Source organism: Pseudoalteromonas sp. CNAT2-18.1, assembly GCF_022347865.1.
GTDB lineage: Bacteria > Pseudomonadota > Gammaproteobacteria > Enterobacterales > Alteromonadaceae > Pseudoalteromonas > Pseudoalteromonas ruthenica.
Map to the genome: position 1 here is coordinate 230,687 of NZ_JAKRFR010000006.1, position 115,343 is coordinate 346,029.

At 47.1% G+C, this 115,343-nt stretch carries 116 protein-coding genes (2 of these 116 running past the window's edge); 45 read left to right on the plus strand and 71 right to left on the minus strand.

The genetic code is table 11. The features are described from left to right. The 3 genes from MHM94_RS14755 to ilvY all read right to left on the minus strand — a co-directional run. Positions 1-124, minus strand: the beginning of a protein-coding gene (locus MHM94_RS14755) for a DUF3019 domain-containing protein (RefSeq protein ID WP_053910318.1). The gene continues 257 nt to the left of window position 1, outside the view; 124 of the gene's 381 nt are visible here — the first part of the coding sequence; it begins with the start codon at positions 122-124; its stop codon lies off the left edge, out of view. A 1-nt stretch (position 125) separates the two neighbouring features. Then, complete coding sequence (locus MHM94_RS14760) at positions 126-959, minus strand: MipA/OmpV family protein (protein WP_235419717.1); 834 nt, start codon at positions 957-959, stop codon at positions 126-128. 131 nt (positions 960-1,090) lie between these two features. Then, a complete protein-coding gene (gene ilvY / locus MHM94_RS14765) occupies positions 1,091-1,975 on the minus strand; it encodes an HTH-type transcriptional activator IlvY (protein ID WP_235419718.1) in 885 nt (294 codons plus the stop codon). A 132-nt stretch (positions 1,976-2,107) separates the two neighbouring features. Between ilvY and ilvC the strand changes: the two genes are divergently transcribed. The 4 genes from ilvC (at position 2,108) to MHM94_RS14785 (ending at position 7,743) form a co-directional block, all read left to right on the plus strand. Then, complete coding sequence (ilvC, locus tag MHM94_RS14770; RefSeq protein ID WP_130147365.1) at positions 2,108-3,580, plus strand: ketol-acid reductoisomerase; 1,473 nt, start codon at positions 2,108-2,110, stop codon at positions 3,578-3,580. 103 nt (positions 3,581-3,683) lie between these two features. Further along, positions 3,684-5,597 (plus strand): methyl-accepting chemotaxis protein, encoded by a 1,914-nt coding sequence (locus MHM94_RS14775; protein ID WP_235419719.1) that lies wholly within the window; start codon positions 3,684-3,686, stop codon positions 5,595-5,597. Between the two features lie 104 nt (positions 5,598-5,701). Beyond that, a complete protein-coding gene (locus MHM94_RS14780) occupies positions 5,702-6,871 on the plus strand; it encodes a tetratricopeptide repeat protein (RefSeq protein ID WP_235419720.1) in 1,170 nt (389 codons plus the stop codon). Next, positions 6,868-7,743 (plus strand): M28 family peptidase, encoded by an 876-nt coding sequence (locus MHM94_RS14785; RefSeq protein WP_235419721.1) that lies wholly within the window; start codon positions 6,868-6,870, stop codon positions 7,741-7,743. Before MHM94_RS14780 ends, MHM94_RS14785 begins: the two co-directional genes overlap by 4 nt. Here the strand turns inward: MHM94_RS14785 and MHM94_RS14790 are convergent. Beyond that, positions 7,712-8,059 (minus strand): GIY-YIG nuclease family protein, encoded by a 348-nt coding sequence (locus MHM94_RS14790; protein WP_235419722.1) that lies wholly within the window; start codon positions 8,057-8,059, stop codon positions 7,712-7,714. The two genes, MHM94_RS14785 and MHM94_RS14790, sit on opposite strands and share 32 nt — an antisense overlap. Before the next feature lie 69 nt (positions 8,060-8,128). Between MHM94_RS14790 and bamE the strand changes: the two genes are divergently transcribed. After that, positions 8,129-8,491, plus strand: a complete 363-nt coding sequence (gene bamE / locus MHM94_RS14795) for an outer membrane protein assembly factor BamE (RefSeq protein ID WP_022945736.1) — start codon at positions 8,129-8,131, stop codon at positions 8,489-8,491. 77 nt (positions 8,492-8,568) lie between these two features. On the opposite strand, the gene MHM94_RS14800 is transcribed toward bamE, so the two are convergent. Genes MHM94_RS14800 through MHM94_RS14810 form a run of 3 tightly spaced genes read right to left on the minus strand, consistent with a single transcriptional unit; the run spans position 8,569 to position 9,870 of the window. Next, the gene (locus tag MHM94_RS14800) at positions 8,569-9,129 is read right to left on the minus strand and encodes a YdcF family protein (RefSeq protein ID WP_235419723.1); all 561 of its coding nucleotides are present in this window, start codon (positions 9,127-9,129) and stop codon (positions 8,569-8,571) included. Beyond that, entirely contained in the window at positions 9,110-9,430 is a 321-nt protein-coding gene (locus tag MHM94_RS14805; RefSeq protein ID WP_022945738.1) for an RnfH family protein, read from the minus strand. The genes MHM94_RS14800 and MHM94_RS14805 overlap by 20 nt, the downstream gene beginning before the upstream one ends. After that, a complete protein-coding gene (locus MHM94_RS14810) occupies positions 9,427-9,870 on the minus strand; it encodes a type II toxin-antitoxin system RatA family toxin (RefSeq protein WP_022945739.1) in 444 nt (147 codons plus the stop codon). The genes MHM94_RS14805 and MHM94_RS14810 overlap by 4 nt, the downstream gene beginning before the upstream one ends. Positions 9,871-10,017: 147 nt before the next feature. Here MHM94_RS14810 and smpB point away from each other — a divergent pair, with 147 nt between their 5' ends. Beyond that, positions 10,018-10,500, plus strand: a complete 483-nt coding sequence (gene smpB, locus MHM94_RS14815; RefSeq protein ID WP_022945740.1) for an SsrA-binding protein SmpB — start codon at positions 10,018-10,020, stop codon at positions 10,498-10,500. Between the two features lie 400 nt (positions 10,501-10,900). Further along, entirely contained in the window at positions 10,901-13,501 is a 2,601-nt protein-coding gene (locus tag MHM94_RS14820) for a TonB-dependent receptor (RefSeq protein ID WP_235419724.1), read from the plus strand. Between the two features lie 55 nt (positions 13,502-13,556). Here the strand turns inward: MHM94_RS14820 and MHM94_RS14825 are convergent, their stop codons facing one another. The 6 genes from MHM94_RS14825 to prmB form a co-directional block, all read right to left on the minus strand. Beyond that, complete coding sequence (locus MHM94_RS14825; RefSeq protein WP_045978180.1) at positions 13,557-15,113, minus strand: AbgT family transporter; 1,557 nt, start codon at positions 15,111-15,113, stop codon at positions 13,557-13,559. A 143-nt stretch (positions 15,114-15,256) separates the two neighbouring features. Then, complete coding sequence (locus MHM94_RS14830; protein ID WP_022945743.1) at positions 15,257-15,535, minus strand: YfcL family protein; 279 nt, start codon at positions 15,533-15,535, stop codon at positions 15,257-15,259. A 2-nt stretch (positions 15,536-15,537) separates the two neighbouring features. Next, a complete protein-coding gene (locus tag MHM94_RS14835; protein WP_045978181.1) occupies positions 15,538-16,665 on the minus strand; it encodes an ATP-NAD kinase family protein in 1,128 nt (375 codons plus the stop codon). Then, positions 16,655-17,209: an elongation factor P hydroxylase gene (locus MHM94_RS14840; RefSeq protein WP_138588741.1), complete on the minus strand. Its 555-nt coding sequence runs from the start codon at positions 17,207-17,209 to the stop codon at positions 16,655-16,657. The genes MHM94_RS14835 and MHM94_RS14840 overlap by 11 nt, the downstream gene beginning before the upstream one ends. 88 nt (positions 17,210-17,297) lie before the next feature. Beyond that, complete coding sequence (aroC, locus tag MHM94_RS14845) at positions 17,298-18,395, minus strand: chorismate synthase (protein WP_022945746.1); 1,098 nt, start codon at positions 18,393-18,395, stop codon at positions 17,298-17,300. A 42-nt stretch (positions 18,396-18,437) separates the two neighbouring features. Beyond that, positions 18,438-19,373, minus strand: coding sequence for a 50S ribosomal protein L3 N(5)-glutamine methyltransferase (gene prmB / locus MHM94_RS14850; RefSeq protein ID WP_022945747.1), 936 nt, complete (start codon positions 19,371-19,373; stop codon positions 18,438-18,440). Positions 19,374-19,461: 88 nt separating this feature from the next. On the opposite strand from prmB, the gene smrB reads away from it, so the two are divergent. Beyond that, a complete protein-coding gene (gene smrB / locus MHM94_RS14855) occupies positions 19,462-20,025 on the plus strand; it encodes an endonuclease SmrB (protein ID WP_235419725.1) in 564 nt (187 codons plus the stop codon). Here smrB and MHM94_RS14860 read toward each other — a convergent pair. Then, entirely contained in the window at positions 20,022-20,447 is a 426-nt protein-coding gene (locus tag MHM94_RS14860) for a GNAT family N-acetyltransferase (protein ID WP_045978184.1), read from the minus strand. The two genes, smrB and MHM94_RS14860, sit on opposite strands and share 4 nt — an antisense overlap. Then, positions 20,444-23,443 carry an EAL domain-containing protein gene (locus MHM94_RS14865; protein WP_235419726.1) on the minus strand — a complete coding sequence of 1,000 codons (3,000 nt, stop codon included), beginning with the start codon at positions 23,441-23,443 and terminating at the stop codon, positions 20,444-20,446. The genes MHM94_RS14860 and MHM94_RS14865 overlap by 4 nt, the downstream gene beginning before the upstream one ends. Positions 23,444-23,878: 435 nt before the next feature. Here MHM94_RS14865 and MHM94_RS14870 point away from each other — a divergent pair, with 435 nt between their 5' ends. After that, positions 23,879-25,036: a chorismate mutase gene (locus tag MHM94_RS14870; RefSeq protein ID WP_138588746.1), complete on the plus strand. Its 1,158-nt coding sequence runs from the start codon at positions 23,879-23,881 to the stop codon at positions 25,034-25,036. Between the two features lie 69 nt (positions 25,037-25,105). On the opposite strand, the gene tyrA is transcribed toward MHM94_RS14870, so the two are convergent. The 8 genes from tyrA to ffh form a co-directional block, all read right to left on the minus strand. Continuing rightward, positions 25,106-26,245 (minus strand): bifunctional chorismate mutase/prephenate dehydrogenase, encoded by a 1,140-nt coding sequence (tyrA, locus tag MHM94_RS14875; RefSeq protein ID WP_235419727.1) that lies wholly within the window; start codon positions 26,243-26,245, stop codon positions 25,106-25,108. A 216-nt stretch (positions 26,246-26,461) separates the two neighbouring features. After that, on the minus strand, positions 26,462-26,821 hold the full coding sequence (gene rplS, locus MHM94_RS14880; protein ID WP_022945752.1) for a 50S ribosomal protein L19: 360 nt from the start codon (positions 26,819-26,821) through the stop codon (positions 26,462-26,464). Positions 26,822-26,865: 44 nt separating this feature from the next. Then, positions 26,866-27,618 carry a tRNA (guanosine(37)-N1)-methyltransferase TrmD gene (gene trmD / locus MHM94_RS14885; protein WP_022945753.1) on the minus strand — a complete coding sequence of 251 codons (753 nt, stop codon included), beginning with the start codon at positions 27,616-27,618 and terminating at the stop codon, positions 26,866-26,868. Continuing rightward, positions 27,618-28,154, minus strand: coding sequence for a ribosome maturation factor RimM (gene rimM / locus MHM94_RS14890; protein ID WP_022945754.1), 537 nt, complete (start codon positions 28,152-28,154; stop codon positions 27,618-27,620). Before rimM ends, trmD begins: the two co-directional genes overlap by 1 nt. 17 nt (positions 28,155-28,171) lie before the next feature. Further along, positions 28,172-28,420 (minus strand): 30S ribosomal protein S16, encoded by a 249-nt coding sequence (gene rpsP, locus MHM94_RS14895; protein WP_045978188.1) that lies wholly within the window; start codon positions 28,418-28,420, stop codon positions 28,172-28,174. 177 nt (positions 28,421-28,597) lie between these two features. Beyond that, on the minus strand, positions 28,598-29,101 hold the full coding sequence (locus tag MHM94_RS14900) for a GNAT family protein (protein WP_235419728.1): 504 nt from the start codon (positions 29,099-29,101) through the stop codon (positions 28,598-28,600). After that, positions 29,091-29,615 carry a DUF3750 domain-containing protein gene (locus MHM94_RS14905; protein ID WP_235419729.1) on the minus strand — a complete coding sequence of 175 codons (525 nt, stop codon included), beginning with the start codon at positions 29,613-29,615 and terminating at the stop codon, positions 29,091-29,093. The genes MHM94_RS14900 and MHM94_RS14905 overlap by 11 nt, the downstream gene beginning before the upstream one ends. A gap of 114 nt (positions 29,616-29,729) precedes the next feature. Beyond that, positions 29,730-31,112 (minus strand): signal recognition particle protein, encoded by a 1,383-nt coding sequence (ffh, locus tag MHM94_RS14910; RefSeq protein ID WP_022945758.1) that lies wholly within the window; start codon positions 31,110-31,112, stop codon positions 29,730-29,732. A 167-nt stretch (positions 31,113-31,279) separates the two neighbouring features. Here ffh and ccsA point away from each other — a divergent pair, with 167 nt between their 5' ends. The 4 genes from ccsA (at position 31,280) to MHM94_RS14930 (ending at position 34,586) form a co-directional block, all read left to right on the plus strand. Then, the gene (gene ccsA, locus MHM94_RS14915) at positions 31,280-32,086 is read left to right on the plus strand and encodes a cytochrome c biogenesis protein CcsA (protein WP_022945759.1); all 807 of its coding nucleotides are present in this window, start codon (positions 31,280-31,282) and stop codon (positions 32,084-32,086) included. Positions 32,087-32,176: 90 nt separating this feature from the next. Continuing rightward, the gene (locus MHM94_RS14920) at positions 32,177-33,460 is read left to right on the plus strand and encodes an HlyC/CorC family transporter (RefSeq protein ID WP_235419730.1); all 1,284 of its coding nucleotides are present in this window, start codon (positions 32,177-32,179) and stop codon (positions 33,458-33,460) included. Positions 33,461-33,760: 300 nt separating this feature from the next. Further along, on the plus strand, positions 33,761-34,210 hold the full coding sequence (locus tag MHM94_RS14925; protein WP_235419731.1) for a GyrI-like domain-containing protein: 450 nt from the start codon (positions 33,761-33,763) through the stop codon (positions 34,208-34,210). 130 nt (positions 34,211-34,340) lie between these two features. Continuing rightward, entirely contained in the window at positions 34,341-34,586 is a 246-nt protein-coding gene (locus tag MHM94_RS14930; protein WP_343224284.1) for an acyltransferase family protein, read from the plus strand. 100 nt (positions 34,587-34,686) lie between these two features. Here MHM94_RS14930 and MHM94_RS14935 read toward each other — a convergent pair whose 3' ends face one another. Then, entirely contained in the window at positions 34,687-36,447 is a 1,761-nt protein-coding gene (locus tag MHM94_RS14935; protein WP_235419732.1) for a hypothetical protein, read from the minus strand. 390 nt (positions 36,448-36,837) lie between these two features. Further along, positions 36,838-37,548: a hypothetical protein gene (locus MHM94_RS14940; protein ID WP_152440460.1), complete on the minus strand. Its 711-nt coding sequence runs from the start codon at positions 37,546-37,548 to the stop codon at positions 36,838-36,840. A 108-nt stretch (positions 37,549-37,656) separates the two neighbouring features. Between MHM94_RS14940 and MHM94_RS14945 the strand changes: the two genes are divergently transcribed. The 5 genes from MHM94_RS14945 (at position 37,657) to MHM94_RS14965 (ending at position 41,290) form a co-directional block, all read left to right on the plus strand. Beyond that, positions 37,657-37,881 (plus strand): SDR family NAD(P)-dependent oxidoreductase, encoded by a 225-nt coding sequence (locus MHM94_RS14945; protein WP_171036759.1) that lies wholly within the window; start codon positions 37,657-37,659, stop codon positions 37,879-37,881. A 158-nt stretch (positions 37,882-38,039) separates the two neighbouring features. Continuing rightward, the gene (locus MHM94_RS14950; RefSeq protein WP_138547813.1) at positions 38,040-38,828 is read left to right on the plus strand and encodes a trypsin-like serine protease; all 789 of its coding nucleotides are present in this window, start codon (positions 38,040-38,042) and stop codon (positions 38,826-38,828) included. Positions 38,829-38,929: 101 nt separating this feature from the next. Beyond that, a complete protein-coding gene (locus MHM94_RS14955) occupies positions 38,930-39,967 on the plus strand; it encodes an acyltransferase (RefSeq protein WP_045978192.1) in 1,038 nt (345 codons plus the stop codon). A gap of 25 nt (positions 39,968-39,992) precedes the next feature. Further along, positions 39,993-40,817 (plus strand): alpha/beta hydrolase-fold protein, encoded by an 825-nt coding sequence (locus tag MHM94_RS14960; protein WP_235419733.1) that lies wholly within the window; start codon positions 39,993-39,995, stop codon positions 40,815-40,817. 59 nt (positions 40,818-40,876) lie between these two features. Then, a complete protein-coding gene (locus tag MHM94_RS14965; RefSeq protein ID WP_045978193.1) occupies positions 40,877-41,290 on the plus strand; it encodes a GFA family protein in 414 nt (137 codons plus the stop codon). On the opposite strand, the gene MHM94_RS14970 is transcribed toward MHM94_RS14965, so the two are convergent. The 6 genes from MHM94_RS14970 to rluD form a co-directional block, all read right to left on the minus strand. Further along, on the minus strand, positions 41,279-41,887 hold the full coding sequence (locus MHM94_RS14970) for a transglycosylase SLT domain-containing protein (RefSeq protein ID WP_045978194.1): 609 nt from the start codon (positions 41,885-41,887) through the stop codon (positions 41,279-41,281). The two genes, MHM94_RS14965 and MHM94_RS14970, sit on opposite strands and share 12 nt — an antisense overlap. A gap of 109 nt (positions 41,888-41,996) precedes the next feature. After that, complete coding sequence (gshA, locus tag MHM94_RS14975) at positions 41,997-43,586, minus strand: glutamate--cysteine ligase (protein WP_045978195.1); 1,590 nt, start codon at positions 43,584-43,586, stop codon at positions 41,997-41,999. Between the two features lie 60 nt (positions 43,587-43,646). Then, on the minus strand, positions 43,647-44,588 hold the full coding sequence (locus MHM94_RS14980; protein WP_052698101.1) for an NADP-dependent oxidoreductase: 942 nt from the start codon (positions 44,586-44,588) through the stop codon (positions 43,647-43,649). 116 nt (positions 44,589-44,704) lie between these two features. Beyond that, the gene (gene clpB / locus MHM94_RS14985; RefSeq protein ID WP_045978196.1) at positions 44,705-47,281 is read right to left on the minus strand and encodes an ATP-dependent chaperone ClpB; all 2,577 of its coding nucleotides are present in this window, start codon (positions 47,279-47,281) and stop codon (positions 44,705-44,707) included. Positions 47,282-47,367: 86 nt separating this feature from the next. Beyond that, positions 47,368-48,108, minus strand: coding sequence for a peptidoglycan editing factor PgeF (gene pgeF, locus MHM94_RS14990; RefSeq protein ID WP_045978197.1), 741 nt, complete (start codon positions 48,106-48,108; stop codon positions 47,368-47,370). Then, positions 48,098-49,075: a 23S rRNA pseudouridine(1911/1915/1917) synthase RluD gene (rluD, locus tag MHM94_RS14995; RefSeq protein WP_053910294.1), complete on the minus strand. Its 978-nt coding sequence runs from the start codon at positions 49,073-49,075 to the stop codon at positions 48,098-48,100. Before rluD ends, pgeF begins: the two co-directional genes overlap by 11 nt. 123 nt (positions 49,076-49,198) lie before the next feature. Here rluD and MHM94_RS15000 point away from each other — a divergent pair, with 123 nt between their 5' ends. After that, entirely contained in the window at positions 49,199-49,957 is a 759-nt protein-coding gene (locus MHM94_RS15000; RefSeq protein WP_045978199.1) for an outer membrane protein assembly factor BamD, read from the plus strand. A 62-nt stretch (positions 49,958-50,019) separates the two neighbouring features. On the opposite strand, the gene MHM94_RS15005 is transcribed toward MHM94_RS15000, so the two are convergent. Next, positions 50,020-50,358, minus strand: a complete 339-nt coding sequence (locus tag MHM94_RS15005) for a P-II family nitrogen regulator (protein WP_022945250.1) — start codon at positions 50,356-50,358, stop codon at positions 50,020-50,022. A gap of 129 nt (positions 50,359-50,487) precedes the next feature. On the opposite strand from MHM94_RS15005, the gene MHM94_RS15010 reads away from it, so the two are divergent. Then, entirely contained in the window at positions 50,488-51,042 is a 555-nt protein-coding gene (locus MHM94_RS15010; RefSeq protein WP_235419734.1) for a GspH/FimT family pseudopilin, read from the plus strand. 48 nt (positions 51,043-51,090) lie between these two features. Continuing rightward, positions 51,091-51,630: a GspH/FimT family protein gene (locus MHM94_RS15015; protein ID WP_235419735.1), complete on the plus strand. Its 540-nt coding sequence runs from the start codon at positions 51,091-51,093 to the stop codon at positions 51,628-51,630. Between the two features lie 3 nt (positions 51,631-51,633). On the opposite strand, the gene MHM94_RS15020 is transcribed toward MHM94_RS15015, so the two are convergent. The 6 genes from MHM94_RS15020 to pilV (MHM94_RS15045) are packed head-to-tail and all read right to left on the minus strand — an operon-like array spanning position 51,634 to position 58,060. Then, positions 51,634-51,942, minus strand: coding sequence for a TapY2 family type IVa secretion system protein (locus MHM94_RS15020; RefSeq protein WP_022945253.1), 309 nt, complete (start codon positions 51,940-51,942; stop codon positions 51,634-51,636). A gap of 5 nt (positions 51,943-51,947) precedes the next feature. Then, positions 51,948-52,352: a type IV pilin protein gene (locus MHM94_RS15025; protein ID WP_235419736.1), complete on the minus strand. Its 405-nt coding sequence runs from the start codon at positions 52,350-52,352 to the stop codon at positions 51,948-51,950. Then, complete coding sequence (locus MHM94_RS15030) at positions 52,352-56,014, minus strand: PilC/PilY family type IV pilus protein (RefSeq protein WP_235419737.1); 3,663 nt, start codon at positions 56,012-56,014, stop codon at positions 52,352-52,354. The genes MHM94_RS15025 and MHM94_RS15030 overlap by 1 nt, the downstream gene beginning before the upstream one ends. Before the next feature lie 18 nt (positions 56,015-56,032). Continuing rightward, positions 56,033-56,521: a pilus assembly protein PilX gene (locus MHM94_RS15035; RefSeq protein ID WP_151173022.1), complete on the minus strand. Its 489-nt coding sequence runs from the start codon at positions 56,519-56,521 to the stop codon at positions 56,033-56,035. Beyond that, positions 56,515-57,531, minus strand: coding sequence for a PilW family protein (locus tag MHM94_RS15040; RefSeq protein WP_045978206.1), 1,017 nt, complete (start codon positions 57,529-57,531; stop codon positions 56,515-56,517). The genes MHM94_RS15035 and MHM94_RS15040 overlap by 7 nt, the downstream gene beginning before the upstream one ends. Next, complete coding sequence (gene pilV / locus MHM94_RS15045; RefSeq protein WP_022945258.1) at positions 57,521-58,060, minus strand: type IV pilus modification protein PilV; 540 nt, start codon at positions 58,058-58,060, stop codon at positions 57,521-57,523. Before pilV (MHM94_RS15045) ends, MHM94_RS15040 begins: the two co-directional genes overlap by 11 nt. A 375-nt stretch (positions 58,061-58,435) precedes the next feature. On the opposite strand from pilV (MHM94_RS15045), the gene MHM94_RS15050 reads away from it, so the two are divergent. After that, a complete protein-coding gene (locus MHM94_RS15050; protein ID WP_235419738.1) occupies positions 58,436-58,963 on the plus strand; it encodes a GspH/FimT family pseudopilin in 528 nt (175 codons plus the stop codon). A gap of 47 nt (positions 58,964-59,010) precedes the next feature. Here MHM94_RS15050 and MHM94_RS15055 read toward each other — a convergent pair whose 3' ends face one another. From MHM94_RS15055 to murJ, 13 genes are all read right to left on the minus strand, one after another. Continuing rightward, positions 59,011-59,424, minus strand: a complete 414-nt coding sequence (locus tag MHM94_RS15055) for a type IV pilin protein (RefSeq protein ID WP_235419739.1) — start codon at positions 59,422-59,424, stop codon at positions 59,011-59,013. After that, complete coding sequence (locus MHM94_RS18520) at positions 59,414-62,449, minus strand: PilC/PilY family type IV pilus protein (RefSeq protein ID WP_235419740.1); 3,036 nt, start codon at positions 62,447-62,449, stop codon at positions 59,414-59,416. Before MHM94_RS18520 ends, MHM94_RS15055 begins: the two co-directional genes overlap by 11 nt. Before the next feature lie 18 nt (positions 62,450-62,467). Beyond that, positions 62,468-62,947, minus strand: a complete 480-nt coding sequence (locus MHM94_RS15065; protein WP_328283397.1) for a pilus assembly protein PilX — start codon at positions 62,945-62,947, stop codon at positions 62,468-62,470. Continuing rightward, a complete protein-coding gene (locus tag MHM94_RS15070; protein WP_235419741.1) occupies positions 62,935-63,942 on the minus strand; it encodes a PilW family protein in 1,008 nt (335 codons plus the stop codon). The genes MHM94_RS15065 and MHM94_RS15070 overlap by 13 nt, the downstream gene beginning before the upstream one ends. Before the next feature lie 2 nt (positions 63,943-63,944). Next, positions 63,945-64,502, minus strand: coding sequence for a type IV pilus modification protein PilV (gene pilV / locus MHM94_RS15075; protein WP_235419742.1), 558 nt, complete (start codon positions 64,500-64,502; stop codon positions 63,945-63,947). A 107-nt stretch (positions 64,503-64,609) separates the two neighbouring features. Next, positions 64,610-65,326, minus strand: a complete 717-nt coding sequence (locus MHM94_RS15080) for a LytTR family DNA-binding domain-containing protein (protein ID WP_022945265.1) — start codon at positions 65,324-65,326, stop codon at positions 64,610-64,612. Then, positions 65,307-66,356, minus strand: a complete 1,050-nt coding sequence (locus MHM94_RS18525) for a histidine kinase (protein WP_022945266.1) — start codon at positions 66,354-66,356, stop codon at positions 65,307-65,309. The genes MHM94_RS15080 and MHM94_RS18525 overlap by 20 nt, the downstream gene beginning before the upstream one ends. Before the next feature lie 17 nt (positions 66,357-66,373). Next, positions 66,374-67,303, minus strand: coding sequence for a 4-hydroxy-3-methylbut-2-enyl diphosphate reductase (gene ispH / locus MHM94_RS15090; protein ID WP_235419743.1), 930 nt, complete (start codon positions 67,301-67,303; stop codon positions 66,374-66,376). After that, positions 67,300-67,743: an FKBP-type peptidyl-prolyl cis-trans isomerase gene (gene fkpB, locus MHM94_RS15095; protein ID WP_045978213.1), complete on the minus strand. Its 444-nt coding sequence runs from the start codon at positions 67,741-67,743 to the stop codon at positions 67,300-67,302. The genes ispH and fkpB overlap by 4 nt, the downstream gene beginning before the upstream one ends. Then, positions 67,736-68,233 (minus strand): signal peptidase II, encoded by a 498-nt coding sequence (gene lspA / locus MHM94_RS15100; protein ID WP_022945269.1) that lies wholly within the window; start codon positions 68,231-68,233, stop codon positions 67,736-67,738. The genes fkpB and lspA overlap by 8 nt, the downstream gene beginning before the upstream one ends. Positions 68,234-68,253: 20 nt before the next feature. Further along, positions 68,254-71,076 (minus strand): isoleucine--tRNA ligase, encoded by a 2,823-nt coding sequence (ileS, locus tag MHM94_RS15105; RefSeq protein ID WP_235419744.1) that lies wholly within the window; start codon positions 71,074-71,076, stop codon positions 68,254-68,256. 21 nt (positions 71,077-71,097) lie between these two features. Further along, complete coding sequence (gene ribF, locus MHM94_RS15110) at positions 71,098-72,051, minus strand: bifunctional riboflavin kinase/FAD synthetase (RefSeq protein WP_235419745.1); 954 nt, start codon at positions 72,049-72,051, stop codon at positions 71,098-71,100. Positions 72,052-72,112: 61 nt separating this feature from the next. Further along, positions 72,113-73,693, minus strand: a complete 1,581-nt coding sequence (gene murJ, locus MHM94_RS15115) for a murein biosynthesis integral membrane protein MurJ (RefSeq protein WP_328283404.1) — start codon at positions 73,691-73,693, stop codon at positions 72,113-72,115. 325 nt (positions 73,694-74,018) lie between these two features. On the opposite strand from murJ, the gene rpsT reads away from it, so the two are divergent. Then, on the plus strand, positions 74,019-74,279 hold the full coding sequence (rpsT, locus tag MHM94_RS15120) for a 30S ribosomal protein S20 (protein ID WP_022945273.1): 261 nt from the start codon (positions 74,019-74,021) through the stop codon (positions 74,277-74,279). A 65-nt stretch (positions 74,280-74,344) separates the two neighbouring features. On the opposite strand, the gene MHM94_RS15125 is transcribed toward rpsT, so the two are convergent. Next, positions 74,345-74,728: a response regulator gene (locus tag MHM94_RS15125; protein WP_022945274.1), complete on the minus strand. Its 384-nt coding sequence runs from the start codon at positions 74,726-74,728 to the stop codon at positions 74,345-74,347. A gap of 165 nt (positions 74,729-74,893) precedes the next feature. On the opposite strand from MHM94_RS15125, the gene MHM94_RS15130 reads away from it, so the two are divergent. From MHM94_RS15130 to smrA, 3 genes are all read left to right on the plus strand, one after another. Continuing rightward, positions 74,894-75,319, plus strand: coding sequence for a hypothetical protein (locus MHM94_RS15130; protein ID WP_239348340.1), 426 nt, complete (start codon positions 74,894-74,896; stop codon positions 75,317-75,319). A gap of 115 nt (positions 75,320-75,434) precedes the next feature. Continuing rightward, entirely contained in the window at positions 75,435-75,659 is a 225-nt protein-coding gene (locus MHM94_RS15135; RefSeq protein ID WP_235419747.1) for a hypothetical protein, read from the plus strand. A gap of 113 nt (positions 75,660-75,772) precedes the next feature. Continuing rightward, on the plus strand, positions 75,773-76,366 hold the full coding sequence (smrA, locus tag MHM94_RS15140) for a DNA endonuclease SmrA (protein ID WP_053910275.1): 594 nt from the start codon (positions 75,773-75,775) through the stop codon (positions 76,364-76,366). 319 nt (positions 76,367-76,685) lie between these two features. Here the strand turns inward: smrA and MHM94_RS15145 are convergent, their stop codons facing one another. Continuing rightward, positions 76,686-77,609 (minus strand): glyoxylate/hydroxypyruvate reductase A, encoded by a 924-nt coding sequence (locus MHM94_RS15145; RefSeq protein WP_235419748.1) that lies wholly within the window; start codon positions 77,607-77,609, stop codon positions 76,686-76,688. 136 nt (positions 77,610-77,745) lie between these two features. On the opposite strand from MHM94_RS15145, the gene MHM94_RS15150 reads away from it, so the two are divergent. Then, a complete protein-coding gene (locus MHM94_RS15150) occupies positions 77,746-79,488 on the plus strand; it encodes a lysophospholipid acyltransferase family protein (protein WP_045978221.1) in 1,743 nt (580 codons plus the stop codon). Positions 79,489-79,545: 57 nt separating this feature from the next. Here the strand turns inward: MHM94_RS15150 and dapE are convergent, their stop codons facing one another. After that, positions 79,546-80,715, minus strand: coding sequence for a succinyl-diaminopimelate desuccinylase (dapE, locus tag MHM94_RS15155; RefSeq protein WP_235419749.1), 1,170 nt, complete (start codon positions 80,713-80,715; stop codon positions 79,546-79,548). A 246-nt stretch (positions 80,716-80,961) separates the two neighbouring features. Here dapE and MHM94_RS15160 point away from each other — a divergent pair, with 246 nt between their 5' ends. Further along, positions 80,962-81,615, plus strand: a complete 654-nt coding sequence (locus tag MHM94_RS15160; protein WP_138508767.1) for an OmpW family outer membrane protein — start codon at positions 80,962-80,964, stop codon at positions 81,613-81,615. 45 nt (positions 81,616-81,660) lie between these two features. Here the strand turns inward: MHM94_RS15160 and MHM94_RS15165 are convergent, their stop codons facing one another. Beyond that, positions 81,661-82,194 carry a thioesterase family protein gene (locus MHM94_RS15165; protein ID WP_022945283.1) on the minus strand — a complete coding sequence of 178 codons (534 nt, stop codon included), beginning with the start codon at positions 82,192-82,194 and terminating at the stop codon, positions 81,661-81,663. Between the two features lie 145 nt (positions 82,195-82,339). Between MHM94_RS15165 and MHM94_RS15170 the strand changes: the two genes are divergently transcribed. Further along, a complete protein-coding gene (locus MHM94_RS15170) occupies positions 82,340-82,825 on the plus strand; it encodes a hypothetical protein (protein ID WP_151173032.1) in 486 nt (161 codons plus the stop codon). A gap of 18 nt (positions 82,826-82,843) precedes the next feature. On the opposite strand, the gene tyrR is transcribed toward MHM94_RS15170, so the two are convergent. Continuing rightward, positions 82,844-84,400, minus strand: a complete 1,557-nt coding sequence (gene tyrR / locus MHM94_RS15175; protein WP_022945285.1) for a transcriptional regulator TyrR — start codon at positions 84,398-84,400, stop codon at positions 82,844-82,846. Positions 84,401-84,931: 531 nt separating this feature from the next. Here tyrR and MHM94_RS15180 point away from each other — a divergent pair. The 5 genes from MHM94_RS15180 to MHM94_RS15200 all read left to right on the plus strand — a co-directional run bounded on the left by MHM94_RS15180 (position 84,932) and on the right by MHM94_RS15200 (position 90,831). Next, complete coding sequence (locus MHM94_RS15180; protein ID WP_022945287.1) at positions 84,932-86,398, plus strand: peptide MFS transporter; 1,467 nt, start codon at positions 84,932-84,934, stop codon at positions 86,396-86,398. Positions 86,399-86,693: 295 nt separating this feature from the next. Further along, positions 86,694-87,740, plus strand: a complete 1,047-nt coding sequence (gene hppD, locus MHM94_RS15185; RefSeq protein WP_130147455.1) for a 4-hydroxyphenylpyruvate dioxygenase — start codon at positions 86,694-86,696, stop codon at positions 87,738-87,740. A 129-nt stretch (positions 87,741-87,869) separates the two neighbouring features. Then, a complete protein-coding gene (gene fahA, locus MHM94_RS15190) occupies positions 87,870-89,177 on the plus strand; it encodes a fumarylacetoacetase (protein WP_022945289.1) in 1,308 nt (435 codons plus the stop codon). A 156-nt stretch (positions 89,178-89,333) separates the two neighbouring features. Then, complete coding sequence (locus MHM94_RS15195) at positions 89,334-90,437, plus strand: M23 family metallopeptidase (protein ID WP_235419750.1); 1,104 nt, start codon at positions 89,334-89,336, stop codon at positions 90,435-90,437. After that, positions 90,406-90,831 (plus strand): polymer-forming cytoskeletal protein, encoded by a 426-nt coding sequence (locus MHM94_RS15200; RefSeq protein WP_022945290.1) that lies wholly within the window; start codon positions 90,406-90,408, stop codon positions 90,829-90,831. Before MHM94_RS15195 ends, MHM94_RS15200 begins: the two co-directional genes overlap by 32 nt. 2 nt (positions 90,832-90,833) lie before the next feature. Here MHM94_RS15200 and MHM94_RS15205 read toward each other — a convergent pair whose 3' ends face one another. Next, positions 90,834-91,307 carry a hotdog fold domain-containing protein gene (locus tag MHM94_RS15205; protein WP_235419751.1) on the minus strand — a complete coding sequence of 158 codons (474 nt, stop codon included), beginning with the start codon at positions 91,305-91,307 and terminating at the stop codon, positions 90,834-90,836. A 149-nt stretch (positions 91,308-91,456) separates the two neighbouring features. Here MHM94_RS15205 and MHM94_RS15210 point away from each other — a divergent pair, with 149 nt between their 5' ends. The 4 genes from MHM94_RS15210 (at position 91,457) to MHM94_RS15225 (ending at position 95,950) form a co-directional block, all read left to right on the plus strand. Continuing rightward, positions 91,457-92,641: a multidrug effflux MFS transporter gene (locus MHM94_RS15210; protein ID WP_235419752.1), complete on the plus strand. Its 1,185-nt coding sequence runs from the start codon at positions 91,457-91,459 to the stop codon at positions 92,639-92,641. Positions 92,642-92,892: 251 nt separating this feature from the next. Beyond that, positions 92,893-94,719, plus strand: coding sequence for a S8 family serine peptidase (locus MHM94_RS15215; protein WP_235045742.1), 1,827 nt, complete (start codon positions 92,893-92,895; stop codon positions 94,717-94,719). Between the two features lie 99 nt (positions 94,720-94,818). Next, positions 94,819-95,451: a LysE family translocator gene (locus tag MHM94_RS15220; RefSeq protein ID WP_235419753.1), complete on the plus strand. Its 633-nt coding sequence runs from the start codon at positions 94,819-94,821 to the stop codon at positions 95,449-95,451. Between the two features lie 31 nt (positions 95,452-95,482). Continuing rightward, entirely contained in the window at positions 95,483-95,950 is a 468-nt protein-coding gene (locus MHM94_RS15225) for a methylglyoxal synthase (protein ID WP_045978231.1), read from the plus strand. Between the two features lie 29 nt (positions 95,951-95,979). Here MHM94_RS15225 and MHM94_RS15230 read toward each other — a convergent pair whose 3' ends face one another. From MHM94_RS15230 to MHM94_RS15250, 5 genes are all read right to left on the minus strand, one after another. Further along, positions 95,980-96,804: a DNA ligase gene (locus MHM94_RS15230; RefSeq protein WP_022945296.1), complete on the minus strand. Its 825-nt coding sequence runs from the start codon at positions 96,802-96,804 to the stop codon at positions 95,980-95,982. 42 nt (positions 96,805-96,846) lie between these two features. Then, a complete protein-coding gene (locus MHM94_RS15235; protein WP_235419754.1) occupies positions 96,847-97,503 on the minus strand; it encodes an HAD family phosphatase in 657 nt (218 codons plus the stop codon). 84 nt (positions 97,504-97,587) lie between these two features. Next, the gene (locus MHM94_RS15240) at positions 97,588-97,884 is read right to left on the minus strand and encodes a hypothetical protein (protein ID WP_022945298.1); all 297 of its coding nucleotides are present in this window, start codon (positions 97,882-97,884) and stop codon (positions 97,588-97,590) included. 123 nt (positions 97,885-98,007) lie between these two features. Then, the gene (locus tag MHM94_RS15245; RefSeq protein ID WP_235419755.1) at positions 98,008-100,275 is read right to left on the minus strand and encodes a TonB-dependent receptor; all 2,268 of its coding nucleotides are present in this window, start codon (positions 100,273-100,275) and stop codon (positions 98,008-98,010) included. Between the two features lie 338 nt (positions 100,276-100,613). Further along, entirely contained in the window at positions 100,614-102,263 is a 1,650-nt protein-coding gene (locus MHM94_RS15250; RefSeq protein ID WP_235419756.1) for a mechanosensitive ion channel family protein, read from the minus strand. A gap of 215 nt (positions 102,264-102,478) precedes the next feature. On the opposite strand from MHM94_RS15250, the gene MHM94_RS15255 reads away from it, so the two are divergent. Beyond that, entirely contained in the window at positions 102,479-103,030 is a 552-nt protein-coding gene (locus MHM94_RS15255; protein ID WP_022945301.1) for a DUF308 domain-containing protein, read from the plus strand. Between the two features lie 24 nt (positions 103,031-103,054). Here MHM94_RS15255 and MHM94_RS15260 read toward each other — a convergent pair whose 3' ends face one another. The 3 genes from MHM94_RS15260 to MHM94_RS15270 are packed head-to-tail and all read right to left on the minus strand — an operon-like array spanning position 103,055 to position 104,849. Then, entirely contained in the window at positions 103,055-103,627 is a 573-nt protein-coding gene (locus MHM94_RS15260; protein WP_053910374.1) for a tRNA-(ms[2]io[6]A)-hydroxylase, read from the minus strand. 58 nt (positions 103,628-103,685) lie between these two features. Continuing rightward, on the minus strand, positions 103,686-104,327 hold the full coding sequence (locus tag MHM94_RS15265) for a sulfotransferase family protein (protein ID WP_235419757.1): 642 nt from the start codon (positions 104,325-104,327) through the stop codon (positions 103,686-103,688). Positions 104,328-104,372: 45 nt separating this feature from the next. Then, positions 104,373-104,849, minus strand: a complete 477-nt coding sequence (locus tag MHM94_RS15270) for a DUF2383 domain-containing protein (RefSeq protein ID WP_022945304.1) — start codon at positions 104,847-104,849, stop codon at positions 104,373-104,375. 163 nt (positions 104,850-105,012) lie between these two features. On the opposite strand from MHM94_RS15270, the gene MHM94_RS15275 reads away from it, so the two are divergent. Further along, positions 105,013-106,353: a sigma-54 dependent transcriptional regulator gene (locus MHM94_RS15275; protein WP_235419758.1), complete on the plus strand. Its 1,341-nt coding sequence runs from the start codon at positions 105,013-105,015 to the stop codon at positions 106,351-106,353. A 38-nt stretch (positions 106,354-106,391) separates the two neighbouring features. Here the strand turns inward: MHM94_RS15275 and MHM94_RS15280 are convergent, their stop codons facing one another. Then, positions 106,392-107,087, minus strand: a complete 696-nt coding sequence (locus tag MHM94_RS15280) for a LiaF domain-containing protein (RefSeq protein ID WP_053910256.1) — start codon at positions 107,085-107,087, stop codon at positions 106,392-106,394. A gap of 234 nt (positions 107,088-107,321) precedes the next feature. Between MHM94_RS15280 and MHM94_RS15285 the strand changes: the two genes are divergently transcribed. Together MHM94_RS15285 and MHM94_RS15290 are read left to right on the plus strand one after the other, a co-directional pair. Continuing rightward, positions 107,322-108,491, plus strand: coding sequence for a GGDEF domain-containing protein (locus MHM94_RS15285; RefSeq protein ID WP_235419759.1), 1,170 nt, complete (start codon positions 107,322-107,324; stop codon positions 108,489-108,491). Positions 108,492-108,566: 75 nt separating this feature from the next. Continuing rightward, a complete protein-coding gene (locus MHM94_RS15290; RefSeq protein ID WP_045978237.1) occupies positions 108,567-108,953 on the plus strand; it encodes a hypothetical protein in 387 nt (128 codons plus the stop codon). Between the two features lie 17 nt (positions 108,954-108,970). On the opposite strand, the gene MHM94_RS15295 is transcribed toward MHM94_RS15290, so the two are convergent. After that, a complete protein-coding gene (locus MHM94_RS15295) occupies positions 108,971-109,324 on the minus strand; it encodes a hypothetical protein (protein WP_022945309.1) in 354 nt (117 codons plus the stop codon). Positions 109,325-109,413: 89 nt separating this feature from the next. Next, positions 109,414-109,764: a hypothetical protein gene (locus tag MHM94_RS15300; protein WP_053910254.1), complete on the minus strand. Its 351-nt coding sequence runs from the start codon at positions 109,762-109,764 to the stop codon at positions 109,414-109,416. Positions 109,765-109,909: 145 nt separating this feature from the next. On the opposite strand from MHM94_RS15300, the gene MHM94_RS15305 reads away from it, so the two are divergent. Next, a complete protein-coding gene (locus MHM94_RS15305) occupies positions 109,910-111,409 on the plus strand; it encodes an amidase family protein (protein ID WP_235419760.1) in 1,500 nt (499 codons plus the stop codon). On the opposite strand, the gene MHM94_RS15310 is transcribed toward MHM94_RS15305, so the two are convergent. Next, entirely contained in the window at positions 111,399-111,989 is a 591-nt protein-coding gene (locus MHM94_RS15310) for a VTT domain-containing protein (protein ID WP_022945313.1), read from the minus strand. The genes MHM94_RS15305 and MHM94_RS15310 overlap by 11 nt on opposite strands. Positions 111,990-112,196: 207 nt before the next feature. On the opposite strand from MHM94_RS15310, the gene MHM94_RS15315 reads away from it, so the two are divergent. Continuing rightward, positions 112,197-112,622 carry a CBS domain-containing protein gene (locus tag MHM94_RS15315; protein WP_045978239.1) on the plus strand — a complete coding sequence of 142 codons (426 nt, stop codon included), beginning with the start codon at positions 112,197-112,199 and terminating at the stop codon, positions 112,620-112,622. A gap of 7 nt (positions 112,623-112,629) precedes the next feature. On the opposite strand, the gene MHM94_RS15320 is transcribed toward MHM94_RS15315, so the two are convergent. After that, positions 112,630-113,013, minus strand: a complete 384-nt coding sequence (locus MHM94_RS15320) for an MmcQ/YjbR family DNA-binding protein (protein ID WP_235419761.1) — start codon at positions 113,011-113,013, stop codon at positions 112,630-112,632. Between the two features lie 208 nt (positions 113,014-113,221). On the opposite strand from MHM94_RS15320, the gene MHM94_RS15325 reads away from it, so the two are divergent. Next, complete coding sequence (locus MHM94_RS15325; RefSeq protein ID WP_235419762.1) at positions 113,222-115,261, plus strand: S9 family peptidase; 2,040 nt, start codon at positions 113,222-113,224, stop codon at positions 115,259-115,261. A gap of 38 nt (positions 115,262-115,299) precedes the next feature. Here the strand turns inward: MHM94_RS15325 and MHM94_RS15330 are convergent, their stop codons facing one another. Beyond that, on the minus strand, positions 115,300-115,343 hold the 3' portion of the coding sequence (locus MHM94_RS15330) for an erythromycin esterase family protein (protein ID WP_235419763.1). It continues 1,174 nt past the right edge of the window; only the last 44 of its 1,218 coding nucleotides appear in the window; its start codon lies beyond the right edge, outside the window; the stop codon is at positions 115,300-115,302.

Consider the following 115,343-nt stretch of genomic DNA (forward strand, 5'->3'; position numbering starts at 1 on the left):
CCTGCCCCTTTTCGGCAACCACACAGTATTGCGGAGCAATCACCAATGCCGCATCACTTAGCGTAAGCGTACTGCTAAGTTGCATGGCATTAACTAAGGTCGCTGCAAAAACGGCGCTGATCATATTAAAACACGTGCTTGAGGCCAATAAAGGCCGTTACTGCGCTCGACTCCTCAAACAAGGGACTATCATTGGCTAGGCTATGGTAGTCAATATAACCCACATGAAAGCGCAGCGCATTGCGCTTATTCAATATAAAGCTGACATCAATGTTGGCGTAGGGCTGTAAAGTGCTGCCTAGGCTCAACGCATCTAGCCCGGTCACCTCTTGCTGTTGTAAGCCATAAAAGTAGGTATTCATTTCTGCATTAGCGTACTTGATACCCACCGTCGGTTCGACGATCCACCGCTGCATACGATAACTGTTACGCCAACTAATATCCGCGCGCCAACCATTATAGACACTGGTGGTATCCGCCAGCGCATTAACGGTGACTTGCCCGGCGCTGGAAAAGTAATGGTACTCCAAGCCTACATCTAATGCCCACTGACGCTTTCGTACATCGTGAATATCAACGACCCGTGGGCCATCCATCTCCATACTAGCGAAAGAATTCCCTTGTAAAGCGAAGACGCGGCTCGGGTGCCAATCAACAAAAAAACGGGTTTCAGGGTTAAATTCAGTGACGACACTAAGCACATGTTCGGAGTGTTCAACAAAGGTGTAGCCTAGTTGCGCATTGTCAAAGTACCAAGACTCGCCATAGTATGCGATATCGGGGATAAGTATTAATGGCAGGTTATCACCACCATGAAGTGGATTGGCCATGTTGCCGTAGCCGAGGTTAGCGCCGACATGCCACTGATTTAGCGTGACTTCCTCACCTTGTGCCAACGGCGCGCAAAACACCGCAGCGATCAGAAACATAGCCAATTGTCGACTGTGCGTGCCAAGCATAGATCACCCCTAAGTTAAACATCTCGACATGCTAGCAACACCCTTTTAACAGATCAGCAATAATTACAATCATTCACAAATTGCGCCCTTTTGATCACGCTTATAGAACCGATAGTGAATGCACTTAGGCATTATTTCAGTTGCGCCGCCAATTGCCAACATGCACCGAGTACTGATTCACTTAAACGGCGCTGTTGTGCGACTAAACCTATTTCAAAGGGCGGTGGCGCATCGTCCACATTTAAGATCTGCACGCTCTGTGCAAATGGGCTATTTTCTAACACCACCTGAGGAATTAGCGCAACACCCAACCCCAAGGATACCATAGAGACCAACGCCTCGTGACCGCTGACTTGCGCATAAATAGGCGGTTGTATACGCCGCTTTCGCCACCAGCTGATTAGTCGGGTACGGTTCTCTCCTCGCTCAGGAATAATAAAAGGCAGTTGCTGCCAAGGAATGGAAGGTGAGTTAGCCACTTGACGACTGATATCGCACGGTGTTTTAGGAGCAATAAATACTAATTGCGACCACCCTAGGCGGCGAAAGGCAATTTGCGCGGGTAACTTCGCCGGTTTAGCGGCGATAGCCACATCTTCATGGTGATCCAACACACGTTCTAGCGCATAGGCAGGGTCTCCGGTATGCAGCTTTACTTCGACGCCGCAATAACGTTCGCGCACAGCACTTAATAACGGGTGTAAAAAACTATACGCGGCACTGACCGAGCAATAAATACTCAGCGCTCCTTGAAGCTCCTTCGCACCATGTAAACTAGCCTTTAGCTGTTGCCACTGCATCAACGTATTTTTCGCGTAGGTGATGAAATGCTCACCGGCATCGCTCAGCGCCACTTGACGATTGTCTCTGATAAACAACTTGGCACCTAACAGCTGCTCTAACTGCTTTATATTACGACTCAGCGTCGGTGCACTGATATAGCAGCGTTCACTGGCACGGCCAAAATGCAAGGTCTCCGCCAAGGCTAAAAAATATTCCAACTGTTTATGATGCATAACACTTTCCAGCATTTCATATTATGAAACACAGTAATACAAATATATCATTTTACGCAATATAAAAAGTGGCCTACATTCTCTAGCAATGACTTTTCAAAGTGCAGCAATTTTTTATTCAAGGATTTAACCATGGCAAACTATTTCAATACCCTGTCTCTGCGAGAGCAATTGGCTCAATTAGGTCAATGCGAATTTATGGACAGCAGTGAGTTCAGCGACGGTGTCGATGCATTAGTAGGTAAGAAGCTCGTGATTGTAGGTTGTGGTGCGCAGGGACTCAACCAAGGCCTTAATCTCCGTGACTCAGGTTTGAACGTAAGCTATGCACTGCGTGATTCTGCTATTGAACAACAGCGTCAATCATTTTTAAATGCCAGTGAAAACGGCTTTATCGTCGGGACTTACGAGGAACTGATCCCAGACGCTGATTTAGTGCTTAACCTAACGCCAGATAAGCAACATAGCAACGTCGTGGAGAAGGTCATGCCACTGATGAAACAAGGCGCAACTTTGGCCTATTCTCATGGCTTTAATATCGTTGAGGAAGGTCAACAAATTCGCGATGACATCACCGTGATTATGGTGGCACCGAAATGCCCAGGCTCTGAGGTACGAGAGGAATACAAACGTGGTTTTGGTGTACCTACACTCATTGCTGTGCACCCAGAAAATGACCCTGAAGGGAAAGGTTTAACACAAGCGAAGGCCTATGCGGCAGGCACCGGAGGCGATCGCGCTGGGGTGCTGCTTTCTTCTTTTGTCGCTGAGGTAAAATCCGATTTGATGGGCGAGCAAACTATTTTGTGTGGCATGTTACAAACCGGTTCACTATTGTGCTTTGATAAAATGGTCGAAAAAGGCATTGACGCTGGTTACGCATCCAAGCTCATCCAATATGGCTGGGAAGTGATCACTGAAGCCCTTAAACATGGTGGCGTTACCAACATGCTCGACCGCTTAAGTAACCCTGCCAAGCTGAAAGCCTTTGCTCTAAGCGAGGAGCTAAAAACGATTATGCGCCCGCTTTATAACAAGCACATGGATGACATTATCAGCGGCGAATTTTCCAAAGGCATGATGGCCGATTGGGCCGAAGACGACACTAAATTACTTAATTGGCGCGAGCAAACAGCGCAATCCGCCTTTGAAAAACAACAAAATAGTGACGTGGAAATAGCTGAACAAGAGTTTTTCGACAACGGGATCTTAATGGTCGCCATGGTGAAAGCCGGCGTTGAGCTGGCGTTCGAAACGATGACTGCAGCGGGTATCAAAGCAGAGTCTGCGTATTATGAGTCACTGCATGAAACACCATTGATAGCCAACACCATCGCACGGAAGAAGCTCTACGAAATGAACCGCACTATCTCTGATACGGCAGAGTATGGCTGCTACCTATACAACCATGCTTGCTTGCCATTACTGCAACCCTTTATGGCGAATATTGACACCGACGTCATCGGTCGAGGCCTAGATAGCCAAGATTTAGGCGTTGATAACCAAGCGCTGATCCAAGTCAATGATGCACTGCGCGCTCACCCGGTCGAGCAAGTTGGTGGTGTACTGCGAGGCTATATGTCGGCCATGAAGAAAATTGTATAACCCTTTCGCTTGTTAGAAGCCAAGCCCAGCTGCTTTGCACTGGGCTTTTTTTATTGCAGCGGGTAGAATTATCTGAACCTACTTATTGTTGCCCTAAAGTTGTATGAAGCTAGCTCAACTCACAATTCGCCAAAAAGTCACGCTACTGGCCTCGTTTATTGCCATCGTAGTGGCGGCCATTATTGGCTCCATTTCACTGTATAGTGCTAAACAGGCTATTGCCGAGCGCATGCTCCACTCCGAGTTACCCGCTAAAGTAGAAGCCATTAATAACCATATCAGTAACGAGATTAACACCCTGCTCAATGCCAGTGAGCAGCTAGCTAGCAGCGCTATGGTGGCGCGTTGGGCGCAAACCCAAGGACGCGCCGATGACGCCCTGCTGATTCAGCAGTTGCAACAAGTCGCACAACAATATGATTTAGCCACAGCCTCTTGGGCTAACCGCAATAGCGGCGAATACTGGAATCAAGACGGCTTTTTACGCGTCCTCACTGCTGAGCAAGACGGTTGGTTTTTTGCTTTTAAAGACAGCGCACAGCCCCGCTCCATCAGCATTTATCAAGAAGCCCCAGGGGATGTGAAAATGTTCGTCAATTACCAGCAAGTGGGCGGACTTGGACTGTCAGGCCTGGCGAAAAGTATTGATGACATGCAGCAGATGCTCGAGCGCTTCACAATCGAAAAGTCTGGCTTTGTGTATGTAGTTAACAGCCAAGGCTTAGTACAGTTGCACCCTGACGCAGCACTGGTCGCCAAAGCCACACTAGAAGATATTTATCAACAACCGGTAAGCACAGCGCTACTGGGCAATGAGTTTGCGATCACTGAACTCAACCTGCACCAAAGTGACTACTTTGTTGCCGCCAGCCCTATCACTAATACCGATTTGTACGTTATTGCCCAAGTCCCTACAGATGAAGTCTTTGCCAGTGTCAATGCGCTAATGTGGCAGATTGTTATGATTTCCATCGTCGTTGCAGCGTTAATGTGTGTGGCTGGGTTTGTATTAGCAACGAATATTACTGCCCCCATTAAAGACATCGCTCGACGCTTTATTGAGCTTGGGCAAGGGCAAGCACGCTTAGATCATCGTTTTGATGCCCTGCGTCAACCCGAGCTGCGCGAGCTCACCAGCGGATTTAATGAGTTTTTATCGAAAATAGACAATGCGATTAAAGCGGTCGCACAGCAAAGCCAACAGGTCGGCCACAGCGCTAGCGAGTTGCGCCAGCAAGCCGGTGCTCAAGCCAGTTCGCTAGAGGAACAAAAGCAGCAAACGATCAGTGTAGCAACGGCTGCAAACCAAATGGAAGCCACGGTTGCAGAGATAGCCAACAACGCCGCTAGTGCAGCCTCGCTCACTGCCGAAGGGCAACAGCATAATGAGTTTAATCGTACCCAGGTAGCTGATGCACTGGCACAAATAAACAGTCTCGCCCAAGGCGTAGAGCAAATGAGCGAAGAGCTGCAAGAGTTAGTCGCCAAAACCTCAGAAATATCCGATGTGGTCAGTGCCATAACGGGAATATCCGAGCAAACTAACTTACTGGCGCTAAACGCAGCGATTGAGTCTGCCCGCGCTGGTGAACACGGCCGAGGCTTTGCCGTTGTCGCTGACGAAGTGCGCGCGTTAGCAAGTAGAACGTCTAGCTCCACGGCACAGATTCAACGGACTATCGATAGCCTTAACGATTCTGCCAACAATATGGTGGCGCGTATGGAGCAAGCCCGTTCAGGCGCGCTGCGCAGTGTTGAAATTATGGAGCAAAGCAGCGCCCTGCTAAATGATAACGCCAAAGCTAGCGAACAAATTAACGACATTACCACGATTATTGCCACCGCGACGGAAGAGCAAAGCTCGGTAATGAGCGATGTGAGCCGACAAGTTGAACTGATCAGCAGTGCCAGTGACGCCATCGCCATGCAAAGTGCCGATGTGAAAGCCACAGTCACGACCTTGCATGAATGTGCGGAGCAGCTTGATGCGTTAGTGGCAAGCTTTGATAAGCGCTAACACTCATCATTTGTAACAATTTAGCGCCCTAATGCTTGCCTCTCGGTCTATAATTAATCAATATGTTGTTGATTGTAGACCGAGGTTTTCGGTAGGAGGTAACAATGCGGTGCTTATCTTTGCTGGCCTTTACATTGTTGTTGGCAGGCTGTAGCAGTACTGAGCAATCACACCTGCCACCGCCGCCAGTGAATTTGACCTACCATCCCGAGCTTCAAGCCTTGCCTGTTGAAAGCATGGACGATATTTTCAACCTCAACAGCGATATGAAAGCACAACTCAATCAAGCCTTCGCTTCGCGTTTTGGTGATTTAAGTGCAACCAAGCGCTTAATTATGTTCCTACTCAATAATGGCGATAAGAGTTTGCGTTATCAAAGTGGTGCTACGCTGACTGCTCAGCAAACCTATAACCAGCTCAACGCTAATTGCTTATCCTTGTCTATTTTGGCCTTCAGTATGGCCGAGCATTTAGGCTTAGAAGGTGAGTTTCAACGCGTCCATATCCCCGAATATTGGGCCCTCGACAAAGGCTACAACCTGCTCACCGGCCATATCAATTTAAAATTACGCATGCCGAAAGTGCGCCGCAGCGATGTCATTAACCTTTATGACAACCAAGGCGCTATGCTGGTTGACTTTGCGCCAGATATCTCTGGTGACAACTTCAAAACCACAACCATCAGCAAAGAGCGTGTAGCAGCAATGTTTTATAACAATAAAGGGGCGGCGGCGTTGGTGAATAACAAGCGTAACGAGGCGTTCAGTTATTTCCTGGCGGCTACACAGATGGACCCAAGCTACTCTGGCGGGTGGGGTAATCTCGGTATCTTATTTCGGGTGATCGAGGATTATCAGCGCGCCGAGCAAGCGTATGACTATGCCTTATTAGCCGATGCGAACAATAATACAGCAGCGGGTAATTTAGCCATCTTGTATCAACTTACTGGGCGTCAGCAACAGGCTCAAGAAATTGAAACCGCGTTGGCAAATAAACGCAAAACTAACCCTTATTACCAAGTGGCCCTTGGCAATGAAGACATTGTGAAGAAACAATATAGCCAAGCTTTAGCGCATTTCCGCAAGGCCCGTGAGTTAGACGGGCGCATGCATGAGAGCTACTTTGGACTGGCGCGTACCTATTACCTTATGGGCGATATCAAGGCCGCACGCAAGCACCTCACAATGGCACATCAGCGCGCGCAGTTTAAGTATGATAAAGAACGCTATCGCGGTAAGCTGGCAGCGCTGAATTTAGTTGCCAGTAATCGATGAGCAAATACGGATGGCTTATTTTGATGTTGTCGCTGAGCTCTGGCGCTTCAGCGACAAACTGGCAAGATGATATCGCCTATTTATCTAGCCCGGCATTGGCGGGACGAAAAACAGGCTCAGCGCCGAGTAAGCTCGCTCAACAGTATATTGTTCAGCGTCTGACCGAGCTAGGTTATCGCACTGAACGCGCTGGTTTCTCTTTTACAAGTGGTTTTTTTGCCAACACTCAAGGCATTAACATCTTTACCAGCGAATGCCAAACCCGCTGTTTAGTGATCAGTGCTCATTATGATCATCTCGGCCGCCATGGTCAGCGCTACTATCCAGGAGCCAACGATAATGCCTCAGGAGTCGCTGCCCTGCTGTACTTAGCGCAGCAACTGCAAGCCATGAAAGAGCAAATTATTTTTGTCGCCTTTGATGGCGAAGAGCAAGGCCTGCATGGGGCCAAGCATTTTGTCGAAACTCAGCCTGCGCAGCGCCTGTATACAAACTTAAACCTCGACATGCTGAATTTAACCAACGCTCGCAGCAGATTGTTCGTATACGCGCCACATAAAATGTGTGCAGCGGCAAAGCAAAGCTTAATCAACAGCCCAGTAAAACTCAGTGTAGTGCGCTCGGGAAGAAGCATTAATCGTCGCTTGGGGAAAAACATCACCGATTGGCGCCGGGCCAGTGATCACTATGCCTTTTTGCGCCGAGGGATTGCGGCAATATTTATAACCGCAGCAGAAGATAAGCATTACCACAGCCCTGAAGATACCTTCGAGCATATCAACAAAGCGCGTTATCAAGCTACGCTGCCCATGCTAGCGCAATTTAGTCGCGCTCTACTCACTAAGCAGTGTCAGGCTGTAGCGCATCCATAATAGCCGCCGCATAATTATCGGTAGTGGCGATAAAGTGGGCTTTCGTTGCGCGACGCATTTTTTTTACTTGCCATTCCAGCTTACAGGCGTCACTGCGTGAGCCAACTGGAGTCGCAAAAATGAGCGATAACGGTCCTTTACCACGTAAATTCTTAGCTCCTTTACCCTGCTGATGAGCCTCAAAGCGCTTTACAACGTCGTTACTCACGCCTGTGTACCAATGGTTATGACGTGTCTGTACGATATATAACCACCACCACTGATGACTTTCACTTTCTATAAAACTATTTGCCTTCGCGGCGGTCTGATTTAGCATTTGACGCTTTACCTTCAGTGCACAATAGGTATCATGCTAACAATAATTAATAAGGACTGATAAACGAACATGCAGTGGTTAAAACCGTATTCGCTGGCCGTAGCCGTAGTTTTGTCATGCAGTATTCTAAGCGCATGCTCTAGTTGGGTCTACCGCATTAACATTCCCCAAGGGAACTTTTTAGAGCAATCTGACGTGGATCAGCTTCGCGTTAATATGACCCGTGAGCAAGTGTTGTTCGTGTTGGGTAAACCAGTTGCCGAAGATGCGTTCGACGACGACACTTGGCACTATCTATATGTATTTAACTTGGGCCGTAAAAACGAACAACGCAAGCAGCTTACGCTTGAGTTTGAAGACCAAAAACTCGCCCGAGTTATCTCTGACGACTACGAGCAACCAGAACAATTTAACACTCCTTTGGAGCAATAAACGCTCATAGGTGATACGTAATAGGCTGACAACTTGGACTCTTACGTTGTAAAAACGCGGCTTTCATGCCGCGTTTTTTAATTCCCTGCTCGCCAAGCGGCAATGTTACGCAGCTCCCGAGCCATAACCTTTCGTTCATGAACCAGCAATGCCTGATATTGGCTCGCACTCACAGGCGTTTTGCAACCATGGTAAGTTCGTCTGTACTGGCTATATAAAGCGTCAAAAATGCTCGCCACTCGTGCTAGATGAAAACCAGAAGTAACGATGTGTAAGCGAGCCTTTGCATGGCCTGCCAACACTGGCTGACTAAGCAGTGCATCCTCAAAGGTAAAGCGGCTCATCGTTGGCGCAAGCAGTGCCTTGCGCTCGACGCCCTGGGTTATTAAATACTGCTGTTGAAGCGCACTATGAGGCCAGGGTGATTGATTAAAGTGCTCCCCAAAGCCACCCGTGCACAGCACATGCGTCTGACCTTGGCTACTTAAACGATGATAGAGCTTAGCCGCATACTCTCCCCGGGCTCGAGCGATGTCACTCAGTTGCCCAAAGCGGTCATTCGGTGCTCCGAGCACAACCACCACGGCGTAAGAAAGCCCGCCATCAGCGCTTTGCGCGCTATTCTTTGACTTTACCACCGGTCACTTTATTGGCGCGCCCCTCTTCTTTGGCTTTCTCCGCACGACGACGGCGAGCCTCTTTGGGGTCAGCAATAAGTGGGCGATAGATTTCTACCCGGTCACCTTGTTTGAGCTCAGTATCAAGCTTGCAGGTGCGGTTCCACACCCCTAAAGTTAAGTTCGCCATGTCAATCTCAGGGCACTTGTCAACGATGCCTGACTTCAGCACGGCTTCTTCTGCGGTACTGCCCTTAGGGATCTCCACCCGTAAGGTGGTGGCTTTGTCCGGCAGTGCAAACACGACCTCGACTTCAATCATGCCCGCTCCCCATAAACGACCTTGGCCCGTTGGGTAAACGCTTTTACCATATTTTTAGCTACATCATTGAAAATACGACCAAAGGCCATTTCTACTAGCTTGCTCGCGAACTCAAACTCCAATTTCAGGCTGACCTTGCAAGCATGCTCATCAAGAGGCTTAAAATGCCAATGACCATGTAAGTGCTTAAAAGGGCCATCCACCAGCTGTAAGGCAATGGTATATGCTTGCTCATCGAGCTTGTTTTCTGTGGTAAACCACTTTTTTAAACCGGCCTTGGAAATCTCCAGTCCGGCACGCATGGTATTGTCTCCCTGAGCAAAGACTTTGGAGTCGCTACAATGGGGCAAAAACTGCGGGTACGCGTCGACATCATTCACTAAGTCGAACATTTCTTGGCTGCTGTACATGACCAGCGCTGACTTTTCTATCTGGGGCATAACCTCTCCTCACAATAGCCGCAATTCTAGCAAGCTTTCTTAAGCGCCCCAAGTACCCTGTGCAAAACCAGAAAACTCCCTTTATTCATTGAGCGCTAAGCAAAAAAATGATGTAAATACACAGACAATCAGTATAATGGCGACGTTATGGCAAAGAAAAAAACCGCAAAATCGACCTCAAATACCATCGCGCTAAATAAAAAAGCGCGCCATGAGTATTTTTTACACGATAAATTCGAAGCTGGCGTTGAACTACAAGGCTGGGAAGTAAAGAGTATCCGTGCCGGTAAGGTCAATATCTCGGAAACGTATATTCATATTAAAAACGGTGAAGCGTTTTTATTGGGGAGTCAGATTCAGCCCCTTAATAGTGCTTCGACACACACAGTGTGTGATCCGATGCGCTATCGCAAGCTGCTATTGAATAAGCGTGAAATTGACCGTCTTATTGGCGCAACCGAACGCGAAGGGTACTCGCTTGTTGCCACCGCTATGTATTGGAAAAAATGCTGGGTGAAACTGGAGTTCCACCTCGCCAAAGGTAAGAAAATGCACGATAAACGTGCTGATACCAAAGATAAAGATTGGGCTCGAGAAAAAGAGCGCACAATGAAACATAAAGTCAGATAAAAGCGAGCTCTAGCTCGCTTTTTTATTACTCAAGAAATCCCTCTTAAATTCAACACCTTACTTATCACCTTCAGTTGGCATTCAGCTAAATCACTGGTCAATAACAAATTTTATTACAAATTACCCCTAATAGGTCATTGCCAAATTCTTGTAAAGAATGTTAATCCTATGTTGTTTGCTTGATTCACGACAGTCACCCTAACTGATTGTTAATCAACGACGTGTAGACATACTCCATCCCCGTAAGTCGGGAAGCTAAAAGGATTCTCTTGGCGACTCCTCACGCATTGACTGAGTATGCAGCCGTTTGCCCACGCCGATTGGCTTAGGTGTCTCTAGCAAATGTATTTAAGACAACTAAAAGTTTCCCTTTAGGAAACATAACAACAAGGATTTCAGGATGAGAAAGTTTACTCCGTGCACTGTGCGCACTGCCCTAAGCCTCGCTTTAGGCTCTGCTGCGTTATCCCTCCCCTCTGTTGCCAGCGCTAACGAAACCGGTGGTGAAGGTGTAGAACGAATAGAAGTCACTGGCTCGCGTATTAAGCGCACCGATATGGAAGGGCCATCTCCTGTACAAAGTATAGGTAAAGAAGACATTGCCAATATGGGCTACGACAACTTGCAACAATTGCTAGAACGTATGCCTGTAGCTGGTAACGGCACCTTCTCTACTCGCGGCAACAACCAAGACTCAACCGCAAACGGCGGCGCCGCTGTTAGCTTACGGGGGCTAGGACCGGATGCCACTTTGGTGCTTATTAATGGCCGCCGAGTCGCCATCAGCGCCTTCGCCGAGAGCATCACCAATTCTTTTGTCGATATCAACTCGATTCCAGTATCAGCCATTGAACGTATCGATATCCTTAAGGACGGCGCCTCGGCCATTTATGGCTCAGACGCTGTTGCTGGGGTAGTGAACGTAATTTTGAAAAAAGACATTGAAGGGATTGAAATCAACCTTGGCTACGGAGAAACGACCGGCCCCGATTATGATGAAACCACTGCGAGTTTAGTATGGGGCACAACCAGTGATAAAGGCAGTGCGTCGGTGATTCTGGACTACTTTAAGAATACCGGTTTAGAGTCTGCAGAAATGGGTAAACTGGGTACCGCAAACCAAGCGCCTTATGGTGGCATGGATTTTCGTTCATCACGTGGTTTCCCTGGCTACTTTTACGTCAATGGTGAAAAGACTATCGACCCGAACTGTCCACCCGAGAGTGCCACCGCCAGTGGCAGCTGTTTGTTTGACTATGGTCCGTACGGTTTTATCACGCCTCCTGCAGAGCGCGTAGGCGCCATTGCTCAGTTTGATTACAACTTCGATAACGATATCACTGCGTTTTTGGAAATTGCAGCGCAGCACAACACCTCTGAAGCCGGTGGTGCACCAACACCACTTGATGAAGACGCAGGCCTTACCGTTCCGGGCTCCCACCCTAACAACCCGTTCGGACAAGACATTGAAATTGGTCGTTATCGTACTGTTGATGCGGGTCCTCGTCGTTGGGATATCGAGTCTGATACACTGCGCTTTGTAGCTGGCTTGCGCGGTGTTATCAACGACTGGGACTGGGAAGTGGCCGCGCAAAAAGGCCGCTCTAAGTCAGAGCAAACAGGCGATCGCTCTATGGGTTGGGTCCGTGTTGACTTCCTACAGCAGGAGATTGATGCCGGTAACTATAATCCCTTCGGCGGTGTCCAAAACGATCCGGCGGTGATTGACCGCATTACCACCAGCTTAGTGCGCCGTGGTGAGTCGCATATGACTTCTTTTGATGCCAGTATCAGTGGTGAAGCGTTCGAATTTAACGATGCCATGGTGATGATGGCTGCAGGCCTTGAGTACCGTGAAGAAGATGTCAGCGATGTGCCTGACGATCAGTTCCAGCGCGGCCTTATCTTTGGTACTGAGTCCGTCTCTGCCGCTGCAGAGCGTGACCAGTGGGCGGCTTATGTGGAGTTCTCCATTCCTCTGCGCGATGACTTAGAGTTGCAATTAGCCGGTCGTCACGATGACTACAGTGATTTTGGCTCTACCACTAACCCTAAGGTTGCCTTGAAATGGGCGCCTAGTGATGAGTTTTCCCTGCGTGGTTCATGGGCACAAGGCTTCCGCGCGCCGTCTTTGGCGCAGATCGGCCTAGGCCCATCAGAAGAAAGCCAATTCTTCGTCGATACCTATCGCTGTCAAGCCACCGGACAAGATTGCGATCTACTTGATTACAATATCGAGTTTGCTGGTAACCCAGACTTAGAAGCTGAAGAGTCTGAGTCTTGGAACGTTGGTGCTATTTGGGCACCCACCACCGATTTAGGTATCTCTGTTGATGTGTGGAGCATTGAACAGGATAACAAAATCGACGAGCAAGACTTCGGTATGATTTACAACACGCACTGTAACGATCAAAACAGCACCGTGTGTGTACGCTTGCCACCGGCCAATGGCGAGGCGCTAGGTGTTATTCAAACCGTCAATAGCACCTTTGAGAACGTCTCGTCACAAGAAGCGTCAGGGGTTGATTTATCAACCAACTACAGCATGGACCTTGCCGACATGGGACTATTGAAGTTCAACCTTGAATGGTCTTACATGCATGAGTTCAACAAAGATGACCGTGAATACATTGGCGAGTACGAGTATCCCAAACACCGTGGCTTGTTTAGCACGAACTGGGAATTCAACGACTTCAACGTCAATATGAATATCAGCTATATCGGTTCATTCGAGGACACGCCGGATATCGACTTCGATGGTAACCTGGATTTCGACACCGAGATTTCTCGTGATGTTGCCTCGCAAACCCTCGTCGATATTCAAGGTGCTTATCACATCAATGATGCAGTACGCGTATCTGTGGGTGTGAATAACCTCTTTGACGACGAGCCGCCATTTGCCATTGGCGATGGTGATTCTGACCTTTACGGTTATGTATCGTCTATCCATAACCCCCGTGGACGCTACGTATACACCAACTTAACGTGGCGTTTTAACTAAGCCACTCACACAAAAAAGGCCGCGAATATCGCGGCCTTTTTGCTGGGTTCAACCCTTAACCATAGGTATACGAAGATTGAATACCCAATGGAATATCTAAGCCCCAATAGGCTAGCAAGAAGATGCTCCAGCCAATCAAAAAGGCGATAGAGTAAGGCAACATCATCGCTATCAGCGTACCTATACCGGTATTTTTCACATACTTTTGGCAATACACCACCACCAGCGGGAAGTAAGGCATCAATGGCGTAATAATGTTTGAGCTTGAATCACCAACACGATAAGCAGCCTGAGTTAAATCAGGAGAGATATTAAGCTGCATTAACATTGGTACAAAGATAGGCCCAAGTAGTGCCCATTTCGCCGAGCTTGAGCCGACAAACAAGTTTACAAAGCCAGTTAAAAAGATAATACCGACAATAGTCACGCCACTTGGCAAGGACAAGGCTTTCAAGACTGCTGCGCCCTCAATCGCCAGTAATGCACCCAGATTAGACTGTGCGAATGCGGCAATAAATAGCGCACAGAAGAACGCCATCACCACATAATAAGCCATCCCTTCCATGGCTTTGGTCATCGCCATCACCATGTCTTTTGAGGATTGGAAAGTACCGGCAACAAAGCCATACACCGCCCCTGGGATCCAGAACAATAAGAAAATAAGCGGTACGATGGATTGCATGATTGGTGCGCTAAAATCAGCCAGCTTGCCATTTTCGGCGCGCAGTGGTGAGTCACCTAAACTAGCTACATACGCTAACAGCGCCAAGCCAGCGAGCATCACTGCAGTGGCAATAAAGAAGGCTTTCTTTTCTTTCGAGGTCGCCGTTTCAAAAGCCGGCAATTCATCGGTATTACCATCAACCGGAGAGTTCTTTAACCGTGGCTCAATAATCTTGTCGGTGATATACCACCCCACCAAGACAATGAAGATACTCGACATTGAGGTAAAGTAGTAATTGTTAAGCGGGTTGATTTCCATTGTTGGGTTAATGATCTGCGCCGCACTTTGGGTAAAGCTTTGTAATAGCGGGTCGATACCTGAGGGAATAAAGTTAGCACTAAAGCCACCGCTCACACCGGCAAATGCCGCTGCGATACCCGCCAATGGGTGACGCCCCATGGCGTAGAAAATAACCCCGGCAAGTGGGATCACTAATACATAGCCGGCGTCTGTCGCGGTATGCGATACAATACCGACCAAAATAATCATCGGTGTAAGTAAGGCTTGCGGAGTGCGTTTAAGCATCAGCTTAATGCCGGTATTGATATAGCCACTGTGTTCAGCAACGCCAACACCAAGCATCGCCACCAGCACCACACCTAGTGGCGCAAAGCCGGTGAAGGTCTTCACCATCGAGGCGAGAAAGCCCGCTAACGCATCACCGGTGAGGAGGTTATTAACCACAATAGGCGCATTGGTGCGCGGGTCAATGACATCAAAGGTAACGCCTGAGAATACCCAGGAAAGCACCCAGATCAGTAACATAGAGAACAAGAAAATCATTGCCGGATCGGGCAACTTGTTCCCCACATGCTCAATAGTATTTAAAAAGCGCGCGATAGCGCCAGTTGGTGCAGCTCCTTGCTGGCCACCGTTATTATTATTCATTATCACTCCTTAGCTAAAGCGAGTGCGTGAACATCCGCCACGCAATTTCCACTGTGCAGACTACTGCAAAATGCCCATAAAGGCTATATAGACAAAAACACCAGCTAGCTGGTGTTTTTAGGTATTCGTGTAACGCAATGGGGCTAGTTGGCAAGCGCCTTAACTTGCTCCCAAATCACCACCACATGATCTCGGTCGGTGTCATCCAGCTCACCATTTTGATAGGCCTTCACCAAGCTTTCTTCCACCTGTTGGTTGAGCTCATCTGGGGTTAACGGCAAGTTCTCTACCTGCGCATAACCGACAGCCAAATCAAAGTGGCCGCGCAGATAACCGCCCGCGAAGAGCTGGTCGTCATCGGCATTATCAACCAAATCATCAAAAAACTGCTGTGCCGCATCGACATACTGTGTGTAAGGCATTACTACTCCTCAAAGTGGCCCACGGCATAGAGCACATGGTCATTAAAGCCTGTGGTTATTTGTATATAACCGGATAATTCGTCGTCTAGTTCGCTGTCGCCGGTATCGCAAACCAATGGCCGCCCTTGCAGCGCTTGCAGTTTGCTTTTCGTAGCAACAACGATGATATTGTCTTTTCCTATAGCGCGAATAAGCGCTGGGCTCAGTTGCTGGTTGCCTCGACCGAATAAATGCCCTTGGCCACCAATGAGGGTAATAACCAGTTTGGTTGGCGCCTGCTCGACAGCACTGAGCAACTGCTGCGCGGTCATGTCCTGCCCTATCAACGCTTGATCTTGAACTAAATCCACCCCTAGCAAGGTGTTCTCTAGGCCCATTTCTTCCATGACTGCTGCAACCGTAGAACCGGAGCCCATAATATACTGGTATTGTTCATCCATCTCACTGACAACAAAGGCTGCGATGTCAGCAAGCACTAACTCATCGACTTCTTTACCGCCGGCATTTTTCACTGCTTGCACATAGCGTAACTCGCTGGGAACGCGCAGCTCGCCGTAGCGTTTGGCGCGCACTGCACCTTGGCGAAAAGCCTGCTCATCAATGTCCATAACATCACTTTCGCTAAGGGTCACCAGCTCGCCTTTAACCAGCATTTCAACCACCCTACCCGCCGCTTTTGGGGTAATGGCATACACGCCTGAGTGAATTTTACAGCCCGCAGGAATGCCCAGCGCCGGCAACGCATCATCAATGGCATGACAGATATTTCTAGCGGTGCCATCGCCTCCGGCAAACAATAATAGATCCACACCTATAGCCTGCAGCGCTTTTGCCGCCAGCTCAGTGTCTTGAGCCGTGGTTGAGCGCTCACTGTGATACACCACTTCAACGTCAAAGCCGAGCTCTTTGGCGACTTGTTCACCCATGGAATCATTGACAGTGTAAATACACAGTTGCTCGCGATAAGCGAGAAGCTGCTCTAGGGCCGCACGGGTACGTAGGTTCGCTTTCGGCTCGGCGCCAAGGGCGATGGCTTTGGCTGCCGTTTGCGCACCATCACTGCCTTTAAGCGCAACGGACCCCCCAAGCCCAGCCAAGGGATTAACAATTAAACCTAGTTTAAAGCGCATCGCGTTGCTCCTGTATACCCCGCCACTGCACCCGCTCTGGCGTCAGTGGGTAAGGTTGCTGATAATGCTGACTCAAGGCTTGCAATAGGCGCTCAGTGCGAGCATTAAAGCCCTGCTCAATAAGCCTGACTAGCTTGTCGTACACTCGTTGCTGAAAACGGAATCGGCAGGTTTGCTCACCACCGAGATTATCCGCTGACACATTAAAGGGAAAACCCGCCGCCAGAGACAACGCCCATTCAATTGCTTGTGGATGCACTTCCACCTGCTCAAATGCCTGCTGTTGCTCTTTACTGCGCCCATCAGGGCAGTACCAGTAACCGTAGTCTTCACGAGTTCTGCGCTCAGCACCGGCAACAAGCCAATGAGCAATCTCATGCAGAGCACTTGCGAAAAATCCATGGGCAAAGACAATCCGGTGATAACCGCAATGTTCGTCTGCAGGCAAGTAAATGGGCTCGTCCTCACCGCGCACCAAGCGGGTGGTGTAATCCGCATAAAACGTGCGCTCAAATAGCGCGATTAATTCATCAACGTGGTGCATAACAAAATTGAAAACAAAAACACCGCAGGATTGTACGGATTTTGCGAGGCAAAGTAAAAACGCAGCCCTGTTGGCTGCGTCACTTTATTTATTTTTGCCCTGGGATAGGCCCAAACTCATGGGCCACATGAGGGTTTTGCGCCCGTTGACGCAATAGGTGGTCCATCAAGGTAATGGCCATCATCGCCTCAGCAATAGGCACCGCACGAATACCTACGCAAGGGTCATGACGGCCTTTAGTGATCATTTCTACCGCCTCATTGCGAGTGTTAATACTCTGCCCCACCACGGTAATGCTTGACGTGGGCTTGAGGGCGATGCTGGCAACGATATCTTGGCCAGTAGAGATGCCCGCTAACACACCGCCAGCATGATTGGAGGTAAAGCCTTGTGGAGTGAGCTCATCGCGACCTTGAGAGCCTTTTTGCTCGACCACGGCAAAGCCATCACCAATCTCCACCCCTTTAACCGCGTTGATGCTCATCAATGAGTGCGCCAGTTCTGCATCAAGACGGTCAAACACAGGCTCGCCCAAACCTACCGGCACACTTTTAGCCACGACCGTGACCTTTGCGCCGATGGAGTCGCCCTGCTTTTTTAAATCTCGCATATACTCATCAAGGGCATCAATTTGACTGGCATCAGGGAAGAAAAAAGCATTGTTATGCACTTCATTCCAATCATACTGCTGCGCTTTAATAGGCCCTAGTTGCGATAAGCACCCTTGCACCTCGATACCGTGAAATTGTTTCAGGTACTTTTTCGCTATTGCCCCCGCAGCGACGCGAATAGCAGTTTCTCTAGCTGAAGAGCGCCCCCCACCACGGTAATCACGCACACCATATTTATGCCAATAGCTGTAATCACCATGGCCTGGGCGAAACACATCTTTAATTTTGCTGTAGTCTTTGGAGCGTTGATCGGTGTTTTCAATCACCAGGCCAATACTGGTGCCGGTAGTTTTGCCTTCAAACACCCCAGAGAGAATTTTCACCTCATCCGCCTCTCGGCGCGCCGTAGTGTAGCGGCTTTGCCCCGGTTTGCGCCGGTCTAAGTCGTGTTGTAAGTCAGCCTCATTAAGCTCCAGCCCAGGTGGGCAGCCATCGACCACCCCCCCTAGCGCTGGCCCGTGGCTTTCGCCAAAGGTAGAGAGCTTAAATAGCTGCCCTATACTGTTACCTGCCATGTTCTTTCCTCATTCCAAAAATGGCGTTACCTAGTCGCCAACCTAGCTGCCAAAGTGGGCATCTAAATCGGCTTTTGAAATCATAAACACCCCTAAACCACCCTGCTCAAACTCAAGCCATGTGAAGGGTACCTCGGGGTATAGCGCTTCCATGTGTACCATAGAGTTGCCCACCTCAACAAATAACAAACCGTTATCTGTTAGATGCTGTGCTGCGTTAGCAAGTAACTGGCGGGTCACATCCAAGCCATCTTCACCCGAAGCCAGCCCTAACTCCGGTTCATGGTGAAACTCTTGAGGTAAATCGCCCATATCCTCAGCATCAACATAAGGCGGGTTGGCAATAATCAAGTCGTATTTTTCTTGGCCTACGCCGCTAAATACATCGGATAAAATCGGTAATACCCTATCTTGCAGCTGATAATCCTGGATATTGATATCTGCCACGGCCAGTGCATCAGGGGAGATGTCCACAGCATCCACCAGCGCATTTTCAAATGCCTGCGCTAAGGCTATAGCAATACAGCCTGAGCCAGTACACATATCGAGTATACGCATTACATTTTCGGGCTCTTGCACCCAAGGTGAAAACTGCTGCGAGATGAGCTCTGCAAACGGTGAGCGCGGCACTAATACCCGCTCATCTACATAAAATGGCATGCCAGCGAAATATGCTTGATTGGTTAGATACGCCACGGGTGTGCGCTCATTAATACGTTTTGCAATCAGCACACTCAAATGCAGCTTTTCAGCTGTGGTTAAACGGCTACTAAGAAGCGTGTTCGGCGCATCCATAGGTAAATGCAGTGCCGGTAATACCAGAGCTACGGCTTCATCCCAAGCATTATCAGTACCATGGCCAAAGAATAAGCCATGACCACTGAACTGACTTGTGGCCCAACGCAGCCAATCATTGATAGTTTCTAAGGTGTGCTCAGCATCTTCGCGCTGGGCGTCGGTTAGCAAAATGTCGCTCATGTTTGTAAACGCTCGTTATCCCTTAATAGCGCCATTGTAGCGTGTTTAACGCTAGGTTTTTATGCTTTTTTTGGCTAAACTCTCGACCATGAAAAAACAGCAACCAACAGCACCTGACGCACAGCCATTGTCGCAACAGGACATCGATTTATTTCGCCAAAGCATTGGCGCCACCAAGCGGGTCAAAAATGACACCGTGCGTTTGACTGGGCAACAGAAAAAGCCGATCGCTCAGCGCCAACAAGTGGAGCGCCAAACTAATACCGAATTCTACTTTTCAGACGAGTATATTCCCGACATAGATACACACAGCACCATTAGCTATGTCAAAGCAGGAGAAGACCGCTATCTGGCAAAGCAGTTGCGTCGTGGCGATTACAACCCGGAACTGATCCTCGACTTGCACGGCCTCAACAAAGAAACGGTCAAACAGGAATTAGCAGCGCTGATCAGCGCCTGCAAAAAACAGCATGTGGCCTGTGCGTGTGTAGTGCATGGTATTGGTGAGCGGGTGTTAAAGCACAAAGTGCCGCAATATCTGGTGCAGCATCCTGATGTGATTGCCATGCACCAAGCGCCACTAGAATATGGCGGTAAAGGGGCGTTGTTAATTCTTATTGACTTGCCCGTGGATGTCAGCCCACTTCTTTAGGCTTGGTATATATCGGCATTATGACGCTGCATCAAAATGCTTGGATCATCAATGGCGTTAAAACCAAACTGACGATATAAATCGTGCGCATCGAAGGTGGCGAGCATAAAACGCCGCAACCCTTGCAGCTCAGGGTGGGCGACCACCTCAGCAATAAGCGCTTTGCCTATCCCCTGTCCTTGATAATGCTGCAATACAAACACATCAGCCAGATAAGCGAATGTGGCGTAATCCGTGGTCACGCGGGCAAAGGCTACTTGCTCGCCCCGCTGGTTATAGGCGCCAAAGCACAAGGAGTTATCGATGGCACGACGCATCACCGCAGCAGGAATATCTTTAGCCCAGTAAGTGCGGCTTATAAACCCGTGGATCACGTCAAACTGCAGCTTTGCTTTGTCTGTATCTATATGCACTGAACTCATGGGGCTTCCACTTCGAGGTGTTCAGGCAACGCATTGACCGCTCCCTCTTCCAGCGGACGACTAAAGTAATAGCCCTGCACAATAAAACAGTTATTGGCTTTCAAAAACTCCATTTGCTCTTTCGTTTCAACCCCTTCAGCAACAACATTGAGGTTTAATTTTTGTGCCATAGCAATAATAGCTGCGGTGATCTCCATGTCATTAGAGTCTTCAGGGATATCTTGCACAAAAGAGCGATCCACTTTCAGCACATCAACCGGGAAACGTTTTAAATAGCTTAGCGACGAGTAGCCGGTGCCAAAGTCATCAATGGAAATAGACACGCCCAAACGCTTCATTTCAAGCAACTGCGAAATAGCGGTATCGACGTCTCCCATTAACATAGATTCAGTGAGCTCAAGGTGGAGCTTGTCAGGGGCAATACCAGATTCACGCAAGGTTTTACTCATAGTGGCAATGAGGTTAGCGTCTTGGAACTGCCGCGCTGATAAGTTCACTGATACATTGGCTTCAAGCCCGGCTTTAGCTCGACGCGCCGAGAATGCGCACGCCTCGCGCATCACCCACTCGCCAAGCTCAACAATGAGTCCTGTGGCTTCAGCGATGGGAATAAACTTAAATGGTGAAATGGGACCTTGCACAGGGTGAGTCCAGCGCACCAATGCCTCAAAACCGAGAATACGGCCATCACGGCTATCAACCTGTGGCTGGTAATGAAGATGAAATTGACTATCACGGATCCCTTGGCGTAGCTCATTCTCTATGTATAAGCGCTCGTTTGCAGCAGCATTAAGCTCTTTGGAGTAGAAATGATAGGTATTTTTGCCTTTTGCCTTAGCCTCGTACATTGCCAAATCAGCGTGCTTAAGCAATTGATCCTCTTCGCTACTGTCATCGGGCGCCATGGTAATACCAATACTGGCACTCACAATCACCTCGTTATTGCCAAGCTGAATAGGCTGATTAAGAGTGCGCTGAATGGTGTTGGCGACTTCTTTTGCACGCTCATGACTTTCAATACCACTGAGTAATACCGCAAATTCATCACCGCCTAAACGGGCAATGGTGTCTTCGGTACGAAGACGGTTTTTGAGGCGCCGAGCTACCTCCACCAGCAATTGGTCACCGACATCATGGCCCAAGGTGTCATTAATTCGTTTAAATTCATCAAGGTCGAAGTAAAACAAGGCAAAAGCATAATGCCCTCTATCCGCGAGCGCCATCGACTTACGTAGCTGCATGCGGAAGAAAGTACGGTTGGCCAAACCGGTAAGGGTATCAAAATAAGCCAGCTGCTCCATTTTGCGCTGACTCTCTTTTACAAAGGAAATGTCTTGCGCGGAAACGACGTAGCTATCGACATCCCCTTCCTCATTACGGATGGGAGAAATACTGAGCGATACCCATATGGCTCGACCGTCAATGTGCTGCAGCATGGTGTCACCACGCCAATAATTACGTGAGCGTAAATCAAACTCAATGTCTTCGTTGAGAATCGCCATTTCCCGGGCAATAACACTGAGTAATTTGGCCTCAATAAAGTGCTCTTCGCTGTACCCGGTCATCTCCAGCATTTTCGGGTTCACATACTCAATTTGCAGTTGATAGTTGGTGATCAACACCCCAGTACCAGAGTAAGCGACCGCTTTAGAGAGCCGGTTGGCTGCCTGCTCGGCCACTTCTTTTTCTTTAATACGCTGATTAAGCCCGGTTATGGTGTTACTCAGCTCGACACTCATGTCTTTAAATGAGCCATTGAGAACGCCTATTTCATCTTTACTCTCTGGCGGGAAGTCGGTGTCCATTTTGCCTTTGCCAAAGCTGGATACCGCATTCACAAGCAAATAAATGCGCCGAAGCACGAGCTGATACAAAGCTTGGTGTAGTAGCAGAGCAACGAGAATGGCGTAGAGAATAAACAGCCCTAAGAACTTTATTTGCAATGCCTCAAGCGCTTCTAAAGCACTGGATTGCTTACGGTAAATGCCTACGTACCAATCCAGCCCTTCAACTTTGCGAATCGTGGTAAGGTAATTCTCTCCCTCATAACTGAATTGCTCTGTCACCGTTGGCAGTTTTAAGCGCAGCGCCCCACTGACTAATTCAACCAGTTTAGGGTTAATAAAGTCAGACATGCGTAGCGGTTTACCTTGGCGGCCATAGCGTTGGTAGGTGGCATTGTCTAAGCGCGGGTGAGCCAATAACTGTCCCTGTGCATCAACAACAAACATCTGCTGATGTGGGTCATCTATTGGTAAGTATTCGAGTAATTTATCCAGTTCTAAATCCGCACCTGTTAGCGCGACGTGCTGATCCTGCTTATAAATGGGCGTGACAATACTGACAATCCATTTGCCCCAGATAGGGTCATAGTACACCGGCGTCCACACTGCCTGACGGGTGGGGTTATTTTGCTCATTAACGCGATCGAAATTCAATGAGTTCACGGCGCGATAATCCGCTGGCACATCCAATGCCCAGTTCGGCGGCGCCACTCGGACAAAGTCATCCTCGGTCAGCAAATAGAAATTAAAATAGTCTTGAATCAACGTGGGTGAGATGACCTGCCAAAGCTGCTCTGATTTTGCAAACAGTCGCTCGTAGGCAGGTGAATAGTTCTTTTTCGGGATGATGGCAGCAGAAAGGCCATCATCAGACATGCTGCGCAGCGTTAGTTCATCGGTAATTATAAATTGAGGTGACTTAAAGGAAGCGTTGGTGTTGGTGTGAGTGAATAAAGCGCGTTTAACGACCTCGTTGGCCTGCTCAGCAATGTTGGTTTTGGTATCAATAAAACGGCCAAACTGACCGATAAAACGTGCACTATATTGGTTTAACTGTTCATGCTCTTCAAACATCAACTGCTTTTGCTCTGACTTGAGCATCAGCACCGCCGCAAAAATACCGGCAATCAAACAAATAGCAGAGATCAATGCCGAGAGCTTGATGCTGAGGGAATGAATGCCAAACCGAGATGGCGGACGCCTGTAGACCACTGCCTATCCTTTTTAAGTCTCTGGATTAATGTACTTTTAGCCAGCTAGCAAATATAACAGGCCTCAGGCACTTATATAAACCTTTTTCGTGGAATAATTGATTGCACGGTATTGCAGCCCATACAAAGGTATGAGCTATAACACCGCGTTGCTAGTTCGCACAGTATTTGTAACACAATAACGTTTTCTACTCACCTAGTTTACCGGCGCTAAGACATTAAATTGAGAAATATCAAATTAGCCCGATTTAGCTGTTGACTTGCATAGAGTGGAACCAGTAGATTGAAAGTATGAACAGTATCTCTTTCGTATTTTTTCGCTTTTTTATCTTCCGCCCTTGTTAGGGAGGCCGATAGCGAGTACGTGAGATTCACCTTATGCTAAAGCCTCCCCACCGGGAGGCTTTTTTCGTTTTGGGAATGAGGAAACCTAATAATGACTAACGAAACGCTGCATGCATTGCGCCGGGATATTAACGAAATAGACTCCGAGCTTTTGATTTTGCTGGCTAAACGCCGCCGTATCGCACACTCCGTTGTGGAGTATAAAATTAACAACAATAAACCCATACGTGATGAAGCCCGGGAACAGGCACTGCTGGAGAACTTGATAAGTTATGGCAAATCCTTAGGGTTAGACGCTTATTATATCAACAATGTGTTCCAGCGTATTTTAGAGGACTCGGTGTTGCACCAACAGGCCATGTTGCAACAAAACCTCAACCCCGAAGCCTTAGGGACGACCAACCGCGTCACTTACTTAGGAGGGCAAGGCTCGTACTCGCAACTGGCCGTACATAAGTATTTCAGCCGCCGCCCAGGCAAGCTCGTGGAACTTGGTTGTTCACAATTTGATGAAATCACCGGCGCAGTGGAAAAAGGCCAAGCAGACTTTGGCGTACTGCCTATTGAAAATACCAGCTCTGGCAGTATTAATGAGGTGTTTGACCTCTTGCAACATGCCCAGGTGTCGATTGTCGGTGAAGTAACCCACAGCGTTGAGCACTGTGTATTAGCCAAACCAGGGACCGAGCTGGGCGATATCAATAAGCTCTTTGGCCACCCTCAGCCATTCGCTCAGTGCAGCCGGTTTATTCAAGGGTTAGATCAGATTCAGCTCGAGCATTGCGACTCCACCACCAGTGCAATGAAGGCAGCGCTTGAGTGCGAGCACAGCGCGGCAATTGGCTCGGCGCAGGCCGGTAAGCATTTAGGGTTAGAGGTGCTGCAAACGGCGATTGCTAATCAAAGTGAAAACCACAGCCGCTTCATTGTGGTTGCCCGCAAACCGCTTCAGGTATCAATGCAAATCCCCACAAAAACATCGCTAATTATGTCGACCTCGCAGCAAGTGGGCGCCTTAGCTGATGCTCTAATGATTTTCAAACAGCGTGAAATTAACTTAGTGAAACTAGAGTCTCGCCCGGTGCCAGGCAACCCTTGGGAAGAAGTGTTTTATGTCGACTTAGAAGCGAACATCGACGACCCTAATGTTAATCAAGCCTTAGAAGAGCTTAAACCCTTCACTGAGTTTATTCGCGTTTTAGGCTGCTACCAAAGTGAATCGCTTAAAGCGGTTACGCCAAAAATGTAATCCTGTCTGTGTAGAAAGGCGCCATCAATGCCTTTCTACACACGGAACACATCTTTGATAAAGCAAATACTAACCTAACACCTTGGCATCGTTAGCTTTATTTAACAAAGCTCGGCTTTGGCTTAAGAACTGATCGCTGGCATCACTAAAGAACACTTTTGCATCAGAGAATGCGGTCATTAACGCCTCTTTGTCTTTATCACGCAGCATGCTTAAAGTATGTTCATAGGTATTTTTATACGCCTCCAAGAGCGGCTCTACGCGCTCAAACTGCGCAAGCATGATGTCGCTATAGAGCTCCGGGCTTTGTGCAAACAAACGGCCCACCATCATTAATTCCAGCTGATAGATAGGGGACGAGCAATCGCGAATTTCTGCTAAGCTATGTTCTTGTTTAGCTAGAAACTGGCCATATACGAAGGTGGTTAAGTGGCGCATAACCTGGATTATTTGCATGGCTTCGTCGTGTTTACGTGCGCTCATAGTGACAAGTTGACACCCCCACACTTTAAGCTGAGCCAACAACGCCTCACCCGCTTCACTCTCTACGTCTTTGCACACCACCACCGTTTGTTTAACCCAATGGCTAATATCTGGTCCAAACATCGGGTGCAAGCCCAATACCGGACCGCTGTGTTTGTTAGTTAGCGCCGCTAAGGGCTTTTCTTTCACAGACGTGATATCAACTAGCAAGGCATCGTCGTCCAAAGCAGGAAGGTTGGCGACAACCTCCTCTACGGCGTTGATAGGTACACTAATAAGCACACATTTAGCGCCTTTGAGTAACTTTGCAGCTTCGCCACTTTGCTGTTCTTGGCGGTCAATAATACGCACCTCAACACCACTACGGGTAAGCTGCTTAGCAAATAGTTGCCCCATCGCTCCACGGCCACCGACAATCGCCACCGGATTGAGCGACTTGCAAACGCAAGCTAATTCACTTTGTTGGTTTTGATAGGCCTCTCGCATCATGCGCCGCAAAATATCTTCGACCAAGTCAGGATTGACCGCCGCTTCTTCAGCCTCTTTACGCCGAGCCGCGATCAACGCCGCCTCGCGTTCGGGGGCATGCAAAGGAGCGCCGCTTTGTTGCTTTATTTTGCCTACCTGCTCGGTGATTTGGTTACGCTTGGCAAGGAGGCGAACGAGTTCGGTATCACAGGCATCGATTTGATTGCGAAGTTGGGCTAGCTGCTGCTCTGAGGTCATGATGTAAACTTAAAATTACACTCGGTAAACTAATTAATACATCGATAGTAGCAATATTAGTAAGTCAGGAAAAGGGGCAAGAGGTAACAAGGTGTTGAATAATATGCGAGGAGTCACCTGCAGCGAGAGGAAGCATAAGGCGCTGCCTGTAAAAACCAAAGCGGGCCAGCTATTACTAGCTGGCCCGCTTTATCACGTCTTAGTAAAACGCGCGTATTAATTAAGTTTTTCTTTAATACGTGCAGACTTACCAGAACGCTCACGCAAGTAGTAAAGTTTCGCGCGACGTACTGCACCGCGACGCTTAACTGTGATGCTATCTACAAGTGGGCTGTGCGTTTGGAATACACGCTCAACGCCTTCACCGCTTGAAATTTTACGCACGGTGAATGCAGAGTGTAGGCCACGGTTACGCTTAGCGATTACAACACCTTCAAAGGCCTGTAGACGCTCTTTGTTACCCTCTTTTACACGTACCTGTACAACAACTGTGTCACCAGCGCCGAAGCTTGGTACGTCTTGCTTAAGCTGTTCAGCTTCAAGCTCTTTAATAATATTTTGGTTTACTTTTGCCATTTTATTTCTCACTTTCCTAGGTGTAACTGTCTTCTAGCCACAAGCTATGAGTTTTCTTGCTGATATTCAGCGAGTAACTGCGCTTGCTCCTCAGTCAGAGCTAGGTTTTGCAACAAGTCTGGACGTCTTTGCCAAGTTCTCCCTAATGACTGCTTTTGCCGCCATTTTGCGATTGCTTGGTGGTTACCACTGAGTAGAATCGGTGGAACCGCTTTGCCATCCAATATCTCTGGCCGGGTATAGTGCGGACAATCGAGCAAGCCATCCGAAAATGAATCTTGCTCAGCCGATTGGTTATGACCTAACACCCCTGGCACTAATCGCGCAACAGCGTCAATTAATGTCATGGCCGGTAGTTCACCGCCGCTGAGGATAAAATCCCCAATCGACCATTCTTCATCGATATAGGATTCGATGAGCCGTTCATCTATACCTTCATAACGACCAGCTACTAAAATCAGTTTATCGCACTGAGCGAGCTCTTGTGCGCCTTGCTGATCTAGTTTTCGCCCTTGTGGGGACATGTAAATTACCTTAGCGCCCTCGCCTGCCGCAGCTTTCGCATCGAGTATGGCCTGCTTCAATGGTTCAACCATCATCAACATGCCTGGACCTCCACCATAAGGGCGGTCGTCCACGGTACGATGCTTATCCGTTGCATAATCGCGCGGGTTCCAGCAGTGAAAGTCGATTAAACCACGTTTCACTGCGCGGCCTGTTACGCCCTGCTCAGTAATTGCCGAAAACATCTCTGGAAAGAGGCTTATTACCCCCATCCAAAACGGTGTTTGTGCCATTAAAAGCCTGGGTCCCAGTCCACAGTAATCTGACGCTCGTCATGGTCCACATTAATAATGACCGAATCGGTCAAAAATGGGATTAAACGCTCGCCTTTGCCGAATGCATCTTTACTGTTTGCTTTCACAACCAGCACATCATTCGAGCCTGTCTCCATCAAGTCATCAACTTGACCTAAGTCATAACCTTTTGTGGTTACCACGGCCATGCCGATGAGATCTCGCCAATAAAACTCCCCTTCGGGAAGCTCTGGTAATTGCGCCACTTCAACCGAGATTTCCGCATTGGTCATAGCCATTGCTTGGTCACGGTCATTAATTTGCGCAAACTTGGCGATAAAGCCTTTGTTGTGGCGACGCCAGTCACTCACTTCAAAGGTTTGCCATTTACCTTGTTGCCCTATCAACCATGGGCTGAAATCGAAGATCCCTTGGGGATCATCAGTAAATGAATGCACCTTAAGCCAACCCTTGATCCCATACGGGGCTCCGAGTTTGCCAACGACGATTGTTGAGGCTTGCTCTTGTTGACTCATGGTTACACTTACGCCTATTAAGCCGCTTTACGAGCGTCTTTAACTAGCTTTGCTACGCGATCTGAAAGAGACGCGCCTTGGCCTACCCAGTGATCAACACGGGCAAGGTCTAGACGAAGTTTTTCTTCCTGACCAGCAGCAATAGGGTTAAAGAAACCTACTTTCTCGATGAAACGACCGTCACGCGAGAAACGGCTATCCGCAACCACAATTTGATAGAAAGGACGCTTCTTAGCGCCACCACGTTGCAAACGAATAGTTACCATACCGTCCTCTAAATAGATTGACTGTTTTCATTAATAAGTGAAACTTCCCCATACAGGGAAGCTCGGGAATTGTACGAATTTTTTGCCACAATGCAAGTAAGAACTGCATTAAATACGTGGTTTGTGTGGGTTAAATGATGATCTTGGCTTTTGAGCTGTCGCTAAAGGCCGGTTTGTTCAGCGTATGTCGTCAAGTAATAGCCCATAAATAAGGCCATCAACACGCTGGCCCTGCTTCACTATCGCTTGCCTTAGTCGTCCTTCGAGGACAAAGCCACAGCGCGTTAACAGCGCCTGAGAACCTTTATTCCCTGCAAATACGACTGCATGCAGGCGCAGTAAATCAGTTCCATGAGCGAGCTTGCTTAATAGCTGTTGCAGCGCTTCACTCGCAAAGCCTTGGTGCCAATAAGGCTGACCCAGCCAATAATCTACCTCAGCTGATTTAGCGTACTCGAACTGCCCCACTGTGGCACTGATACAGCCAATCAACTCATTATCGTGCTCTATGGCATAGATGTGCTCGCTTTGAGCGCCCTCTCGAACCCACCAACTGGCATCCGCCTCAGTGTAAGGATAGGGGATTTTGGGCGATAAGAAACGTTGTACCTGGGCATTATTAAGCAAAGACACTAACGCGTGCTCATCGCCTCGGGCAAAACGACGTAAGCTAATCGCCATAACCACTGCCAATAGCACTAAAAGGCATCGCCAGTTCAAGTTCGGGAACTTGCCTGCCTATCCATGCGGGAAAGGTATTGCTGTTCGGCCCTGGAAAGAGCGTGTATTCGTTTACCCATGGATACTGCTGCGCAGCCGCTTGGATTTTGGGAATAAGCTCCGCTGCTTTGGCGCCGCTGACCACATGAAATTTATCAGGCTTAGCACCGTACCAGTAACGATCAGGTGTGGATGTTTTATAGCTGCGCAAAGCCGGTCGACCTTGGTCCACGCCCCAGCCGACCACTTCATACACTGTATACTGCTGTGCCCCCTGCTCTTTTATTGCAAGCCAAGTATGCACGGCAAACCAACCACGCCAGCTGAATGCATCAGCGGCATAAAACTCAATCACCGCCCCCGGCTCACTCACCGGCTGCGAAATGCCTGCACTTTCACGACTGGCAGTACGCCAATCCGTGCTAGTACAGCCAACCAATACCCAAAAAAGCATGGTAATAACTAGCGCTCTCACATCAACCTCGCTTGTTACATTGATATAGAACCTACTATTTCACCGCTTAACGCGCTTTGCAACGCAAAAAAAAAGCGCGACGGTTGTCACGCTTTTTTTATATAACGCATTGGCTCAGAACTTAGGGCCGCCGGGGCCACCCATCATTCCTGGTGGCATCATCCCTTTCATGCCGCGCATCATTTTCATCATGCCGCCTTTGCCTTTCATCTTTTTCATCATTTTCTGCATCTGTGTAAATTGCTTCAACAGCTTGTTGATGTCTTGCACTTGTGTGCCAGAGCCCGCAGCAATACGCTTTTTGCGTGAGCCTTTAATAATTTCCGGACGCGCGCGCTCTTTCGGTGTCATGGAGTTGATAATGGCTTCCATTTGCACAAATGTTTTGTCGTTAACTTGCCCTTTTACTCCTTCAGGTAAGTTACTCATGCCCGGCAACTTATCAAGCATGGACATCATGCCACCCATGTTTTTCATTTGTCGCAGTTGGTCAGCAAAGTCCTCTAATGTAAAGCCGCTGCCTTTAAAGACCTTATCCGCCACTTTTGCAGCTTTGTCTTTATCGACCTTCATTTCCACTTCTTCGATAAGAGACAAAACGTCGCCCATACCGAGAATACGCGACGCAACACGGTCGGGGTGGAACGGCTCTAGAGCATCGCTACGCTCACCAACACCGATAAACTTAATGGGTTTACCGGTAATATGGCGAATCGATAGCGCGGCACCACCACGGGCATCACCATCGGTCTTAGTTAAGATCACGCCACTAAGTGGTAGTGCTTCATCAAAAGCTTTCGCGGTATTCGCCGCATCCTGACCAGTCATGGAATCAACCACGAACAGCGTTTCAATTGGGTTAATAGCACTGTGCAGTGCTTTAATCTCGCTCATCATGTCTTCATCAACGTGAAGACGACCGGCGGTATCCACTAACACCACATCAATAAACTTTTTCTTGGCGTGAGCAATGGCGCCATTGGCGATATCAACTGGGTCTTGCGAGGTGTCGCTGGGGAAAAACTCGACATCTACTTCAGATGCTAAGGTTTCAAGCTGTTTAATTGCCGCTGGTCGATAAATATCGGCACTCACCACCAATACCGACTTTTTCTTGCGCTCTTTTAGGAACTTCGCCAACTTGCCAACACTGGTGGTTTTACCCGCCCCTTGTAAGCCAGCCATCATAATGACTGCGGGCGGCTGGGCATTGAGGTTAAGTTCTTCGTTAGCCTCGCCCATGGCTTTTTCAAGCTCTTCACGGACTATTTTGACAAACACTTGGCCAGGAGTCAGGCTTTTAGTCACCTCTGTGCCGACGGCACGCTCTTTGACTTGCTTGACGAAATCACGAACAACGGGCAAAGCGACGTCAGCTTCAAGCAAAGCCATACGCACTTCACGCAGCGTCTCTTTAATATTGTCTTCAGTGAGGCGGCCACGGCCACTGATGGTTTTTAGGGTCTTCCCTAATCGTTCCTGCAGATTTTCAAACATCGCTAACGATTCCGTTGCTACTTACATTTTCGCCGATTATAACTGAAAGCGGGGGGCAAATCCCAGCACCAAGTGCAAAGCAAAGGCAATTAGATCTAGGCAAGCGTGTTCGCTTTAAATACAATGGCTTCTTGATGGAATAATAACTACGAGCAAAAAAGGTCATCATGCTGATTACAATTTTGACACTGTTGAGTTGTGCTTTTTACGGTGCTGCTACCGCGCACGTATTGTCTCGCTTGTTTGATGCCAAAGGCCCATCGCAAAAAACCACGGTGATCCTCAGTACGCTTGCGATTTTGACGCACATGGTGTTGCTCGTAAATGCGGTATTCACCACCCAAGGCCAAGACCTATCTTTTATTAATGTATCGCTGCTGACCTGCTGGGTTATCGTATTATCAGTGACCGCCGTGTCACTGCGCTTTCCTGCCACCTTATTGCTACCTGTCGTGTATGGGTTTGCCACTATTTTATTATTCGCTAGCCTATTTATGCCGCACGATATCATCGTGCAAAGTATTCGCCTGGAAATTGGGTTAGTGACACATATCTCTATTTCACTGCTGGCTTATTGCGTGCTGGTGATTGCTACCTTGTATGCGGTGCAGTTTTATTTCATCGACAAACGCCTTAAACGCAAAGACCTAGCCATTGTATACAGCCACCTGCCACCGCTGATGGTGGTCGAACGGCAACTTTACCAATTAGTGTTTGTTGGCACAGCTTTGTTGAGCCTCGCCCTGCTCTCTGGGTTTGTATTCCTAGATTCCATGCTGGCTATTGAAAACGCGCATAAAACGGTGCTTTCCATTATCGCCTGGGGGGTGTTTTTAGCCGTTGTTATTGGCCGCAAGCTGCGAGGTTGGCGCGGCAAATCCTCTGTGATCACCATTATGGTCGGTGCTGGCCTACTCACTCTTGCCTATTTTGGCAGTCGCTTTGTCCAAGAAGTAATATTGCAGCGTTTTTAAGCAATTACTTTATCTTCAGGGCAAGTTCACTTGACTACGCGCGGCGAGTGCCGCTTAATATACCTTGATTTTTAATAGAAGGATCCTTCTTTGGACGACATATCGACGAGTACGTTGTTTATCATTCTAGCAATACTGATCGTACTCTCCGCATACTTCTCTAGCTCCGAAACTGGGATGTTGTCGATAAATAAATTTCGACTACGCCACCTAGAAAAACAAAAACACGCCGGAGCCACGCGAGTCAGCAGCCTACTCAAGCGCCCTGATCGCCTTATCGGCTTGATCCTTATTGGCAATAACCTTGTTAATATTGCGGCCTCTTCAGTGTCCACGATTATTGGTATTCGCCTGTTTGGCGATGTTGTCGGCTTAGCGGTGGCCACTTTTGGGTTGACCTTTATTTTATTGGTCTTTGCAGAGGTGACTCCGAAAACCATTGCCGCCCTGTACCCAGAGAAAATCGCATTTCCAAGCTCGCTGATTCTTAAAAATTTGCTGCGCTTAACTTTGCCTTTTGTGATTGCCCTAAACTGGATCACTAACGGTTTGTTGCGTCTGCTTGGCTTTAGCCCAGAGCAAATGGAAGAGCACAGCCTTTCTAAAGAAGAGCTGAAAACCGTGGTAAGTGAAGCCGGGGCCATGTTGCCGGCCAAGCACAAAAGCATGCTGACGTCGATTTTAGACCTTGAGCAGGTCACCGTGGAGGACATTATGATCCCGCGTAATGAAATTAACGCCATTGATGTTAATGATGATTGGAAGGTGATCAGTAAGCAGCTCACTAACTTGCAGCACACCCGGGTGCTTTTATATCGTGACCAAATCGATGATGCTGTGGGCTTTATTCATGCTCGAGACGCACTTCGTCTACTCACCAAAGAGCAGTTTAATAAGTCGTCGCTGCTTCGCGCAGTAAGGGAGATTTACTTTATTCCCGAAGGCACCTCTTTGAATACCCAGTTACACAAGTTTCAGCAAGTTAAAGAGCGTATTGGCTTAGTTGTTGACGAATATGGTGATATTCAAGGCCTAGTCACACTTGAGGATATTCTCGAAGAAGTAGTTGGCGACTTCACCACCACACAAACCCGGCCACCAAGCGAGGAAGTCAGTCAGCAGGATGATGGCTCCGTGCTAGTTGATGGCGGTGCCAATATTCGTGACCTCAATAAAGAAATGGGTTGGCACCTTCCCCAAGATGGGCCAAAAACTCTTAGCGGCCTGATTGTCGAATATTTAGAAGATATTCCCGACGCCAATTTAGGGCTTAAAATTGAGGGCTACCCGATTGAGGTCATGGAAGTAAAAGAAAACATGATTAAGCTGGTACGTGTGCTCCCACAGCAGCGTCGCAAGAAGTCTAAAGACTAGCCACCCTTTTAGGGCTGCTACCTTTTCCAGGTAGCAGCCTCTGTCCATGTTCAACCAACCTAAAAGTCCGCAAAGCGATAAAAAGACCCACAAACCAAATCGGTTTATAACCTAACTGCATTTGTGGTCGCTAAAAAATAAGCGCGAGAAATGCCCCTTAAGGAGTCATGCTCGCTTTCAGCGCCCAACATATACTTAGACATTATCCTTTGCCTTTGCTAACTTCATGACTTTATGGATAAATAATATGCGCTAGGCCGGGTATACAGGCAGTACATAGTTAAATAGCAAGGAAGCGATATGAAGATACATAAATTAGATGGCTTTGCAGTGACAGGTTTTTTGGCTCGCACTACGAATGAAGACGAAGCCACCCCTGCTCGAGCAAAGATTAGCAACCTTTGGGCTAAGTTCAACACAAATGCGGCCCCACACCTAACCGGTCAATCAAGAATATTTGGTTTATACACAAACTATGAATCTGATTTTACTGGGGCTTTTGATGTGATCGCGTGCTCGGACACATTATCACCAAAGATGATATCAGAATTGATACATATCGAAGTTCGTTCAGGTAAGTACCTCATTTTTTCATCAAATGGTGAAATGCCACAAGCAGTTATAAAACTTTGGCGCGAAGTTTGGCACTATTTCGACTCACCTAATTGCCCCTATCAACGGGCCTATACAACAGATTTTGAGTACTATAAAAATGATAATGAAGTAGATATTTATATTGCAGTAAAATAAGCATAACCAGCCGGTAAACCTAGCAATAACTCGCTGCAATAATGTTAGTTAATAATTTCAACTGTAGCGCTAACTCTTCACGCCCTACGGCGAATTATAATAAAAATAATGTTCAGATTAGGAGTCTAAGTTGGAAATTAGAAAGCTAAATGCCTTGCGAGGGCTCGCTGCACTTATTGTTTTCTTTACACATTTCAGTGATATAACCCTCTGGTTTGACGGTGCACTAGGAGGCGGCTCCGGTGCCTATGGGGTGATGCTATTCTTTTTACTAAGCGGCTTTTTGATGGCATACCCTTATTTAAGTAAAGAGTTTAATCTGGATTGGTTGTCATTTGTTCTGACAGTTCTGATAACAAAGTGGTATCAATTCTGACATTCTCTTGCGTGCGTAAACCGGTCGTTGGCGCTGACTTATTTTTGCCCTTTTTCAAACCAGCACGACAAGAGCTAGGCTTTTTAGGCATTAACACGCATTAATGAATAATGCCAATGTCATCCAAAATAACTGAGATATCATGTCTTGGAGTGAATGTTATATTAAGGATCAAGCTCTCTTCTTGTTTAACTTCAGATAAAAATTCAATCGGAAAAACCACTGTCTGCAAAGTTGGTTCCGTAGGTGCAAATTTTACATCTTCATTTTCTAACTCTGAGTAGTCAGATACTAGCAACGGAGAAATACTGGCTGTAGATTTCGTCTTTTTACTTATCACAACACCATTCTTATTCAGAAACTCTATCTTAATGTCAGAAGCTAAGTTATAGGGTCTGCATGCTTCATGCTCTTCGGATGTCTCTATCGCGATAGAGACAGTTAGACTCTGTTTATCTTCAGCGATAACATGAAAGGTTGGTAATGCGAGTTGTAGCGTCGTTGCAACTTGTTCTTCGAGTTTCAGTTTCAGTACCTTGTTTGGTGTATCCACCCCGCCTCTTAATCGTTCCTTTTCAATCGAGAATGACACTGGCTCATTTTGGCTGTCAACCCTAATCTGAAAGTTCTTGTTTTCTGTCTTAAAGCTTTCAAAGTTTTCAATAGACCAGAATGTTGAAGTACTGAACCGAGATACATAGATATCATCGGGTAAGCCAAACTCTGAGTTTGGCGGGTGCCTCAATATATCCTGATATTCTTTCTTTCCAGATAAAGTAAGTTCAATGAACGCTGACACAAATACCTTGGTTAGTTGCTCTTGCTGTTTAGCTGTCAAGAGCTTTTTATAAAAATTCTTACTGCCTCCCCAATGAAAATCATCAGACATATCTTGATTGAAATTTATGTGGTTTGCTTTGTGGATGTAGATTGAATGATTCACGTAATTTTTGCCGTCATCATATTCAACCCTCTGCCACTGTTGACTCCCTAAGAACTGGTAAACATCGGCGTCATGCCCGCCCTGTAAAACAAGATAGTTAGTATTCTTAAGAATGTTTTTGCCGTGTGCGTGTTGGTATTGTCCGTCCATGGGCGCTAATGCCACTACCGATTTAATTCCAAACCCAAACTCTGTAGGTTTTTCACTGTTCGGTATCGTTTTTAAACTGTTAAATGTCGAAGCTAAGGCGACGGCTTCTCCGCCTCTAGACATGCCAATGAGAGCAACATTTTCTAAATCCAGCTTGTTATAAAATCTGTGATCATGTTGGTTATTCCACACGCTAAGTAGCTTTAGATGCTCTAAAAGAATCCACCCGCGAGCACCGTTTTCTCCCCACAAACCATTTAAATAAGTCTGATCGACCTGAACAACAAAAAAACCGCGACTGGAAAACATCTCTCCTAAATAATCAAAACCGGGATCTGAGTTACCATGAACCAAGAAAATGACAGGCCGCTTTTCAGAAGTTTGTGGCAGCCAAACTTTCGCTTCTAAAGGTAAATTTTTGCTATCAAATCTATGGTAGGCATCATATTTATAGCCTTGGCTTTTGGAGTGGTCAGCAAGAAAGTTTGGTAGAGTGACGTCAGGTGCGACTAGATCTGGCTTATCGATAGAAAATAAGTAGGGTTTTTCTCCATAAGTCATCACATCGTATTTGTATTTACCTGTTTTTGCTGGATTCGGAAGGCTACTTACCTTCTTATCTGGAAAGATATAGCTATCTGAAACACACTGTAAAGTGTCGGACGCCGAGGTTGAATACGAAACAGCTAGAGCGATGCTGGTAATGAATCTTAAAAGCAAATGCTTCAACGTATTTTCCTTGTTAATCAAATTATTTATTAGCTTCATCTTGACCTTTCCCTGAATTAGTATCATTCAATGAGATTTTTTATTTTTTATTTTTTATTTTTTATTTTTTATGCAACGTTGGTCGCATGTATGTATGAAAAAGTTTAAATAATCTAATCTTTATTTTTTCCAAAATAATTAGCCAAAACTAAACAAGGAAATGGCTAGTTTTATCGCTTGGCTGCTATTGGGCGACTGTCAACAGATGGCGGCTTAAGGCATGAAACGGTAGTTAAAATAACTGGAGCTGAACTTCCGGTATTTGTCTATTAATGCCCGTCAGCCATTGCTGATGGGCAGCTCCGCTCGTCAAGCGGACTTCTTGTTACTCAGCTAATTCGAAACTTTGAGTTAGCTACATTGCCCCTGATATGCATAAATCAATTTATATCAGCTACTTTGGGGTAGCTCAGCATTCCTGCGCTTTGCAGCAAGCGGACTCTTATCAACCCATCTAAACAGATACATTATAATCAGCTTTGTGACACCGCTTGTAACAGCCAACATCAACAGCGGCCAGCCATCTACTAATCCCATACTTAAAGCAAATATAATCGTAGAGATATCCATCATAAATATGAATTGGCTCATTTTAAGGTCGACCGCACCAGTGTGTCCAGAGCTATAGATGAGCCTTATCTGATGAAAGTAGCCTTGAGCAAGTAAAAATGAAACAACGAGTATGATAGAGGTAGAAATCAATTTTCCCTCGTCAGAGATAGTCTCACCAAAGAAGAGGCCGACAAATGCTAGAATGAGGCTAATAGCAGCGGCTGCAAAGCTTATTGCAGGTTTTACTGACTTTCTATCCAATAAGATTTCCATGATTATTTGTAGCACCAATATAGACGCTATCAGTCTGGGCCAGACAATATAGTGGTTAAATGGCGATATTGAGTAGCCGTAAACAAAAAAAGATAAATAGGCCAAGTAACTTACTGTAAATTGGTTCAAAGACAAAAGCTCAGTAGGACGTACGCTATTGTCACTACTCGCTTTTCTTCTCCAAATTGTTCTCAATTGCGAGAATACACCATATAAACTAACGAATATGAATGCTGTGTTTACCGTCCCGGCAATGTTGTAAAAATCCAAACCCATCCCTCATACCAGCAAAAATTGTCGACAATATAACATATTTTTGGCATGTAAAGTCTACCAAAATGCCAAATTTACTTCGCATTGTCGACAATGCATCAAAATGGAGTTGTGGGTAAGAGAAAAGTTGCGCTTATCATCGGCAGTAGTCAGGGAGTTGGAGCTAAAGCAGCGGTGCGTTTGGTTGATGAAGGCTTCCCAATTGTTCTTAACCACAGAGAGTCAGATATTTTAAAACAAGAAGTAGTACAAAAAGGGAGCGAGTGTATAGCCGTGCAAGCCGACGTATCGCAGGAACATATGTCGCAAAACTGTTTAATGCCGTCGACAAAATAGCAAAATAGGACGACTAGCAGTGCTAGTGAACAACGCAGGTATTTTGGAAGTGTTGACAGTTTGTCCGGGACAATTTATAACAATTCACGTCACTCGTACGCTCTAAAGTGCACCGATGGGCTCCGCGTTAGCTATACAACAATAAACATGGACGTATTATGAAAGTCTTATTTATCTTATCCATTATTTTCTTTTCTACCTGCAGTAATGCTGTAGTAAAAAGACATGATGTTCCCCCTGAAAATTATGTCATTGATAAAATGCCTGAATACCTAGTTGATATGCCCCATGAAGGACATGGTGTATTAATTAATTCACAATGGGTTGTAACTGTAGCACACACTATTTTTTATGATTATGTTGGCAAGGATCTATTAATTGGTTCAAAAGAGTATGAAATTGAAAGCGTTCATATACACCCAGATTACACTCAACCTAATAAAAATTTACTTAAAGGTGATTTAGCGCCCTTAATGAATTTTTTCAAATCTAGAAGTGATATAGCGTTAATCAAATTAGCTTCAACTGTTAGCGGTGTAGAACCAATCAATATTTATTCTGGTAATAGTGAAAAAGGCAAAACAATTACAGTCTATGGTAGGGGAGCTACTGGGAACGGATTAACTGGCGAAGACCCAGATACCAAATCGCTTCGTGTGATGAACCGGTTTCAAAATGTTGTTGAAAGAGCGGAAGGTAACTGGTTAGCATTTAAATTTGACGAACCAGAAAGCGCACTACCACTCGAAGGTATGCATGGTTCAGGAGATAGCGGAGGAGCTTCTGTTATCTTTCGAGACGGTGTCCCTTTTCTTGTAGGTTTATCAAGTTGGCAATTAGGGCATGGCGATATAGCTACTTTTAAAGCCGGATTGTATGGTACCACTGCTTATCAAGTTAGGGTATCAAATTACCATGACTGGATATTAGGTGTATTGGGTAGCTAACAAGATACTATATTATTAGTTAATAATTTCAACTGCAGCGCTAACTCTTCACGCCCTACGGCGAATTATAATAAAAATAATGTTCAGATTAGGAGTCTAGGTTGGAAATTAGAAAGCTGAATGCCTTGCGAGGGCTCGCTGCACTTATTGTTTTCTTTACACATTTCAGTGATATAACCCTCTGGTTTGATGGCGCACTAGGAGGCGGCTCCGGTGCCTATGGGGTGATGCTATTCTTTTTACTAAGCGGCTTTTTGATGGCATACCTTTATTTAGGTAAAGAGCTCAATCGCACTAACCTCACGCGCTATTTATTGGCCCGAGCAGCAAGGGTGCTGCCCTTGTACCTAGCTGTGGTGTTTGCCTCGTTCATACTCGCTAAGAGCGGGAATGACAGCCTATATAACATACCTGATGTCAACGCCTTACTCGGCCACTTGCTATTTATTCACGGCGAGAGCGTACTTTGGACTATTCCACCTGAAATACACTTTTATGTGGTTTTTATTGCTTTTTGGATGCTGGCTAAAAACAGAGCAGGCTATATTTATCTCGCTATTGTGGCGGTAATGATTGCGCTGTTTTTTACCAACTTTCCGAGGATTTATGGCGATGTTTATGGAATACCCTATAACCTCTTTAGCATATTGCGCACCTTACCTTTCTTTTTTGTGGGTGTGATTTTGGGCTTACTGTACCCCACCCTAAAAGTGCCTAACTACATGCGAAAACACCGCTTTGTACTGGTTCTTCTGTTAATACCGCTTATGTATCCACAATTCACTCCGATAACCAGCGGCGATGAAAGACGGATGTGGCTAAGCTATGAAGTGTTACTAGTTATGAGCACGGTATTCTTTTGCGTCGTATTTCTCGTCCCTGATAACAATATTGTACTCGCCAATCGCCTTGGTGATTTCATCGGCAAAATCTCCTATTCGCTATACCTGCTGCATATGCCCATTATTATGCAGGTAAATAAGTTAGCGTTGACTGTTGAGCTCAAACTCATTGTCGCCTTAGCACTAAGCATAATGGTAGCCTACTTGTCATACCGATACTTCGAGCAACCTATCGCCAAGCGTATTCGTCACCTTACAGCGGCCAAAGCACAGGATGCGCCTATGCGCGCCGGTTAAACTATTGTCTATTATGGAGACGACCTTGAGTTATTTACTGTATTTTATTCTTATCGTTACATGCGCTACAGGGCTCGCAAACGAGCCCTTTGAAATACCAAGAAGTGCAGTTATCGAATTAACAGAGCCTTCGAGCAAACGGGTATACCCTGTATTTATAAAGCTGCCTCGCTCTTATGCGATAAATAAAGATAAAAAGTATCCCGTCATTTACCTGATGGATGCCTGGTATAGCTTTCAGATTGCCTCAGGTGCTACACGCTTTCCGATGAACAGCGGCACAATGAAAGAGGCTATCATTGTGGGGATATCCTATTCACGAGGCTCAAAAGGCCCATCTAGTCGAATAAGAGACTACACTCCGGTGCAAGCCACAAACTGGAAGTTTCAAACTGGCCATGCTGATGGTCATGCTAAGTTTATCCGCGAGAGCGTCTTCGCCTATATTGAGCAGAACTACCGAACCCTCCCCTCACAACGCACCTTTGTGGGACACTCATTAGGGGGGTTGTTTGGCGCCTATATCCTGTTCAATTACCCTGATATGTTCAGCGGTTATATACTCGGTAGCCCATCGGTATGGTTTGCCAATAACGATATTTTACACTCATCTGTGATGAAACCTCGTTTACCAACCAAGGTCTATGTATCAGTGGGCAGCTTGGAACAGCCAAAGTATGGAGAAAAGCAGCATATGGTGGCTGGGGCGCAAAAACTAATAGAGAAAATGACCGCTGAATGCGGAAAAAACACGACGATTAAGTTTCGCATTATTGAAGGGGCTAAACACGCGACAGCGTTTCCGAGCACCTTGATCCAAGGATTGGACTGGATTTATGCGCAGCAATAAATGAGCAACTACATTGGCACTGGCTAAACTTGTAGTAATGAAAACAAAGGAGAAGGCTTATGCAAGGCAGCTGCTTATGCGCACAGGTACGCTTCGAAATAAAAGGTGAGTTCAGTCATTTCTATTTATGTCACTGCAGTCACTGCCGCAAAGACAGTGGCTCGGCGCACGGAGCAAACTTGTTCTCAAACTCGGCTACACTAACTTGGTTATCAGGTGAGCCGTTGGTAAGACATTACCAACTCCCACACAGCGCTCACTGCAAAAGCTTTTGTAGTCGGTGTGGCTCGGCATTACCCATGTATCAACAACAAGGAGACATACTCGTTGTTCCTGCAGGCTCGCTCGACGATGACCCTAATATCAATGTCACAGCACATATTTTTTACGCCGATAAAGCGCGCTGGGAGAAGGGCTTTGAAGATATCCAGCGCTTCAGTGGTGCTCCTAAGTTGCAGCAATCAGAAGAATAAGCGCTCAAACCAGTTCTTATCTAACTCCTCTTCGCAGCGCTTAAGCTGAACCGCATAACGGCTGGCACGACGTTTCACTTTACTCGCGGCGCGCATTAACCAAGCCTTACTGCGATAGGTGCCGCGTTTATAACCGCCCCACCCTTCGTGATAGTTAAGGTATTGAGCATACGCATCCCACTTCGAAATGCCGTTAATCTGATGTGTTTTCCACACAAACCACGCCATAAAATCGATTGCATCGTCAAAATCGTCACGATCAGCGCCGCCGTTATCGGTTTCGCGTGTGTAATCTTCCCAGGTCATGGTCTTTGCCTGTGAGTAACCATAGGCGTCACTGGCACGACCTGTGGGGATGATCCATAAGAAATATTCCATGGGCGGGGCAGCATCATGACGAAAGGAGCTTTCTTGATACATCATCGCCATTAACACATGTTTAGGTGAGCCCCAGCGCTCTTGTGCGTCCTTGGCATCAAAATACCAATCTTCTTTCTCTTCAAAAATCTTGCAGATATCATCGGGTTGCTTAGGTGGCGCGGTCGCACACCCAGCAAGTATAAACAGGGTAAAAATAAGCGATAAATTTTTTTTCATTTATTTTGAACTTAATCCGCAAGCCTTAGTCTGAACTTATGAATGCAGCAGTTTAGCATTGTTTCATCCCTGTAGAATAATTTGCGCGGCTACCTTAGCCGCGCTTTTTTTATGCTTCTATCTTTTCCACCGCAAAGTATTCATCTAAAAAGGCTTCAAAGCTCACAGTGTCTTCCTGCTCCACCTGCTGTTGTGCCTTAACCGACAGTTCGGCTTGCTCAGCTAAATGTGCGTCGTCAAAGCATTGGTACTGCCACTGACGATGAGCGTCGCTGTAACGTTGTGCCAATTGCAAGGCAAACTGACCATTGTCAACATCATCACTGAGTAACTGTTGTAGGTAGCGCCCTGATATGGTCTTACTAGGATCGCTCACCCAGCTCTGTAACTCAGCAATGGTATGCTGATAAACATCGCTGCCATGCGCTTGGTCCATATAGTCAGCGACTTTTGCAAGATCGGTAAAAATGTCCTCGGCCCATTGCTGCAAAGAGACAGACTCGTCACCGCGTTGCAACTGCAATTGCGGATCGCGACCTTGATTGACCACCCGATCGAGGTTCTCTTGTGTCTGGCCTTGCTCCTGCCAATCCATGTGCGGCGATGCCTTTAATAAGCAGTAGGTCAAAAACACATCCAAGAAACGAATTTGCGTTAAATCGATGCCGGTATCCGCAAAGGGGTTCACATCCAAAGCGCGAATTTCGATGTATTCAATGCCGCCGCGCAATAACGCCTGCGTTGGCTTCTCGCCAGAGCGAGCATTGCGTTTCGGGCGAATAGGCGAGTAAAACTCGTTTTCAATTTGCAGAATATTTTTATTTAATTGCTGCGGTTTTGGTGCATGGTAATCATCAAGATGCTGGTACAACTCAGAAGGTGAGTTGATCGCGCTCTTTAAGCCAGCAACATATTCCTCCAATGAGTTATACATTACCCGCAAGCTCGATTGCGCGCTATTAGTGTAACCCAAATCACCCAAACGCAGAGCTGTGCCATGCTCAAGGTATAGGCTACCTTTACCAAGCTTTTTAAACGGTAGTGAGGTTTCTTGCCCTTCTAAAAAGGAGCCGCACAATGCCGGTGATGCACCAAATAAATAGCTAATTAACCACAATTCGCGTTTAAAGTTACGAATTAGACCTAAGTAATTGTCGGAAATAAAAGACTGTAAGTCACCACTTTGCCCAGCTAAACCCTGCAAGGTTTGCCAAAACGTTTGCGGGTAAGAGATATTGAAATGCACCCCGGCTATGGCCTGCATCATACTGCCGTAGCGGTTTTTTAACCCCTCTCGGTATAGCGTTTTCATACGACCAACATTGGATGAGCCGAATTGCGCCAACGGGATTTCATCTTGGCTTTGGATATAACACGGCATACTCACCGGCCACAATAATTCATCTTCGAGTTGCGCCAGAGTGAACTTTTGTAGGTCACGCAACTGAGCCAATGTTTCCTCAGGATCGGTGCTTACTGGGGTAATGAATTCAAGTAAAGCTTCAGAAAAATCGGTGGTGATCATCGAGTTGGTTAAGGCACAACCAATCGCCACTGGGTGGGGCTTTGTCGATAACCCGCCGCTGCGATTGGTACGCAGCGCCTCGCGCTCAATACCCCGAACAATGCCGACAATTGCGGCTTGATTTTCAGCGGACGACAATTCGCTAAGACGCTGATTTAATTGTGTACAAGTCAAAAAATACTACCTCTAGCCAAGCGGCTTAATTCTGTTGTTATGGGGTGCGCTGCCAAATACTCAAGTCCAAGGCAGTAAAATAACTTTCTCTTTGCTGCTATTTTGCTCTAAACGCTGATGCGCCATGCCCGCTGCCGAGAGCGGCATAGTGCAGTGAGCCAGCTCTAAGTGACCTTGGCGATACCACTGGTAAATACGTTTAAGCTGGGCATTATTTTTAACCACCAGCACACCGCATGCAGTCACTCCTTGCTCATTGGCTGCAGCAATAATCTCTTTTTGTGACAATGTTGGAATAGTGACTACACGACTGTGTGCACTTAATCCTTGTAAACAACGCTTCCCGACCTCCAGGCCCACAACATCGAGCAAATAACCCTTACATTGCTCAGCCACAAACTGGTCATAACTTATTTGCTGAGCGCAAGAAGCGACACTTTTTGGCAGCTCACTGCGGCTAATAGCAACAACCTGATACCCCATTCGCGCGGCAATTTGTGCAGCTAACGAGCCGACTGTGCCATTAGCACCATTAATGTAAATGGGCTGACTTTTTGGACAGGCGAGCGCCGAGAGTGCTTGGAAGGCCGTTAACCCTGCCAAACACAGACCGGATAGCACCACATCTTCATTCACCGCATCGACTTTAATGAGTTCGTTTTCACGGGCCAAACAATACTGTGCATAGGTCCCTGGCTGGGTGGCAAAGCCAACCATACCCATTACCTTATCACCCTTTTTAAGCGTTTTTACCGCCTCACCACAGGCGACCACCTCGCCAAACAGATCATAGCCTAAGCTCATAGGCAGGTGATGTTTGTTTTGCTCTGCCGCAAAGCCGATACCGGCGCGGGTTTTTACATCAATGGGGTTAATAGCGGTGCTCAGCACCTTGATAAGTAACTCATGCTCACCGGGCTTTGGCCGCGATAGGGTCACTGGTTTTAGCACCCCTGGCTCACCAAAAGCATGAATGACCATGGCTTGGTATCCGTGTTCCATAGCTAACACTATTGTTGAATGATTGCTCCTAAACCTATATTGACATTACCACTGCATGGACACAATAAAAAAGGCGACAAATTATTGCCGCCTTTCGTATGAGTTATAACTGACCTTTATTTACAGCTAAATAAAAAGCCTTGCTCGTCAGCATCGATGGAAATCAAGTTGCCATCAGCCAACTCACCCGCCAACAGCTTCTGTGCCAGTGGGTTTTCAATGGCCTGCTGGATAGCCCGTTTTAAAGGTCGAGCACCATAGACCGGATCGAACCCGCCCTCGGCCAGCTTAGCTAATGCCGCATCGGTGATTTCCAATAGGTAGCCTTTTTCAGTGAGCCGCTCATGCAACTTCGCCAACTGAATATCAGCAATCTGCTTGATGTGCTCTCCGGCTAGTGGATGGAATACCACGGTTTCATCAATACGGTTTATAAACTCTGGCCTAAATTGCTGCGCCAGCACCATCATCACTTTGTCTTTCAATGTGGCGTAATCATTATTCCCAGCTTGCTCTTGGATCACATCCGAGCCCAAGTTAGAAGTCATAATGATCACCGTGTTTTTAAAGTCCACGGTGCGCCCTTGCCCGTCAGTGAGACGACCATCATCCAATACCTGTAGCAAGATATTGAATACGTCTGGGTGCGCCTTCTCCACTTCGTCAAGCAGTACCACCGAGTAAGGACGACGGCGCACAGCCTCAGTGAGGTAGCCGCCCTCTTCATAGCCAACATAGCCCGGAGGCGCACCGACCAAACGCGCCACTGAATGTTTCTCCATAAACTCTGACATATCGATACGAACCATGGCATCTTCGGTGTCAAACATCAGTTGCGCCAATGCTTTGGTCAGCTCGGTTTTACCCACCCCTGTAGGGCCCAAGAATAAGAATGAGCCTATGGGTCGATTGGGATCAGCTAATCCTGCACGAGAGCGACGGATGGCATTGGCAACAGCGGTGACCGCTTCGTCTTGGCCGATAACGCGCTGGTGCAGCTCGTCTTCCATCTGCAGCAACTTCTCACGCTCGCCTTGAAGCATTTTCGCCACTGGAATGCCGGTCCAGCGTGAGAGGATCTCGGCAATCTCGTCTTCACCAACTTTATTACGCAGCAAGTTCATATCTTGCATTTCAACTTGCGAGGCAAGGTCTAATTTGCGCTCCAGCTCGGGAATTCGGCCGTACTGCAGTTCTGACATTCGCTGTAGATCACTAGCTCGACGTGCCACCTCTAAGTCCAAACGCGCTTGCTCGAGCTCCGCTTTAATGACTTGAGTGCCTTGCAGCGAGGCCTTTTCCGCATTCCATACTTCGTCCAACTCAGCATATTCACTTTCCAGCTCTTGGATCAGCTCCTGCATTTCCTCACGGCGCTTTTGGCTGGCCTCGTCCTTTTCTTTAGCTAAGGCATTGTCTTCAAGTTTCAACTGAATGATACGCCGCTCAAGGCGGTCCAACTGCTCTGGCTTAGAGTCAATTTGTAAACGAATGGAAGAGCCCGCCTCGTCTATTAAGTCGATGGCTTTATCGGGCAATTGCCGGTCGCTAATATAACGGTGCGATAAATTCGCCGCTGCAACGATCGCCGGATCGGTGATTTCCACAGAATGGTGCAGCTCATAGCGCTCTTTTAACCCACGCAAAATAGCAATGGTGTCTTCAACACTCGGCTCATTTACCAATACCTTTTGGAAGCGACGCTCTAAAGCCGCGTCCTTTTCAATGTATTGACGATACTCATCTAAGGTTGTCGCCCCAACACAATGCAATTCACCTCGTGCTAGCGCCGGTTTAAGCATGTTCCCGGCATCCATGGCGCCGTCGGTTTTACCCGCACCAACCATAGTATGAATTTCATCGATAAAGAGGATCACTTGCCCCTCTTCTTTGGCCAGCTCGTTGAGGACCGACTTAAGACGCTCCTCAAATTCGCCACGGTATTTAGCTCCGGCCACTAAGGCGCCCAAATCCAGCGATAACACGCGCTTATTCTTAAGGCCCTCAGGAACCTCACCGTTTACGATACGCTGCGCTAGGCCCTCAACTATCGCCGTTTTACCAACGCCCGGTTCACCAATTAACACCGGGTTATTTTTAGTGCGCCGTTGTAACACTTGCACGGTGCGACGGATTTCCTCGTCACGACCAATAACGGGATCAAGCTTGCCTTGCTCGGCCCGCTCGGTGAGATCGATGGTGAATTTCTCGAGCGCCTGACGAGTATCTTCAGCGTTGGGGTCATCCACTTTTTGCCCGCCGCGTAGTGCGTCTATGGCTTTTTCTACCTTACCTGTGGTGATATTTAGAGCTTTAAAAATCTCCCCTAAAGGCCCCTTATCTTCACAGGCAGCCAGTACGAACAGCTCGCTGGAAATATATTTGTCTTTACGCTTTTGCGCATATTTGTCGCATAAGTTCAGCAATGACACCATATTATTGGACAACTGCACGTCGCCACCGACGCCCTCCACTTTAAACAACTTCTCAATTTCTTGAGAAAGCTTAGTGTTGAGCTCATCGGCGCTGACGCCTGCTTGCGCAAAAAGAGCACGCACACTCGAGCCTGTTTGCTGCAATAGTGCGTACATTAGGTGTACGGGTTCAATAAATTGATGATCGCGACCGAGTGCTAATGATTGAGCATCGGAGAGCGCTTGCTGAAATTTGCTGGTAAATCTATCTAAACGCATCTGTTTGTTTCCACTAAAACTTTAATTACCTATTTAATGGGTGCTAGCGCGCGTTTGATCAAGTTATACGGTTAAAATTTTGGTGATTATTTGCGCCAGATCACACTGGCCATACGACCAGTTTGGCCATCGCGTCGATAAGAAAAGTAGGTATCGGCAAGGGTATAAGTGCAGGCCTGAGCTTTAGTGACATTACTCACACCGGCTCGATTAAGCGCAAGCTCGGCTAATAGTGGCAAGTTGGCGAGAAATTTGGCGCCGTGTGCTGTAAAGCCCTGCTGATAGTCGCCGCTGTGAGCGCAAAATTGGCTTTTAACCTCATTCCCGACCTCAAAGGCCGAGGGCCCTATAGCAGGCCCAAGCCAAGCATGAATATCTTTCGCGGGGGTGTTAAATAAGGGTAACGCCCGCTCGATGATACCTCCGACAAGGGAGCGCCAACCACAATGCAAAGCGGCCACTTCAGCGCCATCTTGGCTGGCTAGTAAAAGCGGCAAGCAATCAGCAGTCATAATAGCCAAAGGCTGCTTTGGCAAGCGTGTGAACAGGCCATCCGCTTCGGTTCTAAGCTGTTCACTGTACTGAGTAACACAATGAACATGGGTGCCATGTACTTGGTTTACATAACAGGCAGGACGCGGCAGTTGGCTGTTGAGCACAGCGCGATTGGCGAGCACAGCTGACTCTTGGTCGCCCACATGCAGCCCCACATTGAGGCTGCGATACACGCCCTGACTATGCCCGCCTTGGCGGGTGCTTTGCAGCACCCCTACCAGGGACTCATCAGCGCCCCAGGTTGGCGTATAAAATGGTGTTTTAGAGGTCATCGTAGCCGTTGGCTTCGGTGTCTTGGCGCAGCGCTTCGGTCAGCGCCACCATGTCCTCAGGGACTGGGGCCTGCCAACGCATTTGCTCACCGGTGATCGGGTGTGCTAACTGCAACTTAATGGCATGCAAAGCCTGGCGTTTGAAGCCTCGTAAGGTCGCCATAAACTCTTCACTGGCATGCTTAGGAGGACGAGGGCGTCCGCCGTAAAAGGGGTCACCAACAAGTGGGTGACTGATATGCGCCATATGCACACGGATTTGGTGGGTACGACCCGACTCTAGGCGCAGCCGTAAGCGTGTATGAGCACGGAACTTTTCAGCGACTCGGTAGTGCGTGACCGCAGGTTTACCAAATTCATTGACGGCCATATGCGTACGCTTAGTGGCGTGACGACCGATGGGCGCATCGACCATACCGCCTGCGGTCATAGTGCCATAACAGATAGCTTCATACTCACGGGTGAAATTTTCACGTTTTTGCAATGCCGCAACCAAATGCGTTTGTGCTGGCAAGGTTTTCGCAACCACCATCAACCCTGTGGTGTCTTTATCAAGACGATGGACGATACCCGCACGAGGGATATTTTCAATCTCTGGACAATGATGCAATAACGCGTTTAACACTGTGCCATCTGGGTTGCCGGCACCAGGATGGACCACTAAGCCCGCAGGTTTATTGATCACCAAAATATCGTCATCTTCGTAGACGATATCTAAAGCAATATCTTGTGCTTCATATTCTCGCGGCGCTTCAATTTGCGCGTTGATCTCTACGTGTTCACCGCCCAACAGCTTTTCTTTGGGGGTGTTTAAGGTGAGGCCATCAACCTGCACCATATCATCGAGAATCCACGTTTTTATTCGTGAGCGCGAATAGTCCGGGAACAATTGCGCCAAAATTTGGTCTAGACGTTTACCGCCTAGTTCCACGGGGACCTCTGCACTGAGGGAAATTTGTTCTGCCATAAGCAAGTTTTACCTAATTTACCAGTGCAAGCTCTGCTCGACTGGGTTAGAATCGCATAATTCGCATAGTTTACTCGGTTTTACCTACTTGGCCTAGCCGAAGACAACGAAGGTACCTAATTAATGATAAATAAAATAAGTAAACGGGCACTTGCAGTCGTATTTACGGCCTCCTTACTTAGCGCATGCTCATCCGCGCCAGAACAACAAGAAATTGAGCGCGTACCCAACAAATCCGCACAAGCTTTGTATGAAGATGCACGCGAAACCTTAGATTCAGGCTTATATGCCCGGGCAATCGAGCTACTTACCGCCATTGATTCTCGCTATCCGTTTGGCCCTTTCTCTAAACAAGTGCAAATGGACTTAGTCTATGCGCATTACCAAACTGGCAATACAGAGCAAGCTTTGGCCACTATTGACCGCTTTATTCGCTTAAACCCGAACCACAAAGACTTAGACTACATGTACTACATGCGTGGCTTGGTCAATATTAAGGCCGATAAGAATGCCTTCCAAGAATACTTTGGTGTAGATCGAGCCGATAGAGACGCAAAACGCACTCGAGTGGCCTATAAAGACTTATCAACTCTAGTCAACAACTACCCTGACAGCAAATATGCACCTGAGGCAAAGCGTCGTCTTGCTTGGCTACTCAACCGCATGGCTCGCAACGAATTGAAAGTGGCACAGTATTATTACGAGCGTGAAGCTTACCTGGCCGCAGCAAATCGCGGTAAGTACGTTGTTGAGCATTTCTCACAAAGCAGTTACCTTGAGCCTGCGTTAGAAATGATGGTGAAAAGCTACGAAAAACTTGGCTTACCAGATATGGCTGAACATGCCCAACAAACCCTTGAGGCAAATAAACGCGAACGCTAAGTAACGCACACATAAAAAAACCGATGCTGTGAAGGCATCGGTTTTTTTATATTTATAAATTATTAAATCGCTTCTTCGTCTTCCTCTTGCGTACGGATACGTACCACTCGCTCGACTTCCGTCACGAAAATTTTACCATCGCCTATTTTGCCGGTTTGTGCGGTTTTCACTATAACTTCGATAGCACGCTCGACATCTTCATCGGCTAGCACGATATCGAGCTTCACTTTTGGTAAAAAGTCGACCATGTACTCGGCACCGCGATAAAGCTCAGTATGGCCTTTTTGGCGACCAAATCCCTTAACCTCACAGACCGTCATACCGGTGATACCAACTTCTGAAAGGGCTTCACGGACGTCGTCTAACTTAAATGGCTTGATGATGGCTTCTATTTTTTTCATGACTTTTTATATTCGCGATGACAGATGCGCCGATTTTAGTCAATTGTGAGTGTTGAAGCAAACGCCCAAGGGGTGACTAATGCGTTAATAGTGTTAAAATTAATATAATACCCATATCAGGATGAAGTTATGAAAACCTGTAACACCCCAACATCTAAGGGCTTCACTCTTATAGAACTCATGGTGACCATTGCAATTGCAGGCATATTACTGGCTATCGCATTATTTGATAGCACGCAAATGTCAGCACAGGAAAAAGCGAGCAATTTTAGTACCGAGCTCAAACGTAACGTTAAGTTCGCCCGAGCCAAAGCGATGACCACGGGTGACCCTGTGATTGTGTGTGCGATGACCAACCCTGGTAGCTCAGGAAATTGCCTCAATAGCTGGCAAAATGGCACTATCGTCATTTTCTCAGACATAAATAACAACGGCACATTCGAGGCCAATGCAGATATCCTGCACCGCTCTATCAACAATTTGGTCGCCAACAGTCAGCTTGTACACAGTGGCAATGCACGAAGCTTGCGGTTTGACCAACGCGGCCAGCTGACCGCAGGACAAAACGGTTCCTTTATATTTTGTCCCACCGATGACAACGAACATAACGTGGCAGTTTCAGTAATGGCCTCGGGAACGGTACGAGACTTAGGTAAGACCGAGCAAGCTTGCACATCGGGCTAACTGTTCTACTATTTACAAGACCAAAGAAGGATTATTGAGGCGTCAAGGATGAACGCGCTTACTCCCCCCATGTGCTCACATATAACAAATGTAGGCACGACCTTGATTGAGCTGCTTGTGACTATCGGTATCGCCGCGATGTTTGCAGCAGTCACTTTATTTAATGCCCAAGATTGGGCGTATCAAAACCGCCGCTCAGATTATATTGAACAACTCTACACGCATCTGTTTGCAGCAAGATCGTACGCTATATTCAACAACCATTACGTCAGCGTATGCCCTGCGATTGCTGAGCGCTGCGTGCCGAATTGGCAAAATAATATAATGGTGTTTGTTGATAGAAATAACGATAAACAGCGTGGCGGCGATGAGCCGATTTTGAATATTCTCACTGTTCCGATTGGCAACGATACCATCGACTACCCAAGGCGAGCTGTTACTTTTAAACCTACGGGGGCTCTAGGTGGCTTTCAATCTGGTAGCTTTGTGTACTGCTCAGTGGAAGATAAATTAAACCAGCCTGCCTATCGTATTACCGTTAGTCAGACTGGTCGATTGCGGATAAAGCAAGACAGTGATAAATGCTAAAAGCTAGCGCAGCTTTTTAGCATCTAGAGCGCGAGCCTCAGCTGAGCCAAATTGCTGTTTGAATTCAACACATTGAATCACTTGTTCAACTCTCGTCGCTTGCTGCTGTTGTGGTGCTGCGTAACCCCTTTGATACGCAGCAAGCTCCGCTTGGTGTCGGCTTTTTTGCTTCACTTGTACATCAATAACCTGGTTTACACCGGTTTCCAGCGATACGTAACACTTATATTCATTAAGTAACCTAAGCTCTACTTTCGCACTGGCCTGAGTCGCAGCTATTACAACTAAGGCCAAAAACATATATCTGAACATTTATATCACCTCTTCCAACACGTGTCTGTGTCAGCGCTTCCCGTGGACCCCTTCACACCCACTTCATTAATAGTGAAAGACGTACACTCACTGTCTTCTAAAGCTATTCCAGATGCTGGAGTAGCAGTAATAACAAAGCTCTGAGCATTCACTGTTGCCGACAATGAGTACAAATCTGACTCCGTTGAATTTGAAAGCCCGAGATCGGCCATAGAGGCTGTGTATTGACGGTTATCAGCAAAAAACTGCTCTTGCTTGCTTGCTGCATCTAGCAAGGCTGTCATAGCCTCAGAGCGTGCGCTACTGATGACAAATTGCTGATAAGAAGGGTAAGCAATAGCCGCCAAAATGCCGATAATTGCAACCACCACCATGAGCTCAATCAAGGTAAACCCTTTTACATGCTTCATTAATCAATTGTCTCCTCTTTATATATGTAAGTGCGGTGCGTTTTAAATCCAAATGGGTTTTCATCACAACTTGCCATACCGCAGTCGCCAGGACGTCCGTTTGGCTCAATCGATTTCGCTTTCAAGGTGCCTTCCCCATCACCTTTACCCGCACCAATTAAAATAAACTGACTTTCGCTTTCTTCCTCTGCGGTATCCGGATCATCTACTTTGGTAAAGAATAGTGTCGGCGTATCAGGCACTTTATTACCTACATCAAATTTTAGTTGATCATACACTTTTGCACCGTAGTGCAGATGGAATGCATACAAACTACCACCACCGCCTTTAAGCGAGCACTGCTGTAGGTCATTCTCTTCCGAGGGAACAAAAGTAGTGAAATAAGCAACACCACCGACCACGGCAGCTGCCGACAACGACTTCTCATTTGCACCAAGGCTATACTTCCACCCTGAGAATTGAGCGAGATCTTTCTCTAGCTCTACAAAACCACTGTCGTCATTTAATTTGGCAGTGAACGGATCATTAGTAATATCCATCAAATCATCCATAGTGATGACGGCTGGTATATCTTCACCGCGCAATGACTGCGTTATGGTATTTTCATCACGCAGCATAATTAGATGATTATTTTCACTTTCATCAAGTGGATGAGCCCGATTACCACTTCCAAGCACAATCGCTTCATAAGGAGTTTCCTCACGCACAACTTGTGTCGAAGACTCTTCATCAATGATAGTGGTGTATTCGGATACTTTACTAAAGTAAGTCCTCGCCACCTCGGGCTGATAGAAGAATCGACGTTCATTGCCAGTAATTGACAAATCAGCAATCTGTACGGCAGTCCACGGCTCACTGCCCACAGGGTTATCCGTTGGTAAATCGAATCGCCACACATCACCACCGGTATCGGCTGCGTAGAGACGATCGGTGAAACCATCGTAGTCAGAATCTAGCAACGCTATTTCACCGGGAATACTGTGCTCACCTTCATAAGTGGTATTGCCATTACCATTAGCTCCGGGAGTAAAAGACCACACTAAATCGCCGGTTTGTGCATCTAAAATATAAACACCCCGGCCAGAGTTGTCCGGGCTAATGTTGTCAGCATCTTTATTAATGTCATAGCCTGCGCCCACAACCACGACTGGTTTAGTACCGTTTTTCTCTATAAACGTAACTCTAGGTTGAGACCATGTTTGCCCAAGCTCTTCCATCCCGGTGGTGTTGGCGTCTACCTTCCACATTAATTTTGGCGAGCTTGGGGTGCTGATATCAAAAGCATAGTACGAATCACCGCCACGACGCATACCAGTGAATAACCATACTCGGTCAGAGGGGTCGACGACACCGTTCTCATTTTTATCATCGAAGTACATAGAGGGAGAACCATCCATACCATAGACTTTCTCGCCTTTTATATTACGACGTAAAGTTGTGAGGTTCGGATAAAGTTCATAAGGAATGAAGCTCCACTCCTCTTCAATGGTATTGCCGTTGTCTTTGAAAAGATGCAATGAACCGCCATTGGTTCCTACCGCAATGCGGATACTGCCGTCGCTGTAGGCTATAGCAAGTGGTTTAGAATGCAGCGGGTCGGCGAATATATCACTACGCAGCTCTGATGTATTACCATCGGAGTCATCATCATCAACGTCTTTACCTTTAGCCCATTCGAATAATGAGTCTAGTCGTTCAACGGGTGTGCCGAGATAAGAGCCAAGGTCGGCTTGAGAACCTGCATAGGATAACGCATTCGCCAAGGTAAATTTCGGCATTTCGCCTGTCCCTGCGCCAATATCAGTGTAAATAGTACGACTATTAAGACCTGCTAGCACCGCGTTTACGCCACCTTTTTTAACCTCGTTGCCATCGGCTTTGCCATCTTTCGTCCAAAAAGTAACGGCGCTGTCTTTAATATTTCCTTCACTGCCTGAGGCACCATCGATAGCCAAGTTGCCCTTACTGTCAACAATTTTGGTGCCATCTACTTTTAACTTTTTCAAATTACCCGACCAACGCGCACCTTCTTCAGGTAAAAACATGGCATAGTAGACCGAGTCGAGTGTTTGAGTTCTATCAAAGTTGTTACTGGCAACGGCTGGTGCCGTAAATGTAGTGTTTACTTTGAGGATTTCCGCTAACGCTTGGCCAAAAGATTGCGATAGTTCAATGGCATTTTGCGCCGCAAAGTACCCTTTATCGCCGTTACTTTTTGTTGCCGTAGCCGCCTCTTTAAGTAGCCCGGCAGCATCATCAGCACCATCACTAAAACCAATGGTAAAAGTACTCACCCGTTGTACATCATCTACCGAGGTATTCACATCATTGTGATGCATCCAATGGGTTAAGTTCGGCAGATAGTTAGATGTGCTTAACGTGTCATCATTATAGGGAGTCGTTGAGGTCACCACTGGATCACTGATATCAGGCTGATTAGTCGTAGAAACAAGGGAAGACACTAAGCCATCTGCCGCTTTGTCCACCGTTGGAACACCATCAGTAATGAGAATAATGTAAGCTTCTTTAGAGCAACCACCAGAAAACGGTGATTTATATACACTATTGCTGACTGCCGAAAGATCCATTGCAGGGGTGTTACCTGTATATCTAAAGCCACACTCGTTTCTTCTGCAATTGGTATCATCATCGCCGTACCACACACTTTGGCCAGCGAAAAAGCGGAACGCCTCGTAAGTTGTCTCACATAATGGTGTATTGGTTTCACCATCAATGCCCGAAATTTCACCGATAATATCGGCGTTGCTCTGGCCAAAATTGGCAATGACCCTGCCACCATCTCGGGTATTTTCTCTAGGGTAGTTAAGGTTGAACACCATTAAGCCGAAATCGACAATGGGTGTGGCGTTTAGCACCGTCGTGATGGATTCTTTAGCCACATCTAACTTGGACTTAACCTCTGTCTCTTTGTCCGTCGCATGATACCAACGTAGGTAATTAGGATGGTAAAGTGTCACGACCTCGCCGCCACTGAAATCCGCGCTGGCTTTGTCCTTTTGCTCCTTCGTCACGGAACTGGATTGGGTGTAAAAGTCATTTCTGCTTTTTGATGCACCGCTGATAGGCAAGCCCGTTAACTCGGTGTCCCCAGACTTATAGGTTGTGCCGCCTATCTTTATCTCCAACCCGGTATTATCAGTATTCTCGTTAAGGATATCATCGAGGCAGTCAAGTGCGGAGATAGTATTGGCACCGCTATTGTCTTTGAGATCAACCCAAGAGCCGGTATTTCCTTTATATTGATGCTCTCGAATATAGCCGGTATAGAAGCCATATTGCTGCAAAGACTCTCTCGCAGCATCACACCCGTTAACATAGCTATGAAAGCGCTTGGTATCACTGTTGCTGTCAGTACGCGGTAGCTGCTGATCCACGCCTGAACCAATAGTAAAATAAACGAAGTCTTCATTAAGCGAGTTATCAAAAGAGGATACGACATCATAGGTCACATCAGGGTCGTAGCTTTTTGTCGTTTCTATCAGCCCATTCATACTGGCTGAGTTATCAAAAATAATAAGTACTTGAGGCTTTCCTGATGAGGTGAAAAATTTATTGCCTACATAAAGTTCAATATCCTCACCAAAGGATTTGCTCACACTGAAGGTGAGCGATGCTATTACTAATAATTTAAACAGTTTCATGTCATTCACCTATATGACTTACTGGCTCGATATACTTGCCATCTCTTGGGCTAACCCCGAGACAACAGTCACGTTATGCCTATTCGATTTACCATACTCTACGCGACTTCGCAGACTCAGCATATTGCATTTTATACCTGGTGTTGGGTTGGCTCTGGGTGGACAGTCCAAGTCTTGGGGGCCGTCGTTATTGTGAAATAATCGCAGCGATGCTTGTGCTCCTGCAGGCTCAAGCTGAACAAACTCGTCGCCACCGGCGTTAAATTCACCTCGGTTGAAATAAAGCGCGCTTACCGTCGCTGCCTTTTGCTTTTCATCGAACACCGCGCGCTCCGAGTCAGCCAATGCTTGCTCACTGGCAACATCATAATCTTGAGCGGCATTCACAACTTTCATATCCACACTGCTTGCACTCATAAGGGTTACCGCGATACCAGATACGATAAGCACCATGACTAAAGATGCGATAAGTACGACCCCACCTTGATATTGCTGCGTATTCACCATGTTTCGACCTCTGCATTACGTACTTGAACAGTGGATACATAAACGAGACGACGGAAATTATCATCAAAGCTTAAACGTCGCTCAGTTCCACCTTCCCCACCTAAGATATATGTTTGGTTTGTTTTACTCATATTTCTATCTGACTCTGTGGCCCGTACTAGCGCAAATAGCTGCACAGTTAACACTTTAGAGCTTACTTGTTCCCACTCAGAGGCGCTCATTTGCGCTGCGCTTAAATAGGTATCGACGTTGCGGTCACCGTTATTATCCAGCCCGTAAAGAAGACGAATATTCTCCACTCCCTCAAGCACCGACTCAGTCACCATTCCCCCTGTTGGCGTAAGGCGTTTTCTCATCAGTACGGGGACAGTTACGGTTTCATCCCCTGACTGATACGACTGCTCATTGATGTAGTAAACATGATGGGTATAGCGCCATACCGATCCATTCATATTGGCAGGAGTGGCAATTGCACCGTCCCCTATGAAAATGCGAGCTGAGGATATATCTGTTTCTATATAGTAATCATTATTATTGGTTGCCTGACCCGTTACATCGTCTCCAGCGACACGCTTGATTTGGATAATGTCGCTGTCAGCGACCGCATCATCTATGCACCCTAAATTAGCGCCAGCCACAGCCGTGACACTATACAAGTATTTAAAGCTGCTTGGACTGTTAACAGGGAAACTGGCATTATTCAGCCCAGCGGTGCAATCATTGCCTGGATTGACCACCCCAGTGACATCGACACTACCGGTGCTAAGAGAACTCATTCCGTAAGTGCCCCAGAATCCCGCCATTTCCAAGTCGCGACTGATAATATCTAAGGCCATTCGGCCGGTTTCCTGTAGCTCACCCATTTCGACGGTATCGGACGTTGTTGTTTTCATACTTACATACGTAAACATGACACCGCCTAGAAGGAATAAACCCACAACCATGGCGACAATTAACTCAACCAGTGTATAACCATGGGCTTTATTTAAAGGAATAGAATTAGCGAACATAGGCGAATGACTCCAAAGCGAGGGCTCTTCGTTGATTGCTCTGACCACCGCACTCATCTTTGCTTTGAACAATATCCCCGGTGCTCGCGAGTTCTTGGCGAGATGCCCAAGAAACAATGACATCGATATCCAGCTGTTCGCCATTGACACGTGTATCAACACAAACAGTGGCATCGGCTAATGCACCAGTGTTTTCCTGAGCTCTTATTGCTCGGCGCCACTGTTCGATATCAAATGCGGCAAGTGCGCCTGAACCACAATTAGCATTGATACACGAGGCATAATTAGCAGCAACAGGATCGTCGCTTGAGACGGTGACGTTATATGCTCCCGCCATTGCTGCTAGTGTATTGGCTTTAATGCGGCCAATAACATCATGAGCAACACCTAACGCAGCAGAGCGCTGCATAGAATCGTAGGTGGCTTGCTTAGCTTTGGCTTGTAGCGCAACTGCGCCCAGTAAACCAAAGACAAGCACAATAAAAGCTATTAATGTTTCTAGTAAAGTGAAGCCATTTTGCTCTCGCATAATAGTTAAACTCTAATTTGCAACTTCATAATTAACATTCTAGTAACTGATGCAAAAGCCACAACTGAAAGAGATGCTAACGGTGCGAAATCAGTCATGAGCGGCACCCTAAATTGATAAATAACCCAGTACAGGAACAGTAACCAGCCTATTTTACTAGGTCATTATCACTAACCTACTTATCGCAACTATCTACTCACAGATTACGTAAGCAGCCCAATAAAAACTAAGAGGCTAGACCAATAGAATATGGTCACAGTATTCACCTACTCCAAACTCCACGGCGCTGAGGTCTTTGCATGGGAACAAAGTTAATGACATGTATAATCAAAATGATATGATTGTTTCCAAATGAAAAACACGGATTTTACAAAAATGGAGCTACGTAAATTTCAGTCCGGTTTTACCTTATTGGAATTACTGGTCACTATGGGCGTTGTCGGTATAGTTGCTGCAATTGCATTCGCTGACTCAACAGAGTTATTAGCTGAGGATAGAGCAGAGAATCAGTTACAAGAGTTAAAAAGAAACCTTTCTTTTGCCCGCGCCAAAGCGACAACAACTGAGTCAAGAGTAATCGTTTGCCCACTTTCCGGTAGCCAATGCTCTGCAGATTGGACAAATGATGATATTGCTGTGTTTGTTGATAATAACAATAATAACCAGCGCGATGCTGATGAGCCGCTGTTGAGGGTAATGAAGGGGGTAATAAGCGAAGACTTGCTAAGCTACACAGGGTCGAGCCCCATTGTCTATAATGCAACGGGCCGTGTGGGCAACACTCAAGCAGGCACGTTTACATATTGTCCAAATGGTGTGACCTCAGAGTCTAACAGAGATATGCGGCTAAGCCAGTCTGGAACAGCACTCTATCAAGGGCAAACAACCACTGAGTGTAGTTAGCACAAAATGTAAAAAAGCCTCAGAATGAGGCTTTTTTGTTCGCTTTTCTACAGCCCCCAACATTCTTCTTTGCTAGCACCAGATGCGCTTTTCTCTCCCGCTTCATCAATGCTAAGGCTTTGACAAACATCTTCCTTTGCAGCTCCTTTTTTTGCCGTAGCCGTTACTGTAAACGCATTCGGATTTACTGCCACGGTTAGCTCATATAGACCTGTCTCGGTGTCACTTGAAGCTAATCCCAGGTCATTTAAGGTTGCTGTATACTGTCTGTTATCTACGAAAAACTGCTCTTGGCGATTAGCAACATCAAGAAGTGCAGCTCGCGCCTCAGCCCGAGCTGATGTCTGCACATACTGGGCATACGATGGGTAAGCAATTGCGGCCAAAATACCAACAATTGCGACTACAACCATCACTTCTATTAATGTAAATCCATGCTCTTGAGTGTGATTAGAATTCATCACGGTTGTCCTCTCGTCTGTAAATATACGTTTGCTGTGTTTTGAGACTAATTCCCAACCCAGTTTTAACTAGGTCTATTTTGCCATCACCATCCATGTCTCTAGGTACTTCCTGCTCTACCAGCTCTTTAGGGTCTAGTACGCCATTTGGCAGTACTATTTTTCCTGAGCTTTTATTATTTCCATCCTTTTGCCAAACCACGGTAGGTGTATCAGGAACCAATTCACCGACTTCTTTGTAGCGCCAGTCATAAACCTTAGTACCATAATGGAGGTGCAATGCGTAAATTCCGCCTTGACCTGCTGCTAGGCTACATTGATTGGTTGTAGAGTCGTCAGATGCGGGCTTAAAAGTTGGGAAATAAGCAACCCCTCCGACTACTGTGGGCGAAGCCAACGCCTTTTCGCCCGAACTGATCCGGTATTGCCAGCCATTAAAGTTTTCACCAATATTGCGCTCTAAATTCCTAAATTGCGTTTCATCATCGAGAGCATTGGCAAAGGGATCACCGGTAATATCCAGTAAATCACCTAAATTAATGGTTTGTGGTAATCCATCGTTGAAAGACTGGGTCAAGGTGTTCTCATCACGCACCATAAACAATCGATCATTAATGGTGTTATCCAATGGTGATGCACGGTTCCCACTGCCAATAAGTATTGCTTCATAGGGGGTGGTATTTCGCGTGAGCGTCGTTTTGCTTTGACCATTTACCTCAGTGGTTGTCTCAGTGACTTTACTGAAGTAAGTTCTTGCCACGACTGGGCGATAGAAAAATCGTCGATTGCTGCCACTGCCACCTAATGCGGCGAGCTTATGGTGAGTCCATGGATTAGCACTGTCTGTAGGGTTGCTACTAGGCATATCCACACGCCAGATATCCCCGCCTAAATCGGCTGCATATAAGCGATCAACATAGCCATCATAGTCGGAGTCAAGGTACGCGATATTTGCCACAATACTATGATTGCCTGCAAAGCCATTTTGCGGTGTGAGTGACCAAACCTTTTTACCCGTTTCGGCATCAACAATATAGATACCTCTACCCTTGCTATCTGCACCACTAGCGACATTATCTTTGTTAGTATCGTAGCCTGCACCAAATACAAGCAATGGTTTATCTTTATAACCATCAATATTGGCGTATATCACCTCTGCACGAGACCAAGATTGACCAAGTTCTGCAAAGCCGGGGGTTTGATCAGATATTTGCCATAGTAAGGTCGGATTGTCAGGGTCCGTAATATCCATTGCATAGTAGCTAGACCCCCCTCTGCGCATAGCAAAGTATGCCCATACTCTATCACCCCCATCGACTACATTCGGTTGTCCTTTATCATCGAAGAACAAAGAAATAGGGCCATCCATTCCATAGACTTTTTCGGCACTGTCGTTATACAAAGGTTTAACCACCGAGAACAACTCCTGTGGTATAAATGCCCAGCTTTCTTCTACCGTGTTATTAGCACTGTCAGTTGCTTCATTATCCTTGAACATATGGATATAGCCGGCGTTAGTACCAAGCAAAATACGAATATCATTACCATAGTCGATAGCCAAAGGCTTTGAGTGTAGGGGATCGCCCATAACCGCTTGACGCATTTCATTGATATTGCCATCCGCATCCTCATCCTGGGCATCTTTACCTACTGACCAATTGATCATCGCCCTGGCCTTAGTGCTGTCACTGTTGAAATACTTATGTAAATCTTCTTCAGATAACGCATCTTCAACATTAGAGTAGGTGAAGTCTTTTTTATCGCCCTTTAGGTAAGTAAACACCTTCCGACTTGTGGTAGCGGAAGCCAAAGCACTGTTAACACCGCCATTAATGATGCTAGCACCGTCAGGTGGTGTATTAGGTTGCGCCCAAAATGTGGTTACGCCTTTTTTTATTGCACCACTATCATTTAGCGCCTCCGCGCCTCCAGTCGCCACCACTTTGTCACCACTGACCTTCAACTTCTTCAAGTTCCCTGACCATCGAGCCGTCTCGCTAGGGTAGAACATGGCGTAATAAAGCGAGTCACGGCTTTGGGTTTTATCAAAGTTATTGCTGGCAAATGCAGGCGACGCAAAGGTATCGCTGACCTGACGAATACTATTGATGGTTTGTGTTAGTGCTGCAGAAAGTTCATTAGCACTGTCTGCTTTTTTATATTGACCGCCTCCATAGGCTGCAGTTTGCTCAAGAATTGCGAGACCTTCTTTTGACAGCCCATCACCAAAACCAACGGTATAAACACGTGCAAAGTGTTTAATATCGTCATTTGGTTTATAAACATCAACAGCAACGCCACTGTTGTTGGCGGTTGCGGGGATGCCGTGCATAAGCCGTGCTAAAGAGTGAAGGTAGCTTGCATGAGTACCGTTTTGTGTCGAGTCTCCAGGTAGGGACGTTGGTGCCGTACTAAACTTAGCCGTATATTCAGAGATTATCTTTGCATCCCTGTTTTGGTCACCTGTAGGGTCGCCATCGGTCATAAGAATTAGGTTGACAGAGTTATCACATCGCTCAGTTTTGTCACTGGCAAAAGGAGAAGTATACTTGCTTCCATTATCAATACTTTTATCCCTGTTATTGACATTTTTAGCTTGGTCTAAGTTTCCTCCCTGGATATATCGATATACTTCGTAAAGCGTCTCAGAGATAGGTGTAGAGCCGTCTGCATCAAAGCTATCAATTTTGTTCTTTATTTGGCCATGATCGCTACCAATCCCTTTCACTATGTAGCCACCTTGGCTTGAGCGCAGCCGAGCTAGGCCAAATTCAACGTCCTCATTCGCGTCTATTAACGATTTCATCGCTTGTTTTGCGACGGGCATTTTCTTGTCACAGTTGTAATAACAATTGGGATCTAACTTCCAACCCATACTCCCTGAAGTATCGAAAACAATCATCACCTTCGGTTTTTCTTCAGAGTTTGCATCGCGATTCAGATAAAGATCGGTGTCATCTGCATAAGTTGTAAACGAGCTCACGCTCACCGCTGCCGCGATGGCGCTGTATTTAAATAATTTCACAGGTTACATCCTTGAATATCAACGGGCTTTATTGGTTTCTAACATCTCTTGAGCGATTCCGCTGAGAAGATTAAGTTGGTGCCGTGTTTTAGCGCCATAGTCATAGGCGGTCTGCACTTCCACCAAATTACATACGATGCCCTCTGTAAAGTTGAACTTACGCGGACAATTTAGCATCATCGGGCCAGGATTGAGATCACGCATCAATGTGGTTGCATCACCATTTGTAGCTAAAGTAATGGTGTTTCCAAACGCTGGCATTTGAGCTCGAGAGTTTAAAAACTCACTGTTGCTCTCTTGATTTACTTCATCGGCGATCACCGTTTCTTGCTCGCCAAGCACTTCATGATCTGCTTCTTCACGAATCAAGGCTGCATTGGTGGCTTTGACATCAATGCTTGAACTACTCATTAATGTCACCGCTATCCCTGTCACAGCAACCAACATAATCAAGGCAGCCACGAGCACGACCCCTTGCTGAGTTTTTAAATTGCCCACAAATTTTCTCCTACATTGCGTAATTGCACAGTTGAGGTGAATACAGCACGACGGAATTCATCGTTAAAGGTTAATTCACGCCCATTGGTGCCCCCTAGTTGGTAGGTTTGGTTTCGTAAATTCAAACCCGGATCTGGCGTTAATGAACGAACCAAAATACTAATTTGTACAGTTAATACCTTGGCAGTTTGTTGCTGCCACTGCTCTACTGTCATGGTGTTACTCGTACTGTATTGATCAACACGGGAGTCTCCATTGGTGTCCAAACCGAACAACAAATGAATGTTCTCGACTCCTTCCATAATTACGTCTGACTGAATAGGTGCAGCTCCGCCTGCGCCCGTGGTTAGTCGATTGCGCATCAAAGTGGGAATAACCCGGGTTTGCCCCTGAACTTGAAAGGTCTGTTCCTGCACGTAGTAAACATGGTGGCTGTAGGGCCACAATGTTGCATCAGGACGAGGTAGAACAGCGGCAGGACTATCAGAAAATTCGGCCCTATTTTGAGCCGCTAAGAAATAAAAGCGTTGTGCATTAGTCGCGCCAGGAGCGACATTTTGCCCATCCAAGCGCTTGACTTGTAAAATATCAGAATTAGCTATGGTGTCATCGATACAGTTTAGCTGCGGTCCTCCAGCAGAAGTAATCGCAAAAATATATCGAAATTCGACAGTGCTGCCATCAGGGAAAGAGCCATTATTCAGGCCACTTTGACAGTCATTCGCTGGGGCAGCAGGGACGGTCGTGTTTGCTGCAGTGAAACTAGATTCGTAAAATGTCCCCCAAAAACCTGCTTGCGCTATGTCGGCGGTCATGATGTCCAAAGCTAAACGACCGGTTTCTTGCAACTCACCAATAGTCAGAGTATCTCTCGTGGTGCCTTTCATACCAATGTAGGTAAACATTACTCCGGCGAGGATCACCGCACCGACGATCAATGACACCATGACTTCTACAAGCGTTAAACCTTGCTGTCTCTTAAATCTATTATTCATCGTTACGCTCTCATGTGAATTGTGCTGGTTAACCTCACCAAGCGGCGGTTATTTCCATAGTTTCCACAGGCAACGCTGTTGTCACCGCCATTAAGTGCTTGTCTACCCCGCCAAGCAATAATGATTTCCACTTCCACACGATCGGTCACAGCGCCATCGGTTTCAGTGGTATTGATACAGACGGTGGCATCATCTAGTGAGCCACTGTTATCTCTCGCCTTAATAGCAGCAAGCCATTGATTTCTGTCATAGTTAGCGAGTTCAGCAGGGCCACAAACTTGGTTGTTGCAATCAATTGTTTGTAAGGGGTCGGCGCTATTAAACGTCATCGCGTACAGAGCAGCGATCGTCTGCGTATCATTTACACGAATTCGTTGCATGATATCGGCGCCTAAAGCCAGTGCCGCAGAGCGCTGCATAGAGTCGAATGAGGCTTGTTTAGCTTTGGCTTGAAGCGCAACCGTGCCTAATAAGCCGATGGTGAGAATAATGAATGCAATCAGTGCTTCGAGCAGGGTAAAGCCAGATTGATGCGCTTGTCGCGAGTGTCTTCCTGACATGAAATGTACCTGATGTTTTAATTTTTGTTAACGGCAGGATAATGATATTGAAATTAGGAACAAGCCAGGAAGGAATAAACGGTACTATATTAGGTATGAACGGTCATTTATTGGGAACTATCACCATAGAGTAAGTCTTTGACTTTGCTCACTTCACGACGGCTCACTGGCAGTGGTTGCTCACACCCTTGTAGAAAAATTTGGTATTGGCGCTGGCTTTGCGTGAGCGATGTGACTTTATTGCGGTTCACTAAGGTATTTCGGTGCACTCTGAGTAATGTAGTGGGAAATTGCTGCTCTAGCTCTTTTAAGCTTGTATCTAATAACACTTGTGCGCTTTCGCAGACTGCCTGAGTATATTTACCATCTCGAGCGACATAAAGCACTTCATCAAGGCTAAGTGTTTTTAGCTGGTTCCCCAGTTTATAGCTCAATTGCTGACGCTGTTTATGGTTCACTTGCGCACGATTTTGCTGACCGAGCTTATTGATGACCTTATCCAGCTCTGCCGCTTCCAGTGGTTTGAGCAAATAAGCTGTAGGCATCACTTTAAAGGCATCCAGAGCATGGTTCGGGTGGGCAGTAATAAACACGATAGCCGGGGGTAATGACTGCTCGGAGAGTTGCTGCGCGGCCTCTAAACCATTCATTTGCGGCATTTCAACATCAATAAAGACAACATCTGGCTGTGTTTTCGCAGCCAATTCAAGCGCCTCGGCGCCACTACTAGCATAGCCGGCAATATGGATGTGCCCGTAGGTACCTAGTAGGCGAGCGACGCGGGCTTGGGCGAGCGGTTCATCATCAACGATTAATACTTTCATTAAAAGACTCCATTCTTGGGATCACAAGCTTTACTCGGTAACGATTGTCAAAGCGATGCTGACTTAATCGTGCTCTACCATGATATAAAATCGCCAGCCGTTTGCGGATGTTGGCTAAGGCAATGCCGTTGTGACTGCGTTTTGACTCGCTGTTAGCTGACACACTATTGCTGACTATCACCGTTGCGCTTTGCTCACTGAGGTACACCTCGACTTCTATCAGCGAGCCGGTCGCGCTAGCCTCCACTCCGTGCAACACTGCGTTTTCTAGTAACGGCTGCAAGGTCAAGCACGGCATAGCAATGTTATGTACCGTATCAGGAATCGACCACTGCACAGCTAGGCGTGTGCCAAAGCGCCATTGTTCAAGAGCGATATAGCGCTGAGCTAACTGGAGCTCGTCATTAAGGGTACTTTGCTTTCCTACGTTCATAGCAGCGCGAGATAACGATGCCAATGCTAATGCCGAGTCCTCTGCAGCATGGGCATCTTGATGCGCTAATTCAGCGATGGTGTTCAAGGTATTGAATAAAAAATGCGGGCGGATACGCGCTTGTAACGCGTCCAATTGAGCACTGGCGTAGGCTGAGTGCGCCTTAGCATGTTCATTATAAATGGCCATAAACTGCACGAACAGCGCAGCGACTAACGCACTAATGGCGCAGCTTTTAATTACGAACCATACTGGCGCTTGTTCGGCAAACAGCGCCAAATAACTGATATATAAAGTGGTCATGAAAGTGACAAGCACCAAAGTGCCGATCACTGCACCAGCTTGGATATTGTCACTTAATTGCGCTCTAATGCCATTCAACGCATACAGCAGAGCAAAACTAAGAGAAACAATGAACTGCACCAGCAGGCTGACCTGACCTAACACGACCCAGAAGTTTTCCAACGCACTGACACTAAAGCTAATGATCAGCGCCAATGCCTCCCCTACGACCAAGGCACTTAATACCCCTCGGGTCTGACAAAGCGTGGTCAGCAGGCTGTAGCGATTGCTGTGCGGTTGCGATGCTGGTTCCACGCTTACCTCGATACTAGCTATCGTAGCTCGGCCGGCACAGCAAACACGATGTCTTCTTCACGCCCGGGGTTTTCCGTGACTTGCTCACCACCTGCACACTGCAAGTGAGTAATCACTTCTTGTACTAACACCTCAGGTGCTGATGCGCCTGCTGTCACGCCCACAGAATCAATGCCCTCAAGCCAGCTGGCATCAATGCTGCTGGCATCATCGATAAGGTAGGCTTTAGTGCCCATCTTACTGGCAAGTTCCCGCAACCGATTAGAGTTTGAACTGTTTTTGGCACCCACCACTAACAGCACATCCACTTTATCAGCTAAGTCTCGCACTGCATCCTGACGATTTTGCGTGGCATAACAAATATCGTCTTTTCGCGGGCCGTCTATATCTGGGAATTTAGCCCGCAGCGCATCAATCACATCAGCAGTATCGTCTACCGATAACGTGGTTTGACTACAATAGAACAAGTTGCTTGGGTTTTTCACTTCAAGCTTAGCGACGTCCTCTGGAGTTTCGACCAGATAAATCCCGCCTTCGGGATTATCGTATTGCCCCATGGTGCCTTCTACCTCAGGGTGGCCGTGGTGACCAATGAGAATACACTCAATCGCTTTGCGTGATGCTCGCGTCACTTCCATATGCACTTTGGTGACTAACGGACAGGTGGCATCGAATACTTTTAACTCGCGACGCTTGGCCTCTTGGCGCACGGCTTGGGAGACGCCGTGAGCACTAAAAATGACGATGCTGTCGTCGGGCACTTGATGCAGCTCTTCAACAAACACGGCACCTCGGTTTTTTAAACCATTAACCACATATTTGTTATGCACGACTTCATGACGCACATAAATTGGCGCCTCAAAAATATCCAAAGCCCGCTCAACAATACTGATAGCCCGGTCGACACCAGCACAAAACCCACGCGGGTTAGCAAGCACTATTTTCATGGGTTTGTGACCTCCAAAATTTCCACTTCAAAGGTTAACTTTTGCCCGGCTAACGGGTGGTTAAAGTCAATAGTGACCGACTCGCCAACCACTTCGCGAACAACACCAGGAAGTTCAGTACCATCGGGCTGAGTAAACGCAATGATGGCGCCGACTTGAGCCGGTGCATCACTGCCGAATTTGCTTCTATCAACATGATAAATATTGTCAGGGTTAGGCTGACCAAAGGCATCCTCTGGCTCAAGCTCAAAGCTTTTCTCATCACCAGCCGACAGCCCTAGCAAACATTTTTCAAAGTTTTCCGTTAAGCTGCCATCGCCCATGGTCAGCTTAGCCGGCTTATCGTGCACTTTAGTAGAATCCGCTGCAGAGCCATCGCTGAGCTTGATAGAGAAATGAAAAACAACCTCGGAATTAGCACCGATCACCATGTTACTCATGGGCCTGCTCCTCTTTACTGCTGGATTTAAAGGCATCGAATAATAACAGCGCCGCACCAATACAAATGGCGCAATCGGCAATGTTAAACGCGGGATAATGCCAGTCCTGATAATAGACATGGATAAAGTCGATAACATACCCATAGTGTAGTCGGTCGTAAAGGTTACCAAGTGCTCCCGCGAGCACCAATGCATAAGCACTGCCGAGCAGCTTATTGGTCGCTGGCAAGCGTTTTAGCCACCATACCAGCAGCACCGAGATAGTCACGGCAATGGCACTTAAGAACCACCGTTGCCAGCCGCCGGCATCACTGAGAAAACTAAATGCGGCACCATAATTATGTACATAGGTAATATTAAAAAACGGCAAAACATCAATGCTTTCCCGTAACGACATAGCGCTGACAACCCAAGTTTTAGTGCCCCAATCGAGCACCAAAACCAGCGCTGAAAGCGTCAGCCATATAAGCCCACTTCGCTTTGCTAACACCTTCGCTCCTTACTTACTGCTTAGGCAAACTGGCGTGTTTCGCCATCGCCCTCAACGTTAGTTACGCAACGCCCACACAGATCGTCATACTTATCGTGGGTGCCTACATCATCGCAGTAATGCCAACAGCGCTCACATTTGCTCGCCGAGGTCGCCACCACTTGTACGCCAAGCCCTGACAGCTCTGAATCCGCAATCTCTGCCGGTTTAGTACTGAGCGCTTGCACCGTTACTTTTGATGTTAACAACACAAAGCGCAGCTCTTCACCCAGGGCATCCAGTGTTGCTTTTAACGTATCGTCGGCATAAAGCGTTACCTCGGCTTGCAAGGTAGCACCGATAATGTCTTCTTTACGAGCATTCTCCAGTACTCTGTTCACTGCATCACGCACTTCTAATACGTGTTGCCACTGCTCATCAGTGAACTTACCTGATACTGCCTGAAGGCCGTTATACCATTGTCCGGTAAAGACAAACTCTTCGCGCTCACCGGGTAGTGCCTGCCAAATTTCCTGCGCAGTAAAGCTCAGAATTGGCGCCATCCAGCGGGTCATAGCCTCGGCAATATGGTACAGCGCACTCTGACACGAACGACGCGCATGAGAATCAGCCTTTGCCGTGTACTGACGGTCTTTAATCACATCCAGGTAGAATGAGCCGAGCTCTCCGGTGCAGAAGTTCATCAGTTTTTGCGTTACTAATAGCAACTGATACTCGTCATAAGCCTTAATGAGCTCTTCTTGTAGACTGGCAGCACGAGAGACAATCCAGCGGTCTAGCTCAACCATTTCTGCCACCTCAACAAGGTCAGTCTCAGGATTAAAACCATTGAGGTTGGCTAACAAGTAGCGGCTGGTATTACGGATACGACGGTAACGGTCCGCCGAGCGCTTGAAGATTTCATCAGACACGGTCATCTCTGCGGTGAAGTCACTCGAAGCCACCCATAGACGCAAAATATCCGCGCCCATTTTATTCATCACGTCTTGCGGTGAGATAACATTGCCCAAAGACTTTGACATCTTGCGGCCTTTTTCATCCACCGTGAAGCCGTGGGTCATTACTTGGCGATATGGCGCGTGACCATGAATTGCCACACTGGTCATCAGTGATGACATAAACCAACCACGGTGTTGATCTGAACCCTCAAGGTAAAGATCGGCAGGACGCGTCAATTCGTCACGTGCATCAATCACGCAGGCATGGGTTACGCCAGAATCAAACCACACATCTAAAGTATCTTGTACCTTCACGTACTGCTCAGCATCATCACCTAATAAGGTGTGCGGCTCTAAGTCGTACCACGCCTGGATACCGTCTTTTTCCACTAGCTGCGCAGCTTGTTCAATCAATTCTGCGCTGTTAGGGTGCAAATCACCGGTGTCTTTATCTACGAACAAGGCAATAGGTACGCCCCAAGTACGCTGACGCGAAATACACCAATCCGGGCGCCCCTCAACCATATTTTCAATGCGGCTTTCACCCCATCCTGGTAACCATTGAGTCTTTTTAATTTCGGCAATAGAGTCTTTACGCAGGCCGGCTTTGTCCATTGAAATAAACCACTGCGGTGTGGCGCGGAAAATAATGGGGGTTTTGTGGCGCCAGCAATGCGGGTAGCTATGCTCAAGCGCATGGTGATGCAACAACGCGCCTTTCTCTTGCAACAGCTCAATCACATTAGGGTTGGCTTTAAATACGTGCTGACCGGCAAAAATAGGGGTGTCTGGCAAATAAACGCCGTTTGCACCCACTGGGTTGGCTACTTCTAAGCCGTAGGCTTGGCCTGCGACATAGTCTTCTTGACCATGGCCTGGTGCGGTATGAACAATGCCCGTACCTGAGTCGGTGGTTACGTGATCAGCCAAAATAACAGGTACATTGATATCAAGGAACGGATGCGCAACGCTCAGTTTATCAAGCACTTCACCTTTAACATAACCCAAAGTGTGATAGTGCTTAAAGCCGAAACGGTCCATGCAGTCTTTGACCAACTCTGAGCCCAGCACAAAGCGCTGCTGTTGGCCTTCATCTTCGACCTGCACTAGGGCATATTCCAAATTCTCATGCACGGCAACGGCGCGGTTTGCCGGTAGGGTCCATGGCGTTGTCGTCCAAATCGCTGTGGCTACTGGACCATTTCCTTGATGGCCCTCAGCCAAATCAAAGGCGCTAACAATGGCCTGTTGATCGACGAAGGTAAATTTCACATCGATAGCCGGTGACTGTTTATCTTGGTACTCCACTTCGGCTTCCGCCAACGCTGAACCACAGTCGGTACACCAGTGCACCGGTTTCGCCCCTTTATGCAGGTGACCTTTATCGATAATGCGGCCTAGGGTGCGAATGGCATTGGCTTCGAAATCATAGTTCATTGTTAGGTAAGGCTTATCCCAATCCCCTAACACACCTAAGCGTTTGAAGTCAGTTTTTTGGCCGTCTACCTGTTTCGCCGCATACTCACGACATTTTTGGCGAAATTCCGCCACCGACACTTTTTTGCCTGGCTTACCGACTTTCTTTTCTACCATCAGCTCGATCGGTAGCCCGTGACAATCCCAGCCAGGAATATAAGGCGCATCATAATCTGAAAGCGTCTTAGACTTGATAATAATGTCTTTAAGGATTTTATTAACAGAGTGACCTAAGTGAATGTTACCGTTCGCATAAGGAGGGCCATCATGCAAAATGAAAGACGGCTTACCTTTTTTTGCTGCACGAATTTTGCCGTACAAGTCTTGCTCATACCATTGCTTAAGCATGGTTGGTTCGCGTTTGGCCAGGTTGCCGCGCATGGGAAACTCAGTTTCCGGTAAATTTAAGGTATGTTTATAGTCGCTCATTAATCCTACTTTCCGTTCCGGCTACAGACCGCCGCTGACATCTGCGGTAGTCGATAAAGTAAAAAACTGTTTGGCCTCGATAATATCTTGATTAATTTGCGCCACCAAGGCATCAAGACCATTGAATTTATGTTCATCGCGCAGCTTCGCTTTAAGCTGCACTTCGATAAATTGCCCATAGATGCTTTGCTGGAAGTCAAACAAGTGTACTTCCAATAAGGCTCGGGTACCGTTAAAGGTGGGCTTATTGCCCACATTCGCGACGCCGTTATAAGTGTGCGTACCCACTTTGGCTTGCACAGCAAAGACACCGCTGAGCGGACAAACTTGCCGCTTCAGGGCCACATTGGCCGTTGGAAAGCCAAGCTCTCGGCCTTTTTTCCAACCGTGAATCACGCGTCCGCTGATGGCGTAATCGTGACCCAGCATCGCTTTAGCCAGCTCTAAGTCACCGGCTCTGAGCGCTTCACGAATAGCCGTACTGCTGACTCGCGCATTGGCCTTTTTGAAGCTCTCGGTGCTTTTCACCGCCATACCGGCTGTTTCACCCATGGCTTTGAGCAACGAGAAGTCTCCACTGCGGCCTTTGCCAAAGCGGAAGTCGTCGCCCACAGTGAGTGCTTTTACGCCAAGCTTTTTAAGCAATACTTCACTAACAAATTCAGCTGCACCTTGGCTGGCAAAGCGGCCATTAAAGCTCACGCAGACCACCCGCTCCACGCCCAGATTAGCGAGTAAGGCAAGCTTATCACGTAGTCGAGTCAAGCGTGCCGGAGCCCGTTCTTTTAAAAAGAACTCTTGCGGCTGCGGCTCAAATAACATCACGGTGCTGGGTAAGTTCAGCGCGCTAGCATCACGCAATAAACCTTTTATCACCTCTCGATGACCCAGGTGCACACCATCAAAATTGCCTATGGTGAGTACACAGCCATGATGTTGGCTTCGAATATTGTGGATCCCGCGTATCAGCTCCATTTCTAAAAGGCCTTGTTTTACGCACTACGACTGACGAAAGTGCTCGATTATAATCTTTTTTTTAATGTGATTCAGTAGTTGCCACGTTTTTTATCATACTTGGGCGCACGCCCATAATGAATAGCACGCCAAAGTAACAACTCATCGCCACAACAATCAGCCCTGCCAACAAAGCGATTTGCTCATAAAAAGGCCATTGCTGCCACATAAACTGGCTTTGTAAAGCATACACCGCTGCCCCCATACAGGCAGTAGCAAATAAACATTTGCCAGTAAAAATGACACTGGTTTTTGAAAAATGATAAACCTGTTCTTTGGCCAGCTGTCGATATAACAATAGGGCGTTACAAGTCGCAGAGAGTGCGGTGGCCAACGCGAGGCCCAAATACCCAATAAACGGGGCGAGCAGTAAGTTAAATACCATATTCAAAACCATGGCGATAATGCCGATGCGCACCGGAGTGCGGGTATCCTGACGAGCGTAAAAGCCCGGCGCTAATACCTTAATCAGCATAAAGCTGACCAGACCAACAGCATAGGCGGCCACGCCCAAGGACACTGCGCGGACATGATCCACCTCAGCGCTTGCGAACGCACCGTGGTCAAATAACACGGTAATAATCAACGGGCTTATTACCATCAGTCCTAGCATGGCAGGCAACCCTAGAAAGATCACAAAACGCACTCCCCAATCTAAGGTGTGCTGAAAATCAGATCCCTTATCACCGGCGTGGAGTTTAGATAAGGTCGGTAAAATCACCGTGGCAATGCCAATGCCGAATAAACCTAAAGGAAATTCAATGAGCCTGTCCGCGTAGTACAACCAGGCGATGGAGCCTGTCACCAAAAAAGAGGCAATCACGGTATCGAGAAAGAGGTTGATTTGCGACACCGATACACCGAATAACGCTGGGATCATCAGTTTTCGCACTTTGACCACGCCAGGGTCTTGCCACCCCCATCGTGGCTTCACTAGCATTTTGGCGCGGTATAAAAACGGTAGCTGAAAGGCTAATTGCACCGCCCCACCAATGAACACACCGATAGCTAAAGCGTAAGCTCCAATGCTGACATACTGATGCAAGTATATAGCGCTGCTGATAATGGCAACGTTCAACAGCACCGGGGTGAAGGCCGCCACCGCGAAGCGGTTATACACATTCAATATGGCGCCACTGAGCGCGACCAGCGAAACAAAAAATAAATACGGGAAGGTCCACTTCAACAGCGCCGAGGCTAAAATAAATTTATCGCCCTCACCTGTGCCTTGGTACCAATCAACAAACCACCCAGCACCAAACAGTGCGGCGATTATGGGCGAACCTATCACGCCAACAATGGTCACCACCAACAAGATAGTGCCTAAGGTGCCTGCCGCCCGCGCCACAAATAAGCGCACGGCATCATCACCTTGCTGCTCCTTGATTTCACTGAGCACTGGCACAAAAGCTTGGGCAAAGGCCCCTTCTGCGAATAAACGGCGTAAAAAATTGGGAATGCGATTAGCAAATAAGAATACGTCGGCAGCCGCATTAGCTCCTAAAAGATTTGCCACAACGGCGTCACGCACTAAGCCCAGTACGCGCGATATCATGGTCATGGCGCTGACTATCATGCCAGAACGAAATAGACTGTTAGCCACATATCCTCACTGAGGCAAACGATAATGGCGGCATTATGCCAACAAATAGGCAGCGAATACAGCGCTGGTGGTTGCCTAATAGCTTTGCTATAATCCGCCGAGGTCAGAGGCCTAAACTGCAATAACAGACCAATCATTTATTTGGGTATATAGTGCGTTAACCCAACTTTGCACTGTATATATGTGTCTCCCGGTAGCCATTGGCGATTCGTTACTCCCGCAGTTTGCTTTGTCTTTTGTTAATTTGATTGACAAATTGGAAAAAAGAGGGCATAGTCCACGGCCTTTAAATATAAGCTTTATTTAAGATTGTTAGGAGCAAACCTTGGCTAACATCAAGTCTGCAAAGAAACGCGCTGTAACGAGCGAAAAACGCCGTCAGCACAACGCAAGCCGTCGTTCAATGATGCGTACATACTTCAAAAAAGTATCTGCTGCTATTGAAGCTGGCGACAAAGAAGCGGCACAAGCTGCTTTCGCACAAGCAACACCTATCCTAGACCGTTACGCGACTAAGGGTCTAATCCATAAAAACAAGGCTGCTCGCCATAAGAGCCGTCTTGCAGCGAAAATCAAAGCACTATAATTTAGTTTTTTGATAACGCAAAAAACCGGCATTAGCCGGTTTTTTTATGCCTATAATTCAAGAAGTCAGACAAATTCCATGTTGGGGTAAAACTTTTTCAGCATGGCTGCTATTTTCTTTGGCGAAAACGGCTTAACCACAAACCCCTTAGCGCCTTTATCAATTGCGTCCTTAACATTATCAATTGTTGAGTGAGCGCTGACCATAACCACATTGGCCTCGGGGAGCTGACTATTTATGTCTGCAATCATGTCTTTGCCATCGCCGTCAGGCAATTCGATGTCGAGAAAGATAATATCGTACTCTTTGTTCGCGCACGCAGACATGCATTGCGCAGCGTTTGCCGCCTCATCTACATTTTCAATGCCTAAATGCATTAACGTTTGATGTAAAAAGCTACGCACCGTACCCACATCATCCACGATTAAAATCGCTATATCCTCATCCATTGGACCTTCCCTAATTTGCGCCTTAGCCACTGGTGTTTAAGTTAACTTCCAGCCCTAGCCACGCTATACTAAAAAAACGTTTATATTATAGAGTCCTATATAGTTTAGGCCAAGTAAACCTGTGTGTAGAGCGTTATGGTAAAAAAAACTAAAAAGCATTCACTCTTGAAGCAAGCAGCGACGCCAAAAAGAATTAAGCGGCCGCCCTCTTCGGCAGATAACGCCTCGCAGCGCCAAGCACAGCAGGATGAGCAGTCGCGCCAAGGAGCTCCTCAGCGCACCAAACCAAAGGGTAAGTTAGGCCAAATTATTTTATTTACGTTATTAGCGCTGCTGGCAATATTTATGCTGATGCCCAAACCTCAGTTGATCACTTATCAAAAGCTGGGGTTAGTGGCCAGTAGCATTTATGTGCCCACCCTACTTGGTGGCCCAACACTCGTAGATTCAGAGCTTTACCTGCAATCCATAGACGCCAACAAGGCCATGTACTTATGCCGAGATCGCACGCAAGCAGATACTTGTCATCGCTATGAAATCATCAAACAAGAAGGTTTTTTTGCAGTCTTAGTGCATCTTTTTTCAAGTTAGAAAAACTTATCCGAAAAAGATATATTTTTTCGCTTGCTTAAGGGCCTTCACGTTCGCATAATAGCGCTCCTTTTTTAACCATCACGTTGTGGAGCGATACACCTTGGACGTCAACTTGGGAATTCAGATTTTGCTTGGAGCACTGGCTATTGGCGCATTTTTTATTAGTCATGGACGCTTACTGCGCATTGGCGCAAGTGTAGCGATTGGTCTGTTATTTTTTGTGCATTCGCAACAATTAGTAACCCCCAATGGACTGACTAACATCTCCCTGGTTTTAATTAATACGTTTTATTTATTTAAGGTGTACACACAGCGCATCAGTGGCCCATCGGTTTAGCTTGAATTGGTTTAAAAATACGCAGTCAGTACTATCGAGAGTGATCATCATAGTACTGACACCGTATATTGGGCTAGTATAAAGCTAGTAGTAACCATGTAAGCGAGGTCATCATGACAGCGTCTCATAAAAGCCCAGACTCGGATCTTTTCGCAGAGCTAATGGAGGATGTAACGCCGCTCAAGCAAAACGATAAGGTAAGCTACTTCGAACCGCACACCACGCCCACCCTCGCGCAACAACACAAACGTTTGGCGGCGCAGTTAGATGCAGAGTTAGATGACAACATCCTCAGCACCGAATACATTGACTTGATTGACCCACTCGATTTTATCGCCTATAAAAAAGATGGTGTACAAGACGGTGTGTACAAAAACCTTCGCTTAGGAAAATACGGCGTTGACGCCACACTCGACTTGCACGGTCAATCACTGCTTCAGGCACGCCAGGCACTGTATGAAACGGTGAGCGACTGCCACCAGCGTAACATTCGCGTATTGCTAGTGCGTCACGGCACTGGGGAGCGTAATCAATCCCAGAAAGGGCTGCTCAAAAGCTACGTCAATCATTGGCTCAAACAATTGTCCTGCGTACTTGCCTGCCACAGTGCGTTGAAGCCCCATGGCGGCCTAGGCGCAACCTACGTGCTATTAAAGAAAAGTGCAGATAAGAAATTGGAAAACCGCGAACGCCACGCTAAACGCTGAAAATAAAAATGCCGAAACCCTAGGCTTCGGCATTTTGTCCGTCGAATGTCAGTTACAAATAGGAGCTTTACAGCGGCATGGCATTGGCTTGGTTGAACCAAGCTGCGAGTCCCAGCAAAGCAACCCAAAACAACACATAGCTGAGCTTAGCTCCGCCTTGATTATGTTTCATAGCGCTTCCTATAAAGGTTGCGGCTAATAAAATAGCCTAACTTGTTATTTTTTTTATACATCAAGCATGTAGCATGTTTACTATAGCAACTGACTAAAACTTAACAAGCTGTTTACTTACACAGTGTTTAGTTCCTATTAAAACAACTTAATAAGCTCGTTCGCGGCTAATAAGGTGCTTTAATGTTTGCCCAGACTGCAAGCGTTGATAGTTCTCGACCACTTGCTCAACAACCGTTTCAATGCGGCTAAGCGCACTGCAATGCGGGGTCAAAATGAGGTTTTCTTGGTGCCATAAAGGACTCTCCTCTGGCAAAGGTTCTTGGCGAAACACATCAAGGGTGGCACCGCCTAAAGTGTGTTTTGAGAGTGCGGTTTGTAATGCACTTTCACATACATGCTCTCCTCTGCCAACATTAATTAATACCGCATGCGCAGGCAGTTTTGCCAACAGCTCAGCATCAATTATATTGCGGGTCTTTGCAGTCAAAGGCAGTACACAAACCAAATAATCGACATGCGCAAGCATCTCGTTTAGGCCGCTATCACCGCAAAAGTGTGTCACCGTCGCTGTGTCAGGTTTTTCTGAGTTCGACCACGCTTTGATAGTAAAGCCATTAGCAGCTAAACGCTGCGCAATAGCGCTACCAAGCTGACCGTACCCGAGCAGGCCGACGCGATTGTGTGCGCGCACCCGCTTCGCTCGCCATTGTTTGCTACTTTGTTGGCGCCAGTAACGAGGCATATGAGATTTATGCAGCAGCACTTGAGTTAATACGTATTCAGCCATATCTGCTGCCAGCTCATTATCAACAATACGCGTGACCGACACATGATCTGCAATGGCATCCAGGTTAAGGCCGTCGACACCGGCACCAAAAGAAGACACCGCTTTTAGATTTGGCAAAGCACTAAACACCTCAGCCGGTACCTGCCAGCCAAGCACCATATCAATCGCTGCAGCATCCTCAATATCAGGCCATACTTGTACTTGCTGCTCACCCAGTTGCTGTTTAAGCATGCTCAGCAGCTTATCTGTATTTCTGTTCGCAATTGCCACTAATAAACTCATATTATCTCCATCACAGCGATAGTTTTCCTCAGTATCCCACAACCCGATGTCGTCTTGAAACTGTCATCTATTTTACACTTTGATGTCATGGTTAATTCTTACCCTGTGGCTAATCTCATTACCAAAGGGTGGTAATATGATCAGTATTGATAAAGTGGTTGAAGATAACTTACCGAGTCTTGCCAACTCACCAAAAGTAAAAGGCCTGGTAAAGAAAGGGCTGGGCTATTTATTACACGAACAAGAGTTTGTTGCTTTTGCCGATACCTATCCTCACCTACAAGGATTAGAGTTTATCGAGCAAGTGCTCGAAGAGCTGGACTTCAGTGCTCGCTTTAGCTCATCACAGTTGGATAATATCCCAAGCGAAGGCCGCCTCGTGATTATCGCGAATCACCCGATTGGCTCATTGGATGGCTTGGCGCTGATAAGCGTGCTAGCTCGCGTACGCCCAGATATCCGTGTTGTTGCCAACCGTTTGTTGATGAGTGTAACGCCAATGCACTCATTACTACTGCCGGTTGATAACATGTCTGGCAACAGCCGCAAGCAAGAACTCAATGCCATTCATCAGCACCTTAAAGCTGAAGGAGCCTTGTTAATTTTCCCTGCTGGCGAAGTGTCGCGGCTACGCCCAACAGGCGTTAAAGACTGCAAGTGGAACAATGGCTACCTGCGTATAGCCAAAAAGGCCAATGCGGCTATCTTACCGATTTTAGTAAAAGCTAAGAACAGTCCGCTGTTTTACGGTACGTCGATGATTTACAAGCCGCTTGCCACCTTGTTACTGGTACAAGAAATGTTTAAGCAACGGCAAAAGTCGCTGGAGTTCGAAATAGGCACTGCCATTCCGCCGAAGTCTTACCTTATTGATAACCTTAATGACAAAGAGATCAGCCGGCTTATTCGTAAGCAGCTGTATAGATTGGGAACTAAAAAGCCTGAACTCTTAAAAACCCAAGCTCCCATTGCTCACGCCGAGTGCCGTCAAGCCTTAGTAGGGGCGCTCGGTGAATGCGAGCGCCTGGGAGAAACCCAAGATGGCATGCAAATCTACTTATATAATTACCAAGGCAGTTCACCGCTATTTCGTGAGCTCGGACGCCTTCGCGAAATTGCCTTTCGCGCTGTCGGCGAAGGCAGTGGTCGCCGCCGTGATATCGATAAATATGACATGGACTACCACCACCTCATTCTATGGGATCCTAAACAGCTAGAGCTCGTGGGCGCTTACCGCCTTGCATGTGCCGATGATATTATTGCCAAACACGGACGCCAAGGGTTATACACGGACAGTTTGTTTAACTACCAAGACGATATGGCGCCTTACTTCGGTGCTGGCATCGAACTTGGCAGAAGCTTTGTGCAACCCAAGTACTGGGGCCGCAAAAGCCTCGATTACTTATGGTTTGGTATTGGTGCGTTTATTAGTCGCTACCCGCAATATCGCTATTTATTTGGGGCCGTCAGTTTATCCAATGCGCTGCCTCAAAATGCCAAAGAGCTGTTAGTTTATTATTATCAGCATTACTACGCTCAGCAACAGCCGTTGGCAACGGCTAAACATGAGTTTAAATACAGTGAATGTGTAAAAGAGCAGTGCCAACGTTTGTTTAATGGCAGTGATGCAAAAGCTGACTTTGCAGAGTTAAAACACGTGCTTGCCAACATGGGAGCACAAGTCCCAACACTCTTCAAACAATACACTGAACTTTGCCAACCTCAGGGCGTCTCATTTTTAAGCTTCAGTGTGGACCCCGACTTCAACAACTGTATTGATGGCCTAGTGCTGGTAGATATGGCAAAGCTAAAAGAAAAAAAGGCGCGCCGTTACCTTAACAACGAAACCCTCATTAAGCGCACCTGCAATATTGATTAACCAACCCCCAACCAAAAAATAGCCGGCGTATGCCGGCTTTTTCATGACTCACTTGAGTTATTTAGTGAAAAAATGCGCCAATGTGCGCTCGTAAATTTCGGTGATCTTAGCTAAATCACTCACAGCCACACGCTCATTGTCTTGATGTATGGTGTGGTTACGTACACCGCATTCGACCACTTGGGTGTCAGCACTGGCAAAAAAGCGCCCATCAGAGGTGCCGCCACTGGTACTCAGTTGCGGGTAACTCTGAGTGCTTTGGTAAATAGCTTCTTCCAACGCTGCGAGCAGGTCGTACGCTCCCCCACCCGCCGTGTAATAAGGCTCACAGGGACGCTGCCAACTAATTGTCGTATGTTGCTGCCAAGGCGCCAAGGCAGCGGTGATTAAGCGTTTAACGCTTTCACTACGATAGCCATGACTATAGCGCACATTGAACTCTATAAAGCAGCTGGCTGGCACCAAATTATCTAAACTGTTAGGGACTGTGAGGCCAGTTATTTGTAATGTTGTTTTCGACCCTTCAATATCTTTTTGCCAATCTATTTGTTGCAAAGCCATGCTCATCTGAGCAGCCAAATGTGCGGCATTCACACTGTGCTCGGGGTAAGCCACATGCCCGGCTTTACCAAGAACTTCTATACGTGCTGAAAGTGCACCACGGCGGCCATTTTTGATGGTATCGCCAACGCGTTTATCCGCTGTGGGCTCACCCACTAGGCAGACATCAAGATGTTTGCCTTGGGCGGCGAGATAGTTAGCTATTTCCGCATTGCCATAAAGTGCCTCACCTTCCTCATCAGAGGTGATCAACCAATAAAAGTGCCCCTGTGTTGGGCTTTGCATGAGCACTCTATCGGTCGCTTCCAACATTGCTGCGACGCCGCCTTTCATATCAGCGGCTCCTCGGCCAATAATTTCACCATTGATTATCTCAGCAGCAAAGGGATCAACATGCCACCGCGATGCATCAGCAGGTACAACATCGATATGGCCACAAAAGGCAAACTTGGCGCCTGGACCAAAGTAGCAATCGGCAACAAGGTTCGTGACACCATGACAGGTGAATACATGACAATTAAAGCCACGCTGTTGCAGCTGTTGTTGTAACCAATTGATAGCCCCACCTTGCTCAGGGGTAATGGAGCGAAACCGAATAAGCTCTTGTAAATATGAAACGACATTATCTTGATTAACGCGTTGTTGTTGCGATGTGTTCAATTGCATAACGCCTGCCCTGTTGCAGCTGTTGGTAAAGCTATTACAACCTGCTCATATGACATCTTAATGTCAGCTTATGAACTCTCCTTTGTGTGCATGAAATGGATAAAAGTTTAATCTAAATCAAGGTTTTTAATCGCTCTGCAGCGTACCTGAGGCAAAGCTTGATCTAGAACAGTTTTTATTTTTCTTAAGTAGTGATAATGGCGCCAACAGCAAAGCTTTTCCGATGTATCGAACAGGAATATGATGATGAAAAAAACACTCAGCGCAGCTCTAATTGGCCTTTTCCTTGGCACCTCTTCATACGCTCACGCTAACCTAAGTGTTAACGTTGGCGCTATCAACGTAAACCCTGATAGTGAAGTGTCTAAAATTAACGAAGCCCCAACCTTAGGGCTTAACGCCGACGATGATACTCAGCTTGGTCTCACGTTCGATTATGCACTCAATGACAATTGGACCATTGAACTTATCGCCGCCACGCCATTTAGCCATGATGTTAATGGTCGCCTTGGCCTTGAAGGTGCGAAAATTGGTAACATTAAGCACCTTCCACCCACGCTATTAGGTCAATACCACTTTGGCCAAGCAGGTGATCAGTTCCGTGCCTTTGTGGGTGCCGGCGTAAACTACACGGTATTTTTTGATGAGCAAGCAAGCCAAGACTTAAAAACCACGTTAGGGACTGATGATGTTGAACTCAAGCTTGACGACTCAGTTGGTTTGGCCGCTCAAGTTGGCTTTAACTATGCATTCGACAAGCACTGGGGTTTACACGGTATGGTGAGCTACATGGACATTGATAGCGATGCCAGTGTATATGCAAACGGCCAGAAAGCGCTGACCGTTGATGTCAAAATTGACCCTGTTGTGGCGATGCTAGGTGTACGTTACACCTTCTAATACCGATTCACGGTTACCACTTGCTAATGTAAGCAACTAAAGCGGCTAATTCTTGTTAGTCGCTTTTTTTTGCTCCAACATGGCTTTCCAGTGCATGATTTCCGGCGGTAAAATGGGTGCCTCATCATTAAAATCAGCCAGCGCCAAAATCTCTTCGATATCGACGACCCCTTTTCGCGAGCGAAACACGCCCCGCACATAAGCAATGGCATGCAGGCCTCGGTGTGAGGTGAATTTTTGCTCGATATAAAAATACTTATGATCCCAGCCTACCAATCGGGTCGAAACCGTGAATTTTTGCCATGGTTTTACATCGCGAATATAGGTGATTGCTGTCGCATTAACCACAGGGAACCAACGGCGCTTCATCACCGCACGCAGTAGTCCCAAACGCGCAGTCATCCATGTCCGAGCGATATCCATTAACGCCAAATAACGAGAATTCGTTAAATGTAAATTAATGTCGCAATCCAGCGGCCAGGCCCGAAAGTCAATATCGACCGTATCCAACAGCGGCTGTTGTGTTTTATTACCTTTGATTTTGAAAAACAGCCATAATAAACGGAAGTATAAGTTCACCGCGCTCTCCTTGTGGTAGCGTGTTAAGAAACAGGTAAGACCACCATCATAGCATTGCTTGAGTCGTCGAGCACCTTAGTGCGTTAGTTGCGCAGCGACGCTAGGTCATTTAAGGTTAAAACTTCTCGCTCACAAAGGGGTTAATATGAAACCAACTTTATTTGCTCTGGCCACATTGGCAATGAGTATGCCTTGCTTTGCTGATTTTGATTACGTCGGCAAGGGCACAACCGCAAACAGCGCCGGGCAACAAACACCTTTCACCTTCGGTTTCGCATGGGACAGTGAGCAAGGTACGTTGCGTATCGGCAACAAAAGTTATGATATGGACACCCTCCCCGAGTCATACTCTTTGGCCTTAGTGCTTAGTAAAGACGACAGCCAAGTATGGCTGCAAGAGTTCCACTCTGGCTGGTTTGACAGCTTTTACTGGCAACTCGGCGAACATGTAATTCGCCTAGAGAAAGGACAATTTGAGCAACAGGTTAAAGGCAATTACGAGTTACATATTGATGATCGCAGTTACTTTTTCACCAGCAATAATGCCGCTATAAAAGTAAACTTCGCAACTGAGGGCGTTGAGTCGATCACCGTCAGTGGGGTCACTAAGAACATGGGCACAAAAAAATAGCGCCTGACGGCGCCATTATTAAACTTTGACCGTTTTTCGGTTTATCCCGTATTCACGCAGCTTATTCGCTACAGCGGTGTGACTCAGGCCCAAACGCTTCGCAAGCTGTCTAGAGCTGGGGTATGCAGGGTAAAGTTTACGCAATAACGTAGCTTCAAAGCGTTTTACTGCCTGATCTAGGCTGCCTTCAAAATCAGACTCCAAGTAACCAAGATCATTAGTGAAGCTCGGAAGTTGCAAGTGCTCCACCGTCAATTCGCTATCATCGAGCAAAGATACCGCGCGGTAAATGGCATTTTCTAATTGCCGCACATTGCCCGGCCATGGATACTGCTCCAAATACTCAATACACTCTTTACTTAAGCTAGGTACCGTCGCGCCGTTTTGCTGCGCATACTTTTGCACAAAGTGCTCAGCCAGGGGCCCAATATCTGCTTTTCTGTCACGCAGTGGTGATATTTCCAACGTCAGTACATTGATACGATAATAGAGGTCCTCGCGAAAGCCCCCCTCTTGCACCATGGCTGGAAGATCTTTTTGCGTCGCCGCGATAATGCGCACATTGACCTTTACTTCGTTCTCATCGCCGACCTTGCGGAAAGTACCGTCCTGTAAGAAGCGCAGCAGTTTGGTCTGCAGCTGGGTCGACATCTCGCCAACCTCATCTAAAAATACCGTGCCGCCATCGGCTTGCTCTAATACCCCGCGTTTGGGGGCGGCGTTGTCTTCATACCCGGCATAACCAAATAACTCTGATTCAGCAACATCATCAGGCAGTGAGGCGCATGACAACGCAATAAAGGGTTTAACCGAACGATTAGAGGCATAGTGGCAGGCTCTGGCCATAAGCTCTTTACCTGTGCCCGTTTCACCGGTGATCAATATCGGCGCATCAAGCTGCGCCATTTTGCGCGCTTCGCGTACAGTGCGGCGCATCGCCGTTGAATAATTATGTATGGTGGCGAAACTTTCTTGGCCATAGCGGCGAAATGCACTGACTTGTTGACCTAGACGACTTTGTGATTTGATATTGATAACCGCCCCCGCCAAGGCGTCTTGCTCTTCACCTTGAGGCACAGAGATAGGCAGAATATCGGCAATGAAATCTTCTCCGGCCACTTCCACACGGGTGGTTTGTCCTAATACCTCAGACCCCTCTAACCAACGGGTAAAGTTAAAGCCTTTAAGGAGGTTATTGATATTGGCGCCAACCACGTCTTGCTCGCTCAATTGTAAGTCGCGACATGCCGCAGCATTACACAACCGCACCCAACCTTTGTTATCAATGGAAATAACGCCATCGGGGAGCGCACTGAGTAGGGTATTAAGCTCGTTATGCTCACGCTCGGAGGGCATAAACGCGGTTGTTCGAACGTCTTCAACACCGTCAATTAGGCGGATAGAAGGCATAATTTTTTGGAATTGCTCAAACTCGATGGGGGGGAAGCTGACATACATACGACAATGCTTAGCATCTACTTCGATGCCTTTTAGGTCAACTTGGTAGCTCACCAGGATATTCAGTATCTCTTGGGCGATACCGATTCGGTCTTGGCAATATATTTCAAGGCGCATGGATCCCTCAATCACGTGTTACCAATCAAATGCTGGGCGCAATCATACGCTATAAAAGGCTAAGATGGATAGCAAAACGTAAAGAAAATTGAACAAATAATCGATTCTATTTTATACCCCCACGCCAAGAAGTTATCGTCTGGATTGCACAATATAAGGCTAAAAAGCCAGCATGGTAGAGCTCCGGGTTCATTGGCGGTTAAGCGTCAGTACTTCCCCTGATGCATGGCTCTATGTATACTGTCGCGCGCTTGTCATCAGGATAAAGCAGCGCAGCGCGTGCAATTCTATGCATAACCTCGCTTTTTTACCATGGTGATAGCGGGCCACCCGTTCACATAAAATGTGCCCCCTCAGACTCCAGTTGAGGTTATGGCACACCATTACTTGGCGTCGCCGAAGTAATACTTGAACATCATAACAATAATAATAAGGCCTAAATAAGTGACAGTACGGCAGTACTGTAAATTGCAGTAATAGTATTCAAGGCTCACAGCCTTTGATACTGATTTATTTAGGAAGTAAATTTTCATGAGTTCAGCACCTAAAACAGGTGATCTTTTCGGTCACCCTAAAGGGCTCTTTTTGCTATTTTTCACAGAAATGTGGGAGCGCATGAGCTATTACGGTATGCGCGGTATCTTCGTGCTTTACCTTTCCACTATCGCCACCGCCGCAGCCATGGGTTGGGATATGGCTTACTTTGGCATTGACCCTTTAAGTGCCAACGCCCAAGACGAATATCACAAAGCGCTGCAATCAAATGCACTCAGCATTTTGGGTATCTATGCGCTGCTTGTTTATGTAACACCGGTACTCGGTGGCTGGTTTGCCGACAATGTATCTGGTCAGCGAAAAGCCATCATTTTCGGTGGCCTCACCATGGCCCTCGGCCAATTTGCTTTAGGCACGCCTCATGCCATGGTGTCAGGCTTTGAGAAAGAGATGATGTACCTGGGCTTAGCGCTACTAATTCTAGGTAATGGCTTCTTCAAACCTAATATCTCTACCATGGTGGGAGACCTATATAGCGAAGGTGATAAACGCCGCGATGGCGCCTTTACCATCTTCTATATGGGGATCAACTTAGGCTCTATTTTAGGTTACTTCGTCGTTGGTTCTATCGGTGAAAAGTTTGACTATCAATACGGCTTCCTCACTGCCGGCGTCGGTATGCTACTGGGTGTGGTGTTGCAGTTACTATTAGCCAAAAAATACTTAGGTAGTATTGGTACTGTGCCATCTGCTAAGCAGTCTGAGGACGACCAAGGCGCAAACAAAAAGCCGCTAACCAGTGAAGAGCGCGACCGCGTTAAAGTGATCCTTATTATGAGCTTTTTCACTATCATCTTCTGGGCTGGGTTTGAGCAAGCAGCGGGGTCAATGAACCTCTTTGCGAAATACAAAACCGACTTGGTGTTTTTCGGTTGGGAAATGCCGGCCAGTTGGTTGCAAGCAGTTAACCCTATTTTCATCATTATCTTAGCGCCTATTTTTGCCAGCCTGTGGATTCGTATGGGTGATAAAGAACCGGATTCACCACGTAAGTTTGCCTTAGGCATGTTCTTCCTTGGCCTAGGGTTTATTTCTATGGTCGGAGCAGCTTTACAAATTGGCGATGATGCGAATATGAAAGCCCATGTAATTTGGTTAGTGATGGCGTATATCTTCCACACCATGGGTGAGCTGTGCTTATCGCCGATCGGTTTATCTATGGTCTCGAAGCTAGCACCACTTAAGTTTACTTCGTTACTAATGGGTATGTGGTTCTTATTCTCGGGCTTGGGTAACTACGTAGCAGCCGAAATCGGTAAACTAGTTGGCGAAGGTGGACCACTTAGCACCTTTGGCGGCGTTGCCATTATGGCCTTTATCGCAGGTATTTGCTTGTGGCTAATGGCCGACAAGCTGGTTGACTGGATGCACGGCGCCGAGGGCCAGCATGATAAAGAGCAACTGCTAGAAGAAGAGTTGGAAATCACTGGTGAGAAGCAGTAACCGTTAATCCCCTCTTCACTAAGGCGCCTAATGGCGCCTTTTTTGTGCATTTTTTTTGATGGCTGAATCTATTTAGAGAACAAATTTAACGAAAAGCTTACAGTTACCTAAAAACGTCCACTTATATTTACATTACCCCTCCTGGTTAATTCCCTGCCTAGGCTTTCTCTTTGGCACTTTTTCTCCGATGATGCCATCAAATGATCAGAGGTTGGCTGTTGCAATTTATAACCATTATTAGTGCGGACTCACCGCAATCACAGCCACCTATTACCTATGCAAGTGGAGTAACAACATGAGCGAAGTAAATAACCCTCTCGGCCTAATGGGCATCGAGTTTACTGAATACGCAACCCCAGATGCGGATTATATGGACACTATCTTTAGCGAGTTTGGCTTCTCAAAGTTGAAGAAGTTTAAAGGTAAAGACATTGTTTATTACAACCAAAACGACATTCACTTCCTTTTAAACAATGAGCGCGGTGGTTTTTCTGCTGAGTTTGCTAAAAGCCATGGCCCTGCCATTTGCTCTATGGGCTGGCGCGTAAAAGATGCGAATAAAGCCTTTGAAGTGGCGGTTGAGCGCGGTGCCAAACCGGCAACCGATGCGACTAATAAAGATATGCCTTACCCTGCTATTTTCGGTATTGGCGACAGCTTAATTTACTTTATTGATAAATTTGGTGATAACGGTTCTATTTACGACACCGATTTTGAAGATTTAGCGCAACCGAATGTGGTTGAAGGCAAGGGCTTCACTCGTATCGACCACCTAACCAACAATGTCTACAAAGGCACCATGGAAACATGGGCTAACTTCTATAAAGATGTGTTTGGTTTTACCGAGGTACGTTATTTCGATATTAAAGGCCAAAAAACCGCACTGCTTTCATATGCATTGAAATCACCTTGCGGCACCTTCTCTATTCCAATCAATGAAGGTAAGGATGACAACAACAACCAAATCGATGAGTACTTAGACGAGTACAATGGTCCGGGCGTGCAGCACTTGGCTTTCTTAACTGATGACCTAGTCGGCTCTTTGGATAAGCTAGATAAGAGCAATATCGCCACCTTGGATATTGTTGAGCATTACTACGACACTATTTTTGACCGGGTGCCTTGGGTCAAAGAGGACCGCGAGAAAATCAAGCAGCATCAAATTTTGGTCGATAGCCAAAAAGAAAACTGCTACTTACTACAAATTTTCACCAAGAACTTATTTGGCCCTATCTTCATTGAAATGATCCAGCGTGTTGATGATGGTGGCTTTGGTGAAGGTAACTTCCAAGCGCTGTTCGAGTCTATCGAACGCGATCAAGAGCGCCGTGGCGTTCTATAATTCCCTTTTTATCTAGCGTTAAAAGCAGGCTCGCCATTTATGGCGGGTACTGCTTTTTCACGTTTCGAGCCCTTGTTTTTTGTGTGAACGGCTCAATAACCAATTTAGAATCAGCAAAAGGAATCTCTTATGCAACTCAATGAAACGCACGATAAGAATTTAACCAGTTGGGTCAGCTCAGCCAACGCCAATACCGATTTCCCTATCCAAAACTTGCCATTTGCCACCTTTCGTCGCAAAGGCAGCAACGAAGTCTTTCGCGGTGGTGTCGCAATTGGCGATCAAGTCCTTGACCTAGCTACAGTTGCACGCCTAGAGCTGTTTGATGAGCAGGCACAGCAGGCTGTTGAAGCCGCAGCAGGAAAAAATCTAAACGCATTTATGGCCATGGGCCAAGCGCATTGGTCAGCATTGCGTCTGGCTTTATCGCGCGCCTTACGCACTGATAGCGAGTTACAAAACCAGCTGCAAGATGCGCTAATCGCACAAAGTGACGTCGAGTATGACCTGCCTTGTCACATCGGCGACTACACTGATTTTTATACCTCGATTTATCACGCTACAGCTGTAGGTAGTTTATTCCGTCCGGATAACCCTTTGCTACCAAACTATAAATGGGTGCCCATTGGCTATCATGGTCGCGCTTCTAGCATTGGCGTAAGTGGACAAAGCTTCCCGCGCCCTAAAGGTCAAACCAAGGCACCTGATGCCGATACGCCATCGTTTGGTCCCTGTAAGCGCTTGGACTATGAATTAGAGCTTGGCATTTATCTTGGTAAAGGCAATGAGCTAGGCGACACTATTGCCTTGGATGACGCTGATGACCATGTGTTTGGTTTTTGTCTTTTCAATGACTGGTCTGCACGTGATTTGCAAGCATGGGAATATCAGCCGCTTGGGCCATTCCTAGCGAAAAACTTTGCTTCTACCGTATCGCCGTGGATTGTTACCAACGAAGCGCTAGCACCTTACCGTCTCGCTTGGACACGTGACGAAAATGACCCTCAACCGCTCGATTACCTTGAATCCAGCAAAAACCGCGAGCTTGGTGCGCTTGATATTCAAATGGATGTCGCTGTTGAAACCGAAAAAATGCGCAGCGAGGGCAAAGCGCCGTACCGCTTATCACAGTCAAGTTTTAAACACTCGTACTGGACCGTGGCACAAATGGTCGCCCACCACACCGTCAACGGCTGTAACTTCCAGCCAGGCGATATGCTAGGTTCAGGTACTCAATCTGGTCCTGAGCACGAAGAGGCGGGCTCACTGTTAGAGCTATCTCGCGGCGGCAAAGAGGCCATTGATCTAGGCAATGGCGAACAACGGAAATTCCTTGAAGATGGTGACACCGTGATCATGCGTGGCTGGTGCGAAAAAGAGGGCTATGCTCGTATCGGTTTTGGCGAATGCCGTGGCACCGTGCTCCCTGCTAAATAACATTCTTTGATATGGCAATACGCCATAAAAAAGTGCGATTTATCCCCTGTTCAGGGTGCGATAAGTCGCACTTTTTTCCGTTCAGTTACAATTTTTTGCTGGCTTTTTAATCTCACCTTGATATCTTAGCTGCGTTTTTGTCAGTAATTTGTCGCTATGAAGTTAACACCATCATACTTAGTTACTAAGTTATTCCCAGCTAAGCAGCTCTTGATCCGTCAACACGGCGAAGTCAAAGTTGTTGAAATGAGCACGACCAAACAGTGCATGTTTGCCCTTGGGGTGTTGACATGCATTGGTGCCTTGGCGAGCTTTGGTGCCTATAACTTCTGGCAACAAACGCAATTACAACACACCAGCGGCGATGTACTGGCCGAAAATGAACAGCTAAAACACGAGTTGCAACAAGCACGGTTGGCGCAAGATGAGTTAATCGTCAAGTTGGGGCATTTAGAGCAGCGCCAACAACTAACACAAAGCGTGCTGGCAACCTTACCGGCTTCATTAATGCCAGAGCAAGGCTTACCCTTTGAGGCCATAGATGTCAGTGACGGCAATATAGATACTCGTGTGGCTCGCCTAACACAAGGCCACGACAACACCTTTACGCTGCTAGACCAAGTGATTGCCAAACGCGAACAGGCACTGTCTGAAGCTATTGCTCGGGCCGGGTTACCACAAACGGTGATGGACGAGCTCCTCGAAAAGAGTGAACAAGCCATTGCTCAAGGTGGACCACTGGAGCTGATCCTTGATGATCAGCAAACCGACACGTCAATGGATGTAGTCGACCGTCTGCTCACACTTAACCAATTAGAAACCATGCTCGCGCAAGTTCCACATGTACTTCCCGCTGCCGACTATTATATCTCCAGCAGTTTTGGCTTGCGTAAGGATCCCATGAATGGCCGCCGTGCTATGCACAAAGGCGTGGATTTAGCAGCTTGGCGCAATACCGAGATTTTTGCACCTGCTGAGGGCACTGTCGTTCGTGCAGGGCGCAATGGCGGGTATGGTCGATTCATCGAAATAGAGCATGCAAATGGCTTTAGCACCCGCTTTGGCCACCTCAATGAAATTAAAGTAAAACGTGGTGACACCGTAACTAAAGGACAAGTCATCGCGCTTATGGGAAGTACCGGTCGTAGCACAGCGACTCACTTACATTATGAAGTGCTGCATAACAACAAACATATTAATCCGGTAAAAATCACCAAGGCATTAACCGATGTTTTCAAAGAACAAAGATACACAGAATAGTAGGCCCGCTTTGAGTAAAAATACAGCTACCCCATCATTGATAGCGGCAGATGTTCGCTTAACAGGCACCCTCTCCAGCCAAGGCGAAGTTCAGCTCGATGGCCGTATTGACGGCGACATTAAGGCTGATACCTTAATTATTGGCAGCCAAGGTCAAGTTGAAGGCAGTGTTGAGGCCACTGATGTGACTATAAAAGGTCGAGTAAGTGGTTCAATTAGTGCCAGTAAAGTGGCGATTGAAAGCTCCGCCCAAGTACAGGGCGATGTCTTTCACGACACCCTAAGCATTGCCGCCGGTGCGACCATGGAAGGACAAATAAAACAGTTAAACAAAAAAGACAGCTTTAGCGTGGTCAGCAACAATGATGTTGCTGACAGCCAAGTGAACGAGTAGTTTTACCCTTTTCGCGCGGTGATATACATGTTTATCGTCGCGCGGAATACAATTTCCCCTCGCGTATTAGTCACCTCGACAGGAACCAGCAAGTCCTCCTTATCTTGCCATTGATGTGGCAGTGGGATGTGCGCCGTTGCTGTCATATCGGTGTCCACCTTGTTTAGATACTCCACCGTCATCCCTTTGGGGATCCAGCGGTGGGTTTTATGTGGCACCGTGGCATCGGTCAACACCCCCGCGACAAGCTCAGCAGCATTACATTGCGCAATCGCATGAATGGTGCCGATATGGTTATGCACAGCACGGCGGTTTTTTACTTGGGCGACGCACTTGCCTGGCTCTAACAGAGTGATAAAAGGCTTTATTGAGCCAAAGTAAGGCGCTTTAAAGCATACGGCTTTGGAGAATAACCAGTGCCCAAATGGCCAGTTGGTCAGTTTTTTATAGGTTTTAAGTAAAGGAGGCATGGACATGATAAGGTTCTCTATCTAACTCATCCTACCAGTAAACCTAGAATCGTCGCGAAAATCAATTCATAACAAACAAATAACACGAAAATGCTGGTATCTAATAGTGTTACTCTTACAATGTTGGCTTGTATTATTAGAGTATTACTGAGTCTGTGCGTCATTCATCTTCCAAGCAAAGTAAAACCCTGCTACTCGTATTGATGCTGCTAGTGGTATTTTGTCCACTCGCTATTGATATTTATTTACCCGCTTTTGTGGTTATGGCCGAGCAAATGGCTGTGTCTCAAGCACAATTACAACAAAGCGTTGCTGTGTTTATGCTCACCGTTGGCTTAGGTCAGCTAGCCGCCGGCCCGCTTGCCGACAAGATAGGCCGACGCCCTGTCGCCATTGGAGGAGCCGTGTTATATGGGGTATCGGCACTGGCCGGGGCCTGGGCACCGAGCTTCGAATGGCTGCTAGTCGCAAGAGCATTTCAAGGCTTGGGGGCATGCGCGACGTTTGTGGCTGCCTTTGCCATTGTGCGCGATGTTTTTGGACCTGCCCGTAGTGGACAAATGCTGACCTATTTAAATGGTATTGTGTGTTTTATCCCAGCACTGGCCCCCATTTTAGGGGCCTGGCTCACCGTACAGTTTTCTTGGCAGAGCAATTTTGTATTTATGGCGCTATGGGCTGTGATTGGTATCACCGCCACCCTTATGCTGTATCGCGAGACACGCCCTGCGGATAGTCACTATCAAGGTCACCTCCTCGACTTACGACGCTTTGTGCCCATTATCCGCTCGCCCATTTTTACTTTTAATGCGGCCATAGCGATGATCACTATGAGTTCCATCTTGATGTTCGTGACCGCAGCCCCAGGGTGGATCATGCAGCACCTAGGCCATGATATTGGCACCTTCACCTTTTGGTTCACCGTTAACGGTGCATTGAGTGTCCTCGCCTGCTTTATCGCTCCTCAATTTATAAAGCGATCGAGCCATAAAGCCTTACTGTGGGGACTATCTTTGCTATTAGTCAGTGCCGGAAGCTTGGTGTTGTTGCGTCACTCTAGCGCTATCGCTGCGTTAATGTTCCCCATGTTTGTATGTGCAATGGGGTATGCACTGATTTTGGGCAGTGCAGCTGGCGCAGCACTCGCGCCTTTTGCCAAACAAGCCGGTACTGCTTCGGCACTTGTTGGCGTTATGCAAATGAGTGGCGCTGGCGTACTCGTGCTTTTAAGTCAGCAATTACAACTAGCAGCCCCCGTTGCCATTGCATTGCACATCGCCGCGTTATTGCCATTTTGGTTAGTGCTATTAAGTAAGCGGGGACGTTTGTTGCACAAATAAGAACCAACCTTTTTCAGGTACTCTAGTGAGAACAGTTACTGTTCTCACTATATTTTTATATTTTTTAGACTCTTAGACTCCTATATATACACAAAGCTTCTGTTCTCCACCTTTTATTATTCCAAAAAAGTTACTAATAACGAGCCTGAAACCTTGCTGTTTTCCCTAAAGCGCGTACTATTGTTAAAGAATGTTAATCTATAGTTAACAACCTCCAACCGCTACATACAGAGGAAACTATGAAAAAAACAATGATTCGCAGCGCAATTGCGCTTGCTATTTTGGGCGGCGCCACGCAGGTATCTGCGGCTGACGACCGTTACATCATCCAAGTCGACAACGATAAAAAAGGCGTCGTTAAAGCGCTCGCTAAAAAGCTTGGTGGTGATGTTAAGGTTGATGGCAATGGCTTTTTTGCTGCTACCTTTACCGGAATGGACTTATCGACAGTTAAAGGTTTGTTGAACAACCCCCACATCAAGTTGATTGAGACTGATAGTCGCCGCTACCCCATGTCTGCTTACAGTGACGATATTGGCGATCCAATGACTCAGCAACTTACCCCGTATGCGGTGTATCAGTCGCAAGCGGATCAAGTCACTTTTAACGCTAACAGTGGCATGAAGGTCTGTGTTATCGATTCGGGTTTAGATAGCTCAAATACCGACTTTAACTGGGGCGCGATTACGGGCGACAATGACTCAGGCACAGGTAACTGGTTTGAGCATGGCGGCCCTCACGGTACGCATGTTGCTGGTACCATTGGTGCTGCTGATAATAACCAAGGTGTTGTAGGCATGGCACCGGGCGTGGATATGCACATCATTAAAGTATTTAATGAAAGCGGCTGGGGTTATTCTTCTGATCTGGCGCATGCTGCCAACTTATGTGCGCAAGCGGGTGCCAATATCATTAACATGAGTTTAGGCGGTGGTGGCAGCAATAGCACTGAAGAAAATGCCTTTGCTAATTTCGCTGCCAATGGTGGCTTATCCGTTGCGGCCGCAGGTAACGATGGTAATAACGTGCGCTCATACCCTGCAGGATATACCTCGGTCATGATGATTGGTGCCAATGATGCCGATAATAACATTGCCGATTTCTCCCAGTATCCGAGCTGTACCTCAGGACGTGGTAAGAAAGCCACTGACGACGAGCGTATCTGTGTTGAAGTTACCGCAGGCGGTGTTGATACGCTCTCAACTTACCCTGCAGGGATGGCTGCATTTGCTTCGGCGACCGCTGATGGCGCCGCGTTTGAAGTATCAGCAATGGAAAACACCGGTGCAACCAGTGGCGATTTATACTTCATGGGCACCGCTGAAGCAGTTGACAGCAACGCATCCGGTAAAGTGTGCTTAATCGATAGAGGCAATATCTCGTTCCACGATAAAGTCGCTAACTGTGAAAACTCCGGCGGCCTTGGCGCTATTATTGTCAATAATGAATCAGGCATGCTTTACGGCACGCTTGGGGATACTAACAGCACCACTATTCCCGCAGTAGGCGCAGCGTTAGAACAGCGCACCACACTGATGGCAGCAACGAACGCAAGCATTAATATTAGCGCCAGTGACTACGGTTACATGAGCGGTACATCCATGGCCACACCTGCTGTGGCAGGCCTTGCGGCCTTAGTTTGGTCAAATCATGCCAGCTGTAGTGGTGAAGAAATTCGTAACGCCTTTAAAGCGACGGCACAAGACCAAGGCGCTGCCGGTAAAGATGTATACTTCGGTTACGGCATCGTCAAAGCGGCCGCCGCTGATCAGTACCTATTAGCGAATGGTTGTGGCGGCAGTGGCAGCGGCGGCGGAGATACCGGCGGTGAGCCTGAGGCCGACATTAGCCTTAGCGCCTCTGGTTATAAATCTCGCGGTGCAGCCTTTGTTGATTTGAGCTACAGCGGTGCGGCTACCTCAAATGTTGACATCTACCGTGATGGTAACTTGATCACGACCACCGCAAACACCAACAGCTACACCGATAGCCTAGGTAAAGTACGTGGTAGCTTCGGTTATCAAGTCTGTGAGCAAGGTTCAACAGTGTGCTCAGCAACCATCACTGTTAATTTCTAAATTACTGCCTTTGACAAGCATTCAAAGCGGGCTCTATGCCCGCTTTATTCTTCATAGCTAAGCTGATAGATTTACCGCTTTAGCTTTAAGCACACCATCATGCTCAACCCTGAACTATTACTTTCATTTCTTGGTGCCAGTTTCCTTATTGCCGTAGGTCCAGGCCCCTCTAATGCATTTCTAATGGCGCAAACCTTTGCCAACGGTCGCCAGGCAGGGATTCAATGTGCTATAGGCTTCGCACTCGGTGGTGTTATTCATACCCTTTTTGCAGTTATTGGCTTATCTGCATTACTGAAAGCATCAGCGACAGCCTATACAGCCGTGCAGTATTTAGGGGCATGTTATTTAGCCTATTTAGGGATCATGACGCTGTGGCAAAGCTGGCAAGCAACGGCCATAGAGCAAGAGGATAAACCGCATGTCAGTGTCAAAAAGCAAAGCCCACTTTTTCAAGCAATGATGACGGAAGTGCTAAACCCCAAAGTAGCTCTGTTTTTCATTGCCTTTATTCCGCAGTTTGTTGACCCTTCATTGGCCACTTCGACCACTGCTCAACTGGCTATCTTTGGACTACTTTATCCCGTACTGGCGCTGCCTATTGACTGCACCTATATTTATTTCGGCGATAAAATTGCCCAGTACTTTAAGACTCACCCGAGTGCACAGTGCTGGATAGACCGCCTGACTGGCTTTATTTTCATTGCATTAGCTATCAACCTGCTGTTATAAAATGATAAATACGATTTATTGAGGCCCAGCAGTGAAACAAAAACAACAGCCCCTTCCGCCAATTAAAACCATTGCTTTAGTGGCTCACGATGGCAAAAAGCAAGCATTGGTAGATTGGTGTCAGCGTCATAAAAGCGTACTCGAAGTGCATAATCTTTACGGCACAGGAACCACGGGGCTGCGCATAGAAAAAGAAACGGGGTTAGGTGTTACTAAATTGCTAAGTGGGCCTATGGGTGGCGATCAGCAGCTCGGAGCAAAAATCGCTGAGCATCACATCCATATGCTCATATTTTTTTGGGATCCGCTTTCATCTCAGCCCCATGATCCCGATGTTAAAGCGCTACTGCGCTTAGCTGCGGTTTGGAATATCCCCGTGGCTTGTAATGAAGCCACAGCCGATATGTTGCTAGCAAGCACTTACATGCAAAGCATTATGCCACGTAGCTTACCAGATTATGACAATTACCTCGCTGACAGAAGCCTCGACAACGAGTAAATCACTGCCCACGACGCTGATAGAGCGCATTAATTAAGCGGTTTTCTTTGTCTCAAATAGCTGGCAAAACGTGGCACGCCATTTTTTGTATAGCCATGGTATTTAAACGTTATAGTACTGCCGATAGCGGGAGGATTTGCCCGCTCGGCGTCACTAAACCCAGTGCCAATTTTGAACTGCTTACCGCGCTTATCAACGACTATCAGAGCACCAAGCATACCTTGATATTTACCCCGTCCCTGCTGATAACCAATGACTTTAGCTTCGCTATCCATGTAAGGTTTCAGTTTTAAAACATTATCACTGCGCCCGGGATTAAAACGCGCATCACGACGGTGCAATATCACCCCTTCCGCGCCTTGGCTAACTAACTCATTAAACCACTGCGATAATTGTGCACGGGTGTTAAAGCGATGTTGTTTAATCGCCTCTAAGTTATTGCAGTCGCAGTGAGCTATCGCATGTGTATAGTCACTGTAGCGCTTGAAAAAAGGTTTATCGCTCGGTGCATCAAACACCATAAAGCGAATGTCCTGCCAATGCTGGGCATTGGGTTGATTGTCTAATACGGTGTTACTGACATGATTGAAGCGCCCTCGTCCCGCCCAGAGCTCACCATCAAGGCGCATCGATGGCCAGTTTGCGGTAAAATTAGCGGGTGTATTGATAAGTAAACCACCACGACTGCGCAACTCGCCGTTAATCCAAGTCGCACGGATCCCGTCGTACTTTTCCGACGCAAGGTAGCGCTCTACTTGGTGTTTATCAGTGAGCTGTTTCGCCAACTCCAACGGCGGTGTCGTCGCCCACAATACGGGGCTGGCTAAAAGAATTAATGTGAAGAGTAAGCGCATGACCATATCCTTATGCTGTTCGCTTACTCTTTAGTGTAGTGGCTATTTACGGATTTGTAGCAACTGTTGATATAAATCCGCCAGGTTAGCAAAGCGCCCATCCGCGTGGCTAAAATCTTGGGTAATAGTGTGTGTATTGGGCACCACAGCAACGCGCAGACCAGCACTTTTGGCCGACATAGAGCCGGTATGGGTGTCTTCAATGGCGAGGCTTTGCTGCGCATTCGCACCTAATAAGGACAGGCCTAAAAGGTAGGGCTGCGGCGCGGGTTTTGGCTCACTAACATCGTCCTTGGTGACCACACAGGCAAAGTACTCTGCCAATTCGTAACCGTGCAATATTGGCATCACCTCATCACGCGTACTGCCGGTCACAAGCCCTATCTTGAAGCCATCCTCACGACAATGTTGCAAGATTTCCAGCGCATAGGGCATTAGCCGTGGTAAAGAAGTGGCGGCTACTTTGGCAAACTGGTCATTTTTTTGCTGCGCCAATGCCTCTGCACTAATCGCCAAATTATGCTGTGTGACCACCTCTTTCGCGGATGCCAAGGTTGGACGACCGCTGTAACGCTGGCAGAACTCCACCTCATCATAGGCAATACCATAAGGTGCTAAGATGTTATTCCAACACTGAAAGTGCAGCGATTCGGAATCAACCAAAGTGCCGTCGAAATCAAATAATACGGTGGTGATCATGTGGGTACTCTCTCATGTTCATGTTACCGCCCCGACCGCTATGAAATGTATCAGCAAGGGCGAGTAAAATGGGCCGCTAGATGCTTATTGCTGTACTCCTGCAGGCGGCTCTGCTGAAGCCGGCTCGCCACTTTCTATTTCTACCAGTTCATAGCCTCTGGCTTGACGAACGACTTTCAAAGCCGGTTTCGCAAAGGCACTTTTTAAGCGCTCAGCATCCGCTTTTAGCTCTTCTATGTCGTGTCCGAAGGGCGCAGCGCCGGTCTCTGACCAATTGGTCACTTTACCATTGCTGGTATATTCCACTTCATGAATCTGATAAAGCGGCTCTTTTCCGGCTTCCTCAGCCAAAATAACGCGGTAGTTCCAAAATCCAGACATAGTTACTCTCTCTATAAACACTCCCCTTAGGGCTTAGCGCAAACTTTACCAGCTCAAGCTCCCAATATAAACGAAAAAACCCGCCAATTGGCGGGTTTCAATAAAGCTAAAAATGATTCTCGCTTAGAAGAAACTCACTTTAAATTCAGCACCGATGTAGCGCTCTTCATTCACCATTGCGGTGTTATTGTTGAAGTCGATAGCACCGATAGCTTGCTGCTCATCAAACATGTTGCGTACGAAAGCTGATACTTCATACTCGTTATCACCCTGGTACCAAGTATAACCAGCACGTAGGCCTACTTCCGTTAGCGGTTTGCCTTCAAACTCAACAGACTCGTATAGGAAGTAATTGATTTCACTACGGTAAGAAACATCGGCGTAAGTGAAGAAATCACCCTCGCCCATAGGTCTCATATAGCTAAGCGTTAGGTTTGAGATCCACTCAGGCGCATGCGGTAGGCTGTTACCGTCAAGAATTGCCTGGCCACTGTTGTTAACAGGATTGGTAACGATACACTGTGCACAGACATCAACTGCTAGGGTATCATCTTTCAGTTCAGTGTTGTTGTAACTGAGGTTAAAGGTCGCATTAAGGTTGTCGGTTAACACCCACTGGGTATCAACTTCGAAGCCATAACCGGTGGTTTCATCAGCATTCACTAAACGGTTAAAGTTAGCACCACCACCAACCGCAGTAAGCTGCTGGTCGTCCATGGTGTAATAGAATACCGCCGCATTGACACGACCACGGCCATCTAGAATATCCGACTTAATACCGGTTTCGAAAGAGGTTACGGTTTCAGACTCTGCAATCGTCACTTCGTTACCAAATAAGATACGACCTTGGATACTTGGAGCGCGGAAGCTATTTGCTACCCGAGCGTACCAATTGATGTCATCGCTCACTTTGTAATTGGTTGAGATATCCCAGCTCACGTGGTCATCACTTGGGTTCTCAGTAAGGAACAATGCACCGCCGCCGACAGGGCTTTGGGTACGATTTGCTGAGAATTCTTTCTCATCGTCTGAGTAACGCAGACCCACAGTGACTTTCAAATCATCAGTCAAAGTGTAATCCGCTGAGCCGAATACCGCCCATGCTTTGGTATCCTGCTGTTGAATCACGTAGCCATTCAATATACCAGGCTGCGCACCATAGGTGTCATAGCTAAAGTTTTCAATGGTTAATGCTTCATCAAAGTAGAAAACACCCACTTGGTAATTGAAGTCACCGGCAAAGTTACTCGATAGACGAAGCTCTTGTGTGTATTGGTCTTGATCTGGGATGCCATCGGCACTTTCAGATGGGAATGGAATAACACCCGGGCCCATGTCCGGTAAGAACGCAGCACCGTAACCACCGTCAATGTCGGCGCGCGAATAAATTTCTGCGCTTTCCCATGCAGAAATAGAAGTCAGGGTGTAAAAATCATTAACGTCCCACTCAAGCTTAAGGCTCGCACCTTGCGACTCAACCTGTTGCGTCGCACGCGATGCTGCATCGTGGTAAACCACGTCATGCTCGAAGTTGTCGACTAAATCGTTACTACCGGCTTTAATAGCATTGGCGCGAAAGGCGATAGGCGTACCATCAAGGTCGCGTACGTGGTAGTTGAATAAACCCGTGAAGTCGTCGCCTTCGTACAAGAATTGTACACGCGCTGCTTTTTCACTGTAGCCGCCAAGTACATCTTCTTGTTCAAAACCTGGCGCGCGGTTATCAATGTAGTCGTCTTTTTCTTGCCATAGCAAAGAGACACGCGTTGACAGGCGATCGGTTAACCCACCACCGACAGCGCCTTCAAAATCTACGGCACCACGGCTACCGTATGAGACTGAGCCATAGCCTTCAAATTCTTGACTCGGTTTAACCGTATCGAACTTCACCAAACCTGCTGGGGTGTTACGGCCAAACAATGTACCTTGTGGACCGCGAAGTACTTCAACGCGGGCAACGTCAAATACCGGGAAGCCTTTTAAAATGGCGTTTTCTTGAACAACTTCATCAACAACAAGCGAAACCGGTTGTGAGGCATTCAAATCGAAGTCTGTGTTACCTAGACCACGAACATAAAAGCGTGGAAATGAACGACCAAACGAAGATTCAATAGATAGACTTGGGATTTTCGCATTCATAAAACGAATGTCCATGCCCGCAGAGCTATAGGCTTCTAAGCCATCACCTTGCAGTGCAGATACCGCAACAGGCACTTCCTGAGCGTTTTCTACACGCTTACGTGCGGTAATTTGAATAACTTCGAGAGAATTGTCTTTTGCTGCAGGACCTTGTTGTTCAGCAGCGATTGAAGAGAATGAAGAGCCGGCAGCGGCTGAGAACAACGCTGCGTTAATTAATGTTGCAAGCGTGGTACGTTTCATTGCTTTCATGTTGGTTTTAGCCTTTTGTACACTCTTTTGTTCAACGGTAGATATGTAGCGCCGTTTCACCTGGCACAATGTTCAATTTTGCGCGCATCCTCGAGCGCGGACCTTAAATTTGAGAGTGTAAGAGCAAAAATAAGGCTGAACATTACGGGCGAGAATTATAGCACTGAAATCTGAAATTAGTTCAGTAAAAATTCATTAATTTGCAACATTTATCTACTTTTAGATACAGGTTTGATTTTTTTAACCGATTTCAGATGCAAATAAGGACATTTGTCCTTTTAAGTGCGAATTCACCCTTGCGTACCTAGACACATTTGCTATATCTCGCTCTGCCTGCATTATAGTTTTGCAAAACTCAGTGGTTCAGGCGCAGCTAATGCGATCCCTAGTCGGTTCAAGCACTCGATAATTTGTAGGTTTAACGATTCAACTATGTGCAGATAATAGTCAAAGTCTGTGGTTTGTGCATAACTTAACACATCTATTTTTATGCCTCTGGGCACAAACCCGCTGAGTCGTACTCGACACGGTTGGTCGGCAATATCTTGGTGCCGCTCAAGTATCTCACGGATCTGCTCTAACAACTGCGCTAACACCTGATGTTGAGTTGAGCGCTCAAGCACAATATCGGGCCTATAGGCTATGCGCTCACGCTCAGATATATTCTCAATTTCCATATCGACAAACTTGGCATTTGCTATGTGTATAACGCTGCGTTCCAAAGTGCGCATTCTCGTCGCACGCAGGCCTATCTCCTCAACAACACCAAAATAGCGACCAACACGACATACCTGACCAACTTTGACCGGCGCAGAAGCATACAAGGTAATCGCACCGATAATGTTTTCTACCGACTTTTGTGCTGCTAAGGCCAGCGCCAAGCCCCCAATTCCAAGCCCGGCAATCAGTGTTGTGGCACTAAAACCTAAATTCTCAAACCAGACTAATAAGGCAATAAGAGTCAGCAGAATCTTCACGACATTCCCTGCAGGGCGCAGTAAAAATTCGGCCTGAGTATTGTTGTTGCGTTGCAAGCGTAACGTTAGGCGCAAACGAATAACATCAACGACTTTAAGCAAAAACCACGTCCACGCCAGAATTAACAAAGTTGCGCCTTCGAATATAGCCCGGGTGGCCAGGGTGGAATTAGCTTCCGAGGAGAAAGTGCGGGCCAACACAATCCCCAGTAAAAAACATAATGGCCCGGTTACTAACGCTTTTGCTGGCTGGCTCACGTCGGCTTTAGCACGCAATAGCAAATACAGAAAAATGCGCGTACTTAGATAAGCAATCAGTAAAAATGCGAGCAGGTTCAGGCTGTAATAAACCCATTGCCACAACTCAACCCCTAAAAATGCTCCATGAGGTAGGTGGCGATACAGCCACTCACCCGCTTGAGAATAACCAAACTCTTGGCGTAAAAATGGCACTTGGTTTACGGTCGCATTGGACACTTTCCATATGTAGTTACCCGGGGTGTCACCGGGCACACGCTGCAATAAAATTTGCACCGCTCCTCGTGAGGTGTCTATCTCTCCCACTAGGTCGCGATAACTAGGCACAGGCTCATTACGACTGCCTGCGGGGTGATTACTCAGCGCTTGCGTATCTACCCATAAAGTGCGATTAAGCACCAAAAAGAGGGTGTGTGCGAGCTCAGCATGATTCATCGCCTGAGCTTGCAGCGATAAATTGCGAAAATCCAAATAGTGCGCCGCACGCTCAAAGTCTCGTTGGTGGGCCGCATGCAAATATCCCTGCATAGCACTACGCGGCGTTTGTCGATTAAACTCATCTATTATTGGGTGCTCGTTAGTAGCAACCTCATTGCCTGGTAACGTAGACTGCTCGGCGTGCTCACTGTTATCCTTTGCCTGTTGTTGCTCATTGTTTAAAATTTCTTTCACCGTAACTTTGGCTTCAAGCGAGTAAGGTAAAACAAGGGCAAGGGCCAAAAGCCCACATTTGAAACTACGCCAAGGGTTCATCACATCATCCATCTGTTTTCGCACTCTATAAAGCATAGCCATAAGCGCCAAACTTGCGCACGTGGGTCGATATAAATTGCCTTCAAAGCAAGCACTTGCTAGATTTACTAAGCAATTGGCACTATCAATTTAACCACTTAGCCTGTTTGCAGGCTGCATCGATAAGTAGCACGGGCGCAATCTTTTGAACTGTGTTGTTATCGCGAGGAGGGATGATGAGTATCGCAAAGTCACTACCCGGACAATGGCCCATTTTCATACTGCAAGGCTTAGTAGCAATCATATTTGCGGCCATCGCTTGGTTATCACCGCAATTAACTATCAACGTGTTAATTTTTATTTTTGCGGCCTTCTTTTTACTTGATGGCGGCTCAAGAGTTTGGCTGGCGTTAAAACAAAAAGGCCAGAACGGCTATTGGTTTGTCACCTTAATAGCCGGTCTTTTGGGGATTGTTGCGGCTATTATCACCTTGATCATGCCCCAACTAACGGCCTACGTGATGCTCTACCTTATCGCCTTTTGGGCAGTCGCTATCGGTGTTACAGAAATCGTTGCGGCGGTGAAATTAGCTAAACATTTACAGGGCACCACGCTTATATTAATCAGTGGTATATTGTCGGTGTTATTTGGTGGCTACCTTATTTTCAACCCCGGACAAGGTATTATTGCCATGCTTTGGCTAGTCGCTCTGTATGCCTTTGTGTTTGGCCTTATTTTATGTTGGCTAGGGGTTAAGTTACGTACCCTCGAGAAGCAATTCGACTAGCTCACGCTAGTCGAATTTGAGTTATTAGTGCAAGGCTGCACGAAATGGTAAAGAGGCGCAAATTTGTGCCTCGCGCTCAATCACTTGGGCTAACCGCGCATCGACTTCAGCCTTGTCGAAATACTCATAAGCAAGCTCAACAAATAAGTTTTTATGTTTTTCTTCTGATTTTGCAATCGCGACATAAAATTCTTTGTCTTTACCAGGTGGCAACGCTTCAGCTATTAGCGCGAAGCGCTCATGGCCTCGAGCTTCAATCACAGCCGCGACCAGCAGCCGGTCCATCATAAACACGTCTTTACCATGGCGAAACATGCCTCGCAGCTGATTCACATAAGGGTCTTTTTTATCATCCCCTAGGTTCACATCGCGCTCGCTTAGCAACTTAACCACTTGTTTAAAGTGAATCATCTCTTCGAGTGCTAAATCAGTCATCGCTTTAACGAGCTTGCGTTTATCTGGGTAGTGAGACAGCATCGACAACGCCATGCCCGAGGCTTTCTTCTCAGCGCCAGCATGGTCTTGTAAAAATGTGTCAAAATCGGCCAGTACAGCGTCAGTCCATTGTGCTGGCGTGTGGTATTTGAGTTCGAACATGGTCAACATGATGGGTATATAAACAATGGCTGGCATTCTATACCAAATTTGCACGCACTCATACCGCTTCACCCCTAAGCCACGCCTCAAGGTTATCGACCTTGCCGTTGCGCGTGGAGGGTACTTTCAGGGGGTGCTTTAAGTCGCGCCAAGCCATCACCTTATTATGCTGGTTAAGGTGCGCAAATTGCTTGCTCGTGCTATTGGCTCCAACAAACTGGCAAAATTGCTGAAAACTATGGGGCTCACTGATATCAATTGTCAGTAAACGGTGCGCTTGCTGAGCAAAATACGTCGATACCTGTTGCTGATGCCGCTTATAGCAATATTCAAGGTGCTTACCATCAGTTAGGCTTTGTTCATTCAAAGGCGAAAATACACGATGGTAACTTGCTTTAAGAAGCGGACTAAACCCCCCTGTATCGCTCAATAAATTGGTACTCATTCGCGGCAATAAGCGTTGGACAGACTCCAGCCAACGCTCTGGTTGCCGCTGCAAGAGCACAAATTTTGCTTCAGGGAAGCGCTCAGCCAGCTCCGGGTAGTGGCTAAAGCAGGGTGTGTCGGCAACGAGCTCCGCACGCTCAAAACACGCTTTAGTATAAGCTGTGTGGGCGGTGCGAAGACCTAAATCGAGTGCAGCAGCACACACGCTGGTGGTGCCGCTGCGCGGTAAACCTATCACAAATATTTTCGACATGGCCATAGTATGGGTTGTTAAACATTGCTATGGCCGTTATTGTACTCACTGCGTTGCGTGGCTGCGAGTATTCGCTGGTTTACATGCACTGAGTTGGTCGATACACATCTGGATATCGGCAGTAATACTCGCTAAAGCGCCTTTGAGTGCTGGGTCGCGAGCTTCACTGACTGCTTTTTTTATTTTCGCCAATAACTTCTTCTCGAACTCAATGAGATCGATTATCATTGACTGCTCAGGCCTGTTAGAAAAATGACTCTTAGCTTGCGCGTACCAAGCGATCGCTGTACCCAGCCAAGTATTTTCTATACTGCTGTGATCGGGATTTTCATCCACATCGTAGACAGATAACTGGGCTTGTTCCCGTATTTTTGCCATATTGATAAAGACATGCCTGACGTTGTAGTCACCGACCTGTTCGGCTGCCTGCTTATAAAACGTCGCCGCATCTCGGTTCAGCTTAAGAATATCTTTGGCAATTTTTTTATCACGTTTTGCTTGTGTTTGGTCAAGGTTAACCATATCTAAACTCCTATGGTCGCTGATGTACCAAGTTCACCTGCAATTCATATACCATTATTTATTTTATTATAAATCAGAAGGTTAGAAGGACCTCCTCGCTGAACCCGAGTAACATCTACCCGCTGACTTGTTATTTTTACAACTCTTTCAAGGAGAGTGATGTATGCACCAGGTTAAAATGTTTGTACAACTCAGCGATCCCGAGCTGGTCTCGAAGCTGGCTAAATTAGAAGTATTAAAAAAGTTTCAGCTGGTCTACGCAAACGAGTTTGAGCCGTGGGAAGCGCAAGTTGCCCAGTCGGGGTGTGATATTGCATTGGTGGAACTCGAAGAATTCAATGAACAAGGATACAACACCCTAAATGACACCGACGCGTTATCGCACGTTGAGTTTCTATTTTTAAGTAAAGGTAAGCCAAATCCATATCTTGATAAGTTGATGCGCGATGGTGCCGGGTTCCACTGCCGTGCCCCGTATGATTTGGAACTGATTAGCGAAACTCTGCAAGACAGCTACGAACTGTTTGGTGAAGCCAGCCAATCAAGTAAAGCTGTTGAGTCCAGCGACCTTGACCAATTTGGTTTATTAGTCGGCTCTTCTAAGTCTATGCACAAGTTGTATCGCACTATTCGTAAGGTCGCACGCACTGATGCCAACGTGATGATTATTGGCGAAAGTGGTGTAGGTAAAGAGCTCGTTGCCAATACCGTTCATATTGCTGGCGATAAGCCACAAGCACCTTTCGTTGCGATAAACTGTGGTGCGCTTTCCCCAGAGCTTATAGATAGTGAGTTATTTGGTCATGTGAAAGGCGCATTTACAGGTGCACACCGCGATCACCAAGGGGTCTTCGACCAAGCTAAAGGCGGTACGCTGTTTTTAGACGAAGTAACAGAGATGCCATTAGAGCAACAAGTTAAGTTACTGCGCGTGCTCGAAAGCGGAGAGTATCGCGCCGTAGGCAGTCAACAAGTGAAACATGCTGATGTGCGTATTGTTTGTGCAACCAACCGTAACCCGCAACAAGCCATTGATGATGGCATTTTCCGTGAGGATTTATACTTCCGCTTAGCGCACTTCCCTATCCGAGTGCCACCACTGCGCGATCGAGGCAATGACATCACCGGCCTCGCTGAGCACTTCCTTGCCTACCGTAATGCCCAAGAATTGAGCCACAAACGTATCGCTACCGATGCACTTAGCCGCATTGCTGCTTATAACTGGCCAGGCAACGTACGGGAGCTAAAACACACCATTGAACGAGCGATGATCTTGGCCGATGACGTAATCAAAGCCGAACATCTTTCATTGGGTGAATCAGTAAGCAAAAGCGACAGCAACAGCGTCGATATTCCTACTGGCGTTTCCTTGGAAGAGTTGGAAAAAGCGGCAATTTTGAAAAACTTGGAAGAGAACGCCGGCAACAAAACGGACACCGCTGAACAATTAGGTGTTAGTGTGAAAACACTCTATAACAAACTAGAAAAGTACTCTCAGGACTAATCAGTTTGCGGGGCTTGCTATGAACAAGCCCCGACATTCTAGCCATCATATCGGTTACGGCTTTTACCCTGCTCTCGGCCATCAAATAAATCACGTAAATCAAAGGCAAAGGCCTTTAATTTCTCTTTCATCGTTCGCTTAATACTGACTTCCACACTCCCGAGAATAATACGCCCATGGATAATAATGCGCGGTCGCTGTTTATCTTCGTATCGCGGCCCAAGTGAGACCCGCTTATTAACCAGTGACCCCATGATATTGGTGGTCTGAGTTTGCACATCTACACTCTCTGGCACCACAATTTCATCACTGCCCAAAATACAATTAACGTAAATGTGTACTTCAGGGTGAGAAAAGATAGCGTTGGTAAAGTCTAATTCAATGCTTCCCAAATAATTGTTTAGATGAATCTCTTTAGGGACAACCCATTCACCGCTGCGTTGGTCCGAGCTTAATATGGCGGTAATTTTCTCACCATTAACCTGCTCGCTACTTTGCGTGAAAGGAGTGCGCATACGTGCCGCCTTCTCGCTGTTGTAGCGTGGGTCGCTGTGCAGCGGCAGATCAGCAACCAATGTTGCTAGTTGCTCTTGGCAGCTGCAGTCATACGCTTGATCAAGGCGACGTTCAAACGCCTGCGCTGAAATTTCACCATGACTGTAATTTAAAATTAGCTGATCGATGATCTCTTCTTTTACTTGCGCTAACGGCCTGTCCTTTAAAGGAACACTCATGTTCACACTCCTGTTGTCGTTTTGCTTACCTAAGCAAAATCAGCGCCAAATATTAATTCCTTTAGTTTCAGTCAGATGGAGATTAAGCCAGTTCACCGCATTCGCCAAAACCACCATATTTACGCTTAATTAACGATATTTTAATTATCTTTACTGAGTAACTCCCCATGGCGCGGGTTGCGACGCCAAGTAGGTGAACTAAACTTCAAGTGTCTCCCCAACATCCCGAGTGCCATGTTACATCTACCAACATTGATAGTGGTATCGACTTTACTAAACGCCTTTATTGGCGTCTTTTTGTTGTTGGTGTTTTACCAACGTGCACAACGAAGCTTTTTGTATTGGGGATTATCTTGTCTGGTATTTAGTTTAGCTGAAATAAGCGCGACTCTGCGTGTGTTTATCGACTTACCGGTACTGACCCATTACAGCGCCCAACTATTGATGATAACAGCGCCATTGCTGGTGCTAAGAGGTATACTCTGGTACAGCTCTTCAAAACACCATAACCCGTTGTTTATCTATTTTATTCTGGGTTTCAGTGCGTTGTTACTGGCGTTGTTGCACCACCAACCACTGTGGGGGCAGATTTACACTTCTATGGCTATTGCCACACTATTCTTTGCCGCTGCAGCGGCTATTAGAACAACAACCAAAGGCAATATATATGCCGCCACTTTGCTTGTTCTCGTCACCTTGCATGCGCTGGTAATGTTGGTTCAAACGGGCCTGTTGCTTACCAATTTGTTGCACTGGGAGCAATCATTACCACCTTGGACCAAACAGTTAGTTCTTGCTGTTCACTTACTACTGACCACGTGCACGGCACTAGTGTTTCCGATGCTTTTTTTCATACGCTCAGAAGCTAAACTCACTAACTTAGCTAATTTCGACCCACTCACAAACTTGTACAATCGTCGTGCGTTTTTCTATGAAGGCGAAAAACGACTCGCGCAGTGTATTGCTAAGCAGCAGCCGCTTGCAGTCATGATGATAGATTTGGATTACTTTAAGAAGGTCAATGATCAGTTTGGTCACGATGGCGGAGACGCTGCGTTGCAATGGGTGAGTCAGCGCATTCGCGAGCAACTCAGAGAAGATGATTTAGCTGCGCGTATTGGCGGAGAGGAATTCGCAGTGATTTTAGCCAATACCCATCAACGCACGGCGCTCAAAGTGGGCGATCGCTTACGTAAGGCCATTGCCGAGGGCTCATTTTATTGGCACCATCAGCGCCTGCCGCTGAGCATTAGCATCGGCGTCACTTGCCGAGAAAGTGGCCATTTTGATATTAAAAAGATGCTGATTGAAGCGGATAAAGGCCTTTACGAGGCAAAAAGCCGTGGCCGTAACTGCTTGGTTGAAACCCATCATAGCGACACCACCACGGCTTCTACTGGCTAACACAAACCGACATACAAGGGTTTGAGTAATAATAACTTTTAAGAGACAATAACGCTTTTACACGGAGATCAGTAAATGCGTCACACCCTTGTCATTGCTTTGGTGGCCTTATTCACCCTGAGTGCCTGCAAAACCACAGTGCCAGTGCGAGACTTTCCTTATAATGCCATTCCTATGGCTCAGAGCCAAAACCACAGTGATAAGGATATTGAAAAAGCCATTATCAAAGCATGCCTGCAGCTCGGCTGGCAGTGTGCAGCTAAAAGCGAAGGGGTCGTTGCTGCGGTGCTCAATATTCGCACTCATCAATTGACGGTTGATATTAATTATACCCCGAGCCAGTTTTCGGTAGAGTATGTTGACTCTGTCAATTTGAGATACGATGGCAAGAAAATCCATCGCCAGTATGTCAATTGGGTCAATAATTTAATACGCCATATTCAGGCTGAATTAGTAGTCTAACGCAACGGGGTATTGCCTCACTTTGAATGTGAGCGGTACTCCACCTTGCCGTCTTTATGTAAATTAAACAACCACACCTGTTCGCCATGATAATACACAAATTCGTAGCCTGGGTATGGGCTTTGCTGTAACCGGCTGGCAAAGGTATTGATATCCGCTGGCGCAATTTTAAAGCGTCCCGTCGCCCGTTTTCTATCGGCATGGGTGTTAACTTGAAATGCCTTGGCCGATAACGGCAATACCTCAGGTAGCTCCCCCTGCTCAAATAGTTGTGCTCTGTGTGCATCTGCATAACTTGCGTAATAGCGGGTTTGTGGTTCGCTACACGCCGCAAGTGATAACGTCAGTAACAACCCTGTTAGTAATCGCACTGTTTGCCCCTTTGCTCTATTCGAGCTTATAACCTAGCGACTGATCACTGACCCTAGGCTTAACTTTAGTGCTGCAACTAAGGAGGGAGCTAAAATTGCAGCTGAGCGATATTAGCGCCGCAATAAAAGCAATGACGGCGACGAGGGCTCACCTTGTGGCCACAGTCTTTGCAGTGACTCGACGATGCGACTTTACCGTCGAGTTTGCCATCACGTAGGTCGATTTCCTCTATCTTTCGTAAAATATCGCTGCGGCTGACTCCCATATCTTGCAACAACTCCAATGCCGCTAAATTCATTAAATATAGGGAGTCGATTTTTTCTTCCAGTGCCTGCAAATGCGCACTATTACCTTGCGAACGGTGTTTGTTTTGGTCGTTCGTGACGTCATTTTTACGGATACGAAGGTCTTGAAAGGCTTGGTGTAAATATTGGCTCATAGCTATCGTCCATGGGTTATCAAAGAAGCCATAGTAACGCAAATGGCACCGATGTTGGCAAGCGCTTCACTCACCCTATTGCAGTTGACCGCAGACAACGAAGGCCGCTAATCTAAAGGCACATAATAACAACAAGGATACGCTCGTGAACCACACCCGGCTTACGATATCAACACTGCTCTTGTGTATGGCCTTCAGCGCCAATGCGCAAAAGACCGAAACAGTGTCGCACCTTCAACAACAACTTCATAGTGAACAGAGCTCTGCCACTAAGCTTACCCAACACTATTTAACACGTATTGACGCGCTAAATGATAACTATCGTGCGGTGATGGCCATTAACAATAACGCCCTACACGATGCGCAGCGCCTTGATAACTTGGCTCGTGAAGGTCAATGGCAAGGACCACTTCATGGTATGGCGGTACTGGTGAAAGACAATATAGCCGTTGCTAACATGGCCACTACAGCTGGGGCCTTGGCCTTAGCACAGAATGTCAGCAGCGCTGATGCCCAGGTCATTTCTCAGTTACGCAGCGCCGGAGCCATTATCCTCGGTAAAGCCAATCTTAGCGAGTGGGCGAACTTTCGCTCCAACAGCTCTTCATCTGGTTGGAGTACCCTAGGTGGACAAACGGCTAATGCCGTTGATGCAACCCGTAGCCCATGCGGCTCCAGTTCTGGCTCAGCCGTGGCGGTAAAACTGGGCTTCGCGCCCCTCGCGTTAGCCACTGAAACCGACGGCTCGATTGTCTGCCCTGCTGCGGCAAATGGTGTTTATGCGCTCAAACCTAGCTATGGTCAAGTCTCCCGCGTGGGTGTGGTGCCGTTAGCTGAAAGTCAGGATACCGTTGGAGTAATGGCTAATTCGCTAGCGGATGTGTTATTAGCGACTCAGGTCATCGCCGCACCCGACACCCAAGACCCAAATCACCACGCCTTTCGCACCATCAATTACACAGAGGTAAAGCCTAGTAAGGCAAAGGAATTAACACTTGGCTATGTTGATTACAGCCACTTTACCGCCGAGACCCAGGCTGTGTTTAAAAAGCAGCTCAAGCAATTAGAGCGCCATGGCATTAAACTTATCGAACTGCCTCAAGCTGATCTGGGTAGTATGTACCGCCAAGAGTTCCAAGTGTTATTGTATGAATTCAAACGCGATGTGAACGCCTATCTGGCCGCCACGCCAGCGCAGGTAAAGGTGAAAACGCTAAGCCAGCTGATCGCCTTTAATGAACAGCACCAAGATCGCACCATGCCCTACTTCGGTCAAGAGCTGTTACATCAAGCAAATGCCATCGATTTACAAGCCCAACGCGAAGATTACTTGGAGGCATCACAGCAGTATCGCCTCACTGCGCGTAATGCACTAGAACATTGGTTCACAGCAAATCAGCTCGATGCCATTATCAGCCCCACCAACTCTCCGGCATGGAAGATTGATAAAATTAATGGCGATCATTATCTCGGTGGCGCCAGCACGCTCGCTGCCGTGGCAGGTACGCTCCACATTACTCTGCCTTTAGCTGATGTTCAGGGTCTGCCTGTAGGGTTTTCTGTTATGGCGAATGTCGGCGGCGATGAACAAGCCATTGCAGCGGCCAAAACCATTGATTCACTGCTTGAGCACACTAGCCTTTAAGCGCGTTTGCTGCCCACCACAATAAAAGCACCGCAATAGAGAGGCCAGCAATGGCCTTTGTTTTGTGTTTTCTGATCACTCGCTCGGCATGATTACCAGCAAAATATACCACCGCCGCCAAGCCAAAATAGCGAATTGAGCGCGCTATTGCACTGGCTAAAACGAACATTAATAGGGAGTACTTGGTCGCTCCCGCAGCCAGCATCGCTATTTGGAAAGGAATAGGTGCAATACCTAACGTGAGCACAAACCAGAATCCTTGTGCTTGCATCTGTTGTTTGACTTGTTCAAATTGCTCAGGGCTAGAGAACGTATCAATGACCCACTGACCGACCAGGTCAAACAAAAAATAACCGATGGCATAACCAAATAAGGCACCGACTATACAGCCCAAAGTAGCCATAAGCGCGATTAACCATAGTTTATCTCGTCGTGCTTGCATCAATGGCACCATCACCGCTTCTAAAGGAATAGGCACAATGGTCGACTCTAAAAAAGAAGCGAAAGTGATGCCTTTGAGCATATGCTTCGAGTCTACGAGTTTTTGGGTCTTATGCTTTAACGTTTTTGAAATTGCCATCCAATGTGCCTTGTATAAAATTCAAAAGTTTAGTGTGTACTAATGACTCTGTTATTGTTCGCTCAGCAAAGAAGCTTTATAAGCTTATATTTACTACACTTAATGCAGTCTTATAGGCTTTTAGTCACGTATAAGACTGTTAAATGTCATAATAAAAACAGTGTATCAGCAGTCACTTTAACCGTTTCTGTATGGGAACCAGCGCCTATGAAGTTAAGTAACTTAATGAGCACGCCAGTGGTTACTTGTTCACCCGATGACACCCTGCGCGTTGTCAATGATATTTTCAAACGCACGCAATTTCACCATGTGCTGGTGGTAGAGCAATCGTTATTAGTTGGGGTCGTCTCTGATCGCGATATTTTTAAGGCATTAAGCCCGAATGTTGGTAAAGCCTCGGCATCCAAAGCCGACTTAGCCACTCTCAATAAACGCGTTAGCCAAATTATGACTCATTCCCCTGTTTGCTTACCAGTACATGCGCAACTTATTGATGTGGTGAAGTTATTTAACGAACATATTATTACCTGTGTGCCTATCGTTAATGAACAGCGCCAACCGGTGGGGATTGTGACTTGGCGCGATATTATGCGTCTGTTACTCGAGCGTTATCAAAGCAAGGCCGGTAAATAAGCAGACACTAAAGTAACGACAAAATCTGTTCACGCTCTTTCTTGGGCATGTTACTCACCACCAAAGTGTAGGAATTATCTATCATTCTTTGGATTTCGCCCGCTGGAATGGAGCCATCCAGTATCACCGTATTCCATAGCTTTTTATTCATATGATAACCAGGGATGACCGCAGTAAAAATATCGCGCAGAGCCTGGGCTTCATCAGGATCACACTTTAAATTTACGCGCCAGTGGCGATTGTCTTTATCTTCTTTCCCCATTTTTCTAAGCGCTAGGGTGGCAAACATTTTATCTTTTACCTTGTAGACGTCGACCCCAGGGCCAAAGGGCTGCGCCACTGAGCTCAATGGCTTAGTGAGCAAATAATCATGTACGCCTTGACTGTCCATATAAACTCCTTTTAAGGCTAAGCAAACTAGGACGAGCACTCGCCCAAGTAAGGCCTAATCTAATCATTTAATCTAATACCCCACAAGTATATTGAAAAAGTACGTCATATCCGCAACTTACTCATACTCGCCGTTAATCGCATTGCAGTTGCCAGCATTAACCCGCCCACCTAGGATGACATTTTCTGGTTAAAAAAAGTACTTACTTATGAATGCGCTAACCCCTTTGATACTCACAGCTGCGCTGCTTGGCGGCGCATCGTTGCCCGCCCAGGCCGACAACAAGACCTTTAGCTCCGAGGATATTTTTGCCCTCGAGTACGCCAGCGACCCGCAAATTAGCCCCGATGGCAAGCACATTGTGTATGTCCGTCGTGGCTACGACATTATGAAAGATAATAATAAGCAAAGCCTATGGCTCTATAGCCTGAGCACTGATGAGCATACTCCGCTGTTTGCAGATCAATATAGCTACGCTCAGCCACGCTGGTCTCCCGATGGCACACGCATCGCCTTTACCAGTAACCGCAGTGGCTCTGTGCAAGTGCATATGCACTGGCTGGCGCAAGATAAAACGGCGTTATTATCACAATTGCCAAAACCAGTGCGCGACCTCACGTGGTCTCCTGACGGCACACAGCTGGCCTTTACCATGACGGTGCCACAAGGCCCTTCCGATTTTGTAAAATCAGTGAAGTTACCGAAAAAACCCAAAGGCGCCGACTGGTCTGAACCGGTTACGGTTATTGACAAAGCGCGCTACCAAGCCGATGGCCAAGGCTTTTTAACGCCCAGCTTTCGTCATGTGTTTGTGCTTCCAGCCGAGGGCGGCGCACCACGGCAATTAACACAAGGCGATTATCAACATTATGGGCCATTGGCTTGGAGCCCAGATGCGACACAAGTTGTGTATGCCTCGGATCAGCACCCTGATTGGGAGTATCGCACCACTGAGCTTGACCTGTATGGCGTGGATATTGGCACCTATAGCACGACACAGCTCACCGATTTGCCCGGCCGTGAGACCCACCCCCAATTCAGTCATGATGCTCAGCAGCTAGCCTTTCTATCCCGAGGTAACGCCGCTGTTCCTTACGTCAATACCGAGCTGAGCTTGTTAAGCCTCAAGTCCGGGGCCGTCAAGTCACTGACATCAGCACTGGATCGCGCTGTCGGCCATTATCAATGGGCGGGCAAAGGGGATTTTGTCATTCAGTACGACGATCGCGGCCAACGTAAGCTTGCCACCCTAACCCGCGCAGGAAACATCACTGAACGCGTCAGCTCAGTCGCAGGCACATCCATAGGTCGCCCTTATGTCAGTGGTGAATTTTCCATGGCAAACAATGGTGCCCTCGCTTTTACTCAGGGCAGTGCTGAGCGCCCCGCTGATTTAGGGTATTTTCACCGCAACAAGCAGCGCACGCTAACAGCGCTCAATGAGGACCTGCTCGGCCATAAAACCTTAGGGCAAGTGCATGAGTTAACGGTGGAATCGCAGTTTGATGGGGAACCTATTCATGGCTGGTATATCACCCCTCCTGATTTTGATACGACCAAGCAATACCCACTGTTGGTGGAAATTCATGGCGGCCCACACCTAGCCTATGGCCCCAGCTTTAGCGCCGAATTACAGCGCTATGCGGCCGCTGGCTATGTGGTGGTCTATATGAATTATCGCGGCTCCACCAGCTACGGCAAAGACTTTGCCTTGTTACTTGATGGTAAGTATTCCTCAAAGGAAGATTTTGCCGATCATAATTCCGCCGTTGACGCATTAATCGCTAAAGGCTTTATTGATAAAAACAACCTCTTTATCGCTGGTGGCTCTGCCGGCGGCATTGCTGCTGCCTACGCCATTGGTTTAAGCGACCGTTTTAATGCTGCGGCAATCACCAAGCCGGTGATTAATTGGGTCAGTAAAGTGCTTACCGCCGACAGTTATTTAGGGCAAATTCGCAACCAATTTCCGGGCATGCCGTGGGACAACCTCAGCCACTACTGGCAACGCTCACCGCTGTCGTTAGTGGGCAACGTCACCACACCGGCGATGATCATGACAGGAGAGCAGGACCGCCGCACGCCCATATCGGAGTCCGAGCAGTTCTATCAAGCGTTAAAACTGCAAAAAGTAGATACCGTACTGATCCGTGTACCCGGCTCTGCCCACGGTATTGCTGGGCGCCCCTCGCGGATGATTGCCAAAATAGAGCATACATTAGCCTGGTTCGAGCGCTACAGGAAATAACCTCAACATCAGCGGGGCATTCACTGCCCCGCCTAGGTTTATGGTTGCTCTTTCGACGCTTTGGTGTGCGCCAAGACAAAGA

Coding starts and splice junctions, on each gene's coding strand:
- MHM94_RS14760 (WP_235419717.1), bottom strand. CDS start 959: ATGCTTGGCACGCACAGTCGACAATTGGCTATGTTTCTGATCGCTGCG.
- ilvY (WP_235419718.1), bottom strand. CDS start 1,975: ATGCATCATAAACAGTTGGAATATTTTTTAGCCTTGGCGGAGACCTTG.
- ilvC (WP_130147365.1), top strand. CDS start 2,108: ATGGCAAACTATTTCAATACCCTGTCTCTGCGAGAGCAATTGGCTCAA.
- MHM94_RS14775 (WP_235419719.1), top strand. CDS start 3,684: ATGAAGCTAGCTCAACTCACAATTCGCCAAAAAGTCACGCTACTGGCC.
- MHM94_RS14780 (WP_235419720.1), top strand. CDS start 5,702: ATGCGGTGCTTATCTTTGCTGGCCTTTACATTGTTGTTGGCAGGCTGT.
- MHM94_RS14785 (WP_235419721.1), top strand. CDS start 6,868: ATGAGCAAATACGGATGGCTTATTTTGATGTTGTCGCTGAGCTCTGGC.
- MHM94_RS14790 (WP_235419722.1), bottom strand. CDS start 8,059: ATGCTAAATCAGACCGCCGCGAAGGCAAATAGTTTTATAGAAAGTGAA.
- bamE (WP_022945736.1), top strand. CDS start 8,129: ATGCAGTGGTTAAAACCGTATTCGCTGGCCGTAGCCGTAGTTTTGTCA.
- MHM94_RS14805 (WP_022945738.1), bottom strand. CDS start 9,430: ATGATTGAAGTCGAGGTCGTGTTTGCACTGCCGGACAAAGCCACCACC.
- MHM94_RS14810 (WP_022945739.1), bottom strand. CDS start 9,870: ATGCCCCAGATAGAAAAGTCAGCGCTGGTCATGTACAGCAGCCAAGAA.
- smpB (WP_022945740.1), top strand. CDS start 10,018: ATGGCAAAGAAAAAAACCGCAAAATCGACCTCAAATACCATCGCGCTA.
- MHM94_RS14820 (WP_235419724.1), top strand. CDS start 10,901: ATGAGAAAGTTTACTCCGTGCACTGTGCGCACTGCCCTAAGCCTCGCT.
- MHM94_RS14825 (WP_045978180.1), bottom strand. CDS start 15,113: ATGAATAATAATAACGGTGGCCAGCAAGGAGCTGCACCAACTGGCGCT.
- MHM94_RS14830 (WP_022945743.1), bottom strand. CDS start 15,535: ATGCCTTACACACAGTATGTCGATGCGGCACAGCAGTTTTTTGATGAT.
- MHM94_RS14835 (WP_045978181.1), bottom strand. CDS start 16,665: ATGCGCTTTAAACTAGGTTTAATTGTTAATCCCTTGGCTGGGCTTGGG.
- MHM94_RS14840 (WP_138588741.1), bottom strand. CDS start 17,209: ATGCACCACGTTGATGAATTAATCGCGCTATTTGAGCGCACGTTTTAT.
- aroC (WP_022945746.1), bottom strand. CDS start 18,395: ATGGCAGGTAACAGTATAGGGCAGCTATTTAAGCTCTCTACCTTTGGC.
- prmB (WP_022945747.1), bottom strand. CDS start 19,373: ATGAGCGACATTTTGCTAACCGACGCCCAGCGCGAAGATGCTGAGCAC.
- smrB (WP_235419725.1), top strand. CDS start 19,462: ATGAAAAAACAGCAACCAACAGCACCTGACGCACAGCCATTGTCGCAA.
- MHM94_RS14860 (WP_045978184.1), bottom strand. CDS start 20,447: ATGAGTTCAGTGCATATAGATACAGACAAAGCAAAGCTGCAGTTTGAC.
- MHM94_RS14870 (WP_138588746.1), top strand. CDS start 23,879: ATGACTAACGAAACGCTGCATGCATTGCGCCGGGATATTAACGAAATA.
- tyrA (WP_235419727.1), bottom strand. CDS start 26,245: ATGACCTCAGAGCAGCAGCTAGCCCAACTTCGCAATCAAATCGATGCC.
- rplS (WP_022945752.1), bottom strand. CDS start 26,821: ATGGCAAAAGTAAACCAAAATATTATTAAAGAGCTTGAAGCTGAACAG.
- trmD (WP_022945753.1), bottom strand. CDS start 27,618: ATGGCACAAACACCGTTTTGGATGGGGGTAATAAGCCTCTTTCCAGAG.
- rimM (WP_022945754.1), bottom strand. CDS start 28,154: ATGAGTCAACAAGAGCAAGCCTCAACAATCGTCGTTGGCAAACTCGGA.
- rpsP (WP_045978188.1), bottom strand. CDS start 28,420: ATGGTAACTATTCGTTTGCAACGTGGTGGCGCTAAGAAGCGTCCTTTC.
- MHM94_RS14900 (WP_235419728.1), bottom strand. CDS start 29,101: ATGGCGATTAGCTTACGTCGTTTTGCCCGAGGCGATGAGCACGCGTTA.
- ffh (WP_022945758.1), bottom strand. CDS start 31,112: ATGTTTGAAAATCTGCAGGAACGATTAGGGAAGACCCTAAAAACCATC.
- ccsA (WP_022945759.1), top strand. CDS start 31,280: ATGCTGATTACAATTTTGACACTGTTGAGTTGTGCTTTTTACGGTGCT.
- MHM94_RS14925 (WP_235419731.1), top strand. CDS start 33,761: ATGAAGATACATAAATTAGATGGCTTTGCAGTGACAGGTTTTTTGGCT.
- MHM94_RS14935 (WP_235419732.1), bottom strand. CDS start 36,447: ATGAAGCTAATAAATAATTTGATTAACAAGGAAAATACGTTGAAGCAT.
- MHM94_RS14940 (WP_152440460.1), bottom strand. CDS start 37,548: ATGGGTTTGGATTTTTACAACATTGCCGGGACGGTAAACACAGCATTC.
- MHM94_RS14950 (WP_138547813.1), top strand. CDS start 38,040: ATGAAAGTCTTATTTATCTTATCCATTATTTTCTTTTCTACCTGCAGT.
- MHM94_RS14965 (WP_045978193.1), top strand. CDS start 40,877: ATGCAAGGCAGCTGCTTATGCGCACAGGTACGCTTCGAAATAAAAGGT.
- MHM94_RS14970 (WP_045978194.1), bottom strand. CDS start 41,887: ATGAAAAAAAATTTATCGCTTATTTTTACCCTGTTTATACTTGCTGGG.
- MHM94_RS14980 (WP_052698101.1), bottom strand. CDS start 44,588: ATGGAACACGGATACCAAGCCATGGTCATTCATGCTTTTGGTGAGCCA.
- clpB (WP_045978196.1), bottom strand. CDS start 47,281: ATGCGTTTAGATAGATTTACCAGCAAATTTCAGCAAGCGCTCTCCGAT.
- pgeF (WP_045978197.1), bottom strand. CDS start 48,108: ATGACCTCTAAAACACCATTTTATACGCCAACCTGGGGCGCTGATGAG.
- rluD (WP_053910294.1), bottom strand. CDS start 49,075: ATGGCAGAACAAATTTCCCTCAGTGCAGAGGTCCCCGTGGAACTAGGC.
- MHM94_RS15000 (WP_045978199.1), top strand. CDS start 49,199: ATGATAAATAAAATAAGTAAACGGGCACTTGCAGTCGTATTTACGGCC.
- MHM94_RS15005 (WP_022945250.1), bottom strand. CDS start 50,358: ATGAAAAAAATAGAAGCCATCATCAAGCCATTTAAGTTAGACGACGTC.
- MHM94_RS15010 (WP_235419734.1), top strand. CDS start 50,488: ATGAAAACCTGTAACACCCCAACATCTAAGGGCTTCACTCTTATAGAA.
- MHM94_RS15015 (WP_235419735.1), top strand. CDS start 51,091: ATGAACGCGCTTACTCCCCCCATGTGCTCACATATAACAAATGTAGGC.
- MHM94_RS15020 (WP_022945253.1), bottom strand. CDS start 51,942: ATGTTCAGATATATGTTTTTGGCCTTAGTTGTAATAGCTGCGACTCAG.
- MHM94_RS15025 (WP_235419736.1), bottom strand. CDS start 52,352: ATGAAGCATGTAAAAGGGTTTACCTTGATTGAGCTCATGGTGGTGGTT.
- MHM94_RS15030 (WP_235419737.1), bottom strand. CDS start 56,014: ATGAAACTGTTTAAATTATTAGTAATAGCATCGCTCACCTTCAGTGTG.
- MHM94_RS15035 (WP_151173022.1), bottom strand. CDS start 56,521: ATGGTGAATACGCAGCAATATCAAGGTGGGGTCGTACTTATCGCATCT.
- MHM94_RS15040 (WP_045978206.1), bottom strand. CDS start 57,531: ATGTTCGCTAATTCTATTCCTTTAAATAAAGCCCATGGTTATACACTG.
- pilV (WP_022945258.1), bottom strand. CDS start 58,060: ATGCGAGAGCAAAATGGCTTCACTTTACTAGAAACATTAATAGCTTTT.
- MHM94_RS15050 (WP_235419738.1), top strand. CDS start 58,436: ATGGAGCTACGTAAATTTCAGTCCGGTTTTACCTTATTGGAATTACTG.
- MHM94_RS15055 (WP_235419739.1), bottom strand. CDS start 59,424: ATGAATTCTAATCACACTCAAGAGCATGGATTTACATTAATAGAAGTG.
- MHM94_RS15070 (WP_235419741.1), bottom strand. CDS start 63,942: ATGAATAATAGATTTAAGAGACAGCAAGGTTTAACGCTTGTAGAAGTC.
- pilV (WP_235419742.1), bottom strand. CDS start 64,502: ATGTCAGGAAGACACTCGCGACAAGCGCATCAATCTGGCTTTACCCTG.
- MHM94_RS15080 (WP_022945265.1), bottom strand. CDS start 65,326: ATGAAAGTATTAATCGTTGATGATGAACCGCTCGCCCAAGCCCGCGTC.
- ispH (WP_235419743.1), bottom strand. CDS start 67,303: ATGAAAATAGTGCTTGCTAACCCGCGTGGGTTTTGTGCTGGTGTCGAC.
- fkpB (WP_045978213.1), bottom strand. CDS start 67,743: ATGAGTAACATGGTGATCGGTGCTAATTCCGAGGTTGTTTTTCATTTC.
- ileS (WP_235419744.1), bottom strand. CDS start 71,076: ATGAGCGACTATAAACATACCTTAAATTTACCGGAAACTGAGTTTCCC.
- ribF (WP_235419745.1), bottom strand. CDS start 72,051: ATGGAGCTGATACGCGGGATCCACAATATTCGAAGCCAACATCATGGC.
- MHM94_RS15125 (WP_022945274.1), bottom strand. CDS start 74,728: ATGGATGAGGATATAGCGATTTTAATCGTGGATGATGTGGGTACGGTG.
- smrA (WP_053910275.1), top strand. CDS start 75,773: ATGACAGCGTCTCATAAAAGCCCAGACTCGGATCTTTTCGCAGAGCTA.
- MHM94_RS15145 (WP_235419748.1), bottom strand. CDS start 77,609: ATGAGTTTATTAGTGGCAATTGCGAACAGAAATACAGATAAGCTGCTG.
- MHM94_RS15150 (WP_045978221.1), top strand. CDS start 77,746: ATGATCAGTATTGATAAAGTGGTTGAAGATAACTTACCGAGTCTTGCC.
- dapE (WP_235419749.1), bottom strand. CDS start 80,715: ATGCAATTGAACACATCGCAACAACAACGCGTTAATCAAGATAATGTC.
- MHM94_RS15160 (WP_138508767.1), top strand. CDS start 80,962: ATGAAAAAAACACTCAGCGCAGCTCTAATTGGCCTTTTCCTTGGCACC.
- MHM94_RS15170 (WP_151173032.1), top strand. CDS start 82,340: ATGAAACCAACTTTATTTGCTCTGGCCACATTGGCAATGAGTATGCCT.
- tyrR (WP_022945285.1), bottom strand. CDS start 84,400: ATGCGCCTTGAAATATATTGCCAAGACCGAATCGGTATCGCCCAAGAG.
- MHM94_RS15180 (WP_022945287.1), top strand. CDS start 84,932: ATGAGTTCAGCACCTAAAACAGGTGATCTTTTCGGTCACCCTAAAGGG.
- hppD (WP_130147455.1), top strand. CDS start 86,694: ATGAGCGAAGTAAATAACCCTCTCGGCCTAATGGGCATCGAGTTTACT.
- fahA (WP_022945289.1), top strand. CDS start 87,870: ATGCAACTCAATGAAACGCACGATAAGAATTTAACCAGTTGGGTCAGC.
- MHM94_RS15195 (WP_235419750.1), top strand. CDS start 89,334: ATGAAGTTAACACCATCATACTTAGTTACTAAGTTATTCCCAGCTAAG.
- MHM94_RS15200 (WP_022945290.1), top strand. CDS start 90,406: ATGTTTTCAAAGAACAAAGATACACAGAATAGTAGGCCCGCTTTGAGT.
- MHM94_RS15205 (WP_235419751.1), bottom strand. CDS start 91,307: ATGTCCATGCCTCCTTTACTTAAAACCTATAAAAAACTGACCAACTGG.
- MHM94_RS15215 (WP_235045742.1), top strand. CDS start 92,893: ATGATTCGCAGCGCAATTGCGCTTGCTATTTTGGGCGGCGCCACGCAG.
- MHM94_RS15220 (WP_235419753.1), top strand. CDS start 94,819: ATGCTCAACCCTGAACTATTACTTTCATTTCTTGGTGCCAGTTTCCTT.
- MHM94_RS15230 (WP_022945296.1), bottom strand. CDS start 96,804: ATGCGCTTACTCTTCACATTAATTCTTTTAGCCAGCCCCGTATTGTGG.
- MHM94_RS15235 (WP_235419754.1), bottom strand. CDS start 97,503: ATGATCACCACCGTATTATTTGATTTCGACGGCACTTTGGTTGATTCC.
- MHM94_RS15240 (WP_022945298.1), bottom strand. CDS start 97,884: ATGTCTGGATTTTGGAACTACCGCGTTATTTTGGCTGAGGAAGCCGGA.
- MHM94_RS15245 (WP_235419755.1), bottom strand. CDS start 100,275: ATGAAAGCAATGAAACGTACCACGCTTGCAACATTAATTAACGCAGCG.
- MHM94_RS15250 (WP_235419756.1), bottom strand. CDS start 102,263: ATGAACCCTTGGCGTAGTTTCAAATGTGGGCTTTTGGCCCTTGCCCTT.
- MHM94_RS15255 (WP_022945301.1), top strand. CDS start 102,479: ATGAGTATCGCAAAGTCACTACCCGGACAATGGCCCATTTTCATACTG.
- MHM94_RS15260 (WP_053910374.1), bottom strand. CDS start 103,627: ATGTTCGAACTCAAATACCACACGCCAGCACAATGGACTGACGCTGTA.
- MHM94_RS15265 (WP_235419757.1), bottom strand. CDS start 104,327: ATGTCGAAAATATTTGTGATAGGTTTACCGCGCAGCGGCACCACCAGC.
- MHM94_RS15270 (WP_022945304.1), bottom strand. CDS start 104,849: ATGGTTAACCTTGACCAAACACAAGCAAAACGTGATAAAAAAATTGCC.
- MHM94_RS15275 (WP_235419758.1), top strand. CDS start 105,013: ATGCACCAGGTTAAAATGTTTGTACAACTCAGCGATCCCGAGCTGGTC.
- MHM94_RS15280 (WP_053910256.1), bottom strand. CDS start 107,087: ATGAGTGTTCCTTTAAAGGACAGGCCGTTAGCGCAAGTAAAAGAAGAG.
- MHM94_RS15285 (WP_235419759.1), top strand. CDS start 107,322: ATGTTACATCTACCAACATTGATAGTGGTATCGACTTTACTAAACGCC.
- MHM94_RS15290 (WP_045978237.1), top strand. CDS start 108,567: ATGCGTCACACCCTTGTCATTGCTTTGGTGGCCTTATTCACCCTGAGT.
- MHM94_RS15300 (WP_053910254.1), bottom strand. CDS start 109,764: ATGAGCCAATATTTACACCAAGCCTTTCAAGACCTTCGTATCCGTAAA.
- MHM94_RS15310 (WP_022945313.1), bottom strand. CDS start 111,989: ATGGCAATTTCAAAAACGTTAAAGCATAAGACCCAAAAACTCGTAGAC.
- MHM94_RS15315 (WP_045978239.1), top strand. CDS start 112,197: ATGAAGTTAAGTAACTTAATGAGCACGCCAGTGGTTACTTGTTCACCC.
- MHM94_RS15320 (WP_235419761.1), bottom strand. CDS start 113,013: ATGGACAGTCAAGGCGTACATGATTATTTGCTCACTAAGCCATTGAGC.
- MHM94_RS15325 (WP_235419762.1), top strand. CDS start 113,222: ATGAATGCGCTAACCCCTTTGATACTCACAGCTGCGCTGCTTGGCGGC.